Source organism: Rhodovarius lipocyclicus (assembly GCF_009900765.1).
GTDB classification, from domain to species: domain Bacteria; phylum Pseudomonadota; class Alphaproteobacteria; order Acetobacterales; family Acetobacteraceae; genus Rhodovarius; species Rhodovarius lipocyclicus.
The window spans coordinates 163,502-275,594 of record NZ_JAAABL010000001.1; the positions used below are offsets into that span (position 1 = coordinate 163,502).

At 70.1% G+C, this 112,093-nt stretch carries 105 protein-coding genes, 1 tRNA gene and 1 other RNA gene (1 of these 107 only partly in view); 55 read left to right on the forward strand and 52 right to left on the reverse strand.

What is annotated here, in order from left to right; all coding sequences use genetic code 11:
* The 12 genes from GT007_RS00870 to GT007_RS00920 all read left to right on the forward strand — a co-directional run.
* Nucleotides 1-85, forward strand: partial view of a hypothetical protein gene (locus tag GT007_RS00870; RefSeq protein WP_201451755.1) — the 3' end only. The gene continues 1,010 nt to the left of window position 1, outside the view; 85 of the gene's 1,095 nt are visible here — the last part of the coding sequence; its start codon lies off the left edge, out of view; its stop codon occupies nt 83-85.
* On the forward strand, nt 82-2,679 hold the full coding sequence (locus GT007_RS00875) for a DNA methyltransferase (protein ID WP_201451756.1): 2,598 nt from the start codon (nt 82-84) through the stop codon (nt 2,677-2,679). The genes GT007_RS00870 and GT007_RS00875 overlap by 4 nt, the downstream gene beginning before the upstream one ends.
* Nucleotides 2,676-3,230: a J domain-containing protein gene (locus tag GT007_RS00880; protein WP_160119676.1), complete on the forward strand. Its 555-nt coding sequence runs from the start codon at nt 2,676-2,678 to the stop codon at nt 3,228-3,230. The genes GT007_RS00875 and GT007_RS00880 overlap by 4 nt, the downstream gene beginning before the upstream one ends.
* Nucleotides 3,227-3,415, forward strand: coding sequence for a hypothetical protein (locus GT007_RS00885; RefSeq protein ID WP_160119677.1), 189 nt, complete (start codon nt 3,227-3,229; stop codon nt 3,413-3,415). Before GT007_RS00880 ends, GT007_RS00885 begins: the two co-directional genes overlap by 4 nt.
* A gap of 2 nt (nt 3,416-3,417) precedes the next feature.
* Nucleotides 3,418-3,759 carry a hypothetical protein gene (locus tag GT007_RS00890; protein WP_160119678.1) on the forward strand — a complete coding sequence of 114 codons (342 nt, stop codon included), beginning with the start codon at nt 3,418-3,420 and terminating at the stop codon, nt 3,757-3,759.
* The gene (locus GT007_RS00895; RefSeq protein WP_160119679.1) at nt 3,752-4,111 is read left to right on the forward strand and encodes a hypothetical protein; all 360 of its coding nucleotides are present in this window, start codon (nt 3,752-3,754) and stop codon (nt 4,109-4,111) included. The genes GT007_RS00890 and GT007_RS00895 overlap by 8 nt, the downstream gene beginning before the upstream one ends.
* Nucleotides 4,108-4,527, forward strand: coding sequence for a hypothetical protein (locus GT007_RS00900; protein ID WP_160119680.1), 420 nt, complete (start codon nt 4,108-4,110; stop codon nt 4,525-4,527). The genes GT007_RS00895 and GT007_RS00900 overlap by 4 nt, the downstream gene beginning before the upstream one ends.
* Entirely contained in the window at nt 4,517-4,795 is a 279-nt protein-coding gene (locus tag GT007_RS00905) for a hypothetical protein (RefSeq protein WP_160119681.1), read from the forward strand. Before GT007_RS00900 ends, GT007_RS00905 begins: the two co-directional genes overlap by 11 nt.
* The gene (locus GT007_RS00910; RefSeq protein WP_160119682.1) at nt 4,788-5,186 is read left to right on the forward strand and encodes a hypothetical protein; all 399 of its coding nucleotides are present in this window, start codon (nt 4,788-4,790) and stop codon (nt 5,184-5,186) included. The genes GT007_RS00905 and GT007_RS00910 overlap by 8 nt, the downstream gene beginning before the upstream one ends.
* Nucleotides 5,179-5,394 (forward strand): DUF551 domain-containing protein, encoded by a 216-nt coding sequence (locus GT007_RS22920; RefSeq protein WP_408015527.1) that lies wholly within the window; start codon nt 5,179-5,181, stop codon nt 5,392-5,394. Before GT007_RS00910 ends, GT007_RS22920 begins: the two co-directional genes overlap by 8 nt.
* Nucleotides 5,395-5,821: 427 nt before the next feature.
* On the forward strand, nt 5,822-6,046 hold the full coding sequence (locus GT007_RS00915) for a helix-turn-helix transcriptional regulator (RefSeq protein ID WP_160119683.1): 225 nt from the start codon (nt 5,822-5,824) through the stop codon (nt 6,044-6,046).
* On the forward strand, nt 6,046-7,104 hold the full coding sequence (locus GT007_RS00920) for a tyrosine-type recombinase/integrase (protein ID WP_160119684.1): 1,059 nt from the start codon (nt 6,046-6,048) through the stop codon (nt 7,102-7,104). The genes GT007_RS00915 and GT007_RS00920 overlap by 1 nt, the downstream gene beginning before the upstream one ends.
* A gap of 38 nt (nt 7,105-7,142) precedes the next feature.
* Here the strand turns inward: GT007_RS00920 and GT007_RS00925 are convergent.
* The 6 genes from GT007_RS00925 to GT007_RS00950 form a co-directional block, all read right to left on the reverse strand.
* Nucleotides 7,143-7,218, reverse strand: a tRNA-Glu gene (locus tag GT007_RS00925).
* A 53-nt stretch (nt 7,219-7,271) separates the two neighbouring features.
* Entirely contained in the window at nt 7,272-8,957 is a 1,686-nt protein-coding gene (recJ, locus tag GT007_RS00930; RefSeq protein ID WP_160120039.1) for a single-stranded-DNA-specific exonuclease RecJ, read from the reverse strand.
* 82 nt (nt 8,958-9,039) lie between these two features.
* Entirely contained in the window at nt 9,040-10,035 is a 996-nt protein-coding gene (gene glpX, locus GT007_RS00935; RefSeq protein WP_160119685.1) for a class II fructose-bisphosphatase, read from the reverse strand.
* A gap of 20 nt (nt 10,036-10,055) precedes the next feature.
* Nucleotides 10,056-11,348 carry a homoserine dehydrogenase gene (locus tag GT007_RS00940; RefSeq protein ID WP_160119686.1) on the reverse strand — a complete coding sequence of 431 codons (1,293 nt, stop codon included), beginning with the start codon at nt 11,346-11,348 and terminating at the stop codon, nt 10,056-10,058.
* Complete coding sequence (locus GT007_RS00945) at nt 11,345-12,559, reverse strand: LL-diaminopimelate aminotransferase (protein WP_160119687.1); 1,215 nt, start codon at nt 12,557-12,559, stop codon at nt 11,345-11,347. The genes GT007_RS00940 and GT007_RS00945 overlap by 4 nt, the downstream gene beginning before the upstream one ends.
* A 95-nt stretch (nt 12,560-12,654) precedes the next feature.
* Nucleotides 12,655-13,152 carry a hypothetical protein gene (locus tag GT007_RS00950; protein ID WP_160119688.1) on the reverse strand — a complete coding sequence of 166 codons (498 nt, stop codon included), beginning with the start codon at nt 13,150-13,152 and terminating at the stop codon, nt 12,655-12,657.
* 172 nt (nt 13,153-13,324) lie between these two features.
* Between GT007_RS00950 and GT007_RS00955 the strand changes: the two genes are divergently transcribed.
* A complete protein-coding gene (locus GT007_RS00955) occupies nt 13,325-15,124 on the forward strand; it encodes a PHA/PHB synthase family protein (RefSeq protein WP_236571422.1) in 1,800 nt (599 codons plus the stop codon).
* Here the strand turns inward: GT007_RS00955 and GT007_RS00960 are convergent.
* A complete protein-coding gene (locus tag GT007_RS00960; protein ID WP_160119689.1) occupies nt 15,121-15,480 on the reverse strand; it encodes a response regulator in 360 nt (119 codons plus the stop codon). The genes GT007_RS00955 and GT007_RS00960 overlap by 4 nt on opposite strands.
* Nucleotides 15,481-15,634: 154 nt before the next feature.
* Between GT007_RS00960 and gmd the strand changes: the two genes are divergently transcribed.
* Nucleotides 15,635-16,615: a GDP-mannose 4,6-dehydratase gene (gene gmd, locus GT007_RS00965; RefSeq protein WP_160119690.1), complete on the forward strand. Its 981-nt coding sequence runs from the start codon at nt 15,635-15,637 to the stop codon at nt 16,613-16,615.
* A 4-nt stretch (nt 16,616-16,619) separates the two neighbouring features.
* Here gmd and GT007_RS00970 read toward each other — a convergent pair whose 3' ends face one another.
* From GT007_RS00970 to GT007_RS00995, 6 genes are all read right to left on the reverse strand, one after another.
* A complete protein-coding gene (locus GT007_RS00970; RefSeq protein WP_160119691.1) occupies nt 16,620-18,239 on the reverse strand; it encodes a thiamine pyrophosphate-binding protein in 1,620 nt (539 codons plus the stop codon).
* A gap of 156 nt (nt 18,240-18,395) precedes the next feature.
* Nucleotides 18,396-18,812, reverse strand: a complete 417-nt coding sequence (locus GT007_RS00975; protein WP_160119692.1) for a hypothetical protein — start codon at nt 18,810-18,812, stop codon at nt 18,396-18,398.
* A gap of 28 nt (nt 18,813-18,840) precedes the next feature.
* Complete coding sequence (locus GT007_RS00980) at nt 18,841-19,287, reverse strand: hypothetical protein (protein ID WP_160119693.1); 447 nt, start codon at nt 19,285-19,287, stop codon at nt 18,841-18,843.
* A gap of 233 nt (nt 19,288-19,520) precedes the next feature.
* A complete protein-coding gene (locus GT007_RS00985) occupies nt 19,521-19,955 on the reverse strand; it encodes a hypothetical protein (protein ID WP_160119694.1) in 435 nt (144 codons plus the stop codon).
* Entirely contained in the window at nt 19,955-21,424 is a 1,470-nt protein-coding gene (locus GT007_RS00990) for an N-acyl-D-amino-acid deacylase family protein (protein ID WP_160119695.1), read from the reverse strand. Before GT007_RS00990 ends, GT007_RS00985 begins: the two co-directional genes overlap by 1 nt.
* 120 nt (nt 21,425-21,544) lie before the next feature.
* Nucleotides 21,545-22,705, reverse strand: coding sequence for a lactonase family protein (locus GT007_RS00995; protein ID WP_160119696.1), 1,161 nt, complete (start codon nt 22,703-22,705; stop codon nt 21,545-21,547).
* A 148-nt stretch (nt 22,706-22,853) separates the two neighbouring features.
* On the opposite strand from GT007_RS00995, the gene GT007_RS01000 reads away from it, so the two are divergent.
* The 7 genes from GT007_RS01000 to GT007_RS01030 are packed head-to-tail and all read left to right on the forward strand — an operon-like array spanning nt 22,854 to nt 29,356.
* Nucleotides 22,854-23,879, forward strand: a complete 1,026-nt coding sequence (locus GT007_RS01000; protein ID WP_236571423.1) for a TRAP transporter substrate-binding protein — start codon at nt 22,854-22,856, stop codon at nt 23,877-23,879.
* Nucleotides 23,879-24,334, forward strand: coding sequence for a TRAP transporter small permease (locus GT007_RS01005; protein WP_160119698.1), 456 nt, complete (start codon nt 23,879-23,881; stop codon nt 24,332-24,334). Before GT007_RS01000 ends, GT007_RS01005 begins: the two co-directional genes overlap by 1 nt.
* Nucleotides 24,334-25,656 carry a TRAP transporter large permease gene (locus GT007_RS01010; RefSeq protein ID WP_160119699.1) on the forward strand — a complete coding sequence of 441 codons (1,323 nt, stop codon included), beginning with the start codon at nt 24,334-24,336 and terminating at the stop codon, nt 25,654-25,656. The genes GT007_RS01005 and GT007_RS01010 overlap by 1 nt, the downstream gene beginning before the upstream one ends.
* The gene (gene pcaDC / locus GT007_RS01015) at nt 25,644-26,777 is read left to right on the forward strand and encodes a bifunctional 3-oxoadipate enol-lactonase/4-carboxymuconolactone decarboxylase PcaDC (RefSeq protein WP_236571424.1); all 1,134 of its coding nucleotides are present in this window, start codon (nt 25,644-25,646) and stop codon (nt 26,775-26,777) included. Before GT007_RS01010 ends, pcaDC begins: the two co-directional genes overlap by 13 nt.
* Nucleotides 26,774-27,466 (forward strand): protocatechuate 3,4-dioxygenase subunit beta, encoded by a 693-nt coding sequence (pcaH, locus tag GT007_RS01020; RefSeq protein WP_236571425.1) that lies wholly within the window; start codon nt 26,774-26,776, stop codon nt 27,464-27,466. Before pcaDC ends, pcaH begins: the two co-directional genes overlap by 4 nt.
* Nucleotides 27,463-28,002, forward strand: a complete 540-nt coding sequence (gene pcaG / locus GT007_RS01025) for a protocatechuate 3,4-dioxygenase subunit alpha (RefSeq protein ID WP_160119700.1) — start codon at nt 27,463-27,465, stop codon at nt 28,000-28,002. The genes pcaH and pcaG overlap by 4 nt, the downstream gene beginning before the upstream one ends.
* Before the next feature lie 4 nt (nt 28,003-28,006).
* Complete coding sequence (locus tag GT007_RS01030; protein ID WP_160119701.1) at nt 28,007-29,356, forward strand: class-II fumarase/aspartase family protein; 1,350 nt, start codon at nt 28,007-28,009, stop codon at nt 29,354-29,356.
* On the opposite strand, the gene GT007_RS01035 is transcribed toward GT007_RS01030, so the two are convergent.
* Complete coding sequence (locus GT007_RS01035; protein WP_160119702.1) at nt 29,353-30,591, reverse strand: amidohydrolase family protein; 1,239 nt, start codon at nt 30,589-30,591, stop codon at nt 29,353-29,355. The genes GT007_RS01030 and GT007_RS01035 overlap by 4 nt on opposite strands.
* A 151-nt stretch (nt 30,592-30,742) precedes the next feature.
* Here GT007_RS01035 and GT007_RS01040 point away from each other — a divergent pair, with 151 nt between their 5' ends.
* On the forward strand, nt 30,743-31,678 hold the full coding sequence (locus GT007_RS01040; RefSeq protein ID WP_236571426.1) for a Bug family tripartite tricarboxylate transporter substrate binding protein: 936 nt from the start codon (nt 30,743-30,745) through the stop codon (nt 31,676-31,678).
* Nucleotides 31,679-31,829: 151 nt separating this feature from the next.
* Here GT007_RS01040 and GT007_RS01045 read toward each other — a convergent pair whose 3' ends face one another.
* On the reverse strand, nt 31,830-33,014 hold the full coding sequence (locus GT007_RS01045; protein ID WP_236571427.1) for an acetyl-CoA acetyltransferase: 1,185 nt from the start codon (nt 33,012-33,014) through the stop codon (nt 31,830-31,832).
* A 207-nt stretch (nt 33,015-33,221) separates the two neighbouring features.
* Here GT007_RS01045 and GT007_RS01050 point away from each other — a divergent pair, with 207 nt between their 5' ends.
* Nucleotides 33,222-35,480 carry an ATP-binding protein gene (locus GT007_RS01050; protein ID WP_160119703.1) on the forward strand — a complete coding sequence of 753 codons (2,259 nt, stop codon included), beginning with the start codon at nt 33,222-33,224 and terminating at the stop codon, nt 35,478-35,480.
* Nucleotides 35,481-35,562: 82 nt separating this feature from the next.
* Here GT007_RS01050 and GT007_RS01055 read toward each other — a convergent pair whose 3' ends face one another.
* Together GT007_RS01055 and GT007_RS01060 are read right to left on the reverse strand one after the other, a co-directional pair.
* On the reverse strand, nt 35,563-36,378 hold the full coding sequence (locus GT007_RS01055) for a response regulator transcription factor (RefSeq protein WP_160119704.1): 816 nt from the start codon (nt 36,376-36,378) through the stop codon (nt 35,563-35,565).
* 202 nt (nt 36,379-36,580) lie between these two features.
* Nucleotides 36,581-36,718, reverse strand: a complete 138-nt coding sequence (locus GT007_RS01060) for a hypothetical protein (protein ID WP_160119705.1) — start codon at nt 36,716-36,718, stop codon at nt 36,581-36,583.
* 16 nt (nt 36,719-36,734) lie between these two features.
* Between GT007_RS01060 and GT007_RS01065 the strand changes: the two genes are divergently transcribed.
* The gene (locus GT007_RS01065) at nt 36,735-37,178 is read left to right on the forward strand and encodes a response regulator (RefSeq protein WP_160119706.1); all 444 of its coding nucleotides are present in this window, start codon (nt 36,735-36,737) and stop codon (nt 37,176-37,178) included.
* On the opposite strand, the gene GT007_RS01070 is transcribed toward GT007_RS01065, so the two are convergent.
* From GT007_RS01070 to GT007_RS01085, 4 genes are all read right to left on the reverse strand, one after another.
* Nucleotides 37,158-37,727 carry a 5-formyltetrahydrofolate cyclo-ligase gene (locus tag GT007_RS01070; protein WP_201451757.1) on the reverse strand — a complete coding sequence of 190 codons (570 nt, stop codon included), beginning with the start codon at nt 37,725-37,727 and terminating at the stop codon, nt 37,158-37,160. The genes GT007_RS01065 and GT007_RS01070 overlap by 21 nt on opposite strands.
* An 18-nt stretch (nt 37,728-37,745) precedes the next feature.
* Nucleotides 37,746-37,905, reverse strand: a non-coding RNA gene (ssrS, locus tag GT007_RS01075) — 6S RNA.
* Between the two features lie 9 nt (nt 37,906-37,914).
* A complete protein-coding gene (locus GT007_RS01080; RefSeq protein WP_160119707.1) occupies nt 37,915-38,250 on the reverse strand; it encodes a cell division protein ZapA in 336 nt (111 codons plus the stop codon).
* Between the two features lie 3 nt (nt 38,251-38,253).
* On the reverse strand, nt 38,254-38,481 hold the full coding sequence (locus GT007_RS01085) for a hypothetical protein (protein ID WP_127788297.1): 228 nt from the start codon (nt 38,479-38,481) through the stop codon (nt 38,254-38,256).
* A gap of 116 nt (nt 38,482-38,597) precedes the next feature.
* On the opposite strand from GT007_RS01085, the gene GT007_RS01090 reads away from it, so the two are divergent.
* On the forward strand, nt 38,598-38,954 hold the full coding sequence (locus GT007_RS01090; protein ID WP_160119708.1) for a hypothetical protein: 357 nt from the start codon (nt 38,598-38,600) through the stop codon (nt 38,952-38,954).
* Between the two features lie 63 nt (nt 38,955-39,017).
* Nucleotides 39,018-39,833 carry a TIGR00282 family metallophosphoesterase gene (locus tag GT007_RS01095; protein WP_160119709.1) on the forward strand — a complete coding sequence of 272 codons (816 nt, stop codon included), beginning with the start codon at nt 39,018-39,020 and terminating at the stop codon, nt 39,831-39,833.
* Here GT007_RS01095 and GT007_RS01100 read toward each other — a convergent pair whose 3' ends face one another.
* The 4 genes from GT007_RS01100 to GT007_RS01115 all read right to left on the reverse strand — a co-directional run bounded on the left by GT007_RS01100 (nt 39,834) and on the right by GT007_RS01115 (nt 46,144).
* A complete protein-coding gene (locus GT007_RS01100) occupies nt 39,834-42,140 on the reverse strand; it encodes a bifunctional diguanylate cyclase/phosphodiesterase (RefSeq protein WP_160119710.1) in 2,307 nt (768 codons plus the stop codon).
* Between the two features lie 125 nt (nt 42,141-42,265).
* A complete protein-coding gene (locus GT007_RS01105; RefSeq protein ID WP_236571428.1) occupies nt 42,266-43,240 on the reverse strand; it encodes an amino acid ABC transporter substrate-binding protein in 975 nt (324 codons plus the stop codon).
* Nucleotides 43,241-43,486: 246 nt separating this feature from the next.
* Entirely contained in the window at nt 43,487-44,485 is a 999-nt protein-coding gene (locus tag GT007_RS01110) for an amino acid ABC transporter substrate-binding protein (RefSeq protein ID WP_236571429.1), read from the reverse strand.
* Between the two features lie 78 nt (nt 44,486-44,563).
* Nucleotides 44,564-46,144, reverse strand: coding sequence for a GMC family oxidoreductase (locus GT007_RS01115; RefSeq protein ID WP_160119713.1), 1,581 nt, complete (start codon nt 46,142-46,144; stop codon nt 44,564-44,566).
* 98 nt (nt 46,145-46,242) lie between these two features.
* Between GT007_RS01115 and GT007_RS01120 the strand changes: the two genes are divergently transcribed.
* Complete coding sequence (locus tag GT007_RS01120) at nt 46,243-46,797, forward strand: GNAT family N-acetyltransferase (RefSeq protein WP_160119714.1); 555 nt, start codon at nt 46,243-46,245, stop codon at nt 46,795-46,797.
* On the opposite strand, the gene GT007_RS01125 is transcribed toward GT007_RS01120, so the two are convergent.
* From GT007_RS01125 to GT007_RS01140, 4 genes are read right to left on the reverse strand one after another with little or no spacing between them, the layout of a single operon-like run.
* The gene (locus GT007_RS01125; RefSeq protein WP_160119715.1) at nt 46,769-47,461 is read right to left on the reverse strand and encodes an ATP-binding cassette domain-containing protein; all 693 of its coding nucleotides are present in this window, start codon (nt 47,459-47,461) and stop codon (nt 46,769-46,771) included. The two genes, GT007_RS01120 and GT007_RS01125, sit on opposite strands and share 29 nt — an antisense overlap.
* A complete protein-coding gene (gene devC, locus GT007_RS01130; RefSeq protein ID WP_236571430.1) occupies nt 47,461-48,696 on the reverse strand; it encodes an ABC transporter permease DevC in 1,236 nt (411 codons plus the stop codon). Before devC ends, GT007_RS01125 begins: the two co-directional genes overlap by 1 nt.
* Nucleotides 48,696-49,778, reverse strand: coding sequence for an efflux RND transporter periplasmic adaptor subunit (locus GT007_RS01135; protein ID WP_160119716.1), 1,083 nt, complete (start codon nt 49,776-49,778; stop codon nt 48,696-48,698). The genes devC and GT007_RS01135 overlap by 1 nt, the downstream gene beginning before the upstream one ends.
* Nucleotide 49,779: 1 nt before the next feature.
* Complete coding sequence (locus GT007_RS01140) at nt 49,780-50,343, reverse strand: TetR/AcrR family transcriptional regulator (RefSeq protein ID WP_160119717.1); 564 nt, start codon at nt 50,341-50,343, stop codon at nt 49,780-49,782.
* 76 nt (nt 50,344-50,419) lie between these two features.
* Here GT007_RS01140 and allE point away from each other — a divergent pair, with 76 nt between their 5' ends.
* The 7 genes from allE (at nt 50,420) to GT007_RS01175 (ending at nt 60,549) form a co-directional block, all read left to right on the forward strand.
* Entirely contained in the window at nt 50,420-51,199 is a 780-nt protein-coding gene (gene allE, locus GT007_RS01145) for a (S)-ureidoglycine aminohydrolase (RefSeq protein ID WP_160119718.1), read from the forward strand.
* Nucleotides 51,200-51,459: 260 nt separating this feature from the next.
* Complete coding sequence (locus GT007_RS01150; RefSeq protein ID WP_160119719.1) at nt 51,460-52,623, forward strand: thiolase domain-containing protein; 1,164 nt, start codon at nt 51,460-51,462, stop codon at nt 52,621-52,623.
* Nucleotides 52,623-53,018: a Zn-ribbon domain-containing OB-fold protein gene (locus GT007_RS01155; protein ID WP_160119720.1), complete on the forward strand. Its 396-nt coding sequence runs from the start codon at nt 52,623-52,625 to the stop codon at nt 53,016-53,018. The genes GT007_RS01150 and GT007_RS01155 overlap by 1 nt, the downstream gene beginning before the upstream one ends.
* Before the next feature lie 173 nt (nt 53,019-53,191).
* On the forward strand, nt 53,192-55,795 hold the full coding sequence (locus GT007_RS01160) for a hypothetical protein (protein WP_160119721.1): 2,604 nt from the start codon (nt 53,192-53,194) through the stop codon (nt 55,793-55,795).
* Nucleotides 55,796-55,902: 107 nt separating this feature from the next.
* On the forward strand, nt 55,903-57,372 hold the full coding sequence (locus tag GT007_RS01165) for an efflux transporter outer membrane subunit (protein ID WP_160119722.1): 1,470 nt from the start codon (nt 55,903-55,905) through the stop codon (nt 57,370-57,372).
* On the forward strand, nt 57,369-58,598 hold the full coding sequence (locus tag GT007_RS01170) for an efflux RND transporter periplasmic adaptor subunit (protein ID WP_160119723.1): 1,230 nt from the start codon (nt 57,369-57,371) through the stop codon (nt 58,596-58,598). The genes GT007_RS01165 and GT007_RS01170 overlap by 4 nt, the downstream gene beginning before the upstream one ends.
* A gap of 1 nt (nt 58,599) precedes the next feature.
* Nucleotides 58,600-60,549 (forward strand): MacB family efflux pump subunit, encoded by a 1,950-nt coding sequence (locus GT007_RS01175; RefSeq protein WP_160119724.1) that lies wholly within the window; start codon nt 58,600-58,602, stop codon nt 60,547-60,549.
* A gap of 18 nt (nt 60,550-60,567) precedes the next feature.
* On the opposite strand, the gene GT007_RS01180 is transcribed toward GT007_RS01175, so the two are convergent.
* From GT007_RS01180 to GT007_RS01200, 5 genes are read right to left on the reverse strand one after another with little or no spacing between them, the layout of a single operon-like run.
* Nucleotides 60,568-61,092: a gamma carbonic anhydrase family protein gene (locus GT007_RS01180; RefSeq protein WP_160119725.1), complete on the reverse strand. Its 525-nt coding sequence runs from the start codon at nt 61,090-61,092 to the stop codon at nt 60,568-60,570.
* Nucleotides 61,092-62,057, reverse strand: coding sequence for a Bug family tripartite tricarboxylate transporter substrate binding protein (locus GT007_RS01185; protein ID WP_160119726.1), 966 nt, complete (start codon nt 62,055-62,057; stop codon nt 61,092-61,094). The genes GT007_RS01180 and GT007_RS01185 overlap by 1 nt, the downstream gene beginning before the upstream one ends.
* On the reverse strand, nt 62,054-63,190 hold the full coding sequence (locus tag GT007_RS01190; RefSeq protein ID WP_160119727.1) for a CaiB/BaiF CoA transferase family protein: 1,137 nt from the start codon (nt 63,188-63,190) through the stop codon (nt 62,054-62,056). The genes GT007_RS01185 and GT007_RS01190 overlap by 4 nt, the downstream gene beginning before the upstream one ends.
* Nucleotides 63,190-64,146 (reverse strand): hydroxymethylglutaryl-CoA lyase, encoded by a 957-nt coding sequence (locus GT007_RS01195; RefSeq protein WP_160119728.1) that lies wholly within the window; start codon nt 64,144-64,146, stop codon nt 63,190-63,192. The genes GT007_RS01190 and GT007_RS01195 overlap by 1 nt, the downstream gene beginning before the upstream one ends.
* A gap of 10 nt (nt 64,147-64,156) precedes the next feature.
* Nucleotides 64,157-65,122, reverse strand: coding sequence for a Bug family tripartite tricarboxylate transporter substrate binding protein (locus GT007_RS01200; RefSeq protein ID WP_160119729.1), 966 nt, complete (start codon nt 65,120-65,122; stop codon nt 64,157-64,159).
* An 84-nt stretch (nt 65,123-65,206) separates the two neighbouring features.
* Between GT007_RS01200 and GT007_RS01205 the strand changes: the two genes are divergently transcribed.
* Together GT007_RS01205 and rfaD are read left to right on the forward strand one after the other, a co-directional pair.
* Entirely contained in the window at nt 65,207-65,917 is a 711-nt protein-coding gene (locus tag GT007_RS01205) for an IclR family transcriptional regulator (RefSeq protein ID WP_160119730.1), read from the forward strand.
* A gap of 28 nt (nt 65,918-65,945) precedes the next feature.
* Complete coding sequence (gene rfaD, locus GT007_RS01210) at nt 65,946-66,935, forward strand: ADP-glyceromanno-heptose 6-epimerase (protein WP_160119731.1); 990 nt, start codon at nt 65,946-65,948, stop codon at nt 66,933-66,935.
* 3 nt (nt 66,936-66,938) lie between these two features.
* Here rfaD and GT007_RS01215 read toward each other — a convergent pair whose 3' ends face one another.
* Nucleotides 66,939-67,379, reverse strand: coding sequence for a nucleoside deaminase (locus tag GT007_RS01215; protein ID WP_236571457.1), 441 nt, complete (start codon nt 67,377-67,379; stop codon nt 66,939-66,941).
* Between the two features lie 47 nt (nt 67,380-67,426).
* Between GT007_RS01215 and GT007_RS01220 the strand changes: the two genes are divergently transcribed.
* From GT007_RS01220 to GT007_RS01240, 5 genes are read left to right on the forward strand one after another with little or no spacing between them, the layout of a single operon-like run.
* Nucleotides 67,427-68,143, forward strand: coding sequence for a gamma-glutamyl-gamma-aminobutyrate hydrolase family protein (locus tag GT007_RS01220; protein ID WP_160119732.1), 717 nt, complete (start codon nt 67,427-67,429; stop codon nt 68,141-68,143).
* Nucleotides 68,136-68,936: a pseudouridine synthase gene (locus GT007_RS01225; RefSeq protein ID WP_160119733.1), complete on the forward strand. Its 801-nt coding sequence runs from the start codon at nt 68,136-68,138 to the stop codon at nt 68,934-68,936. Before GT007_RS01220 ends, GT007_RS01225 begins: the two co-directional genes overlap by 8 nt.
* Nucleotides 68,936-69,484, forward strand: a complete 549-nt coding sequence (gene rsmD, locus GT007_RS01230; RefSeq protein WP_160119734.1) for a 16S rRNA (guanine(966)-N(2))-methyltransferase RsmD — start codon at nt 68,936-68,938, stop codon at nt 69,482-69,484. Before GT007_RS01225 ends, rsmD begins: the two co-directional genes overlap by 1 nt.
* Nucleotides 69,484-71,961 (forward strand): glycosyltransferase, encoded by a 2,478-nt coding sequence (locus GT007_RS01235; protein ID WP_160119735.1) that lies wholly within the window; start codon nt 69,484-69,486, stop codon nt 71,959-71,961. Before rsmD ends, GT007_RS01235 begins: the two co-directional genes overlap by 1 nt.
* Nucleotides 71,958-73,187 carry a DUF6212 domain-containing protein gene (locus GT007_RS01240; RefSeq protein ID WP_160119736.1) on the forward strand — a complete coding sequence of 410 codons (1,230 nt, stop codon included), beginning with the start codon at nt 71,958-71,960 and terminating at the stop codon, nt 73,185-73,187. The genes GT007_RS01235 and GT007_RS01240 overlap by 4 nt, the downstream gene beginning before the upstream one ends.
* Here GT007_RS01240 and GT007_RS01245 read toward each other — a convergent pair.
* The 6 genes from GT007_RS01245 to GT007_RS01270 all read right to left on the reverse strand — a co-directional run bounded on the left by GT007_RS01245 (nt 73,184) and on the right by GT007_RS01270 (nt 79,165).
* Nucleotides 73,184-73,774, reverse strand: a complete 591-nt coding sequence (locus GT007_RS01245; protein WP_160119737.1) for an NUDIX hydrolase — start codon at nt 73,772-73,774, stop codon at nt 73,184-73,186. The two genes, GT007_RS01240 and GT007_RS01245, sit on opposite strands and share 4 nt — an antisense overlap.
* Before the next feature lie 54 nt (nt 73,775-73,828).
* Nucleotides 73,829-75,166: an aldehyde dehydrogenase family protein gene (locus tag GT007_RS01250; protein ID WP_160119738.1), complete on the reverse strand. Its 1,338-nt coding sequence runs from the start codon at nt 75,164-75,166 to the stop codon at nt 73,829-73,831.
* 7 nt (nt 75,167-75,173) lie between these two features.
* Nucleotides 75,174-76,649: a helicase HerA domain-containing protein gene (locus GT007_RS01255; RefSeq protein WP_160119739.1), complete on the reverse strand. Its 1,476-nt coding sequence runs from the start codon at nt 76,647-76,649 to the stop codon at nt 75,174-75,176.
* An 89-nt stretch (nt 76,650-76,738) separates the two neighbouring features.
* A complete protein-coding gene (locus tag GT007_RS01260; protein ID WP_160119740.1) occupies nt 76,739-77,680 on the reverse strand; it encodes a hypothetical protein in 942 nt (313 codons plus the stop codon).
* Nucleotides 77,681-77,944: 264 nt separating this feature from the next.
* Nucleotides 77,945-78,139 carry a 4-oxalocrotonate tautomerase gene (locus GT007_RS01265; protein WP_160119741.1) on the reverse strand — a complete coding sequence of 65 codons (195 nt, stop codon included), beginning with the start codon at nt 78,137-78,139 and terminating at the stop codon, nt 77,945-77,947.
* Between the two features lie 54 nt (nt 78,140-78,193).
* Complete coding sequence (locus GT007_RS01270; protein WP_236571431.1) at nt 78,194-79,165, reverse strand: Bug family tripartite tricarboxylate transporter substrate binding protein; 972 nt, start codon at nt 79,163-79,165, stop codon at nt 78,194-78,196.
* A gap of 156 nt (nt 79,166-79,321) precedes the next feature.
* Between GT007_RS01270 and GT007_RS01275 the strand changes: the two genes are divergently transcribed.
* Nucleotides 79,322-80,206, forward strand: coding sequence for a LysR substrate-binding domain-containing protein (locus GT007_RS01275; RefSeq protein WP_160119743.1), 885 nt, complete (start codon nt 79,322-79,324; stop codon nt 80,204-80,206).
* A gap of 121 nt (nt 80,207-80,327) precedes the next feature.
* Here GT007_RS01275 and GT007_RS01280 read toward each other — a convergent pair whose 3' ends face one another.
* The 6 genes from GT007_RS01280 to GT007_RS01305 form a co-directional block, all read right to left on the reverse strand.
* The gene (locus GT007_RS01280) at nt 80,328-82,421 is read right to left on the reverse strand and encodes a hydantoinase/oxoprolinase family protein (protein WP_160119744.1); all 2,094 of its coding nucleotides are present in this window, start codon (nt 82,419-82,421) and stop codon (nt 80,328-80,330) included.
* A 2-nt stretch (nt 82,422-82,423) separates the two neighbouring features.
* Complete coding sequence (locus GT007_RS01285; protein ID WP_201451758.1) at nt 82,424-84,070, reverse strand: hydantoinase B/oxoprolinase family protein; 1,647 nt, start codon at nt 84,068-84,070, stop codon at nt 82,424-82,426.
* Nucleotides 84,071-84,173: 103 nt separating this feature from the next.
* On the reverse strand, nt 84,174-84,965 hold the full coding sequence (locus tag GT007_RS01290; RefSeq protein ID WP_160119746.1) for an IclR family transcriptional regulator: 792 nt from the start codon (nt 84,963-84,965) through the stop codon (nt 84,174-84,176).
* A gap of 101 nt (nt 84,966-85,066) precedes the next feature.
* Complete coding sequence (gene feoB, locus GT007_RS01295) at nt 85,067-86,965, reverse strand: ferrous iron transport protein B (protein ID WP_160119747.1); 1,899 nt, start codon at nt 86,963-86,965, stop codon at nt 85,067-85,069.
* Entirely contained in the window at nt 86,958-87,230 is a 273-nt protein-coding gene (locus GT007_RS01300; RefSeq protein WP_160119748.1) for a FeoA family protein, read from the reverse strand. The genes feoB and GT007_RS01300 overlap by 8 nt, the downstream gene beginning before the upstream one ends.
* A 101-nt stretch (nt 87,231-87,331) precedes the next feature.
* The gene (locus tag GT007_RS01305; RefSeq protein ID WP_160119749.1) at nt 87,332-88,015 is read right to left on the reverse strand and encodes an SDR family NAD(P)-dependent oxidoreductase; all 684 of its coding nucleotides are present in this window, start codon (nt 88,013-88,015) and stop codon (nt 87,332-87,334) included.
* Between the two features lie 146 nt (nt 88,016-88,161).
* Between GT007_RS01305 and GT007_RS01310 the strand changes: the two genes are divergently transcribed.
* From GT007_RS01310 to GT007_RS01350, 9 genes are all read left to right on the forward strand, one after another.
* A complete protein-coding gene (locus GT007_RS01310) occupies nt 88,162-88,998 on the forward strand; it encodes an IclR family transcriptional regulator (protein WP_160119750.1) in 837 nt (278 codons plus the stop codon).
* Between the two features lie 29 nt (nt 88,999-89,027).
* Complete coding sequence (locus GT007_RS01315; RefSeq protein WP_160119751.1) at nt 89,028-90,158, forward strand: iron-containing alcohol dehydrogenase; 1,131 nt, start codon at nt 89,028-89,030, stop codon at nt 90,156-90,158.
* Nucleotides 90,158-91,579 carry an FAD-binding oxidoreductase gene (locus tag GT007_RS01320; protein ID WP_160119752.1) on the forward strand — a complete coding sequence of 474 codons (1,422 nt, stop codon included), beginning with the start codon at nt 90,158-90,160 and terminating at the stop codon, nt 91,577-91,579. The genes GT007_RS01315 and GT007_RS01320 overlap by 1 nt, the downstream gene beginning before the upstream one ends.
* A gap of 23 nt (nt 91,580-91,602) precedes the next feature.
* Nucleotides 91,603-92,565: a Bug family tripartite tricarboxylate transporter substrate binding protein gene (locus GT007_RS01325; protein ID WP_160119753.1), complete on the forward strand. Its 963-nt coding sequence runs from the start codon at nt 91,603-91,605 to the stop codon at nt 92,563-92,565.
* 38 nt (nt 92,566-92,603) lie between these two features.
* Complete coding sequence (locus GT007_RS01330; protein WP_160119754.1) at nt 92,604-93,779, forward strand: sialidase family protein; 1,176 nt, start codon at nt 92,604-92,606, stop codon at nt 93,777-93,779.
* The gene (locus tag GT007_RS01335) at nt 93,776-94,669 is read left to right on the forward strand and encodes a dihydrodipicolinate synthase family protein (RefSeq protein ID WP_160119755.1); all 894 of its coding nucleotides are present in this window, start codon (nt 93,776-93,778) and stop codon (nt 94,667-94,669) included. Before GT007_RS01330 ends, GT007_RS01335 begins: the two co-directional genes overlap by 4 nt.
* 27 nt (nt 94,670-94,696) lie before the next feature.
* Nucleotides 94,697-95,662 (forward strand): tripartite tricarboxylate transporter substrate binding protein, encoded by a 966-nt coding sequence (locus GT007_RS01340; RefSeq protein ID WP_160119756.1) that lies wholly within the window; start codon nt 94,697-94,699, stop codon nt 95,660-95,662.
* A gap of 142 nt (nt 95,663-95,804) precedes the next feature.
* Nucleotides 95,805-96,479: a cysteine hydrolase family protein gene (locus GT007_RS01345; RefSeq protein WP_160119757.1), complete on the forward strand. Its 675-nt coding sequence runs from the start codon at nt 95,805-95,807 to the stop codon at nt 96,477-96,479.
* Nucleotides 96,476-98,020, forward strand: coding sequence for a regulator (locus GT007_RS01350; protein ID WP_160119758.1), 1,545 nt, complete (start codon nt 96,476-96,478; stop codon nt 98,018-98,020). Before GT007_RS01345 ends, GT007_RS01350 begins: the two co-directional genes overlap by 4 nt.
* Here the strand turns inward: GT007_RS01350 and GT007_RS01355 are convergent.
* A complete protein-coding gene (locus tag GT007_RS01355; protein ID WP_160119759.1) occupies nt 98,017-98,715 on the reverse strand; it encodes a GntR family transcriptional regulator in 699 nt (232 codons plus the stop codon). The genes GT007_RS01350 and GT007_RS01355 overlap by 4 nt on opposite strands.
* Before the next feature lie 84 nt (nt 98,716-98,799).
* Here GT007_RS01355 and GT007_RS01360 point away from each other — a divergent pair, with 84 nt between their 5' ends.
* The 4 genes from GT007_RS01360 (at nt 98,800) to GT007_RS01375 (ending at nt 107,561) form a co-directional block, all read left to right on the forward strand.
* The gene (locus GT007_RS01360) at nt 98,800-99,717 is read left to right on the forward strand and encodes a dihydrodipicolinate synthase family protein (protein WP_160119760.1); all 918 of its coding nucleotides are present in this window, start codon (nt 98,800-98,802) and stop codon (nt 99,715-99,717) included.
* Between the two features lie 109 nt (nt 99,718-99,826).
* Nucleotides 99,827-101,407, forward strand: coding sequence for an ABC transporter substrate-binding protein (locus tag GT007_RS01365; RefSeq protein ID WP_160119761.1), 1,581 nt, complete (start codon nt 99,827-99,829; stop codon nt 101,405-101,407).
* A gap of 104 nt (nt 101,408-101,511) precedes the next feature.
* Nucleotides 101,512-102,489, forward strand: coding sequence for a Bug family tripartite tricarboxylate transporter substrate binding protein (locus GT007_RS01370; RefSeq protein WP_160119762.1), 978 nt, complete (start codon nt 101,512-101,514; stop codon nt 102,487-102,489).
* A gap of 155 nt (nt 102,490-102,644) precedes the next feature.
* The gene (locus tag GT007_RS01375) at nt 102,645-107,561 is read left to right on the forward strand and encodes a putative Ig domain-containing protein (RefSeq protein ID WP_160119763.1); all 4,917 of its coding nucleotides are present in this window, start codon (nt 102,645-102,647) and stop codon (nt 107,559-107,561) included.
* A gap of 135 nt (nt 107,562-107,696) precedes the next feature.
* Here the strand turns inward: GT007_RS01375 and GT007_RS01380 are convergent, their stop codons facing one another.
* From GT007_RS01380 to GT007_RS01395, 4 genes are all read right to left on the reverse strand, one after another.
* Nucleotides 107,697-108,854 (reverse strand): MFS transporter, encoded by a 1,158-nt coding sequence (locus GT007_RS01380; protein ID WP_160119764.1) that lies wholly within the window; start codon nt 108,852-108,854, stop codon nt 107,697-107,699.
* 269 nt (nt 108,855-109,123) lie between these two features.
* A complete protein-coding gene (locus GT007_RS01385; protein ID WP_160119765.1) occupies nt 109,124-110,110 on the reverse strand; it encodes a DUF4424 family protein in 987 nt (328 codons plus the stop codon).
* Between the two features lie 31 nt (nt 110,111-110,141).
* Nucleotides 110,142-110,993 carry a hypothetical protein gene (locus tag GT007_RS01390; RefSeq protein WP_160119766.1) on the reverse strand — a complete coding sequence of 284 codons (852 nt, stop codon included), beginning with the start codon at nt 110,991-110,993 and terminating at the stop codon, nt 110,142-110,144.
* Between the two features lie 481 nt (nt 110,994-111,474).
* Nucleotides 111,475-111,990: a hypothetical protein gene (locus GT007_RS01395; RefSeq protein WP_160119767.1), complete on the reverse strand. Its 516-nt coding sequence runs from the start codon at nt 111,988-111,990 to the stop codon at nt 111,475-111,477.
* Nucleotides 111,991-112,093 lie beyond the last annotated feature (103 nt).

A 112,093-nucleotide genomic window follows, 5' to 3' on the forward strand; every position in this document is an offset into this window, starting at 1 on the left:
CTTGGCGCAGCTGCCGGAAGCCGCCGCCCGCCATGTCCGCAGGCTGATCGGCGACCGGCGCGTCGCGCTGGCGGAGGCCGCATGAGCGCCGCCGTGAACCTGTCCGCCTATCAGGCATTCCTGGCCGCCAAGGTCGCCCTCGCGCCCGATGCAGGGATCCCGGTCGAGGCATCCGCGCTATCGCCGATCCTGAAGCCGCACCAGCGTGACATCGTCCGTTGGGCCGTCCGGAAGGGCCGCGCGGCGATCTTCGCCAGTTTCGGCCTGGGCAAGAGCGTGATGCAGCTCGAGATCGCCCGCGTCCTGCGGGACAGCGAGGGGCCTGAGGCCCGCGCGCTGATCGTGCTTCCGCTGGGCGTGCGCCAGGAATTCACCCGCGACGCCGCCATGCTCGGAACCGCCGCGCGCTTCGTGCGACGCTCGGCCGAGGTAACCGGGCCCGGAATTTACCTGACCAACTACGAGAGCGTGCGCGACGGCAAGCTGGACCCGGCCCTGTTTTGCACGGTCTGCCTGGACGAGGCGGCGGTGCTGCGCGGCTTCGGCGGCACGAAGACCTTCCGCGAGTTGATGCGGCTGTTCGCCGTCACGAAGTACCGGATCGTGGCCACCGCCACGCCCAGCCCCAACGAGTATGTCGAGCTGCTGGCCTATGCCGCCTTCCTGGACGTGATGGATGTGGGCGAGGCGAAGACACGCTTCTTCAAGCGGGACAGCAGCAATGCCGATCGCCTGACCCTGCACCCGCACAAGGAGCAGGAGTTCTGGGAGTGGGTGGCCAGCTGGGGCACTTTCATCACCACCCCGTCCGACCTGGGCTATCCCGACGAGGGATATGCCTTGCCGCCGGTCGAGGTGCATTGGCACGAGGTGCCCTCCGACCACGACGCCGCGGGCGAGGACCGCGATGGCCAGGTGCGGATGTTCCGCCAGGCCGCCATTGGCGTCAGCGATGCCGCGGCCGAGAAACGCTCATCCCTGCCGGCCCGCATCGCAAAGATGATGGAGCTCCGGGCGCTCGACCCCGGCGCCCACCGGATCCTTTGGCACGACCTCGAGGATGAGCGGCGCGCGATCGAGGCCGCGATTCCGGCGGTTGCCTCGGCCTACGGTTCCCAGGACCTGGACCAGCGCGAGGCCCGGATCATCGCCTTCAGCGATGGCGAGGTGCCTGAGCTGGCGGTGAAGCCTTCGATCGCGGGCACCGGCTGCAATTTCCAGCGGCATTGTGCCTGGGCGATCTTTCTGGGCATCGGCTTCAAGTTCCACGACATCATCCAGGCCTTCCACCGGATCGTGCGGTTCGGGCAGGGCAAGCCGGTGCGGATCGACCTGATTTACACCGAGGCCGAACGCGAGGTCCGGCGTTCGCTTGAGGCGAAGTGGGCCCGGCACAATGAGCTGGTGGCTCAGATGCGCGCCATCATCCGCCAGCATGGGCTGGGCGGCGCGGCCGCGGGCGAAGGCCTGCGCCGTTACATGGCGGGCCCCGCGAAGCTGGTCGAAGGCCAGGGCTGGCGGATGGAGAACGACGATACGGTGCTGGCCACGGCCAGGCTGCCGGAGAACAGCTTGGGCCTGATCGTCACCAGCATCCCCTTCGCCACCCAGTACGAGTACACGCCCACCTTCAACGACTTCGGCCACACTGACGACAACGACCATTTTTGGCGTCAGATGGACTTTCTGACCCCGTCGCTGCGCCGCGCTCTCCAGCCTGGCCGCGACATGGTCATCCACGTGAAGGACCGAATCACCCCTGGCGGGATGAATGGCTTCGGCTTCCAGACGCTGCACCCCTTCCATGCTGAGGCGATCGATCACTACCGCAAGCACGGCTTCGCGTTTCTGGGGATGAAGACCATCACCACGGACGTGGTGCGGGAGAACAACCAGACCTACCGACTTGGTTGGTCTGAGCAGTGCAAGGACGGCACCCGGATGGGCTGCGGGGTGCCGGAATACCTGCTCATTTTCCGCAAACCCCCGACCGATGGCAGTTCCGGATATGCCGACGTACCGGTTGTGAAGGAGAAGCCGCTCTGCGCTGACCATGGTGAGCCGGCCCCGTTCGACAAGCGGAGAAACTGGAAGAAGCCGGTGCCCGGGACCGGCTACAGCCGTGCGGCCTGGCAGTTGGACGCCCACGGCTATAGCCGGTCCTCCGGTGATCGCCTGCTCAGCAGCGATGAGCTGCGGCACATGGCCCATGAGCAGATGTTCAAGTGGTGGGAGGCCAGGAACACCACCCAGGTCTATGACTACCAGGAACATCTGCTGCTCTGCGAGCGGTTGGATGAGCTGGAGCGCCTGCCTGCCACCTTCATGCTCTGGCCGCCGCATTCGGTTCACGACGATGTTTGGACCGATGTCGCCCGGATGCGGACCCTCAATGCCGACCAGGTGCAGCAGGGCCGCGAGGTGCACCTGTGCCCCCTGCAGTTCGACATCGTCGATCGCGTCATCCGCCAATGCAGCATGGAAGGCGAGGTGGTCTATGACCCATTCGCCGGTATCGGGACGGTGCCCCTTCGTGCGCTGAAGCTTGGGCGCCAGGGGTGGGGAAGTGAACTGTCTCCCCGGTATTTCGCGGACGCGGTGACCTATCTCAAGGCTGAGGAGGACCGGGCCGCCGTGCCGTCCCTTTTCGCCTTCATGGATGCGGAGGACGCAGCATGAGCACACCCACCGCCTACCCCCTGGCCTGGCCCGCCGGCTGGCCTCGCACGCAGTGCCGGCAAGTCTGGCCCGGAAAGAACATCACGCTCGCCGCGGCGCTGACCGAGTGTCAGGCGGAACTGAGGCGCCTGGGCGCGACCAACATCGTGCTCAGCAGCAATGTCACGCTCGGCGCGGATCGTCCTGCCGACCCCGGCGTGGTGGCCTACTGCACCTATGACGGGATGCAGGTATCGATCCCCTGCGACCGCTGGGTCACCGTTGCCGGCAACCTGCGGGCCATCGCCAAGACCATCGAGGCCATGCGTGGCATGGAGCGGTGGGGCGCGAAGCACATGATCAAGGCCATGTTCCAGGGCTTCGTGGCGCTCCCGGCACCGAAATCGTGGTGGGAGATCATCGGCGCGCAGGCCACAGCCTCCATGGCCGATATCGAGGCCGCCTACCGCCAAGCCGCGCGCCGCGCTCACCCGGACACCCCCACAGGCTCGCATGCCGCCATGGCCGAGCTGAACGCCGCCATGGACCAGGCACGAAAGGAGAGGTCATGACCACCATTTGCCTCGAAAATGTGACCCCAGCCTCTGACGCACAACTGGCCGACCTCGCCGTGCTTCTGAAGCGTGGCCAGGAATCGGACTGGGATGGCGTCTCCCTGTCCTTCGAGATGCTGGCCGCATTGCTGACACGGGCCGCGCAGACCGCCGAAGCCCCCGGCGCGCAGGGGGAGGGGTAGCCATGGCTGAGCCGATTGAAAGCACGATCTCGCCGTGGATGCCGGAGCGCGATCCGGTGCGGCTGGCGATCCTCGGAAAGCTGGCAGAGGAGGCCAGTGAACTGGCTGCCCGTGCGAACCGATGCATCATCCAGGGGCCGGCTGAAGTCGATCCCGACAGCGGGCGTAGCAACATCGTCGAACTTCAGCGCGAGATTGCCGACGTTCGCGCCTGCATCGGTGTTGTTGAGGCGCATTTTGGCATCCGAGGAGATGCCAGACGGATGGGCGCAAAATGGAACGGCTTTGACCGCTGGCACGACATGATCCGCGACCTACTCGCGAAAGGTGAAACCCATGCCTGACGCAGCGAAGCCGGCGACCGATGAGCAGATGGAGGCCATGCGCGCGGCCTTCGCGGGAACGCGAACCGCGATGGCATCACTGATCCTGATCGACGGCAAGACCGTGACAATCGCCTCCATCCTGGCGCGCTATGACGCCGACGCCGCCGAGATCAAGGCGCTGCGGGAGGCGCTGCGGGAGGCGCTGGTTAGGGCGCGCGAGTTCATCCAGGCCGAACATGACTGCCTGTTCGAGAGCATCACGGTAGGCGGCGACCCGTCCACGATGGATGACGTAGACGCACCACATTTTGCTGAGAGCTTGCAGGCCCTCGAAGAGATCGACCGCGCCCTCCTGGAGCCCAGCCGATGAGCGGGCTCGATGCATACGATGCAGGGCTGCTCAACGACTGGGGCGGCGGCAACGTCGAGCGGTGGCAGGACTACATCCGCGCAGAGCTTGGCCGAGCCCATGATTTCTACGTCGCCCAGCACGCCGCCGAGGTGGAGCAGGCGCGGAGGGAGGGGGCGCCGTTCGCTGACCTGACGGATGACGAGCGCATCGTTGGCGTCATCCGCTCCACCAACCGCAACGGTCAAGATGTCCGGGTCATGGTCAAGCAGTGGGACTGCTTCGATGGCGCGCCTCCGCACATTACTATCGCCGTTCATGTAGGCGAAGGCCGCTGGGTGGAAGCCGAGATGAAGCCCGAGGACGCACTGAAGGTAGTGCATCTCGCGCTTCTCAAGCCTGCCATCCGCGCGCGGGGAGGCTCCGATGCAGGGTGATCAGGATCTGATTGAGGCCGCTGCCGGAGACGCGAAGGTGCTGACCTACCTGCGCTTCATGGATGACAGCGGCTGGGGCCGCTTCATCGTCGGTAAGCGCTGCCACGACGAGCGTCGCGTCTTCGCCTTGGCGGAGATTGGGCTTGTCTCGTCAGCCACGGCGCCGATCCAGGAGCGCGGCGACTGGAAACTCAACCTGACCCACCTTGGCATGGACCTGCGCAAGGCGCTGCTGCGCCTCGGACGGGAGGAAGATTGCGATGTCTAAGGACGAGATCATCGAAGCGATGGCGCGGGCGATCCGGGAGGCGCCGTTGCGGGCGTTCCGGGCTGCTGCGGCTGCGGTGGATGAGACGGCGCCGCTGTCCGATGCTGACCTGCGCAACGCCACCGCCACCCTCTCTGCCCTCACCTCCACCATCCCCGGAGGCGAGGCCGCGCTGATGGCGCTGGTCAATGGGGAGGCGACGCTTGTTCCTGCTCGCGGTGGCATCACGCCGCAGATGGAGGTGGCGGCGGAACGCAACCTGGAGGAGCAGTTCAAGGGCTCGGATTGGGAGGACGCAAAGGAAGTGCTGGAGGGGCTGAGCCTGCGCGCCATCTATCGTGCGGCCGTGTCCGCCACCCCCTACGCAGCCAAGGAGGGGCGGGATGCCTGATAACAACGGCTGGCTGCCGATTGAGAGCGCGCCCAGGGATGGAACATTCGTTCTGCTTTGGGACCGTGTTGTCGGCTTACTGCATGGGTGGTGGGACGGCAAGCATTGGGTCCATTCCTGGGATAGCGAAATCATCCCAGGGCAGCGTGATTTGACCCACTGGCGCCCCCTGCCCACGCCGCCGGGAGGTGGGGATGACGAGGCGTGAGTATCTGGCCACTGGCGCCTTTATCCCTGGGCGCGGAAGCTGGCTCAGCCTTGGACGCAAGGACACGCTCTGGCTCGACCTGTGTCAAAACTGGCTCACCATTCAGGAATGGGCCTTTTGGCAAAAGCGCGTGGGGCATCGCATCTGGGCCCAGGTCGGGCCTCAGAGGCGCTGGTATCGCGGCGTGCCGCCGCGCCCCTGGGTCATCCCCGAGCGAGACGCACGGAGGCTTCCATGACCGCTCAGCCTGACGTGCATTCCATCTGCGCACCATGCGCTGAGCGCGCCGGGGGCATCTGGCCGACCGGGCACGTCGCCACCATCTGGCCCGGCCGCTGCGATGCATGCAGGCGCGATGCCGACCTGTCCGGCGTGCGCGACTGGCGCTGGCCGCAGGGGCGGCCGGTAGCGTCGAAGGGAGGCTCCGATGGGTGATGCCCGGTGGCCCCAGCTCATGCGCGCCGACACCGCCGCCGAATACCTCGACGTGAGCAAGACGACCTTCCTCACCACCATCGCCCGGGAGCTCCAGAGCGTGCGGATCAGCGCCGGCGTGGTCGGATACCTTCGCCCCGAGATCGATGAATGGCTGGACCGCAAGGCCGGCCGCGCACCATCCTCCGCCGGCGATCCCAACCCCTGGCACCAGTGATGAGCCCCGTTATCCGGCTGCGACACATCCACCGCTTCAAGGACCGGCACGGCAGGGTGCGGTTCTACCTGCGCATCCCGGGGCGGAAGGCTGTCGCCCTGCCCGGCGCCCCCGGCAGTCCAGAGTTCATCGATGCCTACAATACCGAGGTGCTGGGCCAGCGTGAGGGCGCGCAGGTCCGGGGGCGCGTGCAGCCGGGCAGCATGGAAGCCGTGATCGTCAGCTTCTACACCAGCCACACCTTCATCGGGCTGCGGGCGAGCACCCAGGCCGTATATCGCCGCCTGATCGAGGAAATCCGCACGAAGCACGGCAGCAAGCCGATCCGGCTCATCGATGCCACCGGCGTCCGAAAGCTGGTCTCCGAGAAGAAGGGACCGACCGCGGCGAACCGCCGCCTCAGCATCCTCCGCCACCTCATCCAGCATGCCCGCGACGAGATGGGGCTGGTGCGCAATGACCCGACCCGCGAGGTGGCGCGCGTCCGTTACAAGGGGGCCGGCATCCGGCCCTGGGATGATGCCCATGTCGAGGCCTATCGAAAGCGCCACCCCACCGGCACCGTGGCCCGGCTCGCGCTGGAGCTGCTGCTGAATGTCGGCCAGCGTCGCGGCGATACCATGCGGATGGGCCGCCAGCACATCGTGGGCGGGGCGATTCGCATCCGCCAGTCGAAAACTCAGGAGTGGGTGGAGGTGCCGATCCTGCCCGAACTGGCGGCCGAGCTGGCCCATGTTCCGGCTGGCCAGATGACCTTCCTGGAGGTTCAGGGACGGGTCCGCAGCACGAACGGTTTCTATTCGACGTTTCGGGATTGGTGCGAGGAGGCGGGGCTGGAGCCCGGGCTGTCGTCGCATGGCCTGCGCAAGGCGTGTGGTCGCCGGCTGGCGGAAGCGGGGTGCTCGGCGCACCAGATCATGGCCGTCCTGGGCCACCGCACGCTGTCCGAGGCGCAGCGCTATACCGAGGCAGCGGACCGCAAGCGCCTGGCCGCCGAGGGCATGGCGCGCGTGGCTCAAATGCCGAACAAGGCTCGCAAACCGGGTTTGCAAACCTGATCAGAAAGCCAGCCATATCAATATGATGGAAAGCGGACTGGTGACCCCTACGGGATTCGAACCCGTGTCGCCGCCGTGAAAGGGCGGTGTCCTAGGCCTCTAGACGAAGGGGCCGGCCAGTGGCGCGGGAATATAGGGCCCGGCCGAACCGGTCAACCCCACCCCGCTCACGCTCTGCAACCATCCACGATCTGGAAGCCGGCGCTGACCTGATCGTTCCAGCGCTCCGCGCGCAGATGCCCCGCCAGATGCAGCGGCGCGCCGCCGGAACCCAGCAAAAGCCCGGCCAACGGCCCTTCCTTGGCGCGGAAGCACACGGCCTTCAGCCGCCCGCCATCCTCGCCCTCCAGAAAGGCGCGGACCACCTGGCCCTCCGCGCCCACGCGGTCCGCCTTCACGATTCGGCAGCGGCGCAGCACGAAGACCGGTTCCTCATTCCCCGCGCCGAAGGGGGCCAGCCGCGCGATATGGCCCGCCATCTCCACCGTGGCGGCGCGCACGGTCAGCGCGCCGTCCAGCAGCAATTCGCTCGCGGCGGGCAGTTCGGCGGCGCCCGCCAGGCGTTCCTCCAGCAGGGCGTGGAATTCCTCCAGCCGCGATTCCTCGCAGGTGAAGCCCGCCGCCATGGCGTGCCCGCCCCCCGCGATCAGCAAGCCGCTGGAACGCGCCCAGATCACGGCCGAACCGAGGTCGAGCCCCGTCACGCTGCGCCCCGAGCCCTTGGCGATGCCGTCATCGATTCCCGCGACGCAGGCGGGGCGGTTGAACTTCTCCTTCAGGCGGCTGGCGACGATGCCCACCACCCCGGGGTGCCAGCCCTGCCCGCGCACCAGCAGCACGCCCCGGCCGGCGGCCAGCTGCGCCTCGCCCTGGGTCATGGCGTCGGTCAGCACGCCGGCCTCCACCTCCTGCCGGCGGCGGTTCACGGCGTCCAGCTTCTCGGCGATGGCACGCGCCTCGGCGGGCTCCTCGCTCAGCAGCAGCCGCAGGCCCAGGTCGGGTTCGGCGATGCGCCCGCCCGCGTTGATGCGCGGCCCCAGCGTGAAGCCCAGCGTGTGGGCCGAGACCTCGCCCCGCGCGCCCGCCACCTCCATCAGCGCGGCCAGGCCCGGGCGGCCGCGCTTGGCCAGGATCTTGATACCCTGGGTCACCAGGGCCCGGTTCACGCCGGTCAGCGGCATCACGTCGCACACGGTGGCCAGCGCCACGATGTCCAGCATCGCCATCAGGTCGGGTTCGGCGCCGCCCTCGAAAAAGCCGCCGCGCCGCAGCTCCCGCTGGGTCGCCACCAGCGCCAGGAAGGCCACGCCCCCCGCGCACAGGCCCTTGAGGCCCGAGGGGCAGTCCAGCCGGTTGGGGTTCACGGCGGCCAGCACGGGCGGCGGCGGGCCCTCGGCCTTGTGGTGGTCCAGGATGACCACCTCCGCCCTGCCCCGCGCGGCTTCCAGCGCCTGGTGGGCCGCGATGCCGCAATCCACGCAAACGATCAGCGTGGCCCCGGCCTCGCACAGCGCGGCGATGGCCGGCGCGTTGGGGCCGTAGCCCTCCTTCAGCCGGTCGGGCACGTAATGCGCCACCTGGCAGCCATAGCGGCGCAGCGCCTGCACCATCAGCGCGCCGGAACACGCGCCATCCACGTCATAATCCGCGAACACCGCGACCTGTTCGCGCGCGCGCACCGCCCGGGCCAGCCGGGCGGCGGCCTTGTCCATGTCGATCAGCACGGAGGGGTCGGGCAGGAACACCCGCAGCCGTGGGTCCAGAAAATCCGCGGCCGTATCGGGGGCCAGGCCGCGCGCGGCCAGCAACCGCCCGAGCAATTCGGGCAGTTCCAGCCGCTGCGCCAGCATCATCCCCGCCCGCTCATCCGCGGCACGCCAGGACCAGCGCCGGCCCGTGACGCTCGCCGTCACGTCCAGCGCGGCGGGGGCGTCCTCAGGCAATGAAGGCGGCGGGCTTGGTGGCGAAGTTGTGCCGCGCCTCGATGAACCGCACGGAACCCGAGGAGGAGCGCATCACCACCGAATGGGTATAGGCCCCGCCCTGGAAGCGCCGCACGCCGCGCAGCATGGAACCGTTGGTGACGCCGGTGGCCGCGAACATCACGTCGCCGCTCGCCATTTCCTCCAGCCGGAAGACCTTGTGCGGGTCGGAGATGCCCATGCTCTTGGCGCGCTCGATCTGGGTGTCGTCCTCATAGATCAGGCGGCCATACATCTGGCCCCCGATGCAGCGCAGGGCGGCGGCGGCCAGCACGCCCTCGGGCGCGCCGCCCCAGCCCACATACATGTCCACGCCCGTCTCGGGCTGGCTGACGGCCACGACGCCCGCCACGTCGCCATCCGGGATCAGCATGACGCGCGCGCCGGCGGCGCGGCAGGCCTTCAGCATTTCCTTGTGGCGGTCGCGGTCCAGCATGCACACGTTCAGCTCGCCGACGGAGCAGCCCTTGGCCTTGGCCAGCTCCTTCAGGTTCTGCTCCATGGTTGCGTCCAGGCTGACGACATCCTTGGGCAGGCCCGGGCCCACGGCCAGCTTGTCCATGTAGATGTCGGGCGCGTGCAGGAAGCCGCCATTGGAGGCGATGGCCAGCGTGGCGATGGCGTTCGGGCCGTTCTTGGCCGTCAGCGTGGTGCCTTCCAGCGGGTCCACGGCGATATCCACCGCCGTGCCGCCGCCGGTCTTGGCGAACAGGCCCACCTTCTCGCCGATGTAGAGCATCGGCGCCTCATCCATCTCGCCCTCGCCGATCACCACAGTGCCGTCGATCGGCAGCGTGTCGAAGGCGCGGCGCATCGCTTCCACCGCCGCGCCATCGGCCGCGTTCTTGTCCCCCTTGCCGATCCAGTTGCTGGCGGCCAGGGCCGCCGCTTCCGTCACGCGGACGATATCCAGGGTCAGAGTACGGTTCAGGCTGGGTTCGGCGGTCATCGGCGATGCGGCTCCGGTTCTCAGAGGGTTTCGATACGGATCAGGGCGGGTTTCTCCAGCACCGCGTCCAGGCCGGACAGGCGCCGGATGGCGGCCTGCATGGCCGCCTCCTCGCATTCATGGGTGGTGAGCACGACGGGCACCGCTTCGCCAGGGGCACGGCCGCGCTGCAGCATGCTTTCCATCGAGATGTTGGCATCCCGCAGCACCGCCGTCACGTCCGCGATCACGCCCGGGCGGTCCAGCACCATCAAACGCAGGTAATAGGCGCCGCGATGGGTGGACATGGGCCGGGCGGGCGCCGAGGACAGCGCATCGGCCGAGGCGCCCCAGACCGGGGTGTGCCGCCCGCGCGCGATGTCCACCAGATCCGCCACCACGGCGCTGGCGGTGGGGCCGGCGCCGGCGCCGCGCCCCTGCAGCACCACGCGGCCCACCGCGTCGCCCTCCGCGACCACAGCGTTGAACACGCCCTCCACATGGGCGATGGGCGTTTCCAGCGGCACCATGCAAGGGTGCACGCGGGCGGAGACCCCGTCCTGCGTGCGGGTGGCGATGCCCAGCAGCTTGATGCGGAAGCCCAGCGCCTCGGCCATGGCGATATCCACGGCGGAAATGGCGCGGATGCCCTCCACATGCAGTTCCGAGAAATCGACCGGCCGGTTGAACGCCAGCGCCGCCAGGATGGCCAGCTTGTGGGCCGCGTCCACGCCGTCGATGTCGAAGCTGGGGTCGGCCTCAGCGTAGCCGAGCTTCTGGGCCTCGGCCAGCACCTCGGCGAATTGCAGGCCGCGCAGCCGCATCTCGGTCAGGATGTAGTTGCAGGTGCCGTTCAGGATACCGGCAACGCGGCGGATGTCGTTGCCCGCCAGCCCCTCGCGCACGGCCTTGATGGCGGGGATGCCGCCGGCCACCGCCGCCTCGAAGGCGAGCGGGACCTGATGCGCCTCGGCCAGCTGGGCCAGGGCGCGGCCATGCAGGGCCAGCAGCGCCTTGTTGGCCGTCACCACCGGCTTGCCGGCGGCCAGCGCCGCCTCGACCAGCGCGCGGGCCGGGCCCTCGCTGCCGCCGATGCTCTCCACGATCACATCGACGCCCGGATCGGCGACCAGCGCCACCGGGTCCTCATACCAGCGCAGCCCGGCCACGGGCACGCCACGATCCTTGTGCCGGTCGCGCGCCGACACGGCGGTGACGGCGATGGGCCGCCCGGCGCGGGCGGCGATCAGCCCGGCATTGTCGCGCAACACCTTCAGCACCCCGGCCCCGACAGTGCCGAGGCCGGCCACTCCGACAGAAAGAGGTCGGCTCATACTTCGTTCAGCTCCTCGGCCGGGGCCGCGTTGTCGCCTTGCAGGAAGGTGCGGATGCCGCGCAGCGCCTGGCGGATGCGCTGGTTGTTCTCCACGAGCGCGATGCGCACATGGCCGTCACCGTATTCGCCGAAGCCCAAGCCCGGCGCCACCGCCACCTTGGCCTTTTCCAGCAGCAGCTTGGAGAAGCCGACACTGCCCAGATGGCGGAACTTCTCGGGGATCGGGGCCCAGAGGAACATCGAGGCCTCCGGCACCGGCACGTCCCAGCCGGCGGCGTGCAGGCCCTTCACCAGCACGTCGCGGCGTTCCTTGTACAGGGCCCGCATCTCCGCCACGCAATCCTGCGGGCCGTTCAGCGCGGCGGTGGCCGCCACCTGGATGGGGGTGAAGGCGCCGTAGTCCAGATAGGACTTCACCCGCGTCAGCGCCGAGATCAGCCGCGGATTGCCCGCGGCGAAGCCCATGCGCCAGCCGGGCATGTTGTAGGTCTTGGACATCGAGGTGAACTCGACGGTGCAATCCATCGCACCCGGCACTTCCAGCACGGAGGAAGGGCGGTTGTTCTCGTCGAAATATATCTCGGCGTAGGCGAGGTCGGACAGGATGAACAGCTCGTGCTTCAGCGCGAGCTTCACCAAGTCCTTGTAGAATTCCCGGCTGGCGAGCAGCGCCGTGGGGTTGGACGGGAAGTTCACGATCAGCGCGGTGGGCTTGGGCACGGAATGCCGCACGGCGCGGTCGATGGCTTCCAGCATCGCGTCATCGGGCGTGTAGGGAATGCTGCGCGCGGAGGCGCCCGCGATGATGAAGCCGAACTGATGGATGGGATAGGACGGGTTCGGCACCAGGATGGTGTCGCCCGGCGAGGAGATCGCCTGGGCCAGATTGGCCAGCCCCTCCTTGGAACCCAGCGTGGCGACCACCTCGGTTTCCGGGTTCAGCTTCACGCCGAAGCGGCGGTCGTAATAGCCTGCGAGAGCCTTGCGCAGGCCGGGAATGCCCTTGGACTGGGAATAGCGGTGGGTGCGCGGGTCCTGCACCGCCTCGACCAGCTTGGCCACGATGTGCGGGGGCGTCGCGGTGTCGGGGTTGCCCATGCCGAGGTCCACGATGTCCTCTGCTGCTGCGCGTGCCTTGGCCTTGGCGGTATTCACCTCGGCGAAGACATAGGGCGGCAGGCGGCGGATCCGGTGGAACTCTTCTGGCATTGGACTGGCCTTGGTTGGAGTGTGACCGCTTCTTTTAGCGGGTTTGCGGCCGCGCGACCATCACGCGGCCGGGTGAAGGGTTGGCCATACGGGGGTCAGCGCAGCGAGGGCACGGGCGGCGGCGCGCTGGCCGGGCCCAGCATGTCGGGCGTCGGCAGGCTGGGCACGGCGCCGGGGCTGGGCAAGGCGGGCGCGCCGGGGTCGGTGCCGCCGGAGACGGTGCCGGCGGGCAGCGGGATGCCGGGCGCCACCCAGGGCACCGGGTCCGCGCGCACCAGGGCGGGCGGCGGCGGGGGCGCGCCGGGGATGGGCGGGCGGCCCGGCGCCTCGGCCGGGAAGGCGGCGTTGGCCCCGGTGCGCGGCGCCAGCGGCGTGGCCGAGGCCTCGCGGTCCGCCCGCAGGGAGGTCTCCAGGCTGCTGCGATAGGCGGGGTCGGGCCGCGCGGGGCGCTCTGGCACCGAGGCCAGATTGGGCAGCGGGCGATCGAGGCCGGGGGGCGCCAGGCGCTCCTCCAGGCTGCTGCCGGTCAGGTCGCCCGCGAAGCGCCCGGGCGAAAGCTGGGCCGAGCAGGCGGCCAGTACCAAAAACGGCAACACGCACCACGCTTGCGCGGCACCCCTGCCCTTCCTACCCTTCGATTCCAGCAATGCCGACATATCCGCCTCGCTCTCAGGCCTGTCTTTGCCCTCTGGGAGCTTCGGGTGGAAGGGGGCAAAGCGCGCGATGGATACCGGCAAGGGCAGCACACGCCCGGAGGACGCCACGATGAACGATAAGCCCGGCCAGGATGGACCGAACTTCAACCTGCCCGATCCCGCGCTGGTCACCCGCACCATGGCCGAGGTGGCCGAGCGCGGGCAGCGGATCGTGGGCGATTTCCTGCGCCGGCAGTCGGAGGAATCCAACAGCCTGGACCCGCTGAACATCGGCCAGGCCTTCATGGAAATGACGGCCAAACTGATGAGCAACCCGGCGCAGCTGGTGCAGGCGCAGCTGGGCTTCTGGCAGGATTACCTGACCCTGTGGTCCAACACCGCCCGCCGCATGCTGGGCGGAGAGGCCCCGGCCGTCATCGACGAGGCCAAGGGCGACCGCCGATTCAAGGACGACGCCTGGCGCGAGAACGAGGTGTTCGACTTCATCCGCCAATCCTACCTGCTCACCAGCCGCTACGTGACCAATGTGGTGCATGGGGCGGAAGGGCTGGACGCCAAGGCGGCGCAGAAGGTGGATTTCTACACCCGGCAATTCGTCGATGCGATGAGCCCGTCCAACTTCGTGATGACCAACCCCGAGGTGCTGCGCCGCACCGCCGAGACCGGCGGCGCCAACCTGCTGAAGGGCCTGACCAACCTGCTGGCGGACATGGAGCGCGGCAAGGGCAAGCTGCGCATCCGCATGACCGATGACAGCAAGTTCAAGGTGGGCGAGAACATCGCCGTCACCCCCGGCAAGGTCGTGTTCCAGAACGACCTGATGCAGCTGGTCCAGTACTCGCCGACCACGGAGAAGGTGTTCAAGCGCCCGCTGGTGATCTTTCCGCCCTGGATCAACAAGTTCTACATCCTGGATCTGCGGCCGAAGAACAGCTTCATCCGCTGGGCGGTGGAACAGGGCCACACCGTGTTCTGCGCCAGCTGGGTGAACCCGGACGAGCGCTGCGCCGAAAAGGGCTTCGACGACTACATGAAGGAAGGCGTGCTGGCCGCGCTGGACGCCATCGAGGCCGCGACCGGCGAGCGCCAGGTGAACGCCATCGGCTATTGCCTGGGCGGAACGTTGCTGGCGACCACCCTGGCCTACATGGCCACCAAGCGCGACAACCGGATCAAGACCGCCACCTATTTCGTGACGCTGACGGATTTCGAGCAGCCGGGCGAGCTGGGCGTGTTCATCGACGAGGAACAGTTGCAGGGCCTCGAGGAGAAGATGAGCAAGCGCGGCTATCTGGAAGGCCGCGAGATGGCGACGACCTTCAACATGCTGCGCGCCAACGACCTGATCTGGTCCTTCGTGGTGAACAACTATCTGCTGGGCCAGGACCCCTTCCCGTTCGACCTGCTGTACTGGAACGACGACAGCACCCGGATGCCGGCGAAGATGCACAGCTTCTATCTGCGCCGCATGTACCAGGCCAATGACCTGATCAACGGCCGGGTGGAATTGCTGGGCGCCAAGATCGACCTGCGCAAGATCAAGGTGCCGAGCTATCTGATCTCGACGCGGGAAGACCACATCGCGCCGTGGAAGAGCACCTATCGCGCCACCCAGGTCTATTCCGGGCCGGTGCGCTTCGTGCTGGCGGCCTCGGGCCATATCGCGGGCGTGGTGAACCCGCCGGAGGGCGGGAAGTACAGCCACTGGATCAACGAGGAACTGCCGGAAAGCCCCGATGACTGGTTCGCCGGCGCCACGGAGCTGGCCGGCAGCTGGTGGCCGGACTGGCAGCGCTGGATGATGGCGCAGGACAAGACGATGGTCCCGGCCCGCATCCCCGGCGACGGCAAGCTGGCAGTGCTGGAGGACGCGCCAGGCAGCTATGTGAAGGTGATGGCCACGGACTAACCGCGGCCCACCATCCGGGCCAGCAGCCGCACGGCCTGGTCGGGCTCGAAAGGCTTGGCCAGGGACGGCACCCGGCCGTGCCGCGGCAGCGGATCGACGCCCACATCGCCGCTCATGATGGCGAAGGGAATGCCGAGCGCGGCCAGCGCATCGGCGATGGGGGCGGCACTTTCGCGGCCCAGCCGCAGATCCAGCAGCGCCACATCCGGCCCCTGGGCCGCCAGTTCCAGCCCATGGGCCAGGGACATGGCCGGGCCCAGCACGCAGGCGCCAGCATCCGTCAGCGCGTCCTCCAGCAGCATGGCCACCAGCGGCTCATCCTCGGCGAGCAGCACACGAATCTCATTCAGTGCCATGTCATGCTCCCGGCGTTTCTGAGCGACACTAGGCGCGGCCCCCGGTTCAGGAAAGACGCATCCATGAGAGCCTATTCCACGTCAGGGTCGGCGGGATGGCGGCGCGCGCAGCCCCGGGTTACAAACAGCACAGCAGACAAGGGGTTCCGCGCTGATGAAGCGTGCACTGATCACGGGCGTGACTGGCCAGGATGGTGCTTATCTGTCCGAGTTCCTGTTGAAGCGCGGCTATGAGGTCTATGGCCTGCTGCGCCGTTCCGCCTCCTCCGACGTGGTGGCGGAGCGCCTGCGCTGGCTCGGCATCCAGGACGATGTGCGCCTGATCGACGGCAACCTCACCGATATCTCCTCCCTGATCCGGGCCTTGCAGGAGGTGAAGCCGGACGAGGTGTATAATCTCGGCGCGCAAAGCTTCGTGAAGGCCAGTTGGAACCAGCCGCTGCTGACCGGCAATGTCACCGCCATGGGCGCGGGCAACCTGCTGGAGGCCGTGCGCCTGGTGGCGCCGGGGGCCCGCTTCTATCAGGCCTCATCCTCCGAGATGTACGGCAAGATCCAGGAAGCGCGGCAGAGCGAGAGCACCCCCTTCTACCCGCGCAGCCCCTATGCGGTGGCCAAGCTGTACGCCCATTGGCTGACGGTGAACTACCGCGAGAGCTTCGGCCTGCATGCCAGCAGCGGCATCCTGTTCAACCACGAAAGCCCGCTGCGCGGCATCGAGTTCGTGACCCGCAAGATCACGGACGGCGTGGCCCGCATCAAGCTGGGCCTGGCGGATGAGCTGCGCATGGGCAATCTGGAGGCCACCCGCGACTGGGGCCACGCGCGCGACTATGTGCAGGGCATGTGGCTGATGCTGCAGCAGGACGAGGCGGACGACTACGTGCTGGCGACCGGGCGCACCACCTCGGTGCGCGAATTCTGCCGCATGGCCTTCGCCCATGTCGGGCTGGACTGGGAAGCCTATGTGAAGACCGATTCCACCTTCCTGCGGCCGGCCGAGGTGGAAGTGCTGATGGGCGATGCCAGCAAGGCCCAGCGCAAGCTGGGCTGGGCGGCGACCACCAGCCTGGAGGAGATGGTGGCCGAGATGGTGGAGGCCGATCTGGCCCGCCACAAGGCGCGCGGCGCCTGATCCCTCAGGGCAGGATCGCCCTGAGGCTGCTGCGCACCACCGCCGCGAAGGGGCCGGGTGCGGCCAGCCCCTTTTCCAGCGCGCCATAATCGGCGCGGGTCTTTACCTCCAGCACCGGCATGCCGAAGGCGCGGCACCAGCCCGGTATGTCTGGGTTGGACAGATCCGTGCCGCTGACCGCACCCGGATGCGCGCGCTCCTGATGAATGCGGATGGAGCCGTAAGAGCCATTGTCGCTGACGATCAGCTTGATGGCCGCCCCGCGCGCCTGGGCCACGGCCAGCTCCTGCCCGGTCATCAGCAGCCCGCCATCGCCCACCGCGCAGATCACCTGCCGCCCCGGAAAGCGCAGCGCGGCCGCGACCGCCCCCGGCATGCCGCAGCCCATGGCGCCCGACTGGCTGGGCAGCAGCAGCTGCCCGGGCTTCCACATCACCTTGCGATAGAAGGGCGCGGCGAAACTGCCCGCATCCACGCTGACGATCGCGTCCGGCGCCGCCACCCGGCCGACCAGCTGCGCGACCTCGGCGAAGGGCAGGCCGTCGGGCCAGTCCACATGCGGCACCCCGCAATCAGCCACATGCAGGGCGCGCAGCCGGGCATTCCAGGCGGCACGCCCAGGGGGAGCACAAACGGGGGCGGGCGGCATGGCTGCCAGCAGGGCGTGCGCCTCGGCCGCGACCGCGATATCCGCCGGGAAGCGCCAGTTCAGCCAGGAGGCATCCGGGCAGACATGGATCAGTTTTTGCCTCGGCGCGGGCCAGGAGTAGCCCTGGGTGGTGATATCCGTCAGCCGCGTGCCCAGCGCGATCACCAGATCGGCCTCGGCGAAGGCGGCGCGCTGGGCGTCCGGGTTCCGCAGCCCCAGGTCGCCCACGTATAGCGGGTGCTCGTTCGGAAACAGCGATTGCCGGCGGAAGCTGACGGCCACCGGCAGGTTCCAGGCCTCGGCGAAGGCCAGCAGCGCGGCCTGGCGGGCGCCGGTCGCGTCCTCGAAACCATGGCCCGCCAGCAGGATGGGGCGCTCGGCGGCGGCGATGGCCGCGGCGATGGGGGCCGTATCCGGCAGGCTGGGCAGGGGCGGAAGCCAGGCGGGCGCCTCGGCGGCGCAGGGCATGGCCAGCACTTCCTCGGGCAGCACCAGCACCACGGGGCCGGGCACGCCCTGCATGGCCATGGCCCAGGCGCGGGCGATCAGCTCGGGCACTTCCTCGGGCCCATGCGCCTCACCCACCCATTTCGCGATGCCGCCGAACATGCGGCCATAGTCGATTTCCTGGAAGGCGCGGCGGCGCAGGTCCCTCGCCTCCACCTGGCCGATCAGCAGGATCAGCGGCACGGCGTCCTGCTCGGCGGCGTGCAGGCCGATGGCGGCGTTGCAGGCCCCTGGCCCGCGAGACACCAGCACCACCCCGGGCAGGCCCGAGAGCTTGGCATCGGCCATGGCCGAGAAGGCGGCCCCGCCCTCCTGCCGGGAGACCACGAGGTCGATCCCCTGCTTCTGGTCCGGGTGCAGCGCGTGCAGCAGGGCGATATAGCTTTCCCCCGGCACGCACCAGGCGCGTTGCACGCCCTGGCGGGAGAGGAACTGGACGATCCGGTCGGCGGCTGTGTTTGTGCTCATTGCCGGCAATGCTGGCCTGGATCCGCGCAACGGGCGAGCCCCCAACCCATGCGGACCATGCATGCAAGCCTTGATTTCCACCCGGCCGGGCCAAGCCCGGCCGGGTGAGCGACGCGCCCTGGGGTAGTAGGGGGGAGAGGCGCGCCGGAACCGGGATCAGCGGATCGAGGAAGTGACCGCCGGGGTCATGCTTTCCAGCACGCGCCCCCCATTGCGCGTGGTGATGTCCACTTCCACCGCGGCCACGCTGCGATAATCGCGCGGCTGGCGATAGGTGCAGGCGTATTGCTCGACCGTGCCGGGCTGGATCATGCAATCCATGCCCGAGGCGCGCAGCCGGCTGAGCAGCGTCACGGCGTCCGAACCCTGCGGATGGGCGCTGGCCAGGTCACGTTCCAGCTGCCAGGTGCCGGCGCGGCTGCCGATCTCGATATAGCGGTCGAAGGGCGCCTGCACCGGCCAGGGGCTCTGCCCGCCCCAGGCATAGGCGAAGACGGACACGCCGAGGAACAGGATACCCAGCGCGGTTAGCGCCAGCTTCAGCGTGTGGGTGATGTCCGTTTGTCTTAACATGCGTCACTTCCTTCCTGGTTCTGGCGCTTCACAGCGAGGCGAATTGCAGGTGCGGCGGCGGTGGCGCGGGCTGCACCCGGACGGAGGGCCGGAGGCCGCGCACATGCGCCCCCTCGGTTTCCACCAGCGCCGTCACCCGGGCGACGCGCTGGAAGGACAGCGGGCGGTTGAAGACGCAGGCATAGTTACCGGGGGCCTCGATATCCGCCTGGCATTCGAAGCCGGAGCGGGTGAGGCGGGCGAGCAGCCCGCCGGCATCGCTGCCCGCCGGGAACTGCGCCGAAAGCTCGCTCACCAGCCGCGTCTCGGTGTTGGACAGGCCGGTGGACATGAAGCGCTTGGCCTCGGGCTCGATCCGCAGCGGCTCCAGGCCGCCGGTGAGAGAGGCGTAGCCCGCCAGCCCCGAGAACATCATCGCGGCGGCGAAGCAGGCGTTGCGGAAGGTCCGCAGCGTGTCGATGGAAATCCTCATCATGGTATCTCCCCAGTCCATGAGCCGCGACCATTCGCGGTAAGGGAGAATTAACAACTGGCGTGTCTGGCAGGGTGTCGGGTGTTGTCGGGGCGTGTCCCTGCGGCGCTCACCGTGTCGTGAAGCACGATCACCATGTCGTGATTCATGTCATGCATGTCGTGGGGATTGTCGCCGCCACGGCCCCTGTGCGGCGACAAAGCCGCACAAGGCACTGATTTTATTCAATCAGTGTGTCAGCGCGGTGTCTGGATGCTCATCCGCGTGGTGATCTGGCGCACCACGCTACCTTCGGTCGCGATGGCGGCCTCGATGGAAATAATGCGCCGATCGCGGTCTGGCAGGCGGGCCAGGCAGGCCCAATTGCCCCGCGCCTCGGAGGGCGCCACGCAGGAAAAGCCCATGGAGACCAGCCGCTGCACCGCCGGCCCCGGATCGGCGCCGACCGGCGACAATTCCAGCAATTCCAGCCGCAGCGTCTCCGCCCCCTGGCGCTCACCCCGGCGGGCGAGTTCCTCCAGCGGGGAGCGGGTGGCGCTGGGCGTCAGCATGCGGGCCACGAAGGCCAGCACGATCAGCAGCATCAGGGCGAACAGCCCTGCCCGCCTCAGCGTGCCGGGCTGGTAGCGCGAACCCCGGGAGGGCGCGGTGTCGCCCGGCACATCGGCCATCAGGCCGCCTTCCTCGGGTTGCGGATGAAGCGGCCCGGGGCGGCGCCGGTCAGCCCGGCGGCGGTATAGGTCGTCTCGCCATTCGCCCAGACGCGGTTGATGCCGGCGGAGGGCTGCTTCGGGTCCTCGAAGGTCGCGCGGTCCGCCACCGTGGCGGGGTCGAACAGCACCAGATCGGCGAAGCCGCCGGGGCGGATCACGCCACGGTCCGGCAGGCCGAACACGGCCGCCGTGCGCCCGGTCATCTTGTGGACGGCGGTTTCCAGGCTGAACAGCTGCAATTCTCGCGCGTAATGCCCCAGCACGCGCGGGAAGGTGCCCCACAGGCGCGGGTGCGGGAAATCATCGTGTGGCAGGCCGTCGCTGCCGATCATGCTGCGCGGGTGCTTCATGATGCGGCGCACATCGGCCTCATCCATCTGGAAGGTGATGGCGCCGGCGGGCAGCAGCTTCTCGGCCGCGGCCCGGCGCGTCATGCCCCAGTCGCGCGCCACGTCATCCAGGTTCCGCCCGCTCATCTCCGGGTGCGGGACGGACCAGGTGACGATCACCGGCGTGTCCTGGCGCAGCTTGTCCGGCATCAGCACGGTGGAGCCCGCCGGGTAGGGATACACGTCGAAGGCCACCGGCTGGTCCTGGGCCATGCTGTCCATCAGCGCCAGCGTTTCGCGCGAGCGGCCGAAATTCTCGGGCATCGAGCATTTGTGGTGGCTGATGATGACCTCGACGGGCTTGTCCACGCCCACCTCGCGGCCGATGCGCAGCGTCTCGCGGATGCTGTCCAGCACGTGGTCGGCCTCATCGCGCATGTGCGTCATGTAGATGCCGCCGACATCGCGCAGCGCCTCGCCCACCGCGATCACCTCCTGCGTCGGCGCCGGGTTGTTGGGCGGGTAGTACAGGCCGGTTGAGAAGCCGGTGGCCCCCTCCTGCAGGGCGCCGCGCAGGCGCTTCTGCATGTGGGCGATCTCGCGGTCGGTGGCGGCGCGGTACACGTCGCCCTCCATGGCTTCCACCCGCAGGGACATGTGGCCGCAGAAGGCCACCGTGTTCACGTTGGTGGGGGTCTTTTCCAGCGCCTCGGCGTATTCGGCGAAGCTGTCGTAGTGGAACCAGCTTTCGTCGCCCAGCAGGTCCATCGGCGGCGGCGGGCGCTTGGCCAGGCGCAGCGGCGCCAGCGAGATGCCGCAATTGCCCACCACCACGGTGGTGACGCCCTGGCTGACCTTGCAATGCATGCAGGCCGGGCCGCAGAGCACGGCGCGGTCGTCATGGGTGTGCGCGTCGATGAAGCCCGGGGCCAGGGCTTGGCCCTTGGCGTCCACTTCCTCCTGCCCGGCCGCGCCGCCCAGATCGCCCACCGCCACGATGCGGTCGTTGTTCACCGCCACATCGCCCTGGAAGCGGGGCGCGCCCGTGCCGTCGAAGATGGTGGCGTCGCGGATGATGAGGTCGCAGCGGAAGCTCATGCCGGTATCCCTGGAGATCGGAGGGGGTGGGAATCAGAGGGCCGGAGCATGGCCCCATGGGCCCCGCGCGGAAAGGGTGGCAGGGGCGCAAAGCACACCCCCGCCCATTTTCCCTGCCTGCTATCGCGCCAGCACCGCCAGCGCGGCGGGCGAGGCCGGCAGCGGCAGCCGCCCCGCGGGCACCAGCCGCCCCTCCTGGATGCGGAACAGGGACAGGTCGCGCTCGACCATGTTCTGCACGATCAACCTGCGGCCATCGGCGGAAAAGCCAGCCCCCTGGGACCAATGCCCCACCTGGGCCACGGCGATGCGGCGCAGGCGCGGCGATTGCCCCGGCGCTGCAAGCCGCCACAGCTGCACCTGGCCCTCGCCCAGGAAGGGGCTGCCGGCCGGCTTGTTGGACCCGTTCATCACCGTGACCGCCACGCTGCGCCCATCGGCCGAGATGGCGATGCCTTCCGGCGTCTGACCCACGCTCTGGGTTTCCACCACGCGCCAGGCATTCACCGCCCCGGTCAGGTCGATGACGGAGACGGTGTCCACATCGCCGCCGCCGCGCCCGATATTGGCCACCACCGCCGTGCGCCCATCGGGCGCCATCACCAGCCCATAGGGGTTGATGCCCGCCGAGATGTCCCGCCCCGCGCGACGCAGCGTGTCGCCCTCGATGGCGATCACGGTCAGGATGCTATCGCCGTAGCGCGTGACCAGCGCGTGCCGCCCATCGGGCGTGAACACCGCCGAGGACACCAGCGAGGCCGCGTTGCCCACCTCCAGCGTCGCGGCATGTTCCAGCCGCCCGCCCGCGATCCGCCACAGGGAGACACTGCCCGCCCCGCGATGGGCCACCAGCGCATGGGTGCCCGCCCGGTTCACCGAGACGCCGGCGGGGCCCGCGGGCACATCCTCCAGGCTCTGCACCACCACGGGCGGGCGGGCGGTCAGGTCCACCACGCTCAGGGTGGTGCCGTTGATGGTGCGCGCCGGGTTGGCCGGGTCCACCCGCTGGTTGGCGGGCACGATCGCGCGCGTGCCGTCGGGCGTGATCGCCACGGAATTGGGCGGCCCGACCACAGAGGCCGGCACCCGCACCTCGCCCAGCACGCGCGGCGGCATGCTGCCCAAGTCCAGCACGGTCAGCACATCGGGTGCGGGGTCGCGCACCGTGATGGCCACGCCATTCTCCAGCCTGGATTTGTTGTCGCCGGCCGATACGGCGATCTGCGCCGTGGCGGCGCCCGAGCACAGCGCCAGCAGCGCCGCCCCCATCATGGCTCGCATGTCTCTCTCCCTTTGGCGGGGTCTGGTGCCCCATGCGGGCAGCATTCACCCGGCGGGCGGCGCGCGCAATGGCCGGATAAGCGCTTGAGCGGCACGGCGCGACGGGGCACACCTAGCGCCAACGAACCGGGAGAAACGCACCATGATCATGTCGCGCCGCAGCATGATGCTGCTTGCCGCCCCCGCCCTGCTGCCCGTCTCTGCTCTGGGACAGGAACAGGTGACCTTGCGCCTGCATCACTTCCTGCCCGCCGTGTCCAACGTGCACCGCCATTTCCTGCAGCCCTGGGCGCAGAAGGTGGCTGCCGATTCGCAGAACCGCCTCAGGGTGCAGATCTTCCCGGCCATGCAGTTGGGCGGCGCGCCGCCGCAGCTGTACGATCAGGCGCGCGACGGCGTGGTGGATATCGCCTGGACCCTGCCCGGCTATACCCCCGGCCGCTTCCCCCGGCTGGAGGCCTTCGAGCTGCCCTTCGTCGCCCACCCGCGCGCGGCGGTGAATGTGCAGGCGGTGCAGAAATTCTCCGAAGGCCCCGCCGCCGAGGAACTGCGCGATACCCATGTCATCGCCGCCTGGGGCCACGACGCGGGCGTGATCCACGCCAAGCGGGAGGTGAAGCGCATGGAGGACCTGCAGGGGCTGCGCCTGCGCTTCCCCACCCGCCAGGCGGGCGAGGCCCTGCGCGCCCTCGGCGCCGCCCCGGTCGGCATGCCGGTGCCGCAAGTGCCGGAGGCACTGTCCCAGGGCGTGATCGACGGCGCGGTGGTCCCGTGGGAAGTCGTGCCGAGCATCCGCCTGCATGAGGCCGCGCGCTTCCACACCGAGATCGACAGCATCCCCACCTTCTACATCGCCACCATGCTGCTGGTGATGAACCGGGCGAAATACGCCGGGCTGCCGGCCGATCTGCGCGCCATCCTGGACGCCAACAGCGGCATGGTCGCCGCCCGCATGGCCGCCCCCGCCTGGGATGTCGAAGGCCCGAAAGTGGCGGAGATGGCCCGCCGGCGCGGCAACACCATCTCCTCCCTGCCCGCCGAGGAAGCCCGGCGCTGGCAACAGACCACCCAGCCCGTGATCGACAATTGGGTGGGCGCGATGCGGGAACGCAACATCGACGGCGCCGCCCTGCTGGAACGCGCCCGCGCCCTGGTGGCTGAGTTCACGGCCTGATGCAGGCCCTGGCACGTCGCCTGGCATTGGGGTTGGCTCTGGCGGGCGGCGCGGTACTGATCGCGGCCTCGGCGCTCACCGTGGTCTCCGGCCTGTCGCGCTGGTGGACCAGCCAGCCGGTGCGCGGCGATGTGGAACTGGTCTCGCTGGCCGCGGGCCTCGCGGTGCTGGGGGCCATGCCCTGGGGCACGGCGCGCGGCGCGCATATCATGGTGGACAGCTTCACCACCCGCCTGCCCGCGCGGCTGAACGCGCTGATCGATGGGTTCTGGCGCCTGTGCTGGGCGGCGGTGTTCGGCGTGCTGGCCTGGCGCATGGCGCTCGGCGGGGCGGAGGCGATGGCGGAGGGCGCGCGCAGCATGGGGCTGCTCGGCGTGCCCTATGGCTGGGCGATCGCGCTTGGGGCGGGCTGCTTCGCGCTGTCGGCGCTGCTCGCCCTGCCGGCGCGCCGCTGATGGCGCCGGAGTTCGTCATCGCGGCCTGGGGGTTCGGCGCGCTGCTGGGGCTGATCGCGCTGCGCGCCCCCATCGCGCTGGCCATGCTGGTGGTGGGGGCGCTGGGCTATGCGCATATCCTCGATTGGGCGGCGCTGCTGAACTACCTGAAGCAGACGCCCTGGCACCTGTTCGCCAACTACACGCTCAGCGTCATTCCGCTGTTCATCCTGATGGGCGCACTGGCCGAGCGCGGCGGCCTGGCGCGGGACCTGTTCACGGCGGCGCAATTGTTGGTGGGGCGCAGGCCGGGGGGCATGCCCATGGGGGTCATCGCGGCCTCGGCGGCGTTCGGGGCGGTGTGCGGGTCGTCGGTGGCCACCACCGCCACCTTCGCCCGCGCGGCCCTGCCGGAGTTGCTGCGCACCGGCACCGCACCCGGCTTCGCCACCGCCACTATCGCTGCGGGCGGCACGCTGGGCATCCTGATCCCGCCCTCCGTCATCCTGGTGGTCTATGCCATCAGCACGGAGCAGAACATCGCCAAGCTGTTCATCGCGGCGGCGATCCCGGGGCTGCTCGCCACGCTGTTCTACCTGTTCGCCATCTGGGCCGCGACGCGGCTGAAGCCGGCGCTCTCGCCCCCTGCCCCGCCGCTGTCGGCCACCGAGCGCCGCCACGCGGTGCGCGCCGTGCTGCCGGTGCTGGGCATCGCGTTGCTGGTGGTGGGCGGCATCTATGGCGGGGTGTTCACGCCCACGGAATCGGCGGCCGTCGGCTGCGTGCTGGTGCTGGCCCTCGGCCTCGCGCGCCGCACCCTGCCGCCGGGCGAAATCCGCGCCGCGCTGCTCGCGACCGCCGAGACCACAGCGATGATCTTCGCCATCCTGCTGGGGGCGGAGGTGTTCAACGCCTTCCTCGCCCTCAGCCAGGCGCCGGACCTGCTGGCGCTGTGGGTCACGGAGCAGGGATTTTCTCCCTATGGCGTGATGGTGGCGCTGCTGGTGACCTATCTGGTGCTGGGCGCGGTGATGGATGAGCTGGCGATGATCCTGCTGACCCTGCCGGTGTTCTTCCCGGTTATCACCGCGCTCGATTTCGGCCTGCCGCCTGAGGAACTGGCCATCTGGTTCGGCATGCTGGTGCTGGTGGTGGTCGGCGTGGGGCTGACGGCGCCGCCCATCGGGCTGAACGTATTCGTCGTCTCGGCCATCGCGCGGAACGTGCCGATCGCCTCCACCTATCGGGGGGTTCTGCCCTTTCTGGCGATGGACCTCTTGCGGCTGGTCCTGGTGCTGGCATTCCCTTCCCTCTCCCTGATGCTCGTGAGGTGGCTGACGTGACCTTCCTGCCCGTGAACGGTGCCGTGCTGCATGTGGAGGAAGCCGGCCCGCCCGGCGGGGTGCCGCTGCTGCTGATCCACAGCCTGGGGGCGGCCACCGCCATGTGGGCGCCGCAGATCGCCTTGCTCAGCCGCACCCACCGCGTGATCGCGATGGACCTGCCGGGCCATGGCCTGTCGCAGGCGCGGCCCGGCGAATACAGCATGGCCGGGCTGGCCGCCGACGCGCTGGGCGTGCTGGACGCGCTGGGCATCGGGGCCGCGCATGTGGCCGGCGTTTCCATCGGCGGGCGCATCGCCATGGAAATGGCCAGCACCGCGCCCGGCCGCGTGCTGTCCCTGATGCTGTGCGACACCGCGCTGGATTTCCAGCCGCCCAGCCGCTGGGCGGGCCGCATCGAGACGGTGCTGGCCGAAGGCATGGCCCCCATCGTCGATGCCGTGGTGGCGAATTGGGCGGTGGACCAGTCCCTGCCCTCCACCGCCGGGCTGCGGGCGATGGTGGCCCGCACCGACCCGCGCGGCTATGCCGGCTGCGCCGCCGCCCTGCGGGATTGCGCGGTGCCCGGCCCCATCCACGCCCCCACCACCGTGATCTGCGGCGAGCAGGACCCCTCCACCCCGCCGGCCCGCAGCGAGGAGATCGTGGCCCATATCCCCGGCGCCTCGCTGGTGCTGATCGAGGGTGCCGCGCACATCCCCAATCTGGAACGCGCGGACGCCATGAACCGCGCGCTGCTGGCGCATCTGACCGCGCTGGCGCCCAAGGGGCCGGAGGCCGGCATGGCCGTGCGCCGCGCCGTGCTGGGCGACGCGCATGTTGATCGCTCCGAGGCGGGGATGACCGAACTCGACTTGCCCTTCCGCGAGCTGATCCTGGAAGGCGTCTGGGGCCGGGTCTGGACGCGGCCGGGGCTATCGCGCCACCAGCGCAGCCTGATCACCCTGACCATGCTGGCGGCCCTTGGCCTGGATGAGGAATTCCGCCTTCATATCCGCGCCACCGCCAACACCGGCGTCTCGCGGGAGGAAGTGGCCGAGGCCATGCTGCATGTCGCCAGCTACGCCGGCATTCCGCGCGGCAACCACGCGCTGAAGATCGTGAAGGAGATCCTCGGTTGAGCTATCCCCCGATCCCCGCGGGCGCCTTCCCGCCCATGGACCTGCCGAGCTACGGCAGCACCCACAAGCGCCACCCGGACCAGCCGCCCGTGCGCATCCCGCACACGCTGACGGAGACCTCGGCGCCCCGCTTCACCCCGGCCGCCTATCCGGCCCATGCCGACATGTCCCGCCACAATGGGCGGGCGGCGATGGGCGAGCGCATCATCCTGGCCGGGCGCATCACCGACGAGGATGGCCGCCCCCAGCCCGGCGTGATGCTGGAGGTCTGGCAGGCCAATGCCGCCGGGCGCTACCACCATGCGCGCGACCAGCATGACGCGCCGCTGGACCCCAACTTCTCCGGCCAGGCGCGGGTGTTCACGGATGCCGAGGGCCATTGGTCGCTGACCACCATCCGCCCCGGCGCCTATCCCTGGCGCAACCACCACAATGCCTGGCGGCCGGTGCATGTGCATTTCGGCCTGCATGGCGCGGGCTTCGCGCAGCGGCTGATCACCCAGATGTATTTCCCCGGCGACCCGCTGCTGGAGCTGGACCCGATCTATCAGGGCGTGCCCGCCGGTGCGCGGGAACGGTTGATCGCCAAGTTCGACCTGGATGTGACCAAGCCCGAATACGCGCTGGGCTATCGCTTCGACATGGTGCTGCGCGGGCGGCTGGCCACGCCGATGGAGAACCCGACGTGAGCCTGCCCACCGCTTCCCAGACCGCTGGCCCATATTGGCACCTGATCGACTTCCCCGAATGGGCGGACCTGACGCGCGCGGGCGGCCCCAATGCGGGCGTGGCCGGTGAGCGCATCATCCTGACCGGCACCGTCACCGACGGCGACGGCGCCCCCTGCGCCGATGCGATGATCGAGCTGTGGCAGGCCGGCCCCGATGGCGCCTATGAGGCCGGCTTCCACGGCTTCGGCCGCTGCGCCACCGATGAGGCGGGGCGTTTCCGCTTCGCAACCCTGAAGCCCGGGCCGGTGCCAGGGCCGGGCAATTCCCTGCAGGCCCCGCACATCACGCTGGCCATCTTCGCGCGCGGGCTGATGCACCACCTGACCACCCGCGCCTATTTCGCGGCCGAGCCGCTGAACGAGGCCGACCCCATCCTGGCCCTGGTGCCGGAGGCCCGGCGCGGCACGCTGCTGGCCCAGCCCGTGGCGCCCGGCCACTGGAACCTCGACATCCGCCTGCAAGGCGCCGACGAAACCGTTTTCCTGGATATCTGACCGCATGACCGTGAACCCCGCCGACGCCCCGGTCCTGGGCGCCCTGTATGGCAGTGACGCGATGCGCGCCGCGATGGGCGAGCGCGCCTTCCTGGCCCGCATGCTGGATGTGGAGGTGGGCCTGGCCCGCGCCCAGGCACGCCTGAACATCATCCCCGCCGAGGCCGCCGAGGCCATCGCGGTCGCGGCCGATGTGGACAAGCTGGACCTGCCGGCGCTGGCGGCCGCCACCCGCAACACCGGCTATCCGGTGGTGGGGCTGGTGAAGCAGCTCTCGGCCCTGGCCGGGCCCGATGCCGGCCGCTGGACCCATTGGGGCGCCACCACGCAGGACATCATGGACAGCGCGCTGGTGCTGCAGATGCGCCAGGGCCTGGCGCTGATCCGCATGGACCTGCTGTATCTGAACACGGCGCTGGCGGGCCTCGCGCAGCGCCACCGGGATACGCCGATGGCCGGGCGCACCCACCTGCAGCACGCCCTGCCCGTCACCTTCGGCTACAAGGTGGCGGTGTGGCTCTCGCCGCTGATCTCGATGCGTGAGCGCCTGGACCAGATGCGCCCGCGCGTGGAGCGCCTGCAATTCGGCGGCGCCGCCGGCACGCTGGCCAGCCTGGGCGACCAGGCCATGCTGGTGCAGGAGGAGCTGGGCCGCGAACTCGGCCTCGCCGTGCCGGACATCACCTGGCATGTGGCGCGCGACGGGCTGGCGGAGGCGGTGTCCTTCCTCGGCCTGCTCACCGGCTCGCTCTCCAAGATCGCGCTGGACGTGATGCTGATGAGCCAGACCGAACTGGGGGAGGTGTCGGAGGCGCATGTGCCCGGGCGCGGCGGCAGCTCCACCATGCCGCAGAAGCGCAACCCGATCTCCTGCGAGTATGTCCAGGCGCAGACCCGCGGCGTGCATGCGCTGGTGGGCCAGATGATGGGCGCCATGGCCCAGGATTTCGAGCGCGGCACCGGCAATTGGCAGACGGAGCTGCTGGCCGTCGGCCAGGCCTTCAACCTGGCCCATGGCGCGCTGCTGGCCACCCGCGACATCATCGAGGGGCTGGTGGTGGACCCGGTGCGGATGGCGCGGAACCTGGACGCCACCCACGGCATGATCGTGGCCGAGCAGGTGATGATGGGCCTGGCCCCGGTGCTGGGTCGCGGGACGGCGCACCATCTGGTGAACCACGCCTGCGACCGCGCCATCGCGGAGGGGCGGCCGCTGGCCGAACTGCTGCTGGCCGAGCCGGCGGTGGCCAGCGGCATGAAGCCCGAGGAGGTGCTGCGGCTGACCGACCCCAAGACCTATCTGGGGCAGAGCCAGGCCTTCGTGGACCGGGTGCTGGGGCGGATGGCCGGTTAGCGGTGCAACACGGCGGGCGCGCGGGTCACCGTCCGCCGCCCGCCCTTGAACACATGCAGCACCGGGGCGATGGTGCGGATCGCCTCGATCTCGCTGACGGCATCCAGCACCACCAGATCGGCCGGCTTGCCCACCGCCACGCCGAAATCCTCCTGGCGCAGGATCTTCGCGCCATTGCCGCCCGCCATCTCCCAGATCGCCGCGATCTCCCGGTCGCTGCCGCGCTGGATGATGTTGGCGTACAGGTTGGCCATGCGGATCATCTGCCCGTCGCCCAGCGGCGTGAACGGGTTCAGGATGTTGTTGCTGGCGATGTTGCACAGCACGCCGGCCTCCATCAGCGCATTGGCGTCGGCCACGCTGCGCGGCACGTTGTGGTCCTTGTGGCGCCCGCCCAGATACAGGTCCGTCGCCGGCAGCACCGTCAGCGCCACCCCCGCATCCTTCAGGCGCCGGGCCACCTTCAGCATCTCGATGGGCGGGATGGTGGACAGTTTGCTGACATGGCCGATGGTCACCCGCCCGCCATAGCCGTATTTCTCCGTCAGGTCGCAGACCAGCCACAAATCCAGGTGATCGGCCGAGGCACCGCTGTCCAGGTGCATGTCGATGTCCACGTCGAACTCGCGCGCCATCTCGAACACGCGGTGGATCTGCGCGGCCGGGTCGCTGTCATAGCTGGGGGCGGCGCCGACCACGCTGGCGCCGTTCTTCAGGGCCGCCACCATCAGCTCGTCGGTGCCGGGGTAGTTGGTCAGTCCCTCCTGCGGCATGACGCAGATCTCCAGGTCGATCGCCCATTTGTAGCGGTCGATCAGCGCCTTGATGCCCTCGATGGCGCGCATGCCGAGCTTCGGGTCCACCTCCACGTGGCTGCGCATGCGGGTGCAGCCGTGGGAGATGCACTTCTCCAGCGTCCGGCTCGCCCGCTCCGTCACGTCCTCGATGGTGAAGCTCGGCTTCACGGCCGAGACGCGCTCCATGGCGCCGTGCGGGAAGCGCTGCGTCTCGCAGCCGCAGCGCTCCAGGATGCAGGTCTTGTCCAGGTGGATATGGGTTTCGACGAAGCCCGGCCCCACGATGCGCCCGCCGCCCTGCACCACCTCGGCCGCCGCCCCGCCCAGCCGCGGCGCGATGGCCGCGATGCGGCCCTTGCTCACGCCTATATCCATGGCCGGGGCATCCGGCGCCGAATTGGGCAGGCGCACTTCGCGCAGCAGCAGATCGAAGTCCATTCCGGGGCGCTCCTGTGATTGTCTGACATTACACTGCGCTGAGCCCACCCCGGGCGGAAGCCGCGCGCCGGCCCGCAACGCCGGGGTTCACGTCCAGGACTGGAGAACCCCTGTGCATCCTGCCCAGCCCGCAAGCATCGCGCGCCGCGCCTTGCTGCTGACCTCCCTTGCCGCCCCCGCCATGGCCCAGGCGTCCTGGCCGGAACGCCCGGTCCGCTGGATCATCAACTTCCCGCCTGGCGGCGCGGCCGACATCCTCAGCCGCATCCTGGCGGAATATTTCGGCAATCGCTTCGGCCAGCCCATCGTGGTGGAAAACCGCCCCGGCGCGGGCGGCATGGTGGGGGCGGACATCGTGGCCAAGGCGCGCGGAGACGCGCACACGGTGATGATCTCCTCCGCCTCCTCGCACGGGATCGGGCCGGTGCTGTACCGCAACGTGCCCTATGACCCGCTGGCGGATTTCACCCATGTGCATCTGGTGGGCAGCTTCCCCTCCGTGCTCGCGGTGAACGGGGAATCCCCGATGCGGGATTTCGCGGACTTCATGGCCCAGGCCTGGCGCGGCGGCATGGTCTATGCCACCGGCGGCAACGGCACGATGAACCATCTGGTGGGCCAGTTGCTGAAGCAGGAAACCGGCATCGAGCTGACGCATGTGCCCTATCGCGGCTCGGCGGCGGCGATGACGGATGTGATCGCGGGCCAGGTGCCCTGCGTGATGGAAAGCCTGCCGACGGCGCTGGGCCATTTCCGGGGCGGGCGCCTGCGCCCCATCGCCCAGAGCGAGGACACCCGCGACAGCACCCTGGCCGATGTGCCCACCTTCCAGGAACTCGGCCTGCCGGGCGTGACCAGCAGCAACTGGTTCGGCTTCTCCCTCCCGGCCGGGGTGCCGGGCGCCCTGGTGGAACGCTGGGACGCCGCGCTGCAGGAAGCACTGGCCGCCCCGGCCGTGCAGCAGCGCCTGGCCGGCATCGGGGTGCGCCCCGGCACGCTGGGCCCGGACGGCTATACGGCCCTGATCACCAGCGAGCTCACGCGCTGGCGGCAGGTAATCCGCGCCAACGGCATCCAGGCCGATTGACGCACGAAAAAAGGGCCACCCCATGCGCCCCACAGGGGGGTCTCAGGGGCGGCCCTCAAGTCCAAGGTTGAGGAAGGCAAAGCTGCCAGACAGCCAAATCCTGCCTGACAGTGCGGGAAATGGCGCGGCGCCCTACGGTTTCAAGAGGCTGTCACACGCGCTCCAGGATCGAGACATAGTTCGCCACGGCGGCACCCCCCATGTTGAAAACCCCGGCCACATCGGCGCGGGGCAGCTGCATGTCCCCCGCCTCGCCGCACAGCTGCATGGCGGTGATGGCGTGCATGGACACGCCCGTGGCCCCGATCGGGTGCCCCTTCGCCTTCAACCCGCCGGAGCGGTTCAGCGGCAGCCTGCCATCCTTGGCCGTGACGCCCTCCAGCACCGGACGGGCGCCCTGGCCTTCGGAGGCCAGGCCCATCGCCTCGCCAATCAGCAATTCGGCGATGGTGAAGCAGTCATGCACCTCGGCGAAGGAGAGGTCGCCCAGCGTGAGGCCCGCGGCCGACAGCGCCCGCGCCCAGGCCTCGCGCGGGCCCTCGAAGCGGATGATGTCGCGGCTGGCCATCGGCAGGAAATCCTGCACATGGGCGGTGGCGCGGAAACGCACGGCGCGCGCCGCCCCCTCCGCCGCATCGCCCGCCGCGATCACGACCGCCGCCGCGCCATCGCTGACCAGCGAACAATCGGTGCGCTTCAGCGGCGGGGCGACGAAGGGGTTCTTCTCGCTCTCGGCCCGGCAGAAGGCATAGCCCAGGTCCTTGCGCATCTGGGCATAGGGGTTGTTCACGCCATTGGCGTGGTTCTTGGCGGCGATGGTGGCCAGCGCGTCGGACTGGTCGCCATGGCGCTGGAAATAGGCATCGGCGATGCGGCCGAACACGCCCGCGAAGCCGCCGGCGATCTCGCCTTCCTGCTTCAGATAGCTGGCCTTCAGCAGGATCTCGCCCACCTCCGGCCCCGGGGTCGCGGTCATCTTCTCCGCCCCCACCACCAGCACCCGTTTGCCGCGCCCGGCGCCCAGGAAATCCAGCGCGCCGTGGATGGCGGCGGAACCCGTCGCGCAGGCGTTCTCATACCGGGTGACGGGGCGGAAGCGCAGTTCCGGCACCGCCTGCAACACCAGCGAGGCGGTGAAATCCTGCTTCTGGAAACCCGCGTTGAAATGGCCGAGGAACACCGCGTCGATATCGCGCGGTTCCAGCCCGGCATGTTCGATGGCCTGGCGGGCCACGAGGCCGATCAGCGCCTCGGTGTCCGGCGCCTCCTCCAGCTTGCCGAAGCGGCTATGCGACCAGCCGATGATGCACGGATTTGTCGCCGAATGGTCCATCATGTTCATTCCTCCCTTACATTCGTGCCCGGAACGCCTTGTAACTTCTCGGGCGCGGTAGCGAATCAGTGGTGCTTGCATCACTTTACAGCGATGGTGGCGTGCAACGGGCGATTCGCCCGACGGTGAGCTTTCAGTGCATCGAGGCACGGCCACGACGCTGGCATGGGCCCATGGTGCAGCGACGAGGCGCAGGAGAAAAGGCTTAGCATGCGGATGGCGGTGGAGCCGCGGGGGGATACAGGGGGCGCGCCCCTCCCCACCGGACGCTACGCAGCGGGCCGCCGCTTCCTCAGCCGCGCGACGCTGCTGCTGGCCTGCCTGTTCGGCGCCACCGTCATCATCTTCACCTGGTCCAGCACGCTGGATGTGCTGGGCGGCGAGACAAGGCAGCAGGACAGCGCGGCGGAAGCCATGACGCTGAACGCCGCCCGCGCCGGGCGGGATGCCATTCCCCGCGCCCTGGAACCGGCCGACCGCGCCCTGTCCCTGTTGCAGCAGCGCGCCGGCGCCCTGACGCGCGGCGATCGCCGCGAGGTCGAGGCGCTGGAAGTGACCCTGACCAACATGGCCCGGCGCGGGCAGGATGGCATCCGCGCCCTGGCCGTGACCGACGCCCAGGGCAATGTGACCTGGCAGGCCGGCACCACCCTGCCCGGCTGGATGGGCAATGCCGAGAATGTGCTCGCCCACCGCTATGGCCGCATGGCGCCGCTGCTGTCGCGGCCCGGCAGCATCCAGGCCGGGCTGGTCATGTCCTATCCCATCCTGGCCTCCGGCGGGCGGTTCGACGGCGTGGCGCTGGCGCTGCTGGAACCCGCGCGGCTGGGTCAGGCCCTGCCCTCCGCGCAGGGCGCCAATGACCCGCAGACCATGCTGTTCCACAGCGACGGCAGCCTGCTGGCGCGCGGCCGCAACGCCCAGGTCAACCCCGCGCTGAACCGGCTGGACGCGGCGCTGATGCCCGAGCCCGCGGCCGGCGGCACCGGGGAACGCCGCGTCAGCCTGCCCGAGCCGGGCGGCCGGCGCACCATCAGCTACGCCTCGGCCCAGGTGCCCGGCTATGACCTGGTGGTGCTGGCCACAATGGAGATCGCGCGCGGCGGCCTACTGTCCCGGGGGTCGCTGGTGGTGCTGGGGCTGGCCGGGGCCGTGACCTGCTTCACGGGGCTGGCGCTGCTGTGGCTGTTCCACCGGGTGCTGCGCCAGGACGCGCGCGGCGCCGAGACCGAGGAACCGATGGAAGCCGCGCCCACGCCGCCTTCCGCCCCTTCCGCCGCGCCCGGGCGCCCGGCGCCCCGCCCCGCCCCCTTGCCCGCCCGCACCGCCGCCGCCCTGATCGAAGCCCTGCCCGCCGGCGCCTATGCCGCCCGCGTGCTGCATGCCGGCGGCGAGGCCGAGGTGCACATCACCGCCGTGAACCCCGCCATCCGCGACATCACCGGCTGGGAGCCCGCGCATTTCCAGGACGCGGCCCAATGGAGCCGCAGCATCGACTGGAGCAGCTATCCGCCCGGCGAACCGCTGCTGGAACGTCTGGCCGAACCCGATGCGGCGGGCGAGGAAGCCGTGGTGGAATACCGGCTGCGCCGCCCCGACGGCAGTTGGATGTGGCTGCGCGACGCCGCCCGCATCGTCGCCCGCCACGGCAGCACCGTGGACCTGCTGGGCTGCCTGAGCGACGTGACGCGGGAGCGCGAATTCGCGGCCCAGGCCGACAATGCCAGCCGGGTCGCGGCGCGCGGCGCCATGGCCGCGGGGCTGGCGCATGAGCTGAACCAGCCGCTCGCCGTGATGTCCCTGGCCGCCGAGAACGCGCTGGACGCGCTGGAGGAAGGCGCCGCCGGCATTCCGGAGGCGCTGGCCCGCCTGCGCCGCATCGCCGCCCAGGCCGAGCGCGCCAAGGCCATCGCCGCCCAGCTGCGCAGCTTCGCCCGGCTGGAGGCGGCGGTGCTGGAACCCGTCTCCCTGCCCAATGCGGTGCAGGGGGCGCTGGGGCTGATCGCCTCCAACCTGAAGGACGCGAACATCACGGCGGATGTGCGCCTGCCCGCCAACCTGCCCACCGTGCGCGGCCAGCCCGTGCTGGTGGAACAGGTGCTGATGAACCTGTGCCTGAACGCCAAGGACGCGATGCTGGGCCGGGAGGGCGCGGCCCACCGCCTGACCATCACCGCCGAGCCGGGCTTCGAGCCGCACGAGATCCGCCTGATCATCCGCGACACCGGCACCGGTATCCCGGAGGAAGCGCTGGAGCGGGTGTTCGACCCGTTCTTCTCCACCAAGCCCGCGACCAAGGGCACGGGGCTCGGCCTGCCGTTGTGCCGGTCCATCATGCTGCGCTTCGGCGGCGGCATTTCCCTGGGCAACCGCCCGGGTGGCGGGGGCGCGGAGGCGATCCTGACCTTCCAGCGCAGCCGCCCGCCCGCGACCGATCCGCTGGAAAAAGACACGCTGGCCCGGGGCTGAAACAACACCGGCCCTGCCGCGCGTCTCCATCGGGGAGGCGCGGCAGGGCCGGGGCACGCCGGGGGGGCGATGGGGATGTGGCTCAGGCGTTCCCGAAGCCGGTGAAGACGTAGCCGAGCTGCCGCACGGTCGCGATGCAGCCCTCGCCCATATCGGGCGCCAGCTTCTGCCGCAGATGCAGGATCGCGTTGTCCACCGACCGGTCGCCGGGCCGCCAGGTGCGGCGGAACACGATGCGCGTCAGTTCCTCCCGCGAGCGGACCTCGCCAGGCTTGGAGGCCAGCGCCACCAGCGTGTCGAATTCCGCCGTGGTCAGGCGCACCACGCTGCCGTCGGGGCGATAGGCCCGGCGTTCGCTGGGCACCACGCGCCAGCCGGTGCTTTCCATCGCGGGCGCGCTGGGTGCCACCAGCGGTGCCGCGGGCACGGGTGCCGCCACCACGGGGGCGGGGGCCGGCGCATTGGCCGCCACCTTGGGCGGTGCGCTGCGCAGCCGGGCCCTGAGGCGCGCTACCAGCTCCCGGCCCGAGACCGGCTTCAGCACGAAATCGTCCGCGCCGAGCTCCAGGCCCAGCACACGGTCGGTTTCCTCGCGGTTGCCGGTGTGGATCAGGATCGGCGCCTGCGTCAGCCCACGCAGCGTGGGCAGCAGCGGCAGCGTGTCCACCGGGCCGAAGCGCTGGTCCAGCACGATGGCGTCCACCGTGCGGGTGGTCAGCACCTTCATGCAATCGGCGAAGCTGTTCACCGGCACCGGCTGCAGACCATAGCGCGACAAATAGTCGCAGATCTCGTCGGTCAGTTCCGTTTCGTCGTCGGCGACGAGAATGACGGGCCCCACGGCCGCGTCATTCGCGGCGGGTGGCACCAGGCCCTGTTCGGCCAAAGGACCGGGCACAGGGCCCGGCGCCTGCTGCTGGGCAGCAGACATTTGTAGCGAAACCATCCCTCTATCCCCCAGAGGTTAAGATCGCGGATGAAGTTCACTGCGTCCATTCCGGCCCCCCAGCCATCAGGAAAACAGTGATCAACGACATGTGAGCCGCTGTGTCGCGGACTATCTACAAAACACGGCACCACCCGCAACCCGATTTCCGCCATCACTGTGCCGAGAGGCGCATTTTGTGGGTTTCTTCAGGAAAACCCGGAAATGCTTCTTCAAGTGATTTCTCAAGAGGCAGGTGAGCCAGCATGAATACCGTTCCGAAGAAATCCGCGTTTTCCAAGGCGATACCCACCCTTGTTTCCACGAAGGTGCAGTACCCCATCCTGCGGCGGGACCTGTCCGTGCTGGTGGTGGATACCGAGGTGGATGTGCTGGACGAGGTCGCCGCCCTGCTGCGGCGGCGCGATGTGACCGTGCATCTGGCCGAAACGGCCTCCGAGGCGGCCGACCTGCTGCTGCGGCACCCCGAGATCGGCGTGGTGCTGGCCGACATCACCCTGCTGGAGGGCGAGGGCCTGACCATCGCCGCCAATATCCTGAACGGCGTGGGCCCGGCGATCGAGCTGGTGCTGATTTCCTCCAGCTACGGGCATGACCCGCGCTCGCCCCAGCTGATGTCCAGCCTGGGCATGCTGCAGGAACCGCTGCGGCTGCGCGATGTGGCGATCAGCGTGGGCCGGGGCCTGGCGCGGGCGGCGGCACGGCGCGCCCTGCCGGGCGCGATGAGCCTGTCAGCCTTCGACCGGCACTGACACGCCGCGCTCTGTCGCCACGGCGTGTAAGGGAATGTCATGCGCGCCGATGGGCACCGCCGGCACCGCCTGCCCGGCATAGGCCACGCCGATGCGCGTGGCCCCCGCCGCCCGGGCCAGGGTGCGGTCGTAATACCCGCCGCCATAGCCCAGCCGGAAGCCGCGCGCGTCGAAGGCCAGCAGCGGCACCAGAAACCAGTCGGGCTCGCCCGCCTCTCCGCGCGCCGGGAAGGACGTGCCGAAGCGCCCCGGCTGCATCGCGGCCCCCGGGTGCCAGTGGCGGAATTCCAGCGGCTGGCCGCGCGGTGTGGTCAGCGGCAGCAGAATGGCATGGCCGCGCCGGTACAGGGCGTGCAGCAGGGGGCGGATGTCGATTTCCTCGCCCATCGGCCAGAAGCCGCCGATGCGCGCGCCATGGGGCGGGGGCGCATCGCGCAGCAGCGCCTGAGCCAGCGCCTCTCCGGCACCGGGCGTCACCAGGGCGGGGCGCCGGGCCAGCATGTCGTCCCGCATCGCCTTCTTGGCGGCGGTCAGCGCCGGATCATCCATCTCTCAAACCCGGAAAAGCGCGAAGCCAACCAGCCGCTGGCGTTTGCATGCTCCCGATGGCCCTGTCCTAGACAAGGTGGGTGCCGGAATACCAGGACCACGATCCTGATAGCGCCAGCTCCCGGGAGATGCTGGTAGGCCCCGGGCATGTCTTGCCTGGCGTGATGGCCAGCCTCGCCCCTAGGACTTAGGGCCGCTCGAGGCTGGTTGCAATGCCTTCGATGCGTTCGGCGATGCGCGCCAGCCGCTCGGCCAGCCGCGGATCGGCCGTGGGGGCGGGCACCGGCGGCGGTTCGCCGTTTTCCCGCCGTGCCATCTCGATGCGCATGTCGCCCAGCTCATCGGCCAGCAGCAGCGCGACATGCAGCAGCATCCGCGATTCCGAGAACTGCCCGCCCATCTGGCGGATCAGCCCGACCTTCGCGTCGATGCTGGCCACGAGGTCGCGCACATGCTGCTCCTCGCCATCCTTGCAGCCGATGGTGTGGGTGTAGCCATTCACCCGGACGCTGACTTGTCCCATGGTCTACCCCTCATCCTCATTGTCCTGGCCCATCAGCGCCTGGCGCAGCTGGGCCATGGCGGCATCCAGCCGCGCGGAAAGTGCCGCCACCTCGGCACGCGGCACGCTGTCGGCCGCGGCCTGGGCGGCGGCGGCCTGCATCGCGGCCAGCCGGCCCTCGATGGCCCCCACCAGCTTCTCCACCGCGATCTCCAGCCGCTGGGCGGCCTGGAACGCGGGATCGGTCGTCATCTCCACCGTGCAGCCCCCCTTGGCGTCATGTGTCGCAACGTGTCAGGAGGGTTCGCATGCACGCCTGCCCCATGCAAGGCCCGGCTGCATGGCCACCAGCGGTGATTGTGCATGGCATGGATCATGTGCGGGTGGTTCTGCAACACGGGCGGCCCGTCACGCTGCTCTCGGCACCCGGGGCGGCGGGGGCGCTGGGCGCGCCCGGCTTTCTCGCGCTGCTGCGCGCGGGCGGCTGGAATGGCGGAACTCCGGCCCTGCTGGATTGCGGGGCGGCGCCGGGCCTCGCACTCGGCGCGCTGCTGGCGGGGGTGCCCGCCGTGGTGCTGGGCCCCTCCCCCGCCCAGGCCGGGCTGCTGGCCCTGCATCCCGGGCGTATCAGGCCCATCGCCCCGCCCGCGCTGGACATGGCCGCCTGGAACCCGAAACGCGGCACCAGCTGGATCGAGGCCTGGCTGGCGAATCGGGACGGCTGATTCCCACTTTCCCATCGGCCCCGCGGGCGCTATCCCGCGCAGCCTGTTCCATCGGGGGTTATCTTGCGCATTCTGTTCCTGGGCGATGTGGTGGGCCGGTCCGGCCGGGATGCGCTGACCGCGCAATTGCCGGAACTGAAATCCAGGCTGCGCGCCGACCTGGTGGTGGTGAACGGCGAGAACGCCAGCCACGGCTTCGGCCTGGCGCCCGAGATGGCGCGCGCCTTCTTCACCGCCGGCGCCGATGTCGTCTCGCTGGGCAACCACAGCTGGGACCGCAAGGAAATCATCCCCTGGATCGACCAGGAGCCCCGGGTGATCCGCCCCGCCAACTATCCGCCCGGCACCCCGGGCAAGGGCAGCTTCGTCGCCGTGCTGGGCGATGGCCGCAAGGCCCTGGTAGTGAACGTTCTGGGCCGGCTGTTCATGGAGCCGGTGGACGACCCCTTCCGCGCCGTGCAGGCCGAGGTGCAGGCCCACCCGCTGGGCAAATCCGTGCAGGCGGCCATCATCGATGTGCATGCCGAGGCCAGCAGCGAGAAGGCCGCCATGGGCCACAGCTTCGACGGGCTGGTCAGCCTGGTGGTGGGCACCCACACCCACACCCCCACCGCCGACCACCAGATCCTGGCCGGCGGCACCGCCTACATGACCGATGCGGGCATGTGCGGCGACTATGACAGCGTGATCGGCATGCAGAAGGGCGCCGCCTCCCTGCGGTTCTGGCGCAAGGTGCCGACCGAGAAGCTGGCCCCCGCCGAGGGCGATGCCACGCTGTGCGGCATCTTCGTCGTCACGGACGACACGACGGGGCTTGCCACCGGCGTGGCACCGCTGCGCCTGGGCGGGCGGCTGTCGCAGGCCATGCCCACGATCTGATCAGCCGGCGGCCATCCGTAACTCCGGCTGCGCCGGAGACTGGTCGGCCATCGGCGCCGGGCGGCCGAGCAGGAAGCCCTGCACCTCCGCGCAGCCTTCCTGGCGCAGGAATTCCAGTTGCTCGGCGGTTTCCACCCCCTCGGCGAGCACATGGATGTTCAGGCTTTCGCCCAGCGTCAGCACGGCGCGGATGATGGCGCGCGCGTCCGGGCTGCTCTCCAGCTCCGCCATGAAGGAGCGGTCGAGCTTGATCTTGTCGAACGGGAAGGCCCGCAGCGTGGACAGCGAGGAATAGCCCGTGCCGAAATCATCCATGGCGATGGACACGCCGAGCGCCTTCAGCTCCTGCAATAGGCGCGTGGTGCGCATGGGATCGCGGATCAGGGAGGTCTCGGTGATTTCCAGCTCCAGCCGGGCGGGTGCGAGACCGGAATCGGCCAGGGCCCGGGCCACGGCGCGCGGCAGGTCGGGCACCAGCTGCACGGCGGACAGGTTCACCGCGATCCGGTAGGGAATGGGCCAGCGCGCGGCCTCGCGGCAGGCCTCCCGCAGCACCCAGTCGCCGATGGGCAGGATCAGCCCGGTCTCCTCGGCCATCGGGATGAATTCGCTGGGTGGGATCGCGCCACGCTCGGGGTGCTGCCAGCGCAGCAGCACTTCATACCCGTTGATGGCGCCGGTGCTGATTTCCACCTGGGGCTGGTAGTGCAGACGGAACTGGCGCCGGGCCAGGGCCTCACGCAGCTCCTGCATGGTCTGGCGGCGAGCGCGCACCGCCTGGTCCATCGTCTCCTCATAGAAGCAGACGCGCTTGGCCGGGTTGCCCTTGGCCCGGTACATGGCCAGATCGGCGTTGTTCATCAGGGTGCTGGTGGTGCGCGCATCCTGCGGCATCAGCGCGATGCCGATGCTGCCGCCGCACACCACCTCCGTATGGCCGATCGAGACGGGGGTGTTCAGCTGGCGGTGCAGGCGCTGGGCGAATTCCTCCGCCTCCGCGCTGCCGGCCACGGGGGCGAGGGCCACGAACTCATCGCCGCCCATGCGGGCCAGGAATTCCTCGCCCTGCAGCGCCTGGCGCATGCGCAGGGACAGGGTCTTCAGCACCGTGTCGCCGGCGGCGTGGCCGTGCAGGTCGTTTACCTCCTTGAAGCGGTCCAGGTCGATGGCCAGCAGGGCCAGTTGCTCCGTGGTGCTCAGGGCCGCGGCGGCGGCCTCGATCCTTTCCAGGAAGGAGGCGCGGTTGGGCAGGCCCGTCAGGCTGTCGTTTCGGGCCAGATGGGCGATGCGCCGTTCCTGCGCCAGGCGCGGCCGCACATCGCGGATGGCATGGATCAGCAGCCCATCCTCCTGGCGGGAGGCGAGTTCCACCGGAAAGGGCTTGCCGCCCCGGGGCTGGGCCATGCTGCGCAGCAACGTGCCGGGCGGGATCTCACCCTTGTGCTCCAGATAGCCATGCAAGGGGGTGCCCAGCAGGGCCTCACGCGGGGTTTCCAGCAGGGCGGCCAGGGCGGCGTTGGCCTCCAGAATGCGGCCACCGCGCTCCACCGCCATGCCGTCCACGGCACCTTCCACCAGGGCGCGCAGGCGGCGCTCGGCGCGGAAGCGCGCATCCCGGTCCAGCAGATAGCTGGCGACCCCCGTACCCAGCATCAGGAAACCCACGGCGGCAACACCCAGGGCCAGCACCGTTGTCGTGTCCTGGCCACCATGTCCGCCCTCGGCGGGGGCGAGAGGAATGATCTCCAGCGCCGCCATGCCGGTGAAGTGCAGCGCCACGATGGCCAGCACCAGCAGGGCCGTCGCGGCCAGCCTACCGCCTTGGGCCGCCACCTGGAACGCCGCCGCCGCGAACACGGAGGACGCGATGACCGACGCCACCACATAGGGCACCGACCACAGCACTACCCCCTGCACGCCGAAGGCCATCATGCCGGTGTAGTGCATCAGGGTGATGGCGCCGCCGAAGACCGCGCCGCCCAGCAGCGGCCCCTGCCGGACGGCCAGCAGCAGGCCCAGCCCCGCCCCCAGCACCGCCACCGCGAAGGAAGCCGCCGTCAGCAGGGGTTCATAGGAGACGGCGGGCCCCGGCCGATAGGCCAGCATCGCCACGAAATGGGTACACCAGATGGTGGAGCCGGCCGCCACCGCGGCCAGGAACAGCCAAGCGGGCCTGGCTGGCCTCTCGGCGTCGCGGGTCTGCAGGAACAGGCGGATGGTGACGAGCGATCCCAGCCCGCACATCAGCGCCGCCAAGCCGACCAGCCACAGGTCGTGCTCCTGCACTAGGCAGGTGATGATACGCATAGAAGGAAACTCCGGCCCCACCGGACAGGACTGAGCACATTAGCCCACCCGGTGCCACACAACCGGAATCACATCTACGCGCGCCGGATTGACGCCCGGTGAACGGCCACCGGGCGCCAGCCGCGTCAGCGCATCGGCAGGGCGTAGAGCAGCCCGCCCTGGGTCCACAGGCGGTTCGGCCCGCGTGGCAGGTTCACCGGCGTGCGCTCGCCCATGTGGCGCTCATAGATCTCGCCGTAATTGCCCAGGGCGCGGATGACATTATAGGCCCAGTTGCGATCCAGCTTGATGCTCTCGCCCAGCTCCGGCGTCACGCCCAGCAGGCGGCGGGTGTTGGCGTTGGTGCTGGTGGCGCGCATCTGCTCGGCATTGGCGGCGGTCACGCCCTGCTCCTCGGCTTCGATCAGCGCGGTGGTGTACCAGCGCACAACGTCGAACCAGTCGTCGTCGCCACGGCGGATATAGGCGGCGTAGGGCTCCTTGCTGAAGCGCTCGTCCAGGATCACCCAGTCACGCGGGTTGGGCATCACGGAACGGGTCGCGGCCAGCTGGGAGGCATCGGTGCCGAAGGCATCGCAGCGGCCCGATTGCAGCGCCGGGATGATCTGGTCCAGACGCTCGAACAGCACGGGGCGGAACGGCACGTTGACGGAGCGGAAGTAGTCCGCCGTCACCTGCTCATTCGTCGTGCCCTGCGTCAGGCAGATCGTCGCGTCGCGCAGTTCCCGCGCCTGACGAATGCCGCTGTCGGCGCGCACGATGAAGCCATGGCCATCGTAGAAATAGGTGGTGACATGGCGCAGGCCCAGCGTGGTGTCGCGCAGCATGGTCTGGGTCGAGGTGCGGAACAGCACATCCACCTCACCCGAGCCCAGCGCCGTAAAGCGCGTGGAGGAGGACAGCGGCGAGAAGCGCACCTTGGTGGGGTCGTTGAAGATCGCCACCGCCAGACCACGGCACAGGTCCGCGTCCAACCCCTGCCACACGCCCCGGCTGTCCGGCTGGGCGAAGCCCGCCACGCCGGTGGGAATGCCGCAGACCAACTGGCCGCGCTGGCGGATGGCATCGAGGGTCGGCCCCGCCGAGGCGGGGGCAACCATACCGAACAGCGCGCAAACCGCAGCGCCGGCAGCCATGAGGCTCCGTTTGATCATGAATATCTCCCTGTTGTTCCAGTCTCGACCACGAGCCGGCGTTTTCCCGCGAGTAGTGAAGGCGGGCGCGGTGGGGCGGGTCAAGCCTTGTGGCATGTCCCGCCCGTGAAGTTCCTGCCTCCCGGCCCATGCTTCAGCACCGGGAAGCGGTTTTCTGCCAAAAGAAGATGCGTTTTCTTCTTTGTCAGGCAATCAACGGAAGGGCGGCGCGTAGAGCAAGCCGCCCCGGGTCCAGATCTCGTTCTGGCCGCGCGGCATGGCCACCGCCGTGGCGGGGCCGAAATGGCGCTCATACAGTTCGCCGTAATTGCCGATGGCGCGGATGGCGTTGTAGGCCCAGTTCGGGTCCAGCCGCAGCGCCTGGCCCACCTCGGGCAAGGCTCCCAACAGGCGGCGGACATTGGCGTCCGTGCTGCTGGCGCGCATCTGCTCGGCATTGGCGGCGGTCACGCCCTGCTCCTCCGCCTCGATCAGCGCGAAGGTGAACCAGCGCACGATGTCGAACCAGTTCTCGTCGCCGCGCCGGGTGACGATGGTGTAGGGCTCCTTGCTGAAGCGCTCGGGCAGGATCACCCAATCGTCGGGCTTGGTCAGGCCCGCGCGGGCGGCGGCCAGGCCCGAGGCATCCATGCCATAGGCATCGCAGCGGCCGGATTCGAGCGCGCGCACCACCTGGTCCTGCTCGGCGAACAGCACCGGGCTGATCTGCAGGTTCAGGCCGCGGAAGTATTCGGTGGTGATCTGCTCGTTGGTGGTGCCCTGCAGGATGCAGATGCTGGCCCCCGCCAGATCGCGCACGCGCTGCGCGTTGACGCTGCGCCGGACCATGAAGCCATGGCCGTCGTAGAAGTAGTTGGTGGTGAAGCGGATGCCCAGCGTGGTGTCGCGCAGCACTGTGTGGGTGCTGGTCAGCGTCAGCACATCCACCTCGCCGGCGCCGAGCGCCGTGAAGCGGGTGGCGAAGGTCAGCGGCACGAAGCGCACCTTGGTGGCGTCGCCGAAGATGGCCGCCGCCATGCCCCGGCACAGGTCGGCCACCATGCCCACCCACTGCCCGCGCGAATCAATGGTGGCGAAGCCCGGGGTGGTGGTGTTCACCCCGCAATTCAGCGTGCCGCGCGCGCGGACCGCATCCAGCGTGTTCTGCGCGCGCGCGGGCGCCGCCAGCAGCCCCAGGCCCAACGCGGCCATAGCCAGTATCCTGAGCATTCTTCCGTCTCCCGATTCCGCCCGCAGCATCACGAGCGTTCGGGGAAGCAGCAAGCGGAATCAGGCGGCCAGGATCATGTCCGACGCCTTCTCCCCGATCATGATCGAGGCGGCGTTGGTGTTGCCGTTGATATGCATTGGCATGATGGAGGCATCGGCCACCCGCAGCCCGCCCAGCCCCCGCACCCGCAGTTGCGGGTCCACCACGCTGGCCTCGTCGCCGCCCATCCGGCAGGTGCCGATGAAATGATGGGTGGTGCTGGCGATCTCGCGGATGCTGGCGATCAGCCCCGCATCGTCCACGACCCCCGGCCCTGGTAGCAACTCCTCGGAGACCAGACGCCGGATCGCGGGGTTTTCCATCAGCGCGCGGATACGCTTCACACCGCGCAGCAGCACCGTCAGGTCATGCGGGTCACTGAGGTAGCGCGGGCGGATGACCGGCGCCTCGGCCAGATCGCGGGAACGCAGCGTGACCTCGCCCGTGCTGGCCGGGCGGCCCTGGCGCACGGTCAGGGTGAAGCCCTCCCGCGTCGGCAGGTTGCCCACATCGGGCATCAGCCCGATCGCCATGCCCAGCTGCATGTCGGGCACTTCCATCCCCAGCTCGGAGGCGAAGAACCCGCCGGTGGAGAACGGCGTGTTGGTCAGGATGCCCTTGCGGCGGAACAGGAATTGCAGCACCGCCCAGGCCCCGCGCAGCGGCCGCGTGTGGGCATAGGCCGTGACCGGCCCGATGCAGGCATAGCCCAGCCGGTAGGAGAGATGATCCTGCAGGTTCCGCCCCACCGAGGGGCGGTCCAGCAGGGGCTCGATCCCCAGCTCCCGCAGGGCCCGCGCATCGCCGATACCCGACAGCATCAGCAGCTTGGGCGAGTTGAACACGCCGGCGCTCACCACCGTCTCCCGCACCGCGCGGATGTCGATGGCGCGCTCGCCCTGGCGCACCCGCGCGCCGGTGCAGCGCAGCCCGTCGAAGGTCAGGGTCTCGGCCTCGGCGCGGGTCAGGATAGTCAGGTTCGGGCGGGACCGCGCGCTGTCGAGAAAGGCGCGCGCCGTGCTCCAGCGCAGGCCGTCGCGGGTGGTGGTGTCGTAATGGCCGAAGCCTTCCTGGCTCTCGCCGTTGAAATCGACGGGCGCGCGGAAACCCTCGGCGCGGGCGGCCTCCAGGAAGGCCTCGCAGACCGGCGGCACCGGGCGGCCCAGCGTGACCGTCAGCGGCCCGTCGCCGCCGTGATACGTGTCGGCGCCGCGTTCATTGGCCTCCGACTTGCGGAAATAAGGCAGCACATCGTCATAGCTCCAGCCCACGCAGCCGGCCTGGCGCCAGTAATCGTAATCGCGCGCATGGCCGCGGATGTAGATCATGCCGTTGATGCTGCTGGAGCCCCCCAGCACCTTGCCGCGCGCGCAGAAGATGCGGCGGTCGTTCAGCTCGGGCTCCGGCTCGCTGAAATAGTTCCAGTTGTGCTGCGGCGCCTTCACGTTGCGGGCGACCGCGCCGGGGATGCGCAGCAGCGGGTCGCGGTCCGGCCCGCCGGCCTCCAGCAGCACTACGCGGTGGGCGGGGTTGGCCGATAGCCGGTTGGCCAGCACCGCCCCCGCCGAACCGGCACCGATCACCAGAAAATCGCACTCCATCCCACCGCTCCGTCCGTTGCCGCCATGATGCCCCTGCCCCGCCACGGCACAAGCATGGGGCATGGCCCGAAGCGGCCGCGCCAGGATAGGCTGTGCCCATGATCGAGACAGCACGCCTCAGGCTGCGCCCCTGGCGGGAGGAAGACCGCCCCGCCCTCGCCGCCATGAACGCCGACCCGCAGGTGATGCGCCATTTCCCCGCCACCCTGACCCGCGCGGAATCCGATGCATTCCTGGATGGCATGACCTTGCGCATCGCCCGCGATGGCTATGGCTTCTGGGCAGTGGAGCGGCGGGAGGCCCCGGGCGTCATCGGGCTATGCGGGCTGGTGCGCATCCTGTGGCCCGCCATCCCCTGGGCCGATCCCGCCGACCCGCCGGTCGAGATCGGCTGGCGCTTCATGGCGGCGCATCAGCGCCAGGGCTATGCCGGGGAGGCCGCCCGGGCCGCGCTGGCCCATGGCTTCGGGCCGCTGGGCCTGAAGGAGATCGTGGCCTTCACCGTGCCCGCCAACGAACGGTCCTGGGGGTTGATGGAGAGGCTCGGCATGCGCGCCGATGGCCGGTTCCAGCACCCGCGCCTGGCCGAGGGCCACCCGCTGCGGGAACACCTGCTCTACCGCCTCAATGCCCCGCCGCGTCCGCCTGGATGATGCGCCCATCCTCCATCGCCACGATGCGGTCGGCGATGTCCAGGATGCGCGGATCATGCGTCACCAGCAGGATGGGCGTGCCGCGCCGCCGCGCGAGGTCGGACAGCAGGTGCACCACCTCCTGCCCCGAGGCGCGGTCAAGGGCGGCCGTCGGCTCATCGGCCAGCACCAGCCCGGGTTCGGCCACCAGCGCGCGGGCCACCGCCACGCGCTGCCGCTGCCCGCCCGAAAGCTGGGACGGGCGCTTGTCCGCATGGTCGGCCAGGCCCACAGCCGCCAGCATCTCACCCGCGCGCTTCAGCCGGGCGGTGTCGTTCAGCCCGCCATGCAGTTCCAGCGCCATCGCCACATTCTGCCGCGCGGTCAGGAAGCCCAGCAGGTTGTGGTTCTGGAAGATGAAGCCGATGCGCCGGCGCAGCCGCACGCGATCCGCCTCTCCGGCGCCCAGCAATTCCTGGCCCAGCACCCGGCACTTGCCTTCCTGCATGCCGCGCAGCGCGCCGATCAGCGTCAGCAGCGTGGTCTTGCCGGAACCCGAAGGGCCGGTCAGCAGCACGATCTCCCCCGGCGCGACCGAGAGCGAGACATCCTTCAGCACCTGGCGGCGCAACTCGCCATCACCATAGCTGAAGGTGACGTTGGACAGGTCGAGCGGCGCTTCCATCAGAACATGTCCGCCGGGTTGGCATCGCGCAGCTTGCGCATGGCCAGCAGCCCCGCCGTGAAGCACATGCCGAAGATCAGCGCGAAGACGCCCACCGCGCGCTCCACCGGCATGCCCAGCGGCAGGAAGGTGCCCTTGGCCACCACGTCGTACAGGAACAGGGAGGTGACGAAGCCCGGGATGAAACCGATCACCGCCAGGATGATCGCCGCCCCCAGCACCACGCCCGACAGATACAGGTTGGAATACCCCATGGCCTTCAGCGTGGCGTATTCGCTGAGGTGCCCAGCGATATCGGCGAACAGGATCTGATAGACGATCACCATCCCCACCACGAGGCCCATCACCGAGCCGAACAGGAAGATGAAGCCGATCGGCGTGCCGTTCTCCCAATAGGCGCGCTCGGCGGCGACCAGTTCGGGGTGGGTCAGCACCAGCACGTCATCGGGCAGCAGCGCCTGCAGCCGGGCCTGCACCGCGCCCAGATCGGCGCCGGGGCGCAGGCGCAGCGCCACCAGATCGGTCTGCGCCGGATCGCGGGAGAAGATGCGGCGGAAATTCACCTCGCTCATCACCGCATTGCCGTCCGCGCCGAAGCTGGGGCCGATGTCGATCATGCCCACCAGCTCGAACATCCGGGTGCCGATCTGCACCCGGAAGGGCCCATGGGCCGCGAACATCTCTCCCACCGGGCCGAATTCGGGGCGGGAGCGGTTGTCGAAGGCGAAGGTGTCGGGGCGGGTCAGCGCGGCGGTCAGCGGCGCCAGCCCCTCGAACCGCACGGCGTTCGCCGTCACGTCCAGGCCGATCACCTGCACCGTGCGCCGCCGGCCGCTCTCCGGGTTCCGCATGGAGGCCTGGGCCATGTAGATCGGCACCGCCTGCGCCACATCGGCATCGGCCAGCGCCTGCCAGGCGCGCGCACGGGGGATGTGCTCGGGGCGGAAGCTCGCCTCCGTCATCGGGTGCATCAGGAACAGGTCCGCGCGCATGGAGTTCAGCAGGTTGGTGGCGCTGTCGAACAGCGCGCCCTTGAAGCCCAGCTGCATGAAGACCAGCACGCAGGCGAACATCACGCCCGCCACCGCGGTCATCAGCCTGGCACGGTCGGAACGCAGCTGCCGCCAGGCCAAGCGTAGCGCCAGGCCCAGCGCATCCATGGCGCCGGCGCGCGGCCGGGCCGGATGGTCCGCGTCGGAAAGCGGCACTGGATCGGGCCGCCCGATATGATCCATCAGTCCGCGCGCTCCGGCGGGCGGATCGCCACCTGCACCTGCATGTTGCTGCGCCGCGCGAGCGCCACCCGCGCATCCTCGGACAGGGTCAGCCGCACTTCCAGCGTGCGGGCATCGACTGCGGCCACGGGGTCCGTGCCGGCCTGGGTGGTGCGGCGGATCTGCCAGCCGATCTCACGCAGGGTGGCGGTGAAATGCCGGGGCTCGCCGGGCACCAGGATCTCGGCGGGCAGGCCGACCGACAGGCGCGGCACGTCGGTCTCGTACACCTCCGCCACCACATCCATCCGCGTCAGGTCCGCCATTTCCAGCAGCCCGTCATTGCCCACCTGGTCGCCGGTGCGGGCCAGGATGCGCAGGATGGTGCCGGCGATGGGGGCATAGACGCGCGACAGCGCGGCATCCGCGATGGCCTTGGCCAGCGTGGCCTCGGCGCTCGCCACGCGGGATTCGCCCAGCTGGATGTCCTCGGGCCGGGCGGAGGAGAGGGTTTCGAGCGCCGCCTGGGCCTCGGCCCGGTCGGCGGCGGCACGGGCGGCGGCATAGCGGTTGCGCTCGGCCACCGCCTCCGCCCCCGCGCCGGAGGGCAGCAGCCGGTCGCTGCGGCTGGCCTCGCGCCGGGCGTTCTCCTCCTGCGCGGTCAGGCTGGCGATGCGCGCGCGCTGGGATGCGATCTCGCTGGGGCGGCCGGCGGCGATGGTGCGTTCCAGATTGGCGCGCGCCTCGGTCAGCGCGGCCTCGGCGCGCAGCACCTCGGCATCCTTCAAGGACGCATCGGCGAATTCGGCCAGCAGCTGGCCCTCCCGCACCACATCGCCCTCGGCCACCAGCAGGCGCGACAGGCGGTTGAGGTTCATCCCCCCGGGGGCCGCCAGGCGGCGGATGCGGCTCTGCGGTTCCACCCGGCCCAGCGCGCCCACACCCGGCCCCTGCAGGCCGCGCGCCGCGGGGGAGATGACCGGCGGCGCCGGCGGCGGGCCGGGCGGGCGGCCGGGTTCCTGCGCGGTCAGTTTCCAGGTGGCCCCGGCCCCCACCCCGGCACCCGCCACGGCGAGCAGGATCATCAGCAGCGATCGCTTCATCTCAGGCGGGCTCCAGCAGGTTCAGCAGCGTCTCGTGCAGCGCCGCGATGTCTTCGCCCTCCGGCCGGTACATGCCGAAGACGTGGTTGAGGAACAGCCCGTCGCAGGCGGCCATCACGGCCAGCGCGCGGCCGGGCTTCAGGCCGTCATGGCGCAGCTGCTCGCGGATCAGCTCCGCGATCCGCCGCACCGGGTCCAGCAATTGCGGGAAATGATGGTGCGCCGCCAGGAAAATGGCGGCCGAGCGCTCGGCCTCCTGCACTTGGGCGCGCTCGATGCCGAAATGCCAGGCGATGACAGCGCGGGCGACACGGCCCGGCCCCTCCGGCACAGTGGCCAGCACGGCCTCGAACTGTTGGCGGAAGCATTGCGCCAGCCGCTCGATCATGCCGCGCAACAATGCCTCCTTGCTGGCGAAATGATACAGCAGCCCGCCCTTGGAGACCCCGGCCTCCCGCGCGGCGGCGGCCAGCGTCAGGGCGGGCACGCCGCGATGCTGGACGATGCGCTCCGCCGCGTCCAGCACACGGTTGCGCGTGTCGTTCTCGCGGGGGGTGAGGAGCATGGGCTCTGATATACCGTCCGGACGGTACAGTTCAAGCGGACTCGCAAGCCCCGATGGTTCACGGCATAGAGAGACGATGAGCCAAGCCCCCGCACAGCCCCCCGTCCCACCCGGTGTCATCGGCCACAACCGCGCCCATCTGACGCCCCACTACGCCATCTTCCCGCCGATCGGGATCATGGATTCCTTCCTGCCGGGCCTGGAGCGCTGCATCCTGCGCTTCATGACCTCGCCGCGCATGGGCGCGCGCTTCGCCGAGGCGATGCTGCTGGTCGCCCCCGGCGGCGGCACGCTGGAGCCGATCGAGGACGGGCTGCAGCACTTCCTGTATGTGCTGTCGGGTGAGCTGGACGTGACCCTGGGCAAGAAGAAGCAGACGCTGACCCCGGGCGGCTACGCCTATGCGCCCGAAGGCACGAAGCTGTCCTTCCGCAACCGCGCCGGAGAGCAGGCGCGCGCGCTGTGGGTGAAGAAGCCCTATGCCGCCCTGAAGGGCGTGCCCTACCCCAAGAGCAAGTTCGGCCACCGCGACCAGGCCCCGCGTGAGGATGTGAACGGCCGCTGGCGCTACTTCCTGCTGGGCACCCCCGGCGAGATGTCCATGGATTTCGAGATGAACATCATGGGCTTCGGGCAGGGCACGCATTTCCACTGCGTGGAGACCCACATCATGGAGCACGGCCTGTACATGCTGAACGGCCAGGGGCTGCAGCTGCTGGGCCGCGACTGGCATGAGATCTGGGAGGGCGACTTCATCTGGATGGGCCCCTATGTGCCGCAGCAGTTCTACGCCACCGGCTGGGCCCCCGCCGAGTACCTGCTGTACAAGGACGTGAACCGGGACGTGGAGTTCTGAGGCAGCCAACCGGCGGGCCTGCCTGACCGTCCGGTCGGGGGGCGGGATCGCCCCCCTGCTCCGATTCCGCCTTGCAGGACAAGTTCATCAGCCATGCCGGACGGTCGGTCGGGCGCCGGGATGCCCTTCGGCCGGCCGCTAGGCCCTGGAAATTGCGCAAACCTGTGCGCTGTTTCTTTCCCCCGGTTGACGCGCGGCTTTCCTCGGACAAGGCTGCGGCATCACACTGAGGAGGAAATCATGCCAGCAAGGAATGCACGATGACCGAAGCGTACATCGTGGGTGCCTTCGAGCACCCGACCCGCAAGGCCGAAACCAAGTCCACCGCCCAGCTGCACGCCGAGGTCGCCTATGGCGCCCTGCAGGATGCCGGCCTGACGGTCGATGACATCGACGGCTACATGTGTGCCGGCGACGCACCGGGCATGGGCCCGCTGTCGATGGTCGAGTACATGAACCTGCGCAAGCTGCGCTACGTGGACAGCACCGACACCGGCGGCTCCTCCTACGTGATCCACGTCGGCCACGCGGCGGACATGATCAAGCAGGGCAAGGCCAATGTCATCCTGATCACGCTCGCCGGCCGCCCGCGCGCCGAGGGCATGCAGACCGGCACCGCCGTGCGCAGCGCCGGCTCGGGCGTTCCCGACGAGCCGTTCGAGCTGCCCTATGGCCGCACCATCGCCACCATGCACGCCATGGTCGCGCAGCGGCACATGTACGAATACGGCACCACCAGCGAGCAGCTGGCCTGGGTGAAGGTCGCGGCCAGCACCCACGCCCAGTACAACCCGCACGCGATGCTGCCGAAGGTGGTCACGGTCGAGGATGTGGTGAACTCGCCCATGATCGCCGACCCGCTGCACCGCCTCGACTGCTGCGTCATCTCCGACGGCGGCGGCGCCATCATCGTGGCGCGTGAGGAAATCGCGCGGAAGCTGAAGCGCCCGCTGGTCAAGGTTCGCGGCTATGGCGAGCATGTGAAGCACCAGATGGCCGGCCAGGTGGACCTGACCTATTCGGCCTCCGTGCTCTCGGGCAAGACGGCGTTCGGCATGGCGGGGGTGAAGCCCTCCGACATCAAGTACGCCTCGATCTATGACAGCTTCACCATCTCCGTGATCGTGCAGCTCGAGGATCTGGGCTTCTGCGAGAAGGGCCAGGGCGGCCGCTTCGTGGCCGATGGCAACCTGATCTCGGGCGTGGGCAAGCTGCCTTTCAACACGGATGGCGGCGGGCTGTGCAACAACCATCCGTCCAACCGCGGCGGCATGACCAAGGTGATCGAGGCCGTGCGCCAGGCGCGTGGCGAAGCGCACCCGGCCGTGCAGGTGAAGAACCATGACCTGGTACTGGCGAACGGCAAGGGCGGCAGCCTGTGCACCCGCCATGGCTGCGGCACCGTCATCCTGGAGGCTGTGTGATGCCCACTCCCGCTTTCAACCGCATCCCCGCTCCGCCGAACGAGGACCCGGACAACAAGCCGTTCTTCGACGCGGCGCGCGAAGGCAAGCTGCTGATCGGCCTGTGCAAGGACACCGGCAAGCACTTCTTCTACCCGCGCGGCGCCTCGCCCTACACGCTGTCCTCGAACGTCGAGTTCGTGGAGAGCAAGGGTGAGGGCGTGATCTATTCCTGGTCCGTCCAGCGCGGCAAGGAGCCTTACTGCCTGGCCTATGTCACGCTATCCGAGGGTGTGACCATCATGACCAACATCGTCGACACCGACCTGGACGAAGTGAAGATCGGCCAGAAGGTGAAGGTGGTGTTCAAGCCGACCAATGGCGGCGCGCCGATGCCGATGTTCGTGCCGGCCTGAAGGGCACAATGATCAGGGCGGGAGCGATCCCGCCCTTTTTTATGGGCCGATTTCAAACAAAACAGGAACAACGCCCTTCCAAAAACGCGAGACTCCCGCCATGATACACGCATAGGTGGTAGAGCCGGGCAGAACGCGCGGCGGCATCGGGCCAGCCACGCAGGATGCTGTGCATGACGGTCACTCTCGCCCGCCGGTCCCTGGCCTCCGCCGGGCAGCAGCTGAATGATGGCAGCGACTATGCCGACCTGTCGTCGGATGGGCTGTATCTGGTCTTCCAGTCCGATGCCACGAACCCTTCGCTGGCCGATGGCAATGGCGTGACCGACATCTGGCGGCAGAACCGCTCGACCGGCGCGCTGGAACGGGTCTCGGCCTCCGCCACCGGGGTGGAGGCGAATGGCGCCTCCTTCGGGGCCGCGGTCAGCGGTGACGGGCGTTATGTCGTCTTCACCTCCCTGGCCAGCAACCTGGCGGGGGCGGACGCCAACGGCTTCGCCGACATCTTCCGCAAGGACATGGTGACGGGCGCGGTGCTGCTGGTCTCCCTCAACACGCTGGGGGTGGCGGCCAATTCGGTCTCCTACGGCGCGGCGGTGAACGCGGATGGGCGGTATGTCGCCTTCCTCTCCGCCGCGTCCGACCTGGTGGCGGGCGACGGCAACGGGCTGATCGACGTCTTCCTGCGGGACATGGTGACGGGCCAGATCAGCCTGGTTTCCCTCACCGCCGATGCGCGGCAGGCCAATGGCAGCGCGCTGAACCGCGCGGCCATCTCGGCCGATGGCCGCTATGTCGTCTTCGACAGCAATGCCGCCAACCTGATCGCCAGCGACACCAATTCCCGCGACGACGTGTTCCTGAAGGACATGCTGACCGGCGCGCTGATCCGCGTGACCGAGGGCGCCAATGGCGAGGAGATGGGCGGCGGCTTCGAGGGCACGCTGAAGCCCGCCATCTCCGCCGATGGGCGCTATGTGGTGTTCGCCACCAAGGCGGCGCTGCTGGCCGGCGACACCAATGGCGCGATGGATGTGTACCGCAAGGATGTGCTGACGGGCGCCGTGGTGCTGGTCAGCGCCACCGGCAGCGGCATCGCCGGCAATGGCGACAGCTATGACGCCGATATCTCGGGCGATGGGCGCGATGTCACCTTCACTTCGCTCGCCAGCACCTTCGCCGCCGATGACCGGCCGGTCTCGGCCGACATCTTCCGCAAGGACCTGCTGACCGGAGAGCTGACGCTGATCTCGGTGGCCACGACCGGCGCGCCGGGCTTCGGGGAATCCACCCATTCGGCGATCAGCGCGGATGGGCTGACGGTGGCCTTCGCCTCCACGGCGCCCGATCTGGTCACGGGCGACAGCAACGCGGTGCAGGACGTGTTCGGCGCCGAGATCGGCGCGCCGCGCGGCACCCAATACGGCACCGCGGGCAATGACGCGCTGGTGGGCGGCGGTGAGACCGACAACCTGTACGGCCTGGCCGGCGATGACGCGCTGTGGGGCGAGGACGGCAATGACTGGCTGGAGGGCGGGCCGGGCGACGACATCCTGTATGGCGGGCCGGGCAGCGACGTGATGATCGGGGGCACCGGCAACGACCAGTATGTGGTCGATGCCCCCGGCGACCGCGTGATCGAGAATGAGGACGAGGGCACCGACACCGTCTGGTCCAGCGCCGACGACTACACCCTGCCCTCCTTCGTCGAGATCGGGCGGCTGTTCGGCACCGGTACCTCGCTGGGCGCGGGCTCCACCCCGGTGCAGCTGGTGGCCAACCCGCTGCTGGTCAGCACGCTGCATGGCGGCGGCGGCGACGACGTGCTGTGGGGCGGCCCGAATGGCGATGTGCTGGATGGCGGCGCGGGGGACGACATCCTGCGCGGCGGCGCCGGGAACGACACGATGATCGGCGGGTTGGGCAACGACCAGGCCGTGGTCGCGCAGCTGGGCGACCGCTTCATCGAAAACCCCGATGAGGGCATCGACACCGCCTGGGTCACGGTCGATGGCTGGACTGTCCCGGTGAATGTGGAGATCGGCCGGCTGGCCGGCACCGCGACCGTGTTGCTGGGCTCGGAGGGTTATCAGCAGCTGGTCGCCAACCCGCTGTTCGGCAGCCGGCTGGAAGGCGGCTCGGGCGACGATGTGCTGTGGGGCAGCGTGTTCGACGACACGCTGATCGGCCATGACGGCAACGACATCCTGCGCGGCGGCCCGGGCAATGACCTCATGGTGGGGGGCCTCGGGAACGACCACTACATCGTGGACGACCTGGGCGACGTGATCGTGGAACAGCCCGACGAGGGCTACGACACCGCCTGGGTCTCGGTCAGCGGCTACTGGGTCTCCCCGAACATCGAGGTGGTCTATCTGGCCGGCACCGCCAACCTGGTCCATGGCAGCGATGGCGGGGAGAACCTGGTCGCCAACCCGCTGATCGGCAGCACGCTGGACGGGCGCGGCGGCAATGACATCCTCTGGGGCTCCAACGCCCATGATGTGCTGGATGGCGGCCGGGGCGACGACATCCTGTACGGCTATGGCGGCGCCGACCTGTTCGTCTTCAACATCCCCGATTGGGGGCATGACCAGATCTCGGATTTCCATCGCGCGGAGGGCGACAAGCTCTACATGGTCGGCAGCGGCGTGACCGGCTTTTCCCAGCTCAGCGTGACCGTGGCGGGAGGCAACACCGCCCTGCGCTACGGCGACAACGATATCTTTCTCTACAACGTCACGGACATCCAGGCCTCGGATTTCGTGTTCGCGTAGCATCTTACCGTTTGTTGCAATTCGTTCACGCGATGAAAGCGCATAAGCCCGGCTGAGGCGCTATGAAGGCGCTACATGTCATCGCACTCATTCCCGGCGCCGCGGCCATGAACGGCCGCCTTCCCGCCCTGCTGGCGGCGCTTCTGCTCCCGGCCTGTTCGGTGGGGCCGGACTACGCGCTGCCGCGCCTGGAACTGCCGTCGCGCTGGGCCAGCGCCCGCCCTGCCCCCGCGCCCGAGGCCACCGAGCCCGAGGCACCGCTGGCCAATTGGTGGCACCTGCTGAACGACCCGCTGCTGGATGCGCTGATCGAGGAAGCGATGCGCGGCAATCTCGACGTCGCCTCAGCCAGCGCCACGATCCGTGAGGCACGGGCCGCGCGCGGCCAGCAGGCCGCCCTGCTGCTGCCCAGCCTGGCCGGCGGCGCCTCGGCCACGCGCAGCCGCACAGGCAGCACCACCACCAACACCACCCGCACCGCTAGCCAGTTCCAGGCTGGCTTCGACGCGGGGTGGGAGGCGGACCTGTTCGGCGGCAACCGCCGCGCGCTGGAGGCCGCCGATCTCGGCCTGCAGGCGGCCGAGAACGACCTGCGCTCCGTCACGCTGACGCTGGTGGGCGAGGTCGCGTCCAACTACGTGCAGTTGCGCGGCTATCAGGCGCGGCTGGAGCTGACGCGGCGCACCGCGGCCTCGCAGCGGCAGACGGCGGCGCTGACGCGCTCGCTGTATCAGGCGGGCTCGGCCTCGGCGCTGGATGTGGCCCGCGCCACGGCCACCGCCGCCTCGACCGAGGCCGGCATCCCCACGCTGGAGATCAGCTACGCCACCAGCCTGTTCAGCCTGGGCCTACTGCTCGGCCAGCCGCCGGCGGCTCTTGCCCCCCGGCTGGACACGCCCCGGCCCATCCCGGAGCCCCGGCGCTTCACCGCAACCGGCGTGCCCGGGGACCTGCTGCGCGCCCGGCCGGACCTGCGCGCGGCCGAGCGCCAGCTGGCCCAGGCCACGGCGCTGATCGGCCAGGCGGAGGCCCAGCGTTACCCCTCCATCAGCGTCAGCGGCACGCTCTCGGTCTCGGCGGCGCGGATGGGGGATCTGGCGCGGAATTCGGCGCTCAGCTGGTCCTTCGGGCCCACGCTGAACATCCCCATCTTCAGCGGCGGACAGCTGGCCGCCGCCGTGCGCCAGGCCGAGGCCCAGCGCGACCGCTATTACGTCGCCTTCCGCGCCGCCGTGCTCTCGGCGTTGCAGGATGTGGAGACGGCGCTCGTCACCCTCGCCCAGCAGCGGGAGCGGGTGGAGCGCCTGACCGAGACCGTCACCGCCCAGCGTGAAGCCGCCCGCCTCTCCCGCACCCTGTTCCAGACCGGTGCCACCGGCTTCCTGGATGTGCTGGACGCGGAGCGCACCCTGTTCACCGCCGAGGATTCCCTGCTGCAAAGCCGCATCGCCGTCGTCAGCGCCTTCGTGGCGCTGAACAAGGCGCTGGGCGGCGGCTGGGACGGCGAGATCGACACCAGCCGGCCCGAAGTGGTGGATACCGCCACGGGCCCCAGGCTCAGGACCATCGCACCATGAGGAAACTGCTCCGGCGCGGCCTTGTCGCGTTGCTCCTGATCCTGGCCCTCGCCGGCGGCGTGTGGCTGTACCGGGACCGGCTGCGCCCGGCCGCCGCCCCCACCCTGCTCAGCGCCGCCGCCACCACGGGCGATATCGAGCAGACGGTGCTGGCCAACGGGCAATTGAAGCCCGTGCGGCTGGTCGCCGTGGGGTCCCAGGCGTCGGGGCGCGTCACCTCCCTGGCGGTGCGGCTGGGTCAGACGGTGAAGGCCGGCGAACTGATCGCCCAGATCGACAGCATGACGCAGCAGAACGCGCTGCGCACCGCGGAGGCCAACCTGGCCAATGTCCGCGCCCAGCGGGAGCAGGCCTCTGCCAACCTGGTGCTGGCCGAACAGACCCTGGCCCGCCAACGGCTGACGCTGAACCAGCGCGCCACCAGCCAGGCCGACTACGACACCGCCCAGGCCACGCTGACCGCCACCCGCGCGCAGATCGCGGCGCTGGACGCGCAGATCATCGCGGCCCAGGTCGCGGTGGAAACGGCGCGGGTCAACCTGGGCTACACCCGCATCACGGCCCCCGCCGACGGCACGGTGCTGGCGATCGTGACGCAGGAGGGCCAGACGGTGAACGCCAACACCACCACCCCCACCATGGTGGTGCTGGGCGACGTTTCGACCATGACGGTCTTCGCCGAGATCTCGGAGGCTGATGTGGTGCGGGTGCGGCCGGAGCAGCAGGTGTATTTCACCATCCTGGGCAACCCGCAGCGGCGCTTCCAGGCGCGGCTGGCCAGCATCGACCCCGCGCCGCAATCCATCACCAGCGACAGCAGCATCTCCTCCAGCTCCTCCGCGGGCAGCGGTTCCAGCTCGTCTTCCTCCAGCAGCAGTTCCTCCTCGCAGGCGATCTATTATTACGGCCGCTTCGACGTGCCGAACGCGGATGGCTATCTGCGCACCTACATGACGGCGCAGGTGAACATCGTGCTGGGCCGGGCGCAGGGGGTGGTGCTGATCCCCTCCTCCGCCATCATCCGCGCGCCGGGCGGCCAGCAGGCCGTGCGCGTGCTGGCCGATGACGGCAGCGTCTCCGTCCGCCAGGTGGAGGTAGGGCTGAACAACCGCATCCGCGCCGAGATCCGCTCCGGCCTGAGCGAGGGGGAGCGGGTGGTGACCGGCGACGGCAGCGCCTCCGGCGCCTCCAGCGGCGTGCGCCCGCCGCCGCGCATGGGCCTGTAGCATGGCCGAGCCGCTGATCGAGCTGCGCGGCCTGCGCCAGGAATTCCAGACCGGCGAGGAAACGCTGGTCGTGCTGAACGGCATCGACCTGACCATCGAGCGCGGGGAGATGCTGGCGATCGTCGGCACCTCGGGCTCGGGCAAATCCACGCTGATGAACATCCTGGGCGGGCTGATGCGCCCCTCGGGCGGCAGCTACCGGTTGGGCGGGCGCGAGGTTTCGGCGCTGGACCCCGATGAGCTGGCGGCGCTGCGGCGGGAGTATTTCGGCTTCATCTTCCAGCGCTACCACCTGCTGGGCGATCTCTCGGCGCTGGGCAATGTCGAGGTTCCGGCCATCTACGCCGGCGTGGGGCGAGAGGAGCGCCGGGCCCGCGCGGCCAGCCTGCTCGCGCGCCTCGGCATGGCGGACCGTTCGGACCACCGCCCCGGCCAGCTTTCGGGCGGGCAGCAGCAGCGCGTGTCCATCGCGCGCGCGCTGATGAATGGCGGCGAGGTGATCCTGGCCGACGAGCCCACCGGTGCGCTGGACCGCGCCAGCGGCGAGGAGGTGCTGAAGATCCTCGAACAGCTGAACGCCGAGGGCCGCACCGTGATCATCGTCACGCACGACATGGCGGTGGCCGAGCGCGCGAACCGCATCATCGAACTGGCCGATGGCAAGGTGGTGGCCGACCGGCGCAAGCCCGCCCGCGCCACGCCCGGCGCCGCGCGCCCGCAGGCCGTGCAGGGCGGGCGCTTCGGCGCCTTCGCCGACCGCGCGCGGGAAGCCCTGCGCATGGCGCTGATCTCGATGAACGCGCACCGCATGCGCAGTTTCCTGACCATGCTGGGCATCATCATCGGCATCGCCTCCGTGGTGTGCGTGGTGGCGCTGGGCGAGGGTTCGCGCCAAAGGGTGCTGGCCAACATCGCCTCGCTCGGCACCAACACGCTGGAGGTCTTCCCGGGCACGGGCTTCGGCGATGTGCGCTCCACCCGCATCCGCACCCTGGTCATCGGCGATGTGGAGGCGCTGCGGGAGCAGGAGTACGTGGCCGCGATCACGCCCACCGTCTCCACCGCATCCACCCTGCGCTATGAGGCGATCGAGGCCACGGCGCTGGTGAATGGCGTCAGCTGGAACTACTTCGACGTGCGCGGCAGCCGCCTGCTGGAGGGCAGCCTCTTCGATGCCGAGAGCGAGGCGAACTTCACCCAGGATGCCGTGATCGACCAGAACGCGCGCACGGCGCTGTTCGGCGATGGCGGTGCCTCCCCTGTCGGGCGGGTGATCCTGGCGGGGCGGGTGCCGGTGCGGATCGTGGGGGTGATCGCCCAGCAGCAGGGCGGCTTCGGCTCCAGCCAGAACCCGCAGGTGTTCCTGCCCTACAGCACGGTGCAGGCGCGCTTCATCGGCAACAACCAGCTGCGCAGCGTGACCATCCGGGTGGCGGACGACACGCCCACCTCGCTGGCGCAGCGGGCGGTGACGCAGCTGCTGACCCAGCGCCATGGGCGGGAGGATTTCTTCATCCTCAACACCGACGACATCCGCCAGACCATCACCAGCACGACGGAGACGCTGACGCTGCTGATCTCGGCCATCGCGCTGATCTCGCTGCTGGTCGGCGGGATCGGGGTGATGAACATCATGCTGGTGTCGGTGTCGGAGCGCGTGGGCGAGATCGGGGTGCGGATGGCCGTCGGCGCCCGCCACGGCGACATCCTGCAGCAGTTCCTGATCGAGGCGGTGCTGGTCTGCCTGACCGGGGGCGTGCTGGGCATCGGGCTGGCGCTGGGCTTCGGCTGGGCCTTCGCGTTCGCCGGTTCCAGCTTCCAGCTGATCTACACGCCGGCCTCGATCATCCTGGCCTGCCTGTGTTCCACGGCGATCGGCGTGGGGTTCGGCTATCTGCCGGCGCGCAGCGCGTCCCAGCTGGACCCGGTGGTGGCGCTGAGCCGGGATTGAACCTTAGGTCCTGTGGACCTAGCCGATCTCCACCAGCCCCGCCGCGAAGCGCCGCCAATTGGCCACATAACCCGCCGCCGAGCGCCGCAGATTCTCCGCCGCCTTCTCATCCAGCGTGCGGGCCACCCGCGCGGGCGATCCCACGATCAGCGAGTAATCCGGGAATTCCTTGCCCTCCGTCACCAGCGCATTGGCGCCGACGATGCAGAAATTCCCGATCTTCGCGTTGTTCAGAATGGTCGCCCCCATCCCGATCAGGGAATGGTCGCCCACCGTGCAGCCATGCAGGATGGCCTTGTGGCCCACCGTCACGCCCTCACCCAGGGTCAGCGGCACGCCCACATCGGCGTGCAGTATGGAACCATCCTGCACATTGCTGCGGGCGCCGATGGTGATCGGCGCGTTGTCCCCGCGCAGCACCGCGCCGAACCAGATGCTGGCCTCCTCCTCCAGGATGACATTGCCCATCACATGGGCCCCGGGGGCGATCCAGTACTCGCGCGGCAGCTTGGGTGCCACGCCGTTCAGCGCGTAAAGGGCCATCAGCTCAATTGGATGCGTGCTTCGCGCACGATCCCTCCCCATTTCTGTGTTTCCGCCTCCAGGAAGGCGCGGAATTCCTCGCTTGTCGAGCCCCGGGGCAGGCTGACATCCTGGGCCAGCTTCTCGCGCATCTCGCTGGTGTCCAGCGCGCGGCGCAATTCGGCGTTCCAGCGAGCGATGATGGCGGGCGGCGTGCGGGCGGGGGCGACGATGCCGGTCCAGTTCTCCGCCTCCACCCCCTCGAAGCCCGATTCCACCAGGCTCGGCACATCCGGCAGGAAGGGGCTGCGGGCGCGGCTGGTCACGGCTAGGGCGCGCAACTCCCCGCTGTCCAGCAACCCGCGCACGGTCGAGGGCGTGCCGAAATACATGTCCACCCGGCCAGCCATCAGGTCCGTCACCACATTGCCGGCGCCGCGATAGGGCACGGCCATGATCTCGGCGCCCAGCCGGTGGCCGAACAGCTCGCCCGACAGGTGCCCCAGCGTGCCATTGCCTGGGTGGCCGGCCGTCAGCGGCTCCCGCGCGGTGCGCACCGCGGCGGCCAGGGCCTGCACATCCGCCCAGGGCGCCTGCTTGGCCACCACCAGCACCAGCGGCTGCGTCGCCACCAGCGAGACGAAGGCGAAATCGCGCATCGCCTGGAAGGGCATGTTGGGATAGAGGGCCGGGTTCACCGCCAGGTTCGCGGCCTGGCCCATGCCGATCGTGTAGCCATCGGGGGCGGCCTTCGCCACCGCGTCCAGCCCGATATTGCCGCCGGCGCCGGGGCGGTTCTCGGGCACCACGGTCCAGCCCGACAGGGCCTGCATGCGGCCCGCGACCTCGCGGCTGATGGTGTCCGTGCCGCCACCGGGCGGGAACGGCACCACCAGGCGGATGGCGCGGTCGGGGTAGCTGCCCTGGGCGCGGGCGATGGCGGGGACAGCCAGCGCGGCCCCCAGAAGAAGATGCCGGCGTTTCATTCCGCTGCCTCCAGCCCCGGGTCCCGGCCCAGGATTTCCTTGTTGTGTTCGCCCACCTGCGGCAAATCGAGCCGCAGCCCCAACCGCCGCTCGCCCAGCATGATCGGCAAAGCCGGCACGCGGGTGGGGGTGCCATCGGTCAGATGCACGTCCAGGAAGCCGCCGCTCTCGACCAGATGGCGGTCCTCCAGCAGGTCCCAGGGCTTGTTGATGCGCGCGAAGGGCAGGCCGCCCTTCTCGCACAGCGCCTCGATGGCCGCGACCGGCAGCTGGCCCAGCATCTCCTGCACCATCGGGATCAGCTTTTCGCGCGCGGCGCTGCGGGCGCTGTTGCTGCCGAATTCGGGGGTCAGCAGTTCGGGGCGGCCCAGCGCCTCGGCGAAGATCTGCCATTGGCGGTCGGTCACGACGCCCACGAAGATCTGCACCCCGTCGCTGGCGGTGAAGATGTCGTACACGCCCCAGGCGCGGCGCCCGCCCGGCATCGGCGGCGGCTCCTGGCCCGTGATCGCCTTCTGCATCATCGCGGTGGAGACCAGGAAGGTGCAGGTCTCGAACAGGGCGGATTGCACCACTTGGCCCTGGCCGGTCTTGGCGCGCTCCATCAGCGCGCCCATCACGGCGATGGCGCCGAACATGCCGCCCATCATGTCGTTCACCGGCGCGCCCGCGCGCAGGGGGCGGCCCGGCGGGCCGGTCATGTAGGCCAAGCCCGCCATCATCTGCACCACCTCATCCAGCGCGGTGCGCTTCTCATACGGTCCGGGCAGGAAGCCCTTCAGCGAAAGGCACACCAGCCGCGGGTTGCGCGCGCGCAGCGTCTCGAAGCCGATGCCGCGCTCGTCCAGCGCGCCAGGGCGGAAATTCTCGATCACCACATCGGCGTTGTCGGTCAGTTCCAGCAGCGCCTCGCGGTCGCGCTCGGTCGCCGTGTCCAGCACCACGGATTTCTTGTTGCGGCTCAACGCCGGGAAGAACCCGGCGCCCGAGGCCGTCAGCGCGCGCGTGCGGTCGCCGCCGGGCGGCTCCACCTTGATCACCTCGGCGCCCAGATCGGCCAGGATCAACCCGCAGGTCGGCCCCATCACCATGTGGGAGAATTCGATGACGCGAATGCCTTCGAGCGGGAGCATCAGGCAGCCCTCCGGAACTTGTTGAGGCTGCCGCCGCGCAGCAGGTTGGAGGGCAGCGGGTGCCCCACGATGCGCTGGGCCAGGGCCGCGGCCTCCAGCAGCGCCTCCAGGTCATAGCCGGTCTCGATGCCCATTTCCTGGCACAGGAAGACCAGTTCCTCGGTGGCGATATTGCCCGGCGCGCCGGGATGCCCCGCGAAGGGGCAGCCGCCCAAGCCCCCCACCGCCGCGTCGAACAGCCGCACGCCCATCTTCAGCCCCGCATAGGCATTGGCGATGCCGAGGCCCCGCGTGTCGTGCAGATGCAGGCAGATCTCGGGGCCGGGCCATGTGTCGCGCACGGCGCCCACCAGGCGCTCCACATGGGCGGGGTCGGCCCAGCCCATGCTGTCCGCCAGCGTGATCTTCTGGATGTCGCAGCCGGTATCCTTCGCGATCTCCATGGCATCGGCGATGACGCGCATGGCGTCGGCCACCGTCACCTCGCCCTGGTAGTTGCAGCCGAAAGCCGCCTGCACGGAGATGCGGGTGATCGGCACGCCAGCCGCCTGGTGGGCGGCCACATGCTCCCGCTGAAACACCAGCTGCGCCGCGTGGTCGCGGTTCAGGTTCTTCTTGGTGAAGGCCTCGGACGCCGTGACGGTGATGGAGCTGAACAGGGTCAGCCGGTCGCCGAAGCTCTTCGCCCGCTCCATGCCCTTCGCGTTGAACCACAGGGCGATGTATTCGCAGCCCCGTCGCGGGGTGAAGCCCGCCACCACATCCTCGGCATCGGCCCAGCCAGGGACGATCTTGGGGTTCACGAAGCTCGCCACCTGGATGCGCGGGGCCCCCGTGGCGGACAGCGCGTCGATCAGCGCGATCTTGTCGCCGGTGGAAATCGGTCCCTTCTCGATCTGGAAGCCCTCGCGCGGGCCCTCCTCCGTGATCTCGACGCTTGTGGGCAGGTCGCTCATCGCAGGCTCCTCATTGCGGCTGGATGCCGGCTTCACGCAGCACGGTCTCCCAGCGGGTCATCTCGGCGGTCACGTAGCGGCCGGCCTCGGAAACGGAATTGGCGATCAGGCGCTCGGCGCCCAGCTCGGTCAGGCGGCGGCGCAGGGCGGGTTCGGCCAGGGCCTCGGCCACCGCCTGCTGCACGCGGCCCAGCGCGGGTTCGGGCAGGCTGCGCGGGGCGAAGATGCATTGCCACACGCTGAAGGTGGCGGCGGGGTAGCCGGCCTCCGCGATGGTGGGCACATCGGGCATCACCGGGCTGCGCTGGGCGGAGGAGACGGCCAGCGCCCGCGCCTGCCCGCCCTGGGCCAGCGGAAAGGCGCTGAAGCCCGCGTCGTACAGCACGTCCAGCCGCCCGGCCACGACATCCTGCGCCGCCGGCCCGCTGCCGCGATAGGGCACATCCTGCATGCGGATGCCCGCGGCGCGCGTCAGCAGCAGGGTGACCAGCTGCAGCACGCCGCCCGTGCCGGTGGTGGCATAGCTCAGCTTCTCGGGATCGGCCTTGGCGGCGGCCACCAGCCCGGCCACGTCGCGCCAGGGCGCGCTGTTGGGCACCAGCAGCACCATGGGGCTCTCGGCCACGATGGTGATCGGCACCAGGTCATTCGCCGGGTCGTAGTCCAGCCGGGCATACAGCGCGCGGTTCACCGCGTGGCCGGTGTTGCTGAACAGCAGGGTGTGGCCGTCGGTGGCCCGCGCCACGGCGCCCGCGCCGATATTGCCCCCGGCCCCCGTGCGGTTTTCCACCACCACGCGCTGCGGCAGGCGCTGGGACATGCCCTCCGCCACCAGCCGCGCGATCACATCCGTGGCCCCGCCCGCCGCATAGGGCACCACCAGCCTGATCGGCTGGTTCGGCCAGGATTGCGCGCCCGCCGCGACAGGCAGCAGCGCCGGGGCGGCAAGCAGGAGGCGGCGGGAGATGGGCGGCATGGTGGCTCCTCGGTGTTATTTTTCTGTTGTTCAGAAAAATATTCTGTTAGACAGAACTCTAATAGAAGAGTGCCAGCCCGGTCAATGTCCGACACCGCCACCCGCAAGCGCGGCCGCCCCGCCCATGAAGGCGCCCCCGAACAGCGGGTGGAGGCGGTGGAGCGCGCCCTGTCCCTGCTCGATGCCTTCACGCTGGAAACCCCGCGCCTGGCGCTGGCGGACCTCGCGCGGCGCACCGGGCTCTATCCCAGCACCATCCTGCGCCTTTCGGCCTCTCTGGAGCGTTTCGGCTATCTGCTGCGCGGGGCGGACGGGCTGTTCCGCCTGGGCCCCGCCACGCTGCGCCTGGGCATGCAGTACCAGGCGGGCTTCGACCTGGCGGAAGAAGTGCGCCCCGCCCTCGCCCGGCTTTCCGCCGCGACCGGGGAGACCGCGGCCTTTTATGTGCGCGACGGCGAGGCCCGCATCTGCCTGTTCCGCCACGAACCGCCCCGCGTCATCCGCCATTCCGTGCCGGAGGGCGCGGTGCTGCCGCTGGACCGTGGCGCCAGCGGCCATGTGCTGCGCGCGGAGGGCGGCGGTGTGGTGCTGTCCCTGGGCGAGCGCGACAGCGAATCGGCCTCCCTCGCCTGCCCGGTCTTCACGGCGGGCGGGCGCTTCATGGGCGCGCTGGGCGTGGTGGGGCCGATCGGGCGGTTCGGCGCCACCGAGCGCGCCCGCATGATCCCGCTGCTGGAACAGGCGGCGGGCGATCTCTCCCACACGCTGGGCGCGGCCCGGCGCCGCGTTGCCTAACCCCCCGGGCGCGTGGGAAAAGCCCGGCATGATCCTGATCACGGGCGCGGCCGGCTTCATCGGCTCCAACATCGTGGCCGAGCTCAATGAGCACGGCCGCACCGACCTGGTCCTGTGCGACCTGCTGCGCCAGGGCCAGAAATGGCAGAACCTGCGCAAGCGCGCCTTCGTGGACATGGTGCCGCCGGCCGAGCTGGCCGCCTGGCTGCAAGGCCCGGCCGCCTCGAAGGTCTCGGCCGTGGTGCATATGGGGGCCAATTCCTCCACCACCGCCACCGATGGCGATGAGATCATGGAGCGGAACTTCCGCTTCTCGAACATGCTGCTGGACTGGACGGCGGACCGGCAGGTGCCGTTCATCTACGCCTCCTCCGCCGCGACCTATGGCGAGGGCGAGGCGGGCTATGACGACAATCCGGATTTCGAGCACCTGAAGCGCCTGCGCCCGCTGAACCTGTATGGCTGGAGCAAGCACATCTTCGACCAGGCGGTGGTCGAGCGCCGCAAGCGCGGCGAGCCCATGCCGCCGCTGTGCGTGGGGCTGAAGTTCTTCAACGTCTATGGCCCGAACGAGGGCCACAAGGGCGCCATGCGCTCGGTGGTCAGCAAGATCTTCCAGAGCATCACCGCCGGCGAGCCGGTCAGCCTGTTCCGCAGCCACCGCCCCGAATACGCCGATGGCGAGCAGATGCGCGACTTCGTCTATGTGCGCGACATCTGCCAGGTGGTCACCCATCTGCTGGGGCGCGAGGACGGGTTCGGCATTTTCAATGTCGGCTCCGGCGAGGCGCGCACCTGGCTAGACCTGGCCCGCGCCGTCTTCGCCGCCATGGGGCGCGAGGCCGCGATCGGCTTCATCGACATGCCCGGGGAACTGCGCGCCAAGTACCAGTACTACACCAAGGCCGATATCGGCCGGCTGCGCGCCTTCGGCTACAATGGCCAGATGCGTTCGCTGGAAGCGGGGGTGACAGACTACGTCCAGCACTTCCTGATGCAACCGGACAGCTACCGGTAGGGCTCAGCGGCGCGCCGCGAAGAAGCCCCGCAGCACGGCCGCGGCCTCGGTTTCCCGCACGCCGCCCACCACTTCCGGCACATGGTTGCATTGCGGGTGGCTGAACACGCGCGCGCCGTGCTCCGTCCCGCCGCCCTTGGGGTCATAGGCGCCGAACACCACCCGGCCCACGCGGAACAGGCTGGCGGCCTGGGCGCACATGGCGCAGGGCTCCAGCGTGACCGTCAGGGTGCAGCCGGCCAAGTGCTTGTGGCCCCGCACGGCGGCGGCGGCCCGCAGCGCCAACATCTCGGCATGGGCGGAGGGGTCGGCCCGTTCCTCCACCCGGTTGCCGGCGCGCGCCAGCACCTGCCCACGCGGGTCCGTCACCACGGCGCCCACCGGCACCTCGCCGCGCGCGGCGGCCGCCCGGGCCTCCTCCAACGCCATTTCCATCGGGGACATCATGCGGACAACTTGCCGCGCGGGGCCTCCCCGGTCTAGCAAGCGCCATGAGAACACGCCCCGTCATCGGTCTGACACTGGATGCGGAGGAGCCTGGCGGCTACTCCAAGCTGCCCTGGTACGCATTGCGGCAGAATTATTTCTCGGCGGTGGCCGAGGCCGGGGGCCTGCCCATCGCCCTGCCGCATGACCCCGAGCGGGCCGGGGAATACCTCGGCCTGATCGACGGGCTGCTGGTCACGGGCGGCGCCTTCGACGTGGACCCGGCGCTGTACGGCGACACCGCCCTGCATGAGAGCGTGACGCTGAAGCCCGGCCGCACCCAGTTCGAGCTGGCGATCACCCGCGCGGCACTGGCGGCCGACAAGGCGGTGCTGGGCATCTGCGGCGGCGAGCAGCTGCTGGCGGTGGCCTTCGGCGGCACGCTGATCCAGCACATCCCGGACGCCATCCCCGGCGCCCTGCCCCACGAACAGCCCAACCCGCGCACCGAGCCCGGCCACGCGGTGGCCATCACGCCCGGCACGCGGCTGGCCGCGATCGTGGGCGCCGGCCCGATGCATGTGAACAGCGCCCACCACCAGGCGGTGGCCACCCCCGGCCCCGGGGCCGTGGTGAACGCCATGGCGCCCGATGGCGTGATCGAGGGGCTGGAACACCCGGGCCACCGCTTCGCGCTGGGCGTGCAGTGGCACCCGGAATACAAGGTGGACCGCCAGGACCTGACCATCCTGCGCGCCTTCGTGGAGGCCGCCCGTGGCTGATGAGACCCCCGAGACCCAGGACGACCCCGCGCGCGGCGAGCGCATCGCCAAATGGCTGGCCCGCGCCGGCGTGGCCAGCCGGCGGGAGGCCGAGCGCCTGATCGAGGAAGGCCGGGTTTCCATCGCCGGCAAGAAGGTGACGACGCCCGCCACCTTCATCCAGCCCGGCGACGCCGTGCAGGTGAACGGCAAGCTGGTGGCCAACCATGAGCGCACGCGGCTGTTCCGCTATCACAAGCCGCGCGGCCTGGTGACCACCCACCGCGACCCCGAGGGCCGGCCCACCGTCTTCGAGCAATTGCCCCCCGGCCTGCCGCGCCTGATCAGCGTGGGCCGGCTGGACCTGAACAGCGAAGGCCTGCTGCTGCTCACCAATGATGGCGCGCTGGCCCGCCAGCTGGAATTGCCGAGCCAAGGCTGGGTGCGGCGCTATCGCGTGCGGGTGAACGGCCATCCGGACCCGTACAGCCTGTCGGTGCTGGCGCGCGGCATCACGGTGGACGGCGTGCGCTATGGCCCCATCGAGGCCACGCTGGACACCAAGCAGGGCGACAATGCCTGGCTGACCATGTCCCTGCAGGAGGGCAAGAACCGCGAGCTGCGCCGGGTGCTGGCGCATCTGGGCTTCCAGGTCTCGCGGCTGATCCGGCTGGCCTATGGGCCGTTCCAGCTCGGCATCCTGCCCAAGGGCGCGGCCGAGGAAGTGAACGGCAAGATCATGCGCGAACAGCTGGGCGTCGCCGTGCCCACGCATCAGGAAAAGCGCAAGGCCGCCAAGCCAGCCGAAAGCTGATGCGCATCATCGCGGGCGCCCATCGGGGGCGGAACCTGGCCGCCCCCCCGGGCGACCAGACCCGCCCCACCGCCGACCGCGCCCGCCAGGCGCTGTTCGACATGCTGATGCACGCGCCATGGGCTGAAGGCGCGGTGCGGGATGCCCGGGTGCTGGATGCCTTCGCGGGCTCCGGCGCGCTGGGGCTGGAGGCGCTGTCGCGCGGGGCGGCCCATGCCAGCTTCCTGGAGACCGCCCGCCCCGCCCTGGCCGCCATCCGCGCCAATGTGGCGGCCTGCCGCGAGGAAGCCCGCGCCACCATCCTGCCCGGCGACGCCACCCGCCCGCCGCCCGCCCCGGCGCCCTGCGGGCTGGTCTTCCTCGACCCGCCCTATCGCCAGGGGCTGCTGCCGCGCGCGCTGGCCGCGCTGTCCCGCGCTGGCTGGATCGCGCCGGGGGCGGTATGCTGCCTGGAGATGGCACGCGACGAGGAATTCCCGACCGATTGGCCGATCCTGGCGGAACGCGCGCATGGCGCGGCCCGGCTGCTGGTGCTGCGCGCGCCATGATGGCCGCGGGCGAGGTCACGGTCGCCTGCGTCATTCCCGCCTATGGCCAGCCCGGCCTGCTGCCCGAGGCCCTGAACAGCGCCATGACCCAGACCCTGCCCGGCGTCGCCGCCGTGGTGGTGGATGATGGCTGCCCCTTCCCCGAGACCTCCGCCCAGGCGCGCGCCGCCGCCGCCCGCCACCCCGGCCGGGTGCATGTGCTGCGCCAGGCCAATGGCGGGCTTTCGGCCGCGCGCAACACGGGCATCGACTACGCGCTGGCGGCCTTTCCCAACCTGCGCGCCGTGTATCTGCTGGACGCCGACAACCGGATCGAGCCGCATTTCCTGCGCCGCGCGCTGGATGTGCTGGAACAGGGCGGGCCCGGCACCGGCTGGGCCTATCCGGATATCGACAGCCTGGGGATGGAGGAATGCTCCGACACCTCGGGCGAATTCTCCCTGCTGCTGCTGATGCAGGACAATTTCTGCGAGGCCGGCAGCCTCATCTCCCGCGCCATGCTGGAGAAGGGGCTGCGCTTCGACACCAGCCTGCGCCAGGGCTTCGAGGATGCGGAATTCTGGCTGCGCGCCGCGCGGGCGGGCTTCGTGGGGCGGCATATCCCGCAATCGGGCTTCCGCTATCGCAGGCGGGCCGAGAGCATGCTGGCCGACAGCGAACGCATCCGCCCCGTGCTGCAGGAGGAGTTGCGCCGCCGCAACCGCGAATTGTGGCACCCGGCCAGCATCCTGCGGATGGAGGCGCGGGAATTGCCGCGCCACGCGCTGCTGCCGGTGGGCGGCACGCCCGCCCATGTCTTCATGGACCCCGAGGAGCCCGGCCCGCCCGTGCCGCGCGCCGAATTCCGCGCCATGCTGGCCCGGGCGGCGGCCGACCCGGCCTCCCACCACATCCCCCATGTGGTGATGGTGGCCGAACCCGCCGCCCTGGCGGCGCTGGCGGCCAACCGCATGCTGCACGCGGCCTGGTGGTTCGGCTCCGTGCTGCTGCGCCATCGCCGGGTGGCGGGCATGGTGCTGGACGAAAGCGGGGATGAGCGCATCTCCTTCCGCCACGCCGGCGGGTCGCTGGAGGATGCGCAGATCATCTTCCTGCGCGGCCAGGAACTGGCCGAGACGCCGGAGCAGCTGCGCCGCGACCTGTCCAACGGCGATGCCTGGCGCATGCGCCTGTTCCTGCCCGGCGCACCGGAGGTGACGGGCGAGGCGACGGCGGAGGCGCAGGCGGAGCTGGCCATGCTGGGCACGCCCAATGGCGACGCCCCGCCCCGCCCCTGGCGCAATGTGTGGCGCTGCGCCCGCAGCCGGGTGGCGGACCGGCTCTATGCCTCGGTGGGGGTGGGCGCCCCCCTGCCCCGGCTGAAGCAGGGGCGCGACATCGGCATCGTGCAGCCGCTGCATTCCCGTGGCGGGGTGGAGCGCGTGCTGCTGCGCCAGGCGGAGGTGCTGCGCCGCGCGGGCTGGACGCCGCATCTGTTCGTCTCCGAACGGGCGGACGTGACGCTGCTGCCCGGCACCCGCGACACCTACGAGACCATCAACCTGTTTCCCGGCTTCGGGCCGGAGGGCGCGCCCGACCCCGCCCGCGCCTATTTCGGCGCCGAGACCGCCGCCTATGGCCATGACCCCAACAGCGCGGAGGGGCTGGGCCTGCTGTTCGGGATGGATGCGGTGCTGATCACCCATTCCCTGGCCGGGCACGCGCTGGCGGCGCGGCTGCGGCGCTTCGGGGTGCGCTGCTTCATGGGGCTGCACCTGGCCGAGCGCGGCGCCTGGAACCAGCCGGCGGGCCAGGCCTTCTCGGGGCTGGCCTATGAGCACGCCTATGACGGGGCGCTGGTGATCTCGGAGCAGTTGCGCCGCTGGTGCATCGGCCAGGGCTGGCCGGCCAGCAAGCTGATCCTGGTGCCCAATGCCCCGGGCTATGACAGCCAGGCCGTGCCGGTGGCGCGCGGCACCCCGCAGCGGCGGCTGCGCGCCCTGTTCCTAGGCCGGCTGGACGCCCAGAAGGGGCTGGAGCGCCTGACCGACACCATCCGCGCCACCCAGGACTTCATCGACTGGCGGGTGGCGGGCAAGCCGGTGCTGGGCGGCGCGCCGCCCGATTTCGGCGTGCCGGTGGAACCCCCGGCCGACAGCGCGCGCGATCTGGACGCGCTGTATGGCTGGGCCGACATCCTGTTCCTGCCGAGCCGGTTCGAGGGCGTGCCCCTGACCATCCTGGAAGCCCAGCGCCTGGGCTGCGTGCCGCTGGCCACCGATGTGGGCGCGGTGGCGGAAATCGTGGCCCATGGCCAGGATGGCTGGCTACTGCCCAATGATGCCCAATGCACCCAGGCCGCCGTGGCCGCGCTGCGCGCGCTGGATGCCGATCGCAGCCTGCTCGCCGGGCTTTCGGCCGCCGCCATCGCCCGGCTGCGCGGCCGGGGCTGGGATGCGATGATGCGCCCCTTCCTGGAAAGGCTGGACACGCCGTGACATTGCTGGTCGAGGATCTGCCCGGGCTGATGTCCGCCCCCGCCGCGCTGCTGCTGGCCGAGGACGCGCCCGCGCTGGACCTGCCACTTCCGCAATGGCGGGTGCGGGCCGATGGCGCGGGCTGGCGCGCGGTACCGGAACGGGGTGCGGGCGGCACCGCCCTGCCCTTGCCGGCGGCGCCGGGCGGGCTGCTGGGCGTGCTCTCGGCCGGCGCCCCCGCCTGGCTGGCGGATTGGCCCGGCGATGCCCCCGCCCTGCTGCCCGATGCCACCGCGCTCTCGGCCCTGCTGGCCGCCCGGCTGCTGGGCGCCGAGGCCCGGCTGGGCGACCTGGCCGCCAGCCTGACCACGCTGCGCGCCGAGCACGAGGAAGGCCGCGTCGCCATGGCCCATTGGCTGCGCAGCGCGGGGCAGGAGGCACCGCAGCCCCCCACCCTGCTGCACGCCGACACGCCGCAGGCGGCCCCCGGCCTGCCGCAGGGCCTGTCCCACTGGCGGCGGGTGCTGCCGCTGGAAGTCGCGGGCATGGCCGCCGTGGCGCTGCATCTGGGCACGGTCTCGGCCGGGCCCGGCACGGCGCTGGGCGTGCGGCTGGTGGCGGAGGAAAGCGGCCGCGTGGCCGGCGCCTGGCGCGTGCCCGGAGAGGCGCTGGGCGAGGGCTGGCTGATGCTGGACCTGCCCATGCCCGCGCCCCCCTGGCGGGAGACCGCGGCGCTGGAGATCACGGCCGCCCTGGCGCCGCATGACGTACTGGCGCTGTCGATGACAGGCGACGCCCCGGCGGTGCAATTGCTGCGCGCGCGCGGCGCCGCGCGCTTCCTGCACTCGCCCTGGTGGCTGGAGGAGGAGGCCGGCCGCCCCATGCCGCCCGAGGGCGTGTGGTGCGGCTTTCCGGCCAGCATCTGGCAGGGCGCCACCCGGGTCGCGCGCGTGCCCGGCCACGGTCAGGCGATGCTGGAGATCCCGGCCCTGCCGCTGGCCGGCTTCGGCATGCTGCGCGCGGAACTGCGCCTGGTCGGCGGCAGCGAGGTGCAGGCGGCGCTGGAATGCGCGGGCCGCGGCACCGGCTGGGTGGACGCCCAGCGCGACGGGCACCTGGCGATGAGCCTGGCCGTCTCGCCCGCCGCCTGGCCGGTGGCGCCCGTGCGCGTGCAGCTGCGGGCGTTGGGGGGCGGCGGCGGCGCGGTGGAGTGGCGGGAGATCAGGGCCGTCAGAGGCGGCTCCTAAAGCACCCCCAGCTCCGCCAGGCCGCGCATCATCGTCATGGCCTGCACGGCGGAGGTCATCTCCCCCCGCAGCAGCAGGGCGCGGGCCTCGGCCATCGGCACGGTGAAGCTCTCGATGCTCTCGCCCGGTTCCAGGGCGGGTTCGGCCACCTTGCGGCAGTCCAGGGCCAGCACCGCGTGGCAGCAATTGGCGTTGCGGGCGGGGTCCGGCCAGATCCGGCCCAGATAGCGCAGCTCCCGCGCCTCATAGCCGGTTTCTTCCAGCAGCTCGCGCGCGCCGGCGGCGCAGGGGTCGGTGTCCTCCGCGTCCAGCCCGCCGCCGGGCACTTCCAGGGAGACGGCGCGCACACCCTGGCGCCACTGCCGCAGCAGAACCACCTGGCCGTCCTCGGTCACGGGCAGCACCATGACCCAATCGGGGAAATGCAGGATCCACCAGGGCTCCAGCACATGGCCCTGGGGGGTGCGCACCGTCTCGGCGGTGACGTGCAGGAAGGGCTCATCCATCACCTCCCGCACGGCCAGGGTGTCCCACCCGCCGGGCGGGGGTGGCAGGTGGCGCTGGCGGAACAGATCATCGGAGGACATGGCGCGAACATGCCCCGGGATGATGCGGCGCAGCAAGCCTCGGGCCGATCGGCCTTATCCCATCAGGCGCTTCACCCAGGCCAGCTTGCCCTCATAGGGCGGGTAGCGCATCGGCAGGTCGATGCGCGGGCTCTGGCGGAATTCGGCGCGCGGGTTGGAAAAGGCCTCGAACCCGGCCTGCCCATGGGAACGCCCCTGCCCGCTCGGCCCCACGCCGCCGAAAGGCAGGTCGGCCACCGTGGCCTGCACCACATGGTCATTCACCACGAAAGCGCCGGAGCGCGTCCGCTGGCGCAGGGCGGCCAGCAGCGCGCGGTCGCGGCTGTGCGCATAGACCGCCAGCGGCGCGGGCGCCGCGGCCAGCCCATCCAGCAACGCCGCCCCCTCCCGCCAGGGGATGATGGGCAGGATGGGGCCGAAGATCTCCTGCTCCGGCGGTGCGGAGGCCGCCAGCAGGGTGGGCTGGATGTGCAGCCGGGCGGCATCGGCGGCCCCGCCATGCAGCACCTCACCCTGCCCCAGCAGCGCCGCCACGCGGGCAAAATGCGCGGGGTGCGCCAGCCGCTGCAGACCCTGGCCGTCCGCGCCATAGAATTCCGTCAGCCGGGCCTTCAGCGCGGCCACCAGCGCCTCGAACCGGCTTTCGTGCACCAGCACATGGTTGGGCGCGATGCAGGTCTGCCCGGCGTTCAGGAACTTGCCCCAGGCGATGCGCTTGGCCGCCAGCCCGATATCGGCCGAGCCATCCACCACGCATGGGTTGCAGCCCCCCAGCTCCAGCGTGCAGCTGGTCAGGGTGCGGGCCGCGGCCTCCGCCACGCGCCGCCCCACGGCGCCGGAGCCGGTGAAGAAGATGTGGTCCCAGTGTTCGGCCACCAGCGCGGCAGCCAGGGCGGCGTCGCCTTGCATCACCTGTACCAGGCCGGGGTCCAACGCCTCCTCCAACATCGCTTGCAGGGCGGCGGCGGTGGCGGGCGCGAATTCCGAGGGCTTCAGCAGCACCGTGTTGCCTGCCGCCAGCGCGCCGACCAGGGGCGAGAGGCTGAGCTGCACCGGATAATTCCAGGGGCTGAGCACCAGCACCGCCCCGCGCGGCTGCATCGACAGCGCGGCGCGCGCCGGCCAATGGAACCAGCTGGTGGCCACCCGGCGCGGCGCGGCCCAGCGCGGCAGATGCCGGATCGCGTGCCGGATCTCCTGCCGCACCGGCAGAATCTCGCTGCTGTAGGCCTCGAATTCCGGCTTGCCGAGGTCGTCGTGCAGCGCCTGCAGCAGCGCGTCCTCATGCCCGGTCAGGGCGGCATCCAGCCGGCGCAGCGCCTCAAGCCGCCCCTCCAGCGGCCAGGTGGCGCCGCTGGCGAAATGGTCGCGCAATCCGGCCTGTGGGGTCATGCCCGGCCTATACCAGCGTCGCCGCCTCGGCGGGGGCGGTTTCGCAGCCGAGGCCCATCAGCGTGACGATCCGCCGCCCGCTGAGGTCCTGGCGGCAGACGATCGCCCCCTGTTCCTCGATATAGCCCAGCACGCGGCGCGCGCGGCTGAGCGAGCGGCTGCCATACACCTCCGCGATCTCGGCATCCGAGGGGCAAGGCGCGCTTTCCAGCGCCGCGCGGGCCAGCAGCAGGTACACGCCGCGCACATCCTCGGGCAGCACCGCCGCCTGGGCCTGCACGGCGGGCCATTCCGGGCGCTCATCCATGCCGCCGCCGAAGCCCGCGCGCAGCAGCGCCAGCAGGTTCCGGAACCCGGCCAGATCCGGCACCTTGCTGCCCAGGCCCTGGATGCGGCAGCGCAGCAGCATGTCCTGGTACAGGGTGTTCACGGGGCGATAGGCCGCGTCGGGCTCGGCCAACATGGCCTGGACGATCTCCTCCCACTCGCGGCGCAGGGCCTGGGTTTCCTCGGCCGTGGGCGGCGGCGGGTCCAGGATCGGCGCCGGGCGGGCGGCGGCCAGCTGGGCCAGGATGTCGGGCGGGGGCGGCGGCGGCAGGCGGCGGGCGCGGGCCGTCAGCTGCTCGGGCTCGGGCGGGGTCAGGATCAGGGCGCGGGCATCCTCGGCGGGGGCCTCGGGCATCGGCATCAGCTTGGGGCTGGCGCCGAGGCTCACCGTCTCCACCTCGCCCACCGCGACCTCCTGCGGGCGGCGGCACAGCGCGGGGCCAAGGGCCATGAAGCGGCCGCGCTGCAGGTCGCGGAACATCTCCGCCTGGCGGCGCTCCATGCCCAGCAGGTCGGCCGCGCGCACCATGTCGATGTCCAGGAAGGTGCGGCCCATCAGGAAATTGCTGGCCTCGGCGGCCACGTTCTTGGCCAGTTTGGCCAGGCGCTGGGTGGCGATGACGCCCGCCAGCCCGCGCTTGCGCCCACGGCACATCAGGTTGGTCATGGCGCCGAGAGAGGCCTTGCGCGCCTCGTCCGAGACCTCTCCGGCGACGGCGGGCGCGAACAGCTGCGCCTCGTCCACCACCACCAGCACGGGGGTCCAGAACTCGCGCTCCGCGTCGAACAGCCCGCCCAGGAAGGCCGCGGCGCGGCGCATCTGGCCTTCCAGGTCCAGCCCCTCCAGGTCCAGCACCACGGGCACGCGGTGCCGGCGCACGCGGTCCCCCGCCAGGTGCAGCCCCTGTTCGGAATGGGCCGAGGCGTCGATCACCAGATGGCCGAACTTGTCCGCCAGGGAGACATAGTCGCCCTCCGGGTCGATGATGACCTGCTGCACCCAGGGGGCGCTTTTCTCCAGCAGGCGGCGCAGCAGGTGGGATTTACCGCAGCCGCTGTTGCCCTGCACCAGCAGCCGGGTCGCCAGCAGCTCCTCCAGGTCCATCACCGCGGGCACCCCGCCCGCCATGCGTCCCAGATCGATATGCACCGTCATGCCCGCAACACATCCTCAGCTAGGGCCGGATCTTTGGGCCAGCCGGCGGGATTACCCCCGAATCAGCATCGGCGCCACCTTAGCACGGATCAGCCTTCCCCGCCCCTGGCCAGCGGGGCCAGCGCATCCTCCATCATCAGGAAGATCACGCCGAAGAAGCGGTGCAGCATCCGCAGCCCCTCGGGCGTGAGGTGATAGCCCCGGCTTTCCGCCCGCTGGGCATGCACGACATAGCCTGCCTCCACCGCCTGGCGCAGCATCGTGACCGTCTGGCTGTGCGACAGCGCGTACCGCCCCGCGAGCGCGCGGGCGCTGGCCAGCGCCGGCTCACGCAGCGGCGCGCCGTCCGGCCCGGTCGAGGCGGGAACCAGCCCCAGCAGCAGCAGCAGGAAGCCCTGGTGCTCCACATAGCCCCGGAAGACCGGGTCGATGTGCTCGATGGGCCGCGCGCCCTCGCAGAAGCTGCGCATGAGGTGGAAGGTCATCGCGCTCAGCGCCGCCGGATCACCCAGCCGGGAGACCAGCGGGGCCAGAGCGGGCCGCACCATGGCGGCGGCCCTCACCCAGCGCGCCAGGCGTTCCTCATGCTCCCGCCGCAGCAGCGGCAGCGGCAGCAGCCGGCGCGCGCGGCCGGGGCGGGTCTCGGCCTCCGGCTCCAGCATGCCCGCGAAGCGCAGCAGGATCAGCGCGGCGCGGGCGCGGCCGGGACTGCAGATCCCCTCCTCGGCGCAGAGCGCCTTGAACCGGTTGACCGTCAGCCCCTCCGGCGCGGCATCGAGCGCCATGACCAGCAAGGAGATCAGGAAACGCGCCCGGTTGTTCATGGTGATGGACAGCACGCGGTTGGAGGCGAAAGCCCCCTCCATCCGCCCGGACACATCGTACACGGCCTGGGCCAGGCGCGGGTCGTCCATCAACTGGTCGCAGGCGCCGGGCGCGGGGCGCCAGGCGGGGGGCACCGGGTCGCGCCGCAGCGGGTGCTGGCGCGGCGCCAGCAGCGCGGCGCCCGCCTCGATCGCGGATCGCTTCATGGCGCCGCCATTCCATAGCCCCGCCGGACGAAGCCACGCGCGGGTGCCCAAAGCCAAACTCTCACCACATGATCACCCAGTTCCCAGAGACATCAGAACCGCGCCAAGCCGGCCAGCGCCCCGGCAACCGCCGTCGCCATGGCCGTGACATGCCCTTGCGGCCATCTATCCCGGATAGCCTCAACCGGACGTTAAGGGGCGGACCATCATGTCTGCCGCCCGCCCGGTGACGGTGATGTGAAGCGGCGGCGCACGGCCGGCGGCTCAGCCCGGCGGCTTGTCCGCGGCGAAGACGCCCGCCGTCGCCCATGCGGACTTCTCGATATCCGTCAGAATGATCTGCACGCTGGCGGGCGTGCCGCCGGCGGTGGCGACGAAGGCCTCCGTCAGCGCCTTCACCAGGGCACGCTTCTGCTCGACGGTGCGGCCGGCGAACATCTCGACACGAATCATGGGCATGGGAAAAACCTTTGCGGAGTCAGAGGCCAAGCGTGGCCCCGGCGCCGCGCAGCGTCAACCGAGGGTGATGTTCTGGCTGCGGATCACCTGGCCCCACTTGTCGCTCTCCCGCACCAGATAGGCCGCGAGTTCGGCGGCGTCGCTGCCGATCGGCTCGATGCCCATCTCGATGATGCTGCGCCGCGTGGCGGGCTCCCGCAGGGCGCGTCCCAGGGCGGCGGCGATGGCCGCCTGCACTGGCGCGGGCGTGCCGGCCGGCAGGAACATCGCGCAGTCGGTCGAGGATTCGAAGCCTTCCGCCCCCAGCTCCGCCAATGTCGGCACATCGGGCGCCAGTTCGGAGCGCGTGAGGGTGCTGACCCCCAGCACCCGCAACTGCCCCGTGCGCTGGAAGGGCAGCGCCGTAACCAGATCGACGAAGCTGCACACCACCTCGCCCGCCAGCAGCCCCTGCGCCGAGGGCCCGCCGCCGCGATAGGGCACGTGCTCCAGCCGGGTGCCGGTGCGGGCCATGAACAGCTCCGTCGCCAGGTGGCTGCTGGCGCCGATACCGGCCGAGGAGAAGGTGACCGCCCCCGGCCGCGCCTTCGCATAGGCCACGAATTCCGCGACCGTGCGCGGGGGCGCGGAGGGATGCAGGCACAGCGCCTGCGCGCTGCGCGCCACCAGGCTGACCCCCGCCAGGGCGCGGCCCTGGTCATAGGGCAGGTTCGCCATCAGGTGCGGCGCGATGGCGTAGGTGCTGTTGGTGCCCAGCAGCAGCGTGTAGCCATCGGGCGCCGAGCGCGCGACATAGGCATGGCCGATGGTGCCCGAGGCCCCGCCCCGGTTTTCCACCACCATGGGCTGGCCCAGATCGGCGCCCATGCTGCGCGCCAGCAGCCGGCCCAGCGTATCGGTCGAACCGCCGGGCGCCCAGGGAATGACCAGGGTGATGGGCCGCGCGGGAAAAGCCTGGGCCAGGGCTGGGCGCGCGCCCAGCGCAGGCAGGCCCGCCAGCAGGGAACGACGGGACACACGCGTCATCATCCACCTCCTCATGACCGCAGGGCGGTCAGGTCAGGCCGTGTCGCGTTCCAGCGTCTGCCGCGTTCCCGCGGCGCTTGTGACGAGGGTAGGCAGGTGCTGGCAGAGCTGTCCAATATGAAGACGCTCGCAATTGAGAGGCTGTGGGAATAACCGATGGAACTGCGCCACCTGCGCTATTTCGTGGCGCTGGCCGAGGAGCTGCACTTCACCCGCGCCGCCAAGCGGCTCGGCATCTCCCAGCCGCCGCTGAGCCAGCAGATCCGCGCGCTGGAGGATGAGCTGGACACGCCGCTGTTCGAGCGCACCCGCCGCCGCGTGGCCCTGACCGAGGCCGGGCGCATGCTGTTGGAGGAAGCCCGCGCCACACTGGCCCAGGCCGCCCGCGCGGAAACCGTGGCCCGCCGTGCCGGGCGTGGCGAGATCGGGGAGTTGCGCGTGGGGCTGTTCGCCTCCGTGCCCGTGCTGCCGGTGTTCCAGCGCACCATCATCGCCTTCCGCCAGCGCCTGCCCTCCGTCACGCTGACGCTGGAGGAATCCCCCACCCGCCAGCAGATCGAGGCGCTGCGCCGCCGCCAGCTCGACGCGGGCTTCCTGCGCCTGCCGAGTGCGGAGGCCCTGCCCGCCGACATCGCGGCGCTGGAGGTGGCGCGCGAGGAGCTGGTGGTGGTGATGCGCGAGGATCACCCGCTGGCGAAGCGGCGCGGCCGGCTGCCGGTGCGGGCGCTGGAAGGCGAGCCCCTGATCGGCTTCGCCCCGGCCATCGGCACCACGCTGAACGACCAGTTGGCCGCGCTGTGCAACCGCGCGGGCTTCACCCCCCGCATCGCCCAGGAAGCGCGGGAGAATTCCACCCTGATGGGGCTGGTGGCGGCGGGGCTCGGTATCGCGGTGGTGCCGGAGACCCTGACGCGCATCCAGGTGGGCGATGTCATCCGCCGCAGGCTGGACAGCCCCGACGCCACCACCGCCACCTGGCTGGCCACCCCGCGCGAGCACATGACGGCGCTGGCGAAGGTGTTCCTGGAATGCGTGGGTTAGTGTCCTGCCCGCTTCGTTCGCGGGATCTCCCGCGAACGAAGCGGATCAGCAGGCCGCTGAAAACAAAGGCTAGTGGCCTGAGAACGAAATCCGGGAGATTTCGGAATCAGGGCACTAAACGCTATTCCAATTCGATCACCAGGTTGCGGATCGCATCCACGCTGACCTTCGCCCCCGGACCGACGACGCAGGTGGATTCGCGCTCCTCCACCAGCGCGGGGCCGCTGAACTCCGCCCCGTTGGGTAGGGCGTAGCGGTCATAGACGGCGCAGTCGCACCAGCCATGGCCCTCGAACAGCACGCGCCGGGTGGCGCGCGGCACCAGGGGCGCGGGCGGCGGCGCGTTGCCGCCCAGGCGGATGTCGGTGCCCGGCGCGGCGCAGGCCAGGCGCCAGCTCAACGCCTCGATCGGCGCGTCCTCCATGACGCGGCCAAAGCGGGCGCGGTAGCTGTCGAAGAAGGCGGCGCGGATGGCCGGCAGGTCGGCCGCCGACAGGGTGAGGCCCGGCAGCGCCACCGGGATCTCGAAGCCCTGGCCGACATGGCGCATTTCGGCGGTGGCGGTGAAGGTCAGGCTGCCCGGCTCGGCGCCGGCTTCCAGCAGCAGGGCCTCGCCCTCGGCGCGCATTTCCGCGAACAGGGCGTTCACGGCGGCCCAGTCCAGCCGCTCCAGCCGGGCGACATGGCTGCGCACCATGTCGGTGGCCGGGGGTGCGACCAGGAAGCCGAGGGCCGAGGCCACCCCCGCGCCCAGCGGCACCACCACGCGCTTCATCTTCAGCAGCCGCGCCAGGTTCCAGGCATGCACCGGCCCCGCGCCGCCGAAGGCGATCATGGTGAAGCGGCGCGGGTCCTTGCCCTTTTCGGCCATGTGCATGCGGGTGGCCGCGGCCATCGTCTCGTCCACGATGCGCTGCACGCCGAGTGCCGCGGTTTCCGCATCCACCCCGATCCGGGGCGAGATGCGCTCGGCGAAGGCGCGCCGCACCCGGTCCGGGTCCAGCTTCATCTCGCCGCCGAGGAAATAGGCGGGGTCGAGCCGGCCCAGCACCAGGTCGGCGTCCGTCACGGCGGGCTGGGTGCCGCCGCGCCCGTAGCACACCGGCCCGGGCTTGGAGCCCGCCGAGCGCGGCCCCACCTTCATCAGCCCCGAGCCCGGGTCCACATCGGCCAGGCTGCCGCCGCCCGCGCCGATCTCGATCATGTCCACCACCGAGACCTTCAGCGGCAGGCCGGACCCCTTCTGGAAGCGGCGCACGCGCCCGGCCTCGAAATCGAATTTGTGGTGGGGCGCGCCGTCCTCCACCACGCACATCTTCGCCGTGGTGCCGCCCATGTCATAGGACAGCACGCGGTCGAGCCCCGTGAGCTTGGCGATGAAGGAGGAGGCCATGGCGCCCGCCGCCGGCCCGCTCTCGATCAGCCGGATCGGGAAGGCCTTGGCATCGCGCACCGTGGTGATGCCCCCGCCCGAGAGCATGATGTAGAGCCGCCCGGCGAAGCCCATGGCGGCCAGCGAAGCCTCCACCTTGTCCAGATAGCGGCCCATCAGCGGCTGCACATAGGCATTGGCGCAGGCGGTGCTGCTGCGCTCGAATTCCCGGATCTCGGGCGCCACCTCGGCCGAGAGGGAGAGCGGCAGGTCGGGATAGAGGCCCCGGATGATCTCGCCGGCGCGGCGTTCATGCGCGGGGAAGGCGTAGGAATGCATGAAGCCCACGGCCAGCGCCTCGCAGCCCTCCTCCTCCACCAGGCGGCGGGCGGCGGCGGCCACGGCGGCCTCGTCCAGCGGGCGCAGCACCTGGCCGTTCACGTCCACGCGCCCGGGCACTTCCAGGCGGCGGTGGCGGGGCACCAGGGTGGGCGGGGCCTCCAGGAACAGGTCATACAGGTCGTAGCGCGTCTCCCGCCCGATCTCGATGCTGTCGCGGAAGCCCTCGGTGGTCAGCAGGCCGACGCGGGCGCCGGTGCGCTCGATGACGGTGTTGGTCACCAGCGTGGTGCCATGCACCACGGAATGCAGCTGGGCGGCGGTCATCCCCGCTTCCTCCAGCACGCGGGCGATGCCCGAGACGATGGCCTCGCTGGGGTCGTCGGGGGTGGTCAGCAGCTTGCCGGTGTGGGTCAGGTCCCGGGCGGGGTCGTACAGCACCAGGTCGGTGAAGGTGCCGCCGACATCGACGCCGATGCGGGCGGTGGGTGCGCTGTGTGCCATGTTCAGCCCTCGAAACCGTAGTCGCGCCGCGCCGCCTCGGCGGAGATGTAGCCGTCGCGCAGATCCTGGCGCACCGCCTGCGGGTCGCGCGCCCCGGGGTCGCCATAACCGCCGCCCCCGGCATAGAGCAGCGTCACGCGCTGCCCGGCCGCGACGGAGGTGCGGGATTTCGGATGCGGCTTGGTGCCATCGGCGAAGCGGATGACCGAGGGCGCGCCCGGCAGCCCGCCCAGCACGCCGCCCGCCGGGTGGTCGTGCCGGTCGGACAGCAGGGACAGCCGCGCGGGCGCGCCGCCGCGCAGCTCGATCTCCACCTCCTGCCCCAGCCCGCCGCGGAAGGTCCCCGCCCCCCCACTGTCGGTGCGCAGGCGCTTGGTCCAGACCACCAGGGGGGCGACGCTTTCGTAAGCCTCGATGCTGCCGGCGCCGACATTGGTGGGGAAGGCGGTGGTGGCCATGCCGTCCTTGTGCGGGGCCGCGCCCATGCCGCCGCTGGCGAACAGCACCTGGGAGAACGGGTCGCCATCCTGCTTCCGGCCGCTGAACAGCGCGCGCATGGTGGGCGCGCCGCCGCAATCGGCGATGATCTTGCCCGGCATCACCGGCGCCAGCGCCTGATAGATCGCGCCCGCCAGCAGATGCCCCGTCAACTGCCGCGCGGAACACGGCGCGGGATAGACCGGGTTCAGGATGGAGCGCTCCGGCGCCGAGACGGTGATGGCCTGGTAGGAGCCCTCATTGCGCGGCGTGAACGGGTCCAGCGCGCATTTCACCGGATAGACCGAATAGGCGTGGGTGTAGTTCAGCACGCAGTTGATGCCGCGGTCGATCTGCGCCGAGGTGCCGGCATAGTCGATGTGCATGGTCTCGCCCGCCACCGTCACGGTGCAGGCGATGCGGGTGATGTTCTCGTCGAAGCCATCGGCCTCGATGACCGAGCTGTAGGTGCCGTCCGGCAGTTCGGCGATGGCGCGGCGCATGGCGCGGTCGGCGCGCTCGGCCAGCGCGGCCGACAGGCCCTGAAGGTCGTCGAGGCCGGTATCCTCCAGGAATTCGGCCACGCGGCGCACGGCTACGTCATTGGCGATCACCTGGGCCTCCAGATCGCCCAGCGTCTGGCGCGGCACGCGGACATTGCCGGCCAGCATCTCGGTCAGCACCTCATTCCACGCCCCCTCGCGCAGCAGGCGCATGGGGGGCACGCGGATGCCTTCCTCGAACAACTCCCGGCAATCGGCCGACCACAGGGAACCGCCGACATCGGGCGAATGGGAGATATTGCCCGCGAAGCCCACCAGCCTGCCCTGGTGGAAGATGGGCGAGACCACGGTGAAATCCGGCAGATGCCCGGTGGCCAGCCACGGGTCGTTGGTCAGCACCGCATCGCCCGGGCGCCAGGTCTCGGCGGGAAATTTGTCCAGGAAGGCGCGGGTCGTCTTGGGCAGGATGCAGGAGAAGGAGGCGATGCCGCCCGTGTTCTCCGAGACGGAATTGCCCTGCGCATCCATCAGCACCGTGGCGAAATCGTTGGACTCGCGCACGATGGTGGAAAAGGCGGTGCGCAACAGGCCGGTCGCCGCCTCATCGGCGATGGAGATCAGGCGGTTCCAGTAGATTTCCAGCGTGATCGGGTCAAAGGCGTCGGGCACGGGCATCTCCGCTTGGGGGCGATGCCGCAGGCTAGGTCCGGGTCTTGGAAGCTGTCCAATATCAGATGGCGAAGTCTTGATAGGCCGGACGAATAATAGAACCTCAGATCCGGCGCGGCGCGGTGCCGGTCCAACCCAGCCTGCGGGAAATCTCCTCCCCCGCCGTGCGCATGGCTTGGCCGATGCGCTCCCGCTGCGCGGCGAAGCTCGCCCCGCCCGAGACATTGATCGCCGCCACCGGCGCGCCCGTGGCGTCGAAGACGGGGGCCGCGACGGAGGAAATCCCGTCCTCGAAGAAGCCTTCGCTCCAGGCCAGCCCCTCGGCGCGGTCGGCCGCCAGGCGCTCCGTCAGCGCGGGCAGGCTGGTGGCGGTGTGGGCGGTGACGGCGGCCATGGGCGCGCCCTCGAACAGGCGCGCGACCTGGGCCGGCGGCAGATGCGCCAGGATGATGCGCCCCATATTCGCCGCATGCGCTGGCAGGCGCGAGCCCACCCGGATGTTGGAGATATAGGATTGGTTGGGCGTGCGGCGGATCAGATAGACCACCTCCCGCCCGTCCAGCACGCCCAGATGGGCGGACAGGCCCAGCTCCTCCGCCAGCCGGCCCAGGATGGGCCCGGCCACCTCGGCCAGGTCCTCCGACGCGAAGGCTTGGGCCACCATGCCGAACAGGCCGAGCCCCACCCGCCAGCCGGGCTTGCCACCGCCGCGCGGCTCGATGAAGCGTTCGGCCTGCAGAGTGTGCAGCAGGCGCAGCAGGGTGGTGCGGTTGATGTCCAGCGCGCGGGCGGTCTGGGCCATGTTGGTCACGGGGTCGCCGGCCGCGATGTGGCGCAGCAGCCGGGCCGCGCGCTGCACAGGGGGCGAGAGATAGGCGCTCTCCTCGTCACGCATGGCTGGCCTCTTCCCTAGGCAGATTGTTCATTTGTGAACTTTCCGTTCACATCATGAGCAGTCCTATCCCGGGCCAGGAAGCCCCGTCAACAGCGGGCGCCCTAACCGGCGCCGAGTGCCACGGCGGTGTGAAAGGTGATGAAGGCCGCCAGATAGGCGAGCGCGAGCATGTAGCCGAAGGTGAAGAGCACCCAGCCGCGGCTGCCCGTCTCCCGCCGGATCACGGCCAGGGTCGCCGCGCATTGCGGGGCGAAGATATACCAGGCCAGGAAGGCCAGCGCGGTCGCCAGCGACCATTTGCCCGCCAGCGCCTGGCCCAGCTGGGTCGCATCCTCCTCCGCCCCCTCGATGGCATAGACGGTGCCGAGGGAGGCCACCGCCACCTCCCGCGCCGCCATGCCGGGGATCAGCGCCACGCCGATCTGCCAGTTGAAGCCGATCGGGCGCAGCACCGGTTCCACCGCCGTGCCGATGGCGTGGGCGAAGCTGTATTCGATGGCGGGCTCGGTCGCGCCCTCGGGCGGGCGCGGCACGGAGGAGAGGAACCAGATCACCACCATCATGGCGAAGATGATGGTGCCCGCGCGGCGCAGAAAGGCCTTCACCCGCAGCCACAGCGCGATGCCCACGTCGCGCACGCGCGGCAGCTTGTAGTCGGGCAGTTCCAGCATGAAGGGCTCGTTCGGCGTGCCGCGCCAGACCAGCCGCTTGAACACGAAGGACATGCCCAGCGCGCTGAGGATGCCAGCGGCATACAGGCCGAACATCACCAGCCCCTGCAGCCCCACCCAGCCCCACACCGCGCGGTCGGGGATGAAGGCGCCGATGATCAGCGTATAGACCGGGATACGCGCCGAGCACGTCATCAGCGGCGCGACCAGGATGGTGGCCAGCCGGTCACGCCGGCTGTCGATCACGCGGGTGGCCATGATGCCGGGCACCGCGCAGGCGAAGCTGGACAGCAGCGGGATGAAGGCGCGCCCATGCAGCCCCGCGCCGCCCATGATGCGGTCCATCAGGAAGGCGGCCCGGGCCATATAGCCCAGATCCTCCAGCAGCAGGATGAACAGGAACAGGATGGCGATCTGCGGCAGGAAGACCAGCACGCTGCCCACCCCCGCGATCACGCCGTCCTGCAGGAAGCTGCGCAGCAGGCCGAGCGCGCCCTCGGCCGGGATGGCATCGCCCACCAGGGCGCCGAGCGCCTGGAAGCCGCCGTCGATCAAATCCATCAGCGGCTGCGCCCAGGCGAACACCGCCTGGAACATCAGGAACAGCAGCACCGTCAGCACCAGCAGCCCGGCCACCGGGTGCAGCAGCACGGAATCGAGGCGGCGGGTCAGCGGGTCTCGCCGGTCGGGCACCATCACGCTGGCGGCGATGATGCGGTCGGCCTCGCGCTGGGTGGCGCGCAGGGCGGCGGCGTCGGGCGCGCTCCAGGCGGCCTCGCCGGTGGCGGCCACCAGGCCGGGCACCATGCGGTCGATGGCCGCGAGCAATTCCCCGGTGCCGCCGCGCCGCACCGCCGCGCTGGCCACCACCGGCACGCCGAGTTCGGCGGAGAGCCGGTCCAGGTCGATCTCGATGCCCCGGTGCCGCGCCAGGTCGATCATATTCAGCGCCAGCAGCAGCGGGCGGCCGGTGCGCTTGGCCTCCAGCAGCAGGCGCAGGCACAGGCGCATGTTGGTGGCATCCGCCACGCACACCACCAGGTCGGGCGCGGGCAGGCCCGCGATGCGGCCCAGCACCACGTCGCGCGCGATCACCTCATCGGGGCTGCGGGCGCGCAGGGAATAGGTGCCCGGCAGGTCCAGCAGGCTGACGCGGTGCCCGGCGGGGGTGCTCAGCACCCCCTCCTTCCGCTCCACTGTCACGCCGGGGTAGTTGGCCGCGCGCTGGCGGCTGCCGGTCAGGGCGTTGAACAGCGCGGTCTTGCCGCAATTGGGGTTGCCGAGCAGCGCCACGCGCAAGGTGCGCTGCCCCGCCGGCACATCAAGCATCGGTGGATTCGACCAGGATGGCCGCGGCTTCCTGGCGGCGCAGGGCGATGGTGGCGGTGCGCACCCGCACCGCGATCGGGTCGCGCCCGAACAGGCCCTGGTGCAGGATCTCGACCGGCTCGCCTTCCACGAAACCCAGCTCCAGCAGGCGGCGCTCCAGCTCCTCGGCGGGGAAGCCGCCGATCGTCAGCGGTTGCAGACCGAGGATACGCCCCCGGAATCCGCGCGCCGCGTTGCCGAGGGTACCGGGATGGACTGTGGTCATGGGAAGGCTTGCTCCAACACCGCATATTAGGTGCGAGTGGCTTGCAATTGCAATTCAGCCCAGGGCACAACCCAGCCCCGCGCTTTTTGCCTTTCCCGGCGCTACAGCGAACTGCCGCCGCAGATCACGATCTGCTGGCCGGTGATGGCACCCGCGTCGGGGCCCAGCAGGAAGGCGGCGGTCGCGGCCACCTCCTCCGGCCGCACATAGCGGCCGATGGGCGGCAGCTTCGGCACATGGCCGGCCCGCGCCGGGTCCTTCAGCATCGGCGTGTCGGTGGCGGCGGGGGCCACTACATTCACCGTGATGTTGCGCGGCGCGAGCTCGATCGCCCAGGAGCGCGCCATGCCCACCAGCGCGGCCTTGGTGGCGGCATACTGGCTGCGCCCGGCGGCGCCGGCGGCGGTGCGGCTGCCGATCAGCACCACCCGCCCGCCCTGCGGCATGGCGGGCACCAGCGCGTCGGCCAGGCTGGCGGCGGCGGCGACATGCAGCCGCCACAACGTCTCGCCCGCCGCCGCGTCCAGCGCGCCCAGCACGGCCCCGCGCATCAGCCCCGCCGCATGCACCAGCGCATCGGCCCGCAACCCGGCGACCGCCGCGCGCAGCGCCGCGTCGTCCAGCAGGTCCACCGCGATGTGGGTATAGGCCGGGCCCAGGCCGGCGGGCGCCGTGCGGCTCAGCCCCGTCACGCGCCAGCCCCCGTCCAGCAGCCGCGCCGCGATGGCCGCCCCGATGCCGGAGCTGGTGCCCGTGACCACCGCGTGCCGTGCCTGTTCCGTCATTTCCGTTCCTCCTGCTCCGACGCGAGTGCCGGGTAGCGCTTGACAGCCTGTTGGGTCGCCTCGTATCCCAACAGCAGAAATCGAACAAGTGTTCGCAATCCGAACATTTGCCGCCAACAAAAGACACCCAGGAGGACCGCCGCGCCATGAGCATGGCCATCGATGGTGAAAAGACGCCGCTGAACCCGAAGAACCAGGTGCAGTCCGTCGCCAAGGCCTTTGCCGTGCTGCGCGCCTTCAACCGCGATGCCTCAGAGCTGACGGTGGCCGAGGTCGCCTCCCGCGCCGGGCTCGACCGCGGCACCGCCTTCCGCCTGCTGCACACGCTGATGGAGCTCGGCTACGTCCGCCCCGTGCCGGAGGGCCGGCGCTACCGCCTCACGCTGAAATGCCTGGAGCTGGGCTTCGCCGCCCTCTCGGCCGACGATCTGCCCACCCACGCCACGCCGCTGCTGCGCGAATGCGTGCCGCGCGTGGCCGACGCCGCCTCGCTCGGCCTGCTGGAACAGGGGGAGGTCGTCTACCTCACCCGGGTCGAGGCCGGGCTGGACCGGCATGGGGTGGTGCGCCGCCCCGGCACCCGGGTCGGCGCCTATGCTACCGCGCTGGGCCAGGCGATCCTGGCCTGGCTCCCGCGGGAGGAGCAGGTCGCGCATCTCAACGCGATCGAGCGCGTGAAGCTGTCCGAACGCACCCTGACCGGCATGGATGAGCTGCTGGCGCGGCTGGATGAGGTACGCGCACGCGGCCACGCCGTCTCGGATGGCGAGAACGCCTATGGGCTGCGCACCGTGGCCGCCCCGGTGCTGGACCTGTCGGGCCGGCCGCTGGCAGGCGTCAGCCTGACGGTGGGCGCGGCCCGCATGCCGGTGGCCGATTTCACGGCCCTGGCCGTGCCCGAGGCAGTGCGCATCGCCGCCGAACTGGCCGAGGGCGTGCGCCTGTCGCTGGGTTCCATCAGCGTCACCGGCCGCGCCGCCTGATTTTCACCGACCATCCCAAGGGCTTCACCATGACTTCGCTTCTGACCCCCATCGAGATCCTCCGCCCGCAGCGCCTGGAATTCGGCCCCGGCATGGTCGGCACCGTGGGGGCCTGGGCGAGGGAGCGCGGCGTGACCCGCACCCTGGTGGTGGCCGATGCCTTCAACGCCGCGCGCGTGGATCTGCTGGCCCTGCCCGGCCAGGTGACCGTGTTCGGCGAGGTGAAGCCCGAGCCCGACATCCCCAACCTGGACAAGGCCCTGGCATTGGCCGAGGCGACGGGTGCGGAGCTGGTCGTGGGTTTCGGCGGCGGTTCCGCCATGGACCTGGCCAAGCTGGTGGCCGTGCTGCCCGGCAGCGGCCAGACCCTGCATGAGGTGGTGGGCCCCGAGAAGGTGCTGGGCCGCCGGGTGCTGCTGGCCCAGGTGCCCACCACCAGCGGCACCGGCAGCGAGGCCGGCACCCGCGCCCTGGTGACCGACCCCGCGACCCAGAACAAGCTGGCCGTGCAGAGCCGCCACATGCTGGCGGACCTGGCCATCGTGGACCCCGACCTGACGCTGACCGTGCCCGCCGCCGTCACGGCCGCGACCGGCGTGGACGCCATGGCCCATTGCACGGAGGCCTTCACCAGCCGCAAGGCGCACCCGCTGATCGACCTGTATGCGCTGGAGGGCATCCGCCTGGTGGGCCGCTATCTGGCCCGCGCCGTGGCCGATGGCGGCGACCGCGAGGCGCGGGCGGGCCTGGCGCTGGCCTCGCTGTATGGCGGCTATTGCCTGGGCCCGGTGAACACCACGGCGGGCCATGCGGTGGCCTATCCGCTGGGCACCCGCCACCACATCCCGCATGGGCTGGCCTGCGCCGTGATCTTCCCGCACACGCTGGCCTTCAACGCGCCGGCGATGCCGGACAAGACCGCGCTGGTGCTGGACGCGCTCGGCCTGCCGCGCAGCGCCGAGGAAGCCGTGGTCAGCGAGGCCACGACCGAATTCTGCCTGAAGCTGGGCATCGAAATGCGCCTGGGCGCGCTGGGCGTGCCGCGCGACGACCTGCCGCGCATGGCCGCCGAAGCCCATGCCATCCGTCGCCTGCTGGACAACAACCCCCGCGACCTGCCGCAAGACGGGATCCTGCGCATGTATGAGACGGCCTTCTGATGGACGGCCACGCGACCGGCCTGCTGGAGCAACTGGCGGCCATCGTCGGCCGCCGCCACGTCATCGCCCAGGGCGAGGACCAGGAGCCCTATGTCGTCGATTGGCGCGGCCGCTATCACGGCCGCTCCGTCGCGGTGGTGAAGCCGGCCTCCACGGCGGAGGTGGCCGCCGTGGTGAAGCTGTGCGCCGAACAGGGCATTCCGGTGGTGCCCCAGGGCGGCAATACGGGCATGTGCGGGGCGGCGACGCCCGATGCCTCCGGCCGCGCGGTGGTGATCCGGCTCGACAGGCTGAACAGGGTGCGGGCCGTCAGCGCGCTCGCCAATTCCATCACCGTGGAGGCCGGCTGCATCCTGGCCGATGTGCAGCGCGCCGCCGAGGAGGTGGACCGCCTGTTTCCCCTCTCCCTCGGCGCGGAGGGCAGTTGCATGATCGGCGGCAACATCGCCACCAATGCCGGCGGCACCGCCGTGCTGCGCTATGGCCCGACGCGCGAGCTGGTGCTGGGCCTCGAAGTGGTGCTGCCCGACGGCACCGTGCTCGACCGCCTGCGCCGGCTGCGCAAGGATGCCAGCGGCTACGACCTGAAGCAGCTGTTCATCGGCGCGGAGGGCACGCTCGGCATCATCACCGCCGCCTCGCTGAAGCTGTTCCCGCGCCCGCGCGCCAGCGCCATGGCCATGGTGGCGCTGCCCGACATCGACGCGGCGCTGACCCTGCTCGGCCGGCTGCGCGGCACGCTGGGCGACCGGCTGTCCAGCCTGGAGGCCATGTCGCGCGGGCAGATCGAGGTGATCGCGGAGAATGTGCCCGATGTGGCCATCCCCTTCGCGCTCGAAAGCCCCTGGTACCTGATCATCGAGCTGACCGACACGCTGGCCGGCACGGACCTGCGCACGCCGCTGGAGAGCGTACTGGGGCAGGCGCTGGAAGACGGCCTGCTGACCGACGCCATCCTCCCCGAAAGTGTCGCCCAGGCCGAGGCGCTGTGGCGCATCCGCCATTCCGTGTCGGAGGGCAGCAAGCGCGCGGGCCATGTCGTCTCCCACGACAGCGTGGTGCCGCTGGAGAACCAGGCCGCCTTCGCGCGGGATGTGCAGGCCCGCATCGCCGGGGTCGCGCCCGCCGCGCGCATCGTGATGCATGGCCATATCGGCGACGGCAACATCCATGTGCTGGCCATCCTGGACCGCGACACGCCGGGGATCCCGGCACTCGCCGCCCGCATCAACGAGGCGGTGGACGATGTGACCACGGCCCTCGGCGGCGTGATCAGCGCCGAGCACGGCATCGGCCAGACCAACACCGCCCGCCTCGGCCGGGTGGCCGCCCCCGCCGACCTGGGGCTGATGCGGCGCCTGAAGGCGCTGCTCGACCCCGGCAACCTCATGAACCCGGGCAAGGTCCTGCCCCCCGCATGATCCAAGAAACCAGGAAAACGTCCATGCTGCGTCGTCATCTTCTCGGTGCCGCCCTGTTCGCGCCGGCCATCGCCTCCGCCCAGGGGAACTGGCCCAACCGGCCACTGCGCATCATCGTGCCCTACCCGCCCGGCGGTGCGACGGATGTGATCGCGCGCCTGTATGCCGAGGGCATCGGCAATGCGCTGGGCCAGCCGGTGGTGATCGAGAACCGTCCGGGCGCCAGCGGCAATATCGGCATCGACGCGGTGGCGAAATCCAATGACGGCCACACGCTGGGGGCCGCCACCGTCAGCAATTTCTCCATCAACCAGTATCTCTACCGCTCCGTGCCCTATGACATCGAGCGCGACCTGCGCCCGGTGGCGCTGGGCTGGGAATTCCCCAACATCGCCGTGCTGGCGCCGAACAAGGTGCAGGCCCGCACGCTGGAACAGTTCATCGCCTGGGCGCGCGCCAAGCCCGGCGGGGTCACCTATGGCTCCACCGGGGTGGGCACCACCACGCACCTGTCCTCCGCCATGCTGTTCAGCCGGCTGAATATCGAGGCGGTGCACGTGCCCTTCCGCGGCGCGGCCCAGATCCAGCCCGCGCTGCTGAGCGGCGATGTGGATTTCGCCATCGACGGCGTGGCGTCCTACCAGGCGCTGGTGGAGGGCGGGCAGATCCGCGCCCTGGCCGTGACCAGCGCCGAGCGCTGGCCGACCATGCCCCAGGTGCCCACCATGCAGGAGGCCGGGATCGACGAATTCGTCGTCACGGTCTGGGGCGGCTTCGTCGCCCCGGCCGGCATGCCCGAGGCCGCCGTGCAGCGCGTGGCGGCCGAGCTGCGCCGCGTGGCCGAGGCCCCCGGCGCCACCGAGCATTTCGGCCGCGTGGGCGCGAAGGCCATCTGGGCCTCCCCGGCCGACAGCGCCGCGCGCGCCGCGCGGGAGCGCCCGATGTGGCGCGAGACCATCGAACGCTCCGGCGCGCGCGCGGATTGATGCGGATTGAGCGCGAACCGGACAGGGAGGAACCCATCATGAGCGACACGGTGCTGGAAAAGCCCGCCACGCTGGCCCCCGCGCCCGGGGATGCGCGGCGGATCGAGGCCTTCATCCCCACCCCCTGCGTGCAGAACCATGCCAGCTTCATCGCGCCCCTGCCGGGCGGCGATCTGGGCTGCGTGTGGTTCGGCGGCACGCAGGAGGGCATCCCCGACATCTCCGTGCATTTCTCCCGCCTCGCCCCGGGTGCCACGGCCTGGACCCCCGCCGAGCGGCTGTCGGACGACCCCACGCGCTCGGAACAGAACCCGCTGCTGTTCACCGCCCCCGATGGCGCGCTGTGGCTGCTCTGGACCGCGCAGCGCGGCGGCAACCAGGACACGGCGCTGATCCGCCACCGCATCTCCCGCGACGGGGGCCGCAGCTGGGGCCCGATCGAGACGCTGATCGAGGAGAAGCCGGGCTTCGGCACCTTCATCCGCAGCGAGATCGTGGTGAACCGCCTGGGCGAATGGCTGCTGCCGATCTGGCGCTGCACCAAGCCGCCCGTGGGCGCCTGGACCGGCGATCTGGACACCTCCTCGGTGCTGATCTCGGCCGACCAGGGCCGCAGCTGGCGTGAAGTGGCGGTGCCCGACAGCACGGGGGCCGTGCACATGTCCATCGTCCGCCAGGGCGACCGGCTGGTGGCGCTCTACCGTTCCCGCTGGGCGGATTTCGTCCACCGCTCCGTCTCCAGCGACGAGGGGCACAGCTGGTCGGCGCCCGAGCCCACGGAACTGCCGAACAACAACAGCTCCGTCATGGCGATCGCGCTGGCCAGCGGGGCCATCGCGCTCTGCTACAACCACAGCAGCCAGGCGGACGCGACCGGCAGGCGCGCCTCGCTCTATGACGACATCGGCGGCGAGGAGGAGGCGGCACCGCCGCCCGCGACCGGGCGTTCCGCCTTCTGGGGTGCGCCGCGCGCGCCGATGACCATCGCCCTGTCCGAGGATGGCGGCATCACCTGGCCGCACCGGCGGAACCTGGAAGTGGGCGACGGCTTCTGCATGACCAACAACTCCAAGGATCAGCTGAACCGGGAGTTCTCGTACCCCTCCCTCTGCCAGACGGCGGATGGGGCCATTCACATCGCCTACACCTATTGGCGGCAGGCCATCAAATACGTCCGCGTGGACGAGGCCTGGATCCGGAGCACCCCAGCATGAGCCAGACCCTTCACCCGCGCGGCGTGTTCTCCGCGGCGCTCACCCCGCTCGACGCGGACCTGATGCCGGACACCGCGCGCTTCGTCGCGCATTGCCAGCGGCTGCTGGCGGAAGGCTGCGACGGCATTGCCATGCTGGGTACCACGGGCGAGGCCAACAGCTTCGGCATGGATGAACGCAAGGGCCTGCTGGAAGCGGCCATCCAGGGCGGCGTGGCCCCGCACCAGCTGCTGCCCGGCACAGGCGTGGCGGCGCTGACCGAGACGGTGGCGCTGACGAAGCACGCCCTGTCGCTGGGCGTGGACACGGTCGTGATGCTGCCGCCCTTCTACTACAAGGGCATCAGCGATGACGGGCTGTTCGCCTCCTACTCCGAGGTGATCCAGCGCGTGGGCGACGCCAGGCTGCGGGTGGTGCTGTACCACATCCCGCAGATGTCCTCCCTGCCGCTATCCTTCGCGCTGATCGCGCGGCTGCGCGCGGCCTATCCGGGCGTGTTCACGGGCATCAAGGATTCGGCGGGCGATTTCGCCAACATGCAGGGGCTGGTGAAGGAATTCCCGGGGCTCGCGGTGCTGGCGGGCGCGGACCCGCTGCTGCTGCCGCTGCTGCGCGAAGGGGGTGCCGGCTGCATCACCGCGACCTCGAACCTGGTGGCGGCCGACCTCGCCTTCGTGTTCCGCAACTACGCCGACCCGGCGAAGGCCGCGGAGGTGGATGCCGCCCAGGCGCGCATTGTGGCCGCGCGCAACCGGGCCTCGCGCTTCGCGCAGATGCCGTCGCTGAAGGTGCTGCTGGCGGCCAGGCTGAATGACCAGAACTGGACCCGCCTGCGCCCGCCCCTGCTGCCGCTGAACGCCGAGGAAACCGCGGCGCTGCTGACCGGCTGAGCCCCACGCATCGAGGAGGAAACAACCATGAAAAGAAGAATGATCCTGGCCACGCCCCTGGCGCTGGCCGCACCCGCCGTGCTCGCCCAGCCCAACTGGCCGGCGGGGCGGCCCCTGCGCGTGATCTGCCCCTGGCCGCCAGGGGCCGCCAACGACATGCTGGCGCGGCTGACCGCGCAGAAGCTGACGGAAAGGCTGGGCGCCACCGCCGTGGTGGAAAACCGCACCGGCGGCGCCGGGCTGGTCGGCACACGCGAAGTGCTGGGGGCCGCGCCCGACGGCTACACGCTGCTCGCCTCGGCCTTCAACACCGCCGTGATGCCGCTGGTGCTGCGCAACGCCAATTTCGACCCGCAGGCGGATCTGGAGGTCTGCGCCCGCACCGCCCAGGCACCGCTGGTGATGGCCATCACCGCCGGCAAGCCGCAGCGCACGCTGGCCGAGGTGATCGACGCCGTGAAGCGCAACCCGCGCGACTGGAACATCGCCATCACCTCCCTGGGGGCGGCCAGCCACCTGGCCACCATCGAGTTCAACCGCCGCACGGGCCTGGACCTGGAGATGGTGGCCTATCGCGGCACCCAGCCCGCCGTGCAGGACCTGATGGCGGGCAACGTGCACCTGCTGATCGACCCGTCCTTCAACCTGCTGCCGCATGCCGATGGCGGGCGGATACGGATGCTGGGCATCGCGTCGCGGGGACGCTCCCCGCTGGCGCCCAACGTGCCGACCATGAGCGAGGCCGGGCTGCCGGGCTATGAGTTCCAGTCCTGGTACGGGGTCTGGGCGCCCAAGGGCACGCCAGGCGCGATCGTGGAGCGGGTGAACGCCCTGATGAACAAGACGATGCGCGACCCCGCCATCGTGGCCCGCATGTCCCAGCAGGTGCTGGAACCGGTGACGGAGACCGTGGCCGAAACCCGCGCCTTCATCGGCCGCGAGATCAACCGCGCCACCGAACTGCTGCGCAGCGTGAACTTCACGCCGGAATAGGCGGCTAATTTCCGGGCAGGCCGCGGAACCATCTGCCGGGTTTCGCGGCCTTTCCCGGCGCCCCGGCCGTTCCGGGCCGCAAACAACCCCCTGCCCGGCCAGGATTTCTGATTTCCTTCCCCCGCAGGCCGGAGGGGGCAGGATGACGCAGCGGATCGAGGCCTTGCCGGGCGCCTTCGCCCTCGACCCCGCGCGCACCGCGCTCGTCATCATCGACATGCAGCGGGATTTTCTGGAACCTGGCGGCTTCGGCGCGGCGCTGGGCAATGATGTGGGGCAATTGGCCCGCGCCGTCCCCCACTGCCAGGCCCTGCTGGCCGCGGCCCGCGACGCCGGGCTGCTGGTGATCCACACGCGTGAGGGCCATCGCCCCGACCTGACCGACTGCCCGCCCGCCAAGCACCGCCGCGCGCCCGAGGGCATGCGCATCGGCGACCCCGGCCCCATGGGCCGCATCCTGATCCGGGGCGAGCCCGGCCACGGCATCATCCCCGAACTGGCCCCCATCGCGGGGGAGGTGGTGCTGGACAAGCCCGGCAAGGGCGCCTTCTGGGCCACGGAGCTGGAAAACATCCTGCGCAACCGGGGCATCGAGGCGCTGCTGGTCGCGGGCGTCACCACCGAGGTCTGCGTCAGCACCACGGTGCGGGAGGCCAATGACCGCGGCTTCCGCTGCCTGGTGGTGGCCGATGCCTGCGCCTCCTACTTCCCGGAATTCCACACGGCGGCCCTGGCGATGATCCATGCCCAGGGCGGGATCTTCGGCTGGGTCGCCGACACCGCCGCCACCATCGCCGCGCTGAGGAGCACGCCATGACCAGCACCAGGCTCTGGACCCCGGGCGACTGGAACGCCCTGTTCGGCTTCGGCACCAATATCCTGGTGAACCTGCTGGTGCTGACGGGGCTGCTGCGCTTCGTGGTCGGCATGCCGGACGCCATCGTGTTCGGCCGCATCCTGCCGGCGGCGGGGCTGATGATGTTCCTCTCGACCGGCTACTACGCCTGGCTCGGCTGGCGGCTGATGAAGGAAACGGGGCGGGAGGATGTCTGCGCCCTGCCCTCCGGCATCTCGGTGCCGCACATGTTCGTCGTGTGCCTCGTGATCATGCTGCCCATCGCCCAGACCACGGGCGACCCGATCAAGGGCTGGGAAGCGGGGCTGACCTGGATCTTCGTGCAGAGCTTCGTGCTGATCGCGGGCGCCTTCGCGGCGCCCTGGATCCGGCGCATCACGCCGCGCGCCGCGCTGCTGGGCACGCTGGCCGGGGTGTCGGTCACCTTCATCGCCATGCGCCCGGCGCTGGAGATGTTCATGACGCCCATCCTGGGCCTGACCTGCTTCGCGGTGATCCTGGTGGCCTGGTTCGGCGGCTTCCGCTATCCGCGCAACATCCCGGCGGGGCTGGTGGCCATCGCCATCGGGCTGGTGCTGGCCTGGGGCGGTGCGGCGCTGGGCTTCGGGCTGGGCGGCGTGGGGCTGGACCGGCTGGCCGCCTCCTTCGCGCAGATCGGCTTCCACCCGCCGGTGCCCGCCTTGGAGCACGTGTTCGGCGGCTTCCGGTTCATCGGGATCATCCTGGTCACCGCCATCCCCTTCGGCATCTATGACCTGGTGGAGGCGCTGGACAATGTCGAAAGCGCCGAGGCCGCGGGCGACCACTACCCCACCACCCGGGTGCTGACGGCCGATGGGCTGGTCAGCCTGATCGGCTGCCTGATGGGCAACCCCTTCATCAACGCGGTCTATATCGGCCATCCGGGCTGGAAGGCGATGGGCGGGCGCATCGGCTATTCGGCGGCCACGGGCGTCGCGGTGCTGGTCTTCACCTGGCTCGGCATCGCCTCCGTGCTGCTGGCGCTGGTGCCGGTGGTCGCGATCGCGCCGATCCTGCTCTACATCGGCATGCTGATCGGCGCGCAGGCGTTCCAGGAAACGCCCAAGGGCCATGCCCCCGCCGTGATCCTGGCCCTGACGCCGCATCTGGCCGCCTGGGCCAAGACGCTGATCGACGGCGCGCTGGGGGCCGCGGGCACCAATGCGGCGGCTGTCGGCATGGAAAGGCTGGTCGGCATGGGCGTGCTGTATCCCGGGCTGGCGGTGATGGGCGAAGGCGCGATCCTGGGCGGGCTGGTGCTGGGCGCCATCGCGGTCTTCATCATCGAGCGGGATTTCGTGAAGGCCTCGGCCTTCGCGGCGGCGGGGGCGGTGATGACCTTCTTCGGGCTGATGCACGGGCCCTCGGTGGGGTTCGCCGTCACACCGGGCCTGGCCGTGGCCTATCTGATGGTCGCGGCCTTCCTGCTGCTCTGCGCGCGGCAGGAAGGCACGCTGCCCGGCTGGATGGCCCGGCGCTAACCCCGCAGGATCGCGCCCAGCGCCACCAGCACGTGGCGCACATGCTCCTCCAGCAAGGCGGCCGCCGCCTCGTATTCCCCGGCGCGGCACAGGCGCAGCAGTTCCAGGTGTTCGTTCTGCGCGCGGCGCTGATAGGCGGGGCTGGCGGCCAGCTGCACCCGCGTGTAGCGGTCCGATTCCCGCAGCAGCGTGGTCACGGTGGCCAGCGCCCTGGGCCGCCCGGCGCGGGCATACAGGCCCAGGTGGAATTCCAGGTTCAGCTCGCCCCAGCGGTTCACCTCGCCGGCCTCGATCGCCGCCGCATAGGCCTGCAGCACCCGGTCCAGCCCGGCCAGGTCCTCCGCCGTCAGCCCGGGCGCGGAATGGCGCAGCAGATAGGGCTCCAGGATCGCCCGCATCTCCAGCGTCTCACGCATGCGCTCGGGCGAGAGGGGTGAGACGGTGGCCCCGCGCTGCGGCGCGATGGTCACCAGCCCCTCGGCATCGAGCTGGAACAGCGCCTCCCGCACGGGAATGCGGCTGACGCCGAGTTCGGCCGCCAGCATGTCCTGCTGCAGCTTCATGCCGGTGGCGTAGGCGCCATCCAGGATGCGGGCGCGGATCGCCTCCGTCACCGCCGCCGTGACGGTCTTGTGCCCTTCCCCCAGCGTCGTTGCCTGCGTGGTGCGCCGCGCCGTCCGTGCGATTCCGTTCATGGGGTCAGAATTTATAAAATTTTGGTTGACGACGCAAATTTATAAATTTTATGAAGGCGCCACCAGCAGCAGGAGAGCCAGGCCATGGCGCACAAGGTGAATTGGCGGGGCGTGTTCCCCGCCGTGACGACGCAGTTCCGCGCGGATTTCTCGGTGGATGTCGAAGCGACGCGCAAGGTGATCGCCGGGCTGATCCGCGACGGCGTCTCGGGCCTCGTGGTCTGCGGCACGGTGGGCGAGAACTGCTCGCTCTCCACCGCCGAGAAGGTGGAGGTGATCGAGGCCGCCGTGGACGTGGCCCAGGGCCGGGTGCCGGTGATCGCCGGCATCGCCGAATTCACCACCGCCTTCACCATCGACACCGCCCGCGCCGCGCAAAAGGCCGGGGTGGATGGCGTGATGGTGATGCCCGCGCTGGTCTATTCCTCGAAGCCGCATGAGACGGCCGCGCATTACCGCGGCGTCGGCACCGCGATCGACCTGCCGCTGATGGTCTACAACAACCCGCCCATCTACAAGAACGCGGTCACCCCCGACATCCTGGCCTCGCTGGCCGATGTCGAGACGATCTGCGCCTTCAAGGATTCCTCGGGCGACACCCGCGCCTTCACCGACCTGCGCAACATGGTGGGCGACCGCTTCACCCTGTTCGCGGGCCTGGACGACACCGTGGTGGAAAGCATCATGCTGGGCGCGGTCGGCTGGGTCTCCGGCATGTCCAACGCCTTCCCGCGGGAGGGCGAGGCCCTGTTCCGCCTGGCCGCCGCCGGCCGCTTCGAGGAAGCCCGCCCGCTGTACGACTGGTTCATGCCGCTGCTGCACCTGGATGCGCGCCCCGACCTCGTGCAGTGCATCAAGCTGTGCGAGGCGATCATGGGCCGTGGCTCCGCCCTGACCCGCCCGCCGCGCCTGGCCCTGCCCGAGGCCGACCGCAAGGAAGTGGAAGCCCTGATGGCCCAGGCGCTGGCGACCCGCCCCAGCCTGCCCGCCCTCGCGGCCTGACCGAACCCCACGCGCCCCGCCCCGCAGTCGCCGCAGAGCGACGGGGCGGGGCGCGTCCCGCACCAGCCAGACACCAGCCAACGGCCCACCCTATGCCTTGGAGGTTCCGATGACATTCGGACGTCGCTCTCTCGTCGCCGGCGGTGCCGGCCTTGCCCTGCCCTCCGCCCTGATCGGCACCGCGCGCGCCCAGCGGGCGGCGCCGCTGCGCTTCGTGCCCTCGACGCCGCTGCCCGCCCTCGATCCCATCGTGGCCACCAGCTACGTGATCCGCAATCACGGCTACCTCGTCTACGACACGCTGTTCGCGACCGACGAGAACTACCGCGTCCGCCCGCAGATGGTCGCGAACTGGGAGACGGCGCCGGACGGGCTTTCCTGGACCTTCGTACTGCGCGACGGGCTGTTCTTCCATGATGGGGAGCCGGTGCGCAGCGCCGACTGCATCGCCTCCATCCGCCGCTGGGCCGCGCGCGACGCCTTCGGCCAGACCATGGCCGCCGCCGTGGAAGGCTATGAGGCGAAGGACGCCCGCACCTTCACCATCAAGCTGAAGCGCCCCTTCCCGCTGATGCTGGAAGCGCTGGGCAAGCTGTCCTCCAACGTGCCGTTCATGATGCCGGAGCGCGTGGCGGCCACCGATCCCTCCCGCCCCATCACGGATGCCACGGGCTCCGGCCCCTGGCGCTTCCTGCCGGGCGAATGGAACCCGGGCCAGCGCGCCGCCTATGAGCGCTTCGCCCAGTACAAACCGCGCGAGGAAGCGCCGAGCTGGGCCGCCGGCGGCAAGATCGCGAAGATCGACCGCATCGAATGGCTGGGCATCACCGAGGCCCCGGCGGTCGCGGGTGCGATGCGCCAGGGCGAGATCGACTGGTGGGAGCAGCCGCCGGTGGACCTGCTGCCGGTGCTGCGTCGGGACCGCAATGTCGAGATCCTGAACGTGCCGCTCGGCTTCCTGCTGCTGATGCGCTTCAACCACCTGCAGGCGCCGTTCAACAACCCGGCCATCCGCCGCGCGGTGATGATGGCGGTGAACCAGGACGACTACATGCAGGCGGTGGCGGGCAGCCCTGAATTCTACAACAGCTGCAAATCCTATTTCACCTGCGGGACGCCCATGTCCTCCGATGCCGGGTCGGGTGCTGTGGGCAACAACGTCGAGCGCGCGAAGCAGATGCTGCGCGAGGCCGGCTACAACAACGAGAAGGTGGTGCTGCTGGCCCCGGCCGACCAGCCCATCGCCTACAACCAAGCCCAGGTCAGCGACGCGCTGCTGAAGCGGCTGGGGATGAATGTGGATTTCATCACCACCGACTGGGCCAGCTTCGTCTCCCGCCGCAACAATCGCGGGCCGGTGGACCAGGGCGGCTGGTCGGCCTTCCACACGCTGTGGTCGGGCGCGGACCTGACCAACCCCGCGATCAACCCGCTGATCCGCGCCAATGGCAGCGCCGCCTGGCTCGGCTGGCCGGAGGACCCGACGCTGGAGGGGCTACGCGACCAGTGGCTCGCGACCTCCGACGCGGCGGCGCAGCAGCGCATCGCGCGGCAGATGCAGGAGCGCGCCTTCGAGACGGTGCCCTTCGTGCCCACGGGTTCGGTCGAGCAGCCGATGGCCTATCGCAAGGCGCTGACGGGCATGATCGTCTCGCCGGTGCAGTTCTTCTGGAACATGGAGAAGCGCTAAGGCGCGCGCGGGGGCCGGCCGATTGCCCGGCTCCCGCGATCCTGCTACCGCTCCAGGGGAGGCAAACGCGCAGGTCACGGGCACATCACATCGAGGCCCGATCCATGACCGTTCTTCCGCGCCGTGCCCTTCCCGCCCTCTCCCTGGCCGTTCTCGCCGCCCCCGCCCTGGCGCCATCGGCCCGGGCGCAATCGGGCAGCATCCGCATCGTGGTGCCCTTCCCGCCCGGGGGCATCACGGATGTGCTGGCCCGCGCCCTGGCGCAGCAGATGACCGTGAGCCTGGGCAGCACCGTGGTGGTGGAAAACCGCCCCGGCGCGAATGGCAGCATCGGCGCCACGGCGGTGGCCCGCGCCGCCCCCGATGGCCACACCCTGTTGCTGGGCGTGACCGACACCCATGCGGTGAACCCGGCCGCCATGCGCAACCTGCCCTATGACGCGCTGCGGGACTTCGAACCGGTGAGCAACATCACCAACGTGCCGCTGGTGCTGGCCGTGGGCCCCACCCGGCCGGAGCTGACGGATCTGGGCCGCTTCATCGCCATCGCCAAGGCCCAGCCCGGCGTACTGACCCATTCCAGCTGGGGCGTGGGCAGCACCTCTCAGATCGCGATGCTGCGCCTGGCCGACGCCGCGGGGTTCGAGGTGCTGCACGTGCCCTTCACCGGCGCCGCACCCGCCGCCCAGGCCCTGGCGGCGGGCCAGGTGGACAGCATGGTGCTGCCGGCCGGCGCCGGCGAGGCGCTGTCCCGCGACGGGCGGGTGCGGCTGCTGGCGGCGCTCTCGCCCCAGCGGCTGTCGCTGCTGCCCAACCTGGCGACGCTGCAGGAACAGGGGGTGGCGCTGTCGGTTTCCATCTTCCAGGCGGTGTTCGCCCCGGCGCGCACGCCCGCCGCCATCATCGCGCGGTTGAATGAGGCGATGGGGCAGGCCCTGCGCTCCGCCCCGATGCTGGAAGTGCTGCGCGGCCAGGCGGCGCTGGCCGACCACACCACCCCGCAGGGCCTGACCGACCTGGTGAAGCAGGAGCAGGAGGCCTGGGGCCGCATCGTGCGCGCGGGCAATATCCGGCTGGAGTAAGCGCCGGGCGCGGTCGGCGCATCCGCCAGCGCCGGCCGCCGCCGTTATTCATTCCTGAAAATATTAATACGAATACACAATCCGCCCGTAGGAAAAATCGATACGCTTCTCAACACATCATTAAACCCTGACGATGAATCGGCGGAGAACAGCTGTTGAGCAGCCAGGACCCCTTTCTGTCCGCCCCGCTCATAGACAGGGTGCTGCAGCAATTGGGCAGCTACGCCTTCCGCATCTACAACTTCATCGATTATGACACGCCCGAGTTGAGCTACACCGCATCTCTCGGCGATGGGTCCCCGCTGCCGTCCTGGATCACCTTCGATCCGGCCATCCAGCGCTTCGCCGTCACCCCGCCGGACAGCTTCCTCGGCACGCTCGATATCAAGGTCACGGCCTCCGACGGCACGGCCAGCGCCAGCGGCGACTTCACCCTGCAGATCACACCGCCGAACAGCCCCCCGGTGCTGGCGCAGCCGCTGCCCGACCGCGACGCCGTAACTGGCGAGCAATTCGACTTCCGCCTGCCCGATGGCACCTTCACCGACGCCGACGGCACCAACCTGTTCTATACGGCCCTGCTGTCGGATGGCGGTGCCCTGCCCGGCTGGCTGTCCTTCAACTCCGGCACCGGCCTGTTCGAGGGCACGCCCCCCAGCGGCCAGACCGGCGAATACGACATCACCGTCACCGCCACCGATGGGCAGGCCGCGGCCACAGCCAGCTTCCATCTTTCCGTGCGGCCCAGCGACGCGGCCCCCATCGCCACGCCCATCGACGGCCAGAGCGTGGCGGAGGAGACGCCCTGGACCTTCACCCTGCCGCCCGGCACCTTCACCGACCCTGACAGCACCGGGCTGGTGTACCGCGCGGCGATGGCAGACGGCATGCCGCTGCCGACCTGGCTGCGTTTCGATCACCTCACCCGCACCTTCAGCGGCACGCCGGGGAAGGATTTCACCGGCACCCTGTACCTGGCCGTCACCGCCGATGACGGCAGCCGCGTCGCCACCCAGGCCTTCGCCCTGACCGTGACCAATGTGGAGGACGCCCCCCGGCTGGTGATCCCGCTGCACGACCAGCTGGCGCGGGAGGACACGGCCTTCGCCTTCGGCCAGTTCGTCTCCGGCGATTTCATCGACCCCGATGGCGACCCCATCACCTACACCGTCACCAGCGACGATGGCGGGGCGCTGCCGTCCTGGCTGAACGTCATCGACATCGGGGTGAAGATCTCCTTCAACGGCACGCCGCCCAAGGATTTCAACGGCACCATCCCCATCCGCATCACCGCCAGCGACGGCACGCTCAGCACATCGGACGTGTTCAACCTGACCTTCGCGCCGGTGAACGACGCGCCGGTGCTGGCGGTCCAGACGCCGAGCTTCCGGGTGACACCGGGCACGCCCTTCCTGCTGGCCCTGCCCCCCGGCACCTTCACCGATGTGGACAGCCCGGTGCTGACCTACAGCGCCACCCAGGCGGATGGCGCGCCCCTGCCGGCATGGCTTTCCTTCAACCCGGCCACGCGCAGCTTCTCGGGCACGCCGCCCGCAGGCTTCGCGGGCCTGGCCGTCACGGTCACGGCCGCCGATGAGATCAGCCGGGCGAGCGAGACCTTCGCGCTGGCGACCGGCGCGCCGCTGCTGCTGCACCCGCTGGCGGACCAGACGCTGGTGCTGGGCAACACCTGGCGCTACGGCTTCGCCGCCGACACCTTCCAGGACCTCGACACCGCCAACCTGGCCTACAGCGCGGCGCTCGCCGATGGTTCCGCCCTGCCGGGCTGGCTGCACTTCGATCCCACCACCCGCACCTTCACCGGCCAGGCGCCAGCAGACTGGAACGGCCACGCCGATATCCGCGTCACCGCCTCCGACGGCGGCAGCAGCGCGAGCGACGTGTTCGCGCTCGATGAACTCGGCGATTTCAGCTTCACCGCCTCCGGCTCCGCCTGGGGCCGCAGCGCGCCGGCCGAGATCCATTACCGCTTCGACCCGCTGTATTATGAGATCGGCAATAGCTGGAGCGTCGGCTTCTCGGAGGATTTCTCGGCCGGGCCGCTGTATGGCGGCGTCAGCGCCAGCGTGGGGTTCGGCTACAACTTCCAGGCCGGGGTGCTGATGGACCTGACGCTCAGGCCCGACAGCTTCGACCTCGCCGCCAATTTCAGGATCACCGAGACCCGGTCCAGCCCGGACCAGGCGATCGGCACGGCGCCCTTCGTCATCGTGGGCGCGGTGTTCGAGGCCAACTCCCACTTCAACGTCACCGCCGCCGACGAGGCCTTCGCCCTGCATGCCTTCGCGGGCATCACGGCCACCATCGGCGCGCAGCTCAGCGCCAGCGTGCATGGCGGGTTCCGCTTCCCCGACATCGACCTCGGCCCCTTCGGCACCATCTCGGTGCCCGACATCACCGCCTCGGCCGGCATCAACCTGCCCATCGACTTCATCGGCATCGGCAAGATCGAGATCGCCGATGGCCAGATCACCATGCCCTCCAACGGCATCATCGGCGGCATCGATGTCAATATCCACAGCGGCGATCCGGTCTATGACGTGCATCTGGCGCAGAAGATCAACGACGACTGGGGCAAGCTCTCCTTCCTCGCGCCCACGGGCTTCACCATCAGCGACTACACGCTGCTGCCGGCCACGGCGGGCAATATCGGCGCCATGCGGGTCAGCGCCGTCTCGGACCCCATCGCCTCCGCCTCCGCCGACGTCGACAAGATGGTCACGGAGCTGGTGAAGGCCCTGCACCCCGAGATCGACCTGGAGAAGCTGTTCCACCCCCGCCTGCCCTTCGAGACGGGCATCGGCACGATCGGCCTGGGTGTGGACAATGATTTCAGCCTGGTGGGCGATGTCAGCCTGAAGGAGGAAATGACCTTCACCCCCTCCGTCCACTACGTGATGACCACCAGCTACGGCCAGACCGTCTATGGGCAGGAGGGCGACAAGACCAGCTTCGACACGCCCGAGGGCGAGGGCAGCTTCCAGGTCGATGCCAGCTACACGGCCGATGCCACGCTGACCACGGTGATCAGCCTGGTCGGCACCATGCATTTCGACATCAGCCTGCTGGCGGCCGCGCTGGATGTGAAGATCGGCGAAAGCCCGATCGACATCACCTTCCCCATCGCCAGTGCCACCCCGGTCTATTCGGACACGCTGTCCATCTTCGGCATCAGCATCCCCATCTACAGCAACACGGATTACTACCAGCTCGACCAGACCCGGCAGGACAGCTTCTTCCTGGACTACGAGAAGTTCCGCACCGTGTTCGGTTCCGGCGACAGCTTCGCCCTGACCACCCACCAGGTCACGGCGGACGGCAACGACCATGACAATGTCTTCACCGGCAATGCGCTGGACAATGTCATCAATACCTTCGGCGGCAACGACACCATCGACGCGGGCGCGGGCAATGACACTGTCGATGCGGGGGCGGGGAACGATTACGTCTATGCCGGCCCCGGCGACGATGTGTTCATGGGCGGCGACGGCATCGACACCATCGACTATTCCGCCGCCCCCGGCCCTGTCACGGTCACGCTGGATGGTTTCGGCAATGACGGCTGGGGCGGGCTCGATACCGTCAGCGGCTTCGAGAACGCCCTCGGCAGCGCCTTCGACGACCTGATGTTCGGCAATTTCGACCCCAATGTCCTGGTCGGCGGCGACGGCAACGACATCATGCTGGGCGATGGCGGCAACGACACGCTGTATGGCGGCAACGGCAATGACAGCCTCAGCGGCGGCCCGGGCGACGATGCGCTGTTCGGCGGCAACGGCGATGACAGCCTGCGGGGCGGGGCCGGCAGTGACGTGCTGTATGGCGGCAGCGGCACCAACACCATGGCCGGGGGCACGGGCGACGACCAGTATGTCGTCGAAAGCGCCACCGACACCGTCACCGAGAACCCCGACGAAGGCACCGACACCGTCTATGTCGGCGTCAATGGCTGGACGCTGCCGGCCGATGTGGAGATCGTGCGGCTGTTCGGCCAGGGCAGCGCCATCACCGGCGGCGCGGGGGATGAGATCATCGTCGCCAACCCGCTGCTGGCCTCGGCCATCGACGCGGGCGGGGGCAATGACACGCTGTGGGGCGGCGGGCCGCTGGCCCATACCCTGAATGGCGGCGCCGGCGACGACATCATCCGCGGCCAGGACAGCCCGGACGTGATGATCGGCGGCACGGGCAACGACCAGTTCGTCATCGGCAACCTGGCCGCCACCATCGTCGAGAAGCCCAATGAGGGCATCGACACCGCCTGGCTGGCGGTGAATGGCTGGACCAACTTCGCCAATGTCGAGATCGCACGCCTGGCAGCGCCCGGCGCCGTGCTGCTGTTCGGCAGCGACGGCAATGAGGATCTGGTGGCCAACCAGGCCGCCGCCAGCCGGATCGACGGCAATGGCGGCAACGACACGCTGTGGGGCAGCGCCTTCGCCGATACGCTGAATGGCGGCGCGGGCGATGACATCCTGCGCGGCCAGGGCGGCGCGGACGTGATGGCCGGCGGCACCGGCAATGACCAGTATGTCGTCTTCGACCCCGGCGCCACGGTCATCGAGAACGCCAATGAAGGCTACGACATCGTCTACTACACCGGCGCGGGCAGCTTCTTCATCGGCGACAATGTCGAGGAAGGCCGCCTGGCCGCCAGCGGCACCGGGCTGGTGGGCAATGCGCTGGGCAACCTGCTGGTGGGCAACAATGCCGGGCTGGGCAGCACGCTGAACGGCGCCGGAGGCGATGACATCATCTTCGGCACCCCCGGCGCCGATATCTTCACGGGCGGGGCGGGCAACGACACGATGTATTCCCTCGGTGGCGCCGACCGCTTCCTGTACGACGCGCCGGGCTGGGGCGTCGACCAGATCGCGGGCTTTTCCTCGGCGGCGGGCGACAAGCTGGAATTCCTGACCGGCAGCGGCGTGACCGGATTCGACCAGCTCAACCTGAACATCGCCGGCGGCAACACGCAGGTGAACCACGCGAACGGGGTGATCCTGGTCTTCGGCGCGGTGCTCAGCGCGTCGGATTTCCTGTTCGGCTGAACGGCGCGACGCGCGTCCATGGCCCGATGGGCAGGACCAGGTCGAACACCTTGCCGGGCTGGTTCCCGCCCTTGCACGCTTGCTCCATCAGGTCCGGCGGGAAGCGCCGCACCGGGGCCGGGCCGCCCTCCGCTCTCAGCCAGGCGACGCGCGCTGCCGCATGGCCGCTGAATAGACGGCCAAGGCTGTCAGGCAGATGGCGAGGAATAGCGCCGCGGTGAGAAGGGGCGCCGCGGGCGCGCCGGTCAAGTCACGCACAAAGCCGGCGAAGGGCGGCAGCAATGCCAGGCCCAGATAGAACAGCGTGTAGTGCACGCCCATGCCGAAAGCACGGCTCTCGGCCGAGAGCGCACGCCCGGCGAAGGCCATGATCAGGCTCGAGGGTGGAGCGGCGAGCAGACCGAATGCCGGCAAGGTCAGCCAGGGCGGGGCACCGGCCGAAGTCGCCACAAGCGCCGCCACCATGCCGAGAACGCACAGAACCGTGACCAGCAAAGGCCGCCCCAGCCGCTCCGCGATGGCGCCCCCCAAAGGCTGCAGCGGCAAGATAGAGAAGCCAATCAGCGATGCCAGCGCTCCGGCCTCGGCGCGGTTCATGCCATTCGCCACCAGGAAGGCCGGCGTGAAGCCGACCGCCACGGCGAAGGAGGCATTGTAGCCGGCCCAGACGATACCGAGCGCGATCAGCGGACGCCATTCGTGGCGCAGCAGCCACATGCGGCGATGGCTGGCTGCCGAAGGACCGGCACCGCGCACGCTGATCGTGAGAAGAAGGAAGGCGACGGCGCAGAACCCCGCGGAGAGCCAGAGGGCGGAGCGCCAATTTTCCCCGAGCAGGGGCAGGACGAGCAAAGCCAGACCGATGCCAAAAGGCCATGCCATGAGCATGAGGCCCATCGCGAGTGCGACGGCGGCGCCGGAGAACCGGTCGAGCACCATCTTCGCGCCCGCGATGGTGAGCAAGGCGCCGCCGACGCCAGAGACAAGCCGGCCCGCCACGGCGAGTTCAAAGCCCGGCGCCAGGGCAAGCAACACGCCACCCAGCGCCATGAGCCCGACGCCGCCCAGCAACACGACACGGTCGCCGAATCTTGCCAGCAACCACCCGGCCGGCAGAGCGACGAAGACTCCAGCCAGAGAGTAGGCGCCGATCAGGGTGCCGAGGGCGGCCCAGTCCGCGACCAGGCTCCCGATCAGCAAAGGCCCGAGCGCGCCCACGACTTGAAGCTGCGCGCCCATGGAAATGCGAGCGAGCGCCAAGACGCCGACCTCGCCCCAACGTCCTAGAATCATGTTGTGTGTCTAGCCCGCATTGTATTCTGGCGAAACTGTCCGCATCGAGATTGTCCGGGTGCATGACGTGGCGCAGTATTTCTAGGGGTCGCTGCACGGTTTGTTTGAAACTGCACGCTAAGCTCAGATCAACGGGCAACTGGGAGGGACAACGACGATAGACCGTGACAGCCGAAGGCATAAACGGCGGTTAGGGTCTTCGTTTCCGAGGAGAAGAGGAGGAGCCTTGTCCCCATCTGCTTGCTTCGAGAGGAAGCAACTCACGATTGCTATTGGACGAAGTCGACAATGAGGATGTCCAGGTCCCGGTCTGGTACGAAGTTCCGGTAGCGCACCTCGAACCGGCGATCGTCCAGGCGTCTCACGCCGGTCGCGCAGAAGCTGGCCAGTGAACGCGGATTCCCCTTATCGACGACCAACCGGAAGTCGGCGATCGGCCCGGCCCAGTTGGCGCCCGGTCGCAGGACGTATTGTAGCCAGACCTCCCCATAATCCGGCGCCCCGCCTCTTGCGGCGACACGCCTGTCCAAGCTGGCCAGGAAGCTGTCATCAATGCACTGCCTTTGCCGCTGTTCCAGGAACTCCGGCGTGCGGCGCAGGTCGGCGGCAAGGGCGCCACCGATCCGGCCGCCGATAACGGGGCGGTAGCTGTGCCGAACCTCGATGCTCCGCGCAGCCGGGAAGGTCTGGCGGCGGGTGACGGTCGTATGCACCGTCCAGAGCGCGTCCCAGAGCTGCGTCTGCCCGTCAGTGCCGCCGTCCAGCAGCATCTCCTCCCGCAACAGGGTGGCGCGGGAATCCGGCTGCAGCCGATTGACGGCGACGGAGAATTCCTCGCCCCGCGCGAGGATCGGCAGGTTCAGCCGCTGCAATCGCGCGGTGATGTCCTGGCCCCGGAAGCTCGCGCGCTGGACAAGTTGCAACTGCGCCGGCTGTCCGTCCACGGTTGTGCGAAAATCCAGCTCGGCCGCGAAGTCCGGCGCGCGGGCGATGGGGCTCAGAACGATATCCGGCAGCGGGAAGGCAACCAGCGTCTCGATGTCGCGATCGCTGGTGTTGGTGAAGCGGTACTCGACCCTGACCTGGTCTCGGCTGATGAACAGCTCCTGCGTGTCGAGCCGGATCGACTCCGAGCGGATCAGCGTGAGGCCGCCGATGCCGATGGCGGCTTCGCTGTCATTGGCCCGGGCGGGCGCGGTGAGCACCATGCCGAGACCTGCGGCCAGGATCGCCCGGCGCAGCGACGAGAGTTTCATTCGACGGAACCGCGAGATAGTCTCCATCGGCTCAGAAGCCGGCACATTGCGACAAGGCCCGCCAAGCCGCGTTGGACCCATTGAGGGGGTAGCGGAGACGCTCGCCGCCCGGAAGGCTGACCTCGAACTCGCGCCCATTGGCGAAGCCGTCCGAGGAGCCGGGCTCGTTCGGTGGATCCATCATCGTCGCGGTCGCGTTGCCGTCCGCAATGGCGGTCTGAGAGCTATCGGGGCCGAGCCCCCAGGGGACCACCCGGATCTCGCCCCGCAGCCCCAACAGCGCCGCACCGCTGAAGCGCAGGCCGGTGTCCGCGATATTCTGATTGCCAGGGCTCGGCTTCGCGGCGAGGAAGGCCAGGGCGCTGCCATCGGGGTAGCGACGTTCCACCTCGCAACGCCAGCTACCGCCGCCCTCCAGCCGCGACAGGGTCCAGGGCCCGACCTGTCGCGTGGATACGACACTCATGCCGGGGGCGGCGCCTGTCGATGCCGCCGCCGGAGCGGGAGCCGCGGCCTGCGCCGCCAGAAGGTTGCGAAAGGCCGCCGGTCGCTGGCCCGGCTGCCAGGCGCAGACGCGGATGGCGCGCGCCTCGCCCCAGCAAGCGCCGTCGCGGCGAACATCGGCGACGCCCGGCGGGTCCCCGGAAGCGGGGTCCTGGTAGCTGGCGCGGCCAAGGCGCGATCCGGGGTCGATCATCACTTGGGCCACCCGGCTGCCGAGCGTGACGGTGAAGTCACCATTGGGCTCGGCCTCGAAGTTGCACTCGCCGTTGATGAGGGTGCGGCCCTCGATCTGCACGAGGCAATCCGCCGGCCTTGCGGCCGCAACACCGGGCAGGAGAACGCCCGCGACAAGCGCGGCGGCAGCCTTGATGAAACTCATCGACTGTTTCCATTGTCGGGTGGTGATCCGCGGCCTGCGCGACGCGGGCCGCCCATGGCGCAGCGGGGGGGGGGAGCCATGAAAGGGCCTGCGAAGCGTGTGACCGATCATCAGAGGTACCGCTTCTCGCCGAACGGGGTGAGGTAGTATCGGCCGCTGCGGTCCGAGCAGGGGGTCGCCGGCGTGCAGCGTTGGGCCTGGGGGCGCTGCGCCGGGGCCGGCATGCGGCCGACCTGCGACCGCCTCAGGCATTCGAGCCGGGCAGCAGGATCACCCAGGCTGGAACAGCCGGGACCGAACGGATTGGCAGGAGGAGGCCTGCTGGCTCCGGCACATCGGAAACGCTCGGCCGGATTGCTCAGGCTCGCGCAATGCGGGGGAATCTGCGCCGCCGCGGGCATCCACCAGAGCAGGCCCGTGGCCAGCGCCATCGCCGTGGGCAGGGCGGGACTGGGAAGCATCCACCAGAAGGTCCGCATCCTCAGCCGTAGCCCATCGCGCGGTGAGTGCCATTCTCGACCTCGACGATGATGTCCTGCATCGAGGCGTTGCCGAGCACGTAGTCGGAGTTTCGGCTTCCCACCTGCAGCTTGATCCGGCCGCGGATGCGCAGCACGGCCTCCATGCTCTGGGTGTCGATCCGGGCACTGACGCGCTGGCCGTTGGTGGTGGCGTCGAAGCTGAAGGTGCCGGCGGGCGTGTCGAGTAGTCGGAGGAGCAGGCTGCCACTCACCGGGAGCGGCGGCGCGCTGATGTTGTAGACGTGGTCGCGGTTCCAGGAGATGCGGAGCGGCCCGGCGCTTGAGGTGATGTGAGCGGCGCACCGGTTGAAGCGGCCATTCTCGTCGATCCGGAGGATCTGCGCCGCTCCCTTCTGGCCCTGCCTCACCTCGCGGTATTGCGCGATGGCTGTGCCGGGGAGGACAGCGAGGCCACAGGCCGCGATGACGAGCAAACGCCGGCGCCAGGGGCGCGCATTCGGCAGCGGAATGGGCACGGAGCCAATCTCCCCAGGACGCTTCTGAAACACTGCCAAAGGCCCCAACCGCGGCCGGCCGTGCCCGCGGAACGTGTCAGACGCGTTATCACTCATCAACTCG

What these genes read in the sequence shown, in the direction of transcription:
- GT007_RS00875 (WP_201451756.1), top strand. Translation starts at nt 82, where the DNA reads ATGAGCGCCGCCGTGAACCTGTCCGCCTATCAGGCATTCCTGGCCGCC.
- GT007_RS00880 (WP_160119676.1), top strand. Translation starts at nt 2,676, where the DNA reads ATGAGCACACCCACCGCCTACCCCCTGGCCTGGCCCGCCGGCTGGCCT.
- GT007_RS00885 (WP_160119677.1), top strand. Translation starts at nt 3,227, where the DNA reads ATGACCACCATTTGCCTCGAAAATGTGACCCCAGCCTCTGACGCACAA.
- GT007_RS00890 (WP_160119678.1), top strand. Translation starts at nt 3,418, where the DNA reads ATGGCTGAGCCGATTGAAAGCACGATCTCGCCGTGGATGCCGGAGCGC.
- GT007_RS00895 (WP_160119679.1), top strand. Translation starts at nt 3,752, where the DNA reads ATGCCTGACGCAGCGAAGCCGGCGACCGATGAGCAGATGGAGGCCATG.
- GT007_RS00900 (WP_160119680.1), top strand. Translation starts at nt 4,108, where the DNA reads ATGAGCGGGCTCGATGCATACGATGCAGGGCTGCTCAACGACTGGGGC.
- GT007_RS00905 (WP_160119681.1), top strand. Translation starts at nt 4,517, where the DNA reads ATGCAGGGTGATCAGGATCTGATTGAGGCCGCTGCCGGAGACGCGAAG.
- GT007_RS00910 (WP_160119682.1), top strand. Translation starts at nt 4,788, where the DNA reads ATGTCTAAGGACGAGATCATCGAAGCGATGGCGCGGGCGATCCGGGAG.
- GT007_RS22920 (WP_408015527.1), top strand. Translation starts at nt 5,179, where the DNA reads ATGCCTGATAACAACGGCTGGCTGCCGATTGAGAGCGCGCCCAGGGAT.
- GT007_RS00915 (WP_160119683.1), top strand. Translation starts at nt 5,822, where the DNA reads ATGGGTGATGCCCGGTGGCCCCAGCTCATGCGCGCCGACACCGCCGCC.
- GT007_RS00920 (WP_160119684.1), top strand. Translation starts at nt 6,046, where the DNA reads ATGAGCCCCGTTATCCGGCTGCGACACATCCACCGCTTCAAGGACCGG.
- recJ (WP_160120039.1), bottom strand. Translation starts at nt 8,957, where the DNA reads ATGATGCTGGCGCAGCGGCTGGAACTGCCCGAATTGCTCGGGCGGTTG.
- glpX (WP_160119685.1), bottom strand. Translation starts at nt 10,035, where the DNA reads ATGACCGCCGAACCCAGCCTGAACCGTACTCTGACCCTGGATATCGTC.
- GT007_RS00940 (WP_160119686.1), bottom strand. Translation starts at nt 11,348, where the DNA reads ATGAGCCGACCTCTTTCTGTCGGAGTGGCCGGCCTCGGCACTGTCGGG.
- GT007_RS00945 (WP_160119687.1), bottom strand. Translation starts at nt 12,559, where the DNA reads ATGCCAGAAGAGTTCCACCGGATCCGCCGCCTGCCGCCCTATGTCTTC.
- GT007_RS00955 (WP_236571422.1), top strand. Translation starts at nt 13,325, where the DNA reads ATGAACGATAAGCCCGGCCAGGATGGACCGAACTTCAACCTGCCCGAT.
- GT007_RS00960 (WP_160119689.1), bottom strand. Translation starts at nt 15,480, where the DNA reads ATGGCACTGAATGAGATTCGTGTGCTGCTCGCCGAGGATGAGCCGCTG.
- gmd (WP_160119690.1), top strand. Translation starts at nt 15,635, where the DNA reads ATGAAGCGTGCACTGATCACGGGCGTGACTGGCCAGGATGGTGCTTAT.
- GT007_RS00970 (WP_160119691.1), bottom strand. Translation starts at nt 18,239, where the DNA reads ATGAGCACAAACACAGCCGCCGACCGGATCGTCCAGTTCCTCTCCCGC.
- GT007_RS00975 (WP_160119692.1), bottom strand. Translation starts at nt 18,812, where the DNA reads ATGTTAAGACAAACGGACATCACCCACACGCTGAAGCTGGCGCTAACC.
- GT007_RS00980 (WP_160119693.1), bottom strand. Translation starts at nt 19,287, where the DNA reads ATGATGAGGATTTCCATCGACACGCTGCGGACCTTCCGCAACGCCTGC.
- GT007_RS00985 (WP_160119694.1), bottom strand. Translation starts at nt 19,955, where the DNA reads ATGGCCGATGTGCCGGGCGACACCGCGCCCTCCCGGGGTTCGCGCTAC.
- GT007_RS00990 (WP_160119695.1), bottom strand. Translation starts at nt 21,424, where the DNA reads ATGAGCTTCCGCTGCGACCTCATCATCCGCGACGCCACCATCTTCGAC.
- GT007_RS00995 (WP_160119696.1), bottom strand. Translation starts at nt 22,705, where the DNA reads ATGCGAGCCATGATGGGGGCGGCGCTGCTGGCGCTGTGCTCGGGCGCC.
- GT007_RS01000 (WP_236571423.1), top strand. Translation starts at nt 22,854, where the DNA reads ATGTCGCGCCGCAGCATGATGCTGCTTGCCGCCCCCGCCCTGCTGCCC.
- GT007_RS01005 (WP_160119698.1), top strand. Translation starts at nt 23,879, where the DNA reads ATGCAGGCCCTGGCACGTCGCCTGGCATTGGGGTTGGCTCTGGCGGGC.
- GT007_RS01010 (WP_160119699.1), top strand. Translation starts at nt 24,334, where the DNA reads ATGGCGCCGGAGTTCGTCATCGCGGCCTGGGGGTTCGGCGCGCTGCTG.
- GT007_RS01030 (WP_160119701.1), top strand. Translation starts at nt 28,007, where the DNA reads ATGACCGTGAACCCCGCCGACGCCCCGGTCCTGGGCGCCCTGTATGGC.
- GT007_RS01035 (WP_160119702.1), bottom strand. Translation starts at nt 30,591, where the DNA reads ATGGACTTCGATCTGCTGCTGCGCGAAGTGCGCCTGCCCAATTCGGCG.
- GT007_RS01045 (WP_236571427.1), bottom strand. Translation starts at nt 33,014, where the DNA reads ATGATGGACCATTCGGCGACAAATCCGTGCATCATCGGCTGGTCGCAT.
- GT007_RS01050 (WP_160119703.1), top strand. Translation starts at nt 33,222, where the DNA reads ATGCGGATGGCGGTGGAGCCGCGGGGGGATACAGGGGGCGCGCCCCTC.
- GT007_RS01070 (WP_201451757.1), bottom strand. Translation starts at nt 37,727, where the DNA reads ATGGATGATCCGGCGCTGACCGCCGCCAAGAAGGCGATGCGGGACGAC.
- GT007_RS01080 (WP_160119707.1), bottom strand. Translation starts at nt 38,250, where the DNA reads ATGGGACAAGTCAGCGTCCGGGTGAATGGCTACACCCACACCATCGGC.
- GT007_RS01085 (WP_127788297.1), bottom strand. Translation starts at nt 38,481, where the DNA reads ATGACGACCGATCCCGCGTTCCAGGCCGCCCAGCGGCTGGAGATCGCG.
- GT007_RS01090 (WP_160119708.1), top strand. Translation starts at nt 38,598, where the DNA reads ATGGATCATGTGCGGGTGGTTCTGCAACACGGGCGGCCCGTCACGCTG.
- GT007_RS01100 (WP_160119710.1), bottom strand. Translation starts at nt 42,140, where the DNA reads ATGCGTATCATCACCTGCCTAGTGCAGGAGCACGACCTGTGGCTGGTC.
- GT007_RS01105 (WP_236571428.1), bottom strand. Translation starts at nt 43,240, where the DNA reads ATGGTTGCCCCCGCCTCGGCGGGGCCGACCCTCGATGCCATCCGCCAG.
- GT007_RS01110 (WP_236571429.1), bottom strand. Translation starts at nt 44,485, where the DNA reads ATGGCCGCGTTGGGCCTGGGGCTGCTGGCGGCGCCCGCGCGCGCGCAG.
- GT007_RS01115 (WP_160119713.1), bottom strand. Translation starts at nt 46,144, where the DNA reads ATGGAGTGCGATTTTCTGGTGATCGGTGCCGGTTCGGCGGGGGCGGTG.
- GT007_RS01120 (WP_160119714.1), top strand. Translation starts at nt 46,243, where the DNA reads ATGATCGAGACAGCACGCCTCAGGCTGCGCCCCTGGCGGGAGGAAGAC.
- GT007_RS01125 (WP_160119715.1), bottom strand. Translation starts at nt 47,461, where the DNA reads ATGGAAGCGCCGCTCGACCTGTCCAACGTCACCTTCAGCTATGGTGAT.
- devC (WP_236571430.1), bottom strand. Translation starts at nt 48,696, where the DNA reads ATGGATCATATCGGGCGGCCCGATCCAGTGCCGCTTTCCGACGCGGAC.
- GT007_RS01135 (WP_160119716.1), bottom strand. Translation starts at nt 49,778, where the DNA reads ATGAAGCGATCGCTGCTGATGATCCTGCTCGCCGTGGCGGGTGCCGGG.
- GT007_RS01140 (WP_160119717.1), bottom strand. Translation starts at nt 50,343, where the DNA reads ATGCTCCTCACCCCCCGCGAGAACGACACGCGCAACCGTGTGCTGGAC.
- allE (WP_160119718.1), top strand. Translation starts at nt 50,420, where the DNA reads ATGAGCCAAGCCCCCGCACAGCCCCCCGTCCCACCCGGTGTCATCGGC.
- GT007_RS01150 (WP_160119719.1), top strand. Translation starts at nt 51,460, where the DNA reads ATGACCGAAGCGTACATCGTGGGTGCCTTCGAGCACCCGACCCGCAAG.
- GT007_RS01155 (WP_160119720.1), top strand. Translation starts at nt 52,623, where the DNA reads ATGCCCACTCCCGCTTTCAACCGCATCCCCGCTCCGCCGAACGAGGAC.
- GT007_RS01160 (WP_160119721.1), top strand. Translation starts at nt 53,192, where the DNA reads ATGACGGTCACTCTCGCCCGCCGGTCCCTGGCCTCCGCCGGGCAGCAG.
- GT007_RS01165 (WP_160119722.1), top strand. Translation starts at nt 55,903, where the DNA reads ATGAACGGCCGCCTTCCCGCCCTGCTGGCGGCGCTTCTGCTCCCGGCC.
- GT007_RS01170 (WP_160119723.1), top strand. Translation starts at nt 57,369, where the DNA reads ATGAGGAAACTGCTCCGGCGCGGCCTTGTCGCGTTGCTCCTGATCCTG.
- GT007_RS01175 (WP_160119724.1), top strand. Translation starts at nt 58,600, where the DNA reads ATGGCCGAGCCGCTGATCGAGCTGCGCGGCCTGCGCCAGGAATTCCAG.
- GT007_RS01180 (WP_160119725.1), bottom strand. Translation starts at nt 61,092, where the DNA reads ATGGCCCTTTACGCGCTGAACGGCGTGGCACCCAAGCTGCCGCGCGAG.
- GT007_RS01185 (WP_160119726.1), bottom strand. Translation starts at nt 62,057, where the DNA reads ATGAAACGCCGGCATCTTCTTCTGGGGGCCGCGCTGGCTGTCCCCGCC.
- GT007_RS01190 (WP_160119727.1), bottom strand. Translation starts at nt 63,190, where the DNA reads ATGCTCCCGCTCGAAGGCATTCGCGTCATCGAATTCTCCCACATGGTG.
- GT007_RS01195 (WP_160119728.1), bottom strand. Translation starts at nt 64,146, where the DNA reads ATGAGCGACCTGCCCACAAGCGTCGAGATCACGGAGGAGGGCCCGCGC.
- GT007_RS01200 (WP_160119729.1), bottom strand. Translation starts at nt 65,122, where the DNA reads ATGCCGCCCATCTCCCGCCGCCTCCTGCTTGCCGCCCCGGCGCTGCTG.
- GT007_RS01205 (WP_160119730.1), top strand. Translation starts at nt 65,207, where the DNA reads ATGTCCGACACCGCCACCCGCAAGCGCGGCCGCCCCGCCCATGAAGGC.
- rfaD (WP_160119731.1), top strand. Translation starts at nt 65,946, where the DNA reads ATGATCCTGATCACGGGCGCGGCCGGCTTCATCGGCTCCAACATCGTG.
- GT007_RS01215 (WP_236571457.1), bottom strand. Translation starts at nt 67,379, where the DNA reads ATGTCCCCGATGGAAATGGCGTTGGAGGAGGCCCGGGCGGCCGCCGCG.
- GT007_RS01220 (WP_160119732.1), top strand. Translation starts at nt 67,427, where the DNA reads ATGAGAACACGCCCCGTCATCGGTCTGACACTGGATGCGGAGGAGCCT.
- rsmD (WP_160119734.1), top strand. Translation starts at nt 68,936, where the DNA reads ATGCGCATCATCGCGGGCGCCCATCGGGGGCGGAACCTGGCCGCCCCC.
- GT007_RS01235 (WP_160119735.1), top strand. Translation starts at nt 69,484, where the DNA reads ATGGCCGCGGGCGAGGTCACGGTCGCCTGCGTCATTCCCGCCTATGGC.
- GT007_RS01245 (WP_160119737.1), bottom strand. Translation starts at nt 73,774, where the DNA reads ATGTCCTCCGATGATCTGTTCCGCCAGCGCCACCTGCCACCCCCGCCC.
- GT007_RS01250 (WP_160119738.1), bottom strand. Translation starts at nt 75,166, where the DNA reads ATGACCCCACAGGCCGGATTGCGCGACCATTTCGCCAGCGGCGCCACC.
- GT007_RS01255 (WP_160119739.1), bottom strand. Translation starts at nt 76,649, where the DNA reads ATGACGGTGCATATCGATCTGGGACGCATGGCGGGCGGGGTGCCCGCG.
- GT007_RS01260 (WP_160119740.1), bottom strand. Translation starts at nt 77,680, where the DNA reads ATGAAGCGATCCGCGATCGAGGCGGGCGCCGCGCTGCTGGCGCCGCGC.
- GT007_RS01265 (WP_160119741.1), bottom strand. Translation starts at nt 78,139, where the DNA reads ATGCCCATGATTCGTGTCGAGATGTTCGCCGGCCGCACCGTCGAGCAG.
- GT007_RS01270 (WP_236571431.1), bottom strand. Translation starts at nt 79,165, where the DNA reads ATGACGCGTGTGTCCCGTCGTTCCCTGCTGGCGGGCCTGCCTGCGCTG.
- GT007_RS01275 (WP_160119743.1), top strand. Translation starts at nt 79,322, where the DNA reads ATGGAACTGCGCCACCTGCGCTATTTCGTGGCGCTGGCCGAGGAGCTG.
- GT007_RS01280 (WP_160119744.1), bottom strand. Translation starts at nt 82,421, where the DNA reads ATGGCACACAGCGCACCCACCGCCCGCATCGGCGTCGATGTCGGCGGC.
- GT007_RS01290 (WP_160119746.1), bottom strand. Translation starts at nt 84,965, where the DNA reads ATGCGTGACGAGGAGAGCGCCTATCTCTCGCCCCCTGTGCAGCGCGCG.
- feoB (WP_160119747.1), bottom strand. Translation starts at nt 86,965, where the DNA reads ATGCTTGATGTGCCGGCGGGGCAGCGCACCTTGCGCGTGGCGCTGCTC.
- GT007_RS01300 (WP_160119748.1), bottom strand. Translation starts at nt 87,230, where the DNA reads ATGACCACAGTCCATCCCGGTACCCTCGGCAACGCGGCGCGCGGATTC.
- GT007_RS01305 (WP_160119749.1), bottom strand. Translation starts at nt 88,015, where the DNA reads ATGACGGAACAGGCACGGCACGCGGTGGTCACGGGCACCAGCTCCGGC.
- GT007_RS01310 (WP_160119750.1), top strand. Translation starts at nt 88,162, where the DNA reads ATGAGCATGGCCATCGATGGTGAAAAGACGCCGCTGAACCCGAAGAAC.
- GT007_RS01315 (WP_160119751.1), top strand. Translation starts at nt 89,028, where the DNA reads ATGACTTCGCTTCTGACCCCCATCGAGATCCTCCGCCCGCAGCGCCTG.
- GT007_RS01320 (WP_160119752.1), top strand. Translation starts at nt 90,158, where the DNA reads ATGGACGGCCACGCGACCGGCCTGCTGGAGCAACTGGCGGCCATCGTC.
- GT007_RS01325 (WP_160119753.1), top strand. Translation starts at nt 91,603, where the DNA reads ATGCTGCGTCGTCATCTTCTCGGTGCCGCCCTGTTCGCGCCGGCCATC.
- GT007_RS01330 (WP_160119754.1), top strand. Translation starts at nt 92,604, where the DNA reads ATGAGCGACACGGTGCTGGAAAAGCCCGCCACGCTGGCCCCCGCGCCC.
- GT007_RS01335 (WP_160119755.1), top strand. Translation starts at nt 93,776, where the DNA reads ATGAGCCAGACCCTTCACCCGCGCGGCGTGTTCTCCGCGGCGCTCACC.
- GT007_RS01340 (WP_160119756.1), top strand. Translation starts at nt 94,697, where the DNA reads ATGAAAAGAAGAATGATCCTGGCCACGCCCCTGGCGCTGGCCGCACCC.
- GT007_RS01345 (WP_160119757.1), top strand. Translation starts at nt 95,805, where the DNA reads ATGACGCAGCGGATCGAGGCCTTGCCGGGCGCCTTCGCCCTCGACCCC.
- GT007_RS01350 (WP_160119758.1), top strand. Translation starts at nt 96,476, where the DNA reads ATGACCAGCACCAGGCTCTGGACCCCGGGCGACTGGAACGCCCTGTTC.
- GT007_RS01355 (WP_160119759.1), bottom strand. Translation starts at nt 98,715, where the DNA reads ATGAACGGAATCGCACGGACGGCGCGGCGCACCACGCAGGCAACGACG.
- GT007_RS01360 (WP_160119760.1), top strand. Translation starts at nt 98,800, where the DNA reads ATGGCGCACAAGGTGAATTGGCGGGGCGTGTTCCCCGCCGTGACGACG.
- GT007_RS01365 (WP_160119761.1), top strand. Translation starts at nt 99,827, where the DNA reads ATGACATTCGGACGTCGCTCTCTCGTCGCCGGCGGTGCCGGCCTTGCC.
- GT007_RS01370 (WP_160119762.1), top strand. Translation starts at nt 101,512, where the DNA reads ATGACCGTTCTTCCGCGCCGTGCCCTTCCCGCCCTCTCCCTGGCCGTT.
- GT007_RS01380 (WP_160119764.1), bottom strand. Translation starts at nt 108,854, where the DNA reads ATGATTCTAGGACGTTGGGGCGAGGTCGGCGTCTTGGCGCTCGCTCGC.
- GT007_RS01385 (WP_160119765.1), bottom strand. Translation starts at nt 110,110, where the DNA reads ATGAAACTCTCGTCGCTGCGCCGGGCGATCCTGGCCGCAGGTCTCGGC.
- GT007_RS01390 (WP_160119766.1), bottom strand. Translation starts at nt 110,993, where the DNA reads ATGAGTTTCATCAAGGCTGCCGCCGCGCTTGTCGCGGGCGTTCTCCTG.